Source organism: Algibacter sp. L1A34 (assembly GCF_009796805.1).
Lineage (GTDB): Bacteria > Bacteroidota > Bacteroidia > Flavobacteriales > Flavobacteriaceae > Algibacter.
This window is the reverse complement of record NZ_CP047029.1, coordinates 4028087-4143429: the sequence shown is the minus strand read 5'-3', so window position 1 is coordinate 4143429 and position 115343 is coordinate 4028087. Positions and strand designations below refer to the sequence as shown.

The following is a 115343-nucleotide window of genomic DNA, read 5'->3' as shown; positions in this document are numbered from 1 at the left end:
TGAGTGGTAATGAAGATTGTGGGCAAATGAGTGCGTGGTATGCTTTAAGTTCCATAGGTCTATATCCCATGAACCCTGCATCTACCGAATACGAAATTGGAAGCCCTATTTTTGATAAAGCAACACTTACTGTTTTAGATAATAAAACATTTACTATTGAAGCAGAAAACGTTTCTGATAAAAATATTTACATACAGTCAGCAACATTAAACGGCGAATTATTTAGCCAATCGTCAATTTCTCACAAAACTATATGGCAAGGTGGTACACTTCATTTCGTAATGGGGAATAGACCAAACAAAACATGGGGAATTAACAAAAACAGCAATAAATAATGCATAGTATAGATGTTATAATAATTGTACTCTACATCCTATTAACGCTTGGAGTTGGTATCTGGATATCTAAACGTGCATCAAAAGGATTGAGTTCTTATTTCTTAGGAGGAAAAAGTATAAAATGGTATTATTTAGGTTTAAGTAATGGATCTGGGATGTTTGATGTTTCTGGAACTGCTTGGATGGTTGGTTTACTATTTCTTTACGGAGCAAAGAGTTTTATGTTTATGTGGATGTGGCCTATTTGGAACCAAATTTTTATCATGGTGTTTCTTGCCGTTTGGATAAGGCGTTCTAATATCATGACAGGGTCCGAGTGGATTTTAACACGTTTTGGAGATGATAGAGCAGGGCGAGCTTCACACTTAATCGTTGCCATTTTTGCTATTGTAGCATCGGTAGGTTTCATAGCATATTTCTTTGAAGGTGTAGGTAAATTTATGTCTGTTATTCTACCTTGGGATATTTCTTTAATAATAAACGAAGCTGTTTTGCTAACATCTAGTCAGAATTATGCTTTAATCATAATATTTTTAACCACTATTTATACCATAAAAGGTGGTATGTTTTCGGTTGTAGCAACAGAAGTTTTACAATATGGTATTATGGTACTCTCTGGGATTTTAATAGCTGTTTATGCATTTATTTCGGTTAGCGATGCAGAAATTAACAATATCATTTCAACAGAATGGAGTACCATATTTTTCGGAAATACTATTGAAGGATCGTGGTCGGGTAAACTTACAGCCTTTAATGATTTGGTAGATACGCAAGGCTATAAAATGTTTGGTGCTTTTATTGGTATGTGTTTGTTTAAGGGCTTTTTTGCAAGTATTGCTGGGCCAACACCAAGTTATGATATGCAACGTATTTTGTCGACTAGGTCGGTAAAAGAAGCAGCTTACATGAGTGGTTTTACAAATCTTATTTTATTTATACCGCGCTACTTACTTATTGGTGGTATCGTTGTTTTAGCTTTAGTGCATTTAGCACCATCTATGGCAGTATCTCCAACGTTAAGTCTAAACGATTTGGAAATTATTTTACCTAACGTAATTAATAATCATGTGCCTGTTGGTATCAAAGGGTTATTACTTGCAGGGCTTTTAGCAGCGTTTATGTCTACCTTTTCAGCATTTGTTAATTCTGGGCCAGCTTATGTTGTAAACGATATTTATAAAAAATACTATAAGCCAGAAGCGGAAGAGTCTCATTACATAAAAGCGAGTCATATTACATCGTTTGTTATTGTGATTTTCGGTGTTATTATGGGGTTTTTCGCAGAGTCTATCAATGCAATAACACTTTGGATAACAAGTGCACTTTATGGTGGTTACGTGGCATCGAATTTCTTAAAATGGATTTGGTGGCGTTTTAACGGTTGGGGTTATTTTTGGGGGATGACTTCTGGGTTAATTATAGCAACATTACAGTTTTTGTTAGATATGAATAAAGCTAATTTTGAGGTTGGTTCTTGGTTATATTATTGCGCTCATATTCCTGTTATTTATATTTTTCCAATCATATTTGCAGTATCTTTATTAGGTTCGTTTTTAGGAACATTTTTAACACCAGCTACTAATATGAAAACATTAAAAGCATTTTATTTTAATGTTCGTCCATGGGGATGGTGGAAACCCGTTTTAAATGAACTTAAAAAAGATGATAACACCGTAACCAAAAACAGCGATTTTACAGCAGATATGTTAAATTGCGTTGTTGGTATTGTTTGGCAATCTAGTATGGTTTTATTGCCTATTTATTTTATGATTAGGGATTATCCTAAAACATTAATAGCATTGTCTGTTTTTGTAATAACTACGGTTATTCTAAAATTCACATGGTTAGATAAAGTTCGAAAACTTCCAGATACGGACGATTCGATTTCTATAGAAAATTAATTCAAAAATTAATAAGAATGAAGCAAATACCTTGGCAAGATAAACCAAGTAACAGTAACGATGTTATGTGGCGCTATAGCGAAAACCCTATTATAGATAGATATGCTATCCCGTCGTCTAATAGTATTTTTAACAGTGCAGTAGTTCCATTTGAAGATGGCTTTGCTGGTGTTTTTCGTTGTGATAATAAAGCCGTACAAATGAATATTTTTGCAGGTTTTAGTAAAGATGGTATCAATTGGGATATAGAACATGAGCCTATTAAAATGCAGGCTGGAAATACCGAAATGATAGATTCTGATTATAAGTACGACCCTCGTGTTGTTTTTATAGAAGATCGTTATTGGATTACCTGGTGTAATGGGTATAATGGTCCAACAATTGGTATTGGATATACTTTCGATTTTAAAGAGTTTTTTCAATGTGAAAATGCTTTTTTACCTTTCAACAGAAATGGTGTTTTGTTTCCGAAGAAAATAAACGGTAAATATGCTATGTTAAGCAGGCCAAGTGATAATGGTCATACTCCTTTTGGTGATATTTATATAAGTTATAGTCCAGATATGAAATATTGGGGAGAACATCGTTGTGTTATGAAGGCGTCTAACTTTGAGGATAGCGCTTGGCAATGCACAAAAATTGGAGCAGGACCAATACCCATTCTAACAGATGAAGGTTGGTTAATGCTATATCATGGTGTTATCAATACGTGTAATGGATTTAGATATGCTATGGGCTCTGCGCTTTTAGATGAAAACGAACCCGATAAAGTTAAATATAGAACACAACCTTATTTATTAGGTCCAGCAGAACCTTACGAGCAAATTGGAGATGTGCCAAACGTGGTATTCCCATGTGCTGCTTTACATGATGTTCAAGAAGATAAATTAGCCGTTTATTATGGTGCAGCAGATACTGTTGTAGCTTTAGCGTTTGGTAAACTTAGCGAGGTTATAGAGTTTACAAAAAATAATAGTTTATAAAATAAAATGCATGCAGGTTAAGGTGAAATTTTTATGGGTACTATTATGTAGCATATCGGCTATTAGCTGTGCACAGGAAAAAGCAGATATTATTCCACAAACATATACCGCTTATAAAACTTCAGAAAAAATTATTATAGATGGTGAAGATCATGATGTAGCTTGGAGTAAAGTATCTTGGACTAATCCTTTTATTGATATTGAAGGCAAAAAACATCCCAAGTATAAAACGGAAGTTAAAATGCTGTGGGACGACACCTATTTTTATGTGTTAGCCAAAATGGAAGAGCCACATGTTTGGGGAGATATTACTAAACGCGATGCAATTATTTTTCATAATAATGATTTTGAAATTTTTGTAGATCCAACAGGAGATACACATAATTACTATGAACTTGAAATAAACGCATTAAACACCGCATGGGATTTATTTGTAAGCAAACCTTACAGAAACAGCAATGTAGTATTGAACGACTGGAATATTACCGGATTAAAATCGGCTGTAAAAGTTAATGGTACACTCAATAACCCAAACGATGTCGACAAAGGTTGGGTTCTAGAAGTTGCTATTCCTTGGGCAGCTTATAAAACAGGTTACTTTCATAAAAACGTACCTACCGATCAATTTTGGCGTGTCAATTTTTCTAGAGTCAATTGGGATCATCAAATTACCGATGGTAAATACGAAAGAAAAAAAGATGCTAACGGCAAATTGTTGCACGAATACAACTGGGTTTGGTCGCCAATGGGTGTTATAAACATGCACGAACCCGAAAAATGGGCTTATGTTTTATTTTCTTCGGAAACACCAAAAACAGAAAATACTTTTACCATTCCTCAAGATGATAAACTAAAAAGGGAATTGTATAAAATGTATCGCGTACAAACCGCACATTTCAAAAAAAATCAAACCTATTTTACTTCAATAGAAGAATTAACGACTTCAGAAATAAAAATAGACGAAAAATTAATAACACCAACTTTAGAAATGCACAGTACCGGATGGAATATTTCAGTTAAAAGCCCGTTCACTAATAAGGTACTCACCGTTACAGAAGATGGAAAATTTATATCAAAATAATAACTCATGAACGTATTAAAAATAGCATTTTTAAGCCTACTATTAAGTGTAGTATCTTGCGACAAAACAGCAAAAACTGCAACGGCAAGCGAAACTAAAACCGCAACTGTTGAAGCTCCAGCAAAATTCAAATATTGGAGCTGGATGAGTGTAGGAAATAAAAAATCTGATTCTGCATATACAGCACATTTCAAAAAATTAAAAAATAATGGTTTCGATGCTGTTTTATTAAACACAGGTGCCGATCCAAAACTTTTAAAAAGGTTAACACCTATAGCAACAAAAGAGGGTTTAGAGGTTCATGCTTGGATGTTTACAACCAATAGACCTGGAGATTCTATAGCTCAACAACATCCAGAATGGTATATGGTAAGCAGAAGCGGAAAGTCTTGTTTTGTTAAAGAAGATAGACCTTATGTTGGTTATTATCAATGGTTATCACCAAGTCATCCAGATGCTAGAAAACACATTTTAAGTTTAGTTGAAGGTTTGGCTGAAGTTGAAGGTGTTGCCAGTGTCCATTTAGATTATATACGTTATCCAGATGTGTATTTACCAATTGGTTTACTTCCTAAATATAATTTAGAACAAGAAGATGAAATGGCGGATTACGATTTCGATTATTCTGATGCTAGTGTCGAGAAGTTTATAGCACTTCATCATAAAGATCCAAGGAAAATGAAAAATCCTGCAATAGATATTGAGTGGAAAAATTTCCGTTTAAACGAAATAAAATCTTTAGTAAACGAAGCGTATACTATTGTACACAATCACAATAAAAAATTAAGTGCAGCCGTATTTCCTTACCCTGAAATGGCAGACCATATGGTGCGCCAACGTTGGGATAAATGGAATGTAGATATGGTTTTACCTATGATTTATTATAACTTCTATAATGAAGAATTAGATTGGATTGGTTATGCTACGAAACAAGGTGTTGAAGATTTAGAAGGCAGACCAACAGAATTACACACAGGTTTGTATACGCCAAAATTAAGTAATGCCGATTTAAAAGACGCTATTCAATTAGCTAAAGATAACGGTGCTGCGGGTGTTGCGTTTTTCGATGATTACAGTATGACGGAAGAACAATTCGAAATTATTAAAAATTCAAAAGAATAAATTATCATGAACAAAAGTGTTTATTTAGTTTTATTAATTGCTTGTTTTTATGCCTGCAAAAAAGAAAAACAAGACGAAACAAAACCAATAGCACTAACTTCTTTTGTAAATACATTTATAGGAACCGATGGGCCAGGTAATACATATCCTGGTGCTACGGTTCCTTTTGGTATGGTGCAATTAAGTCCAGATCATGGTATTCCTGGTTGGGATAGAATTTCGGGTTATTTTTATCAAGATTCTATAATTTCTGGTTTTTCGCATACGCACCTTAGCGGAACAGGAGCGGGAGATATGTACGATATTCTTGTAATGCCAACCAATAGTCGATTCTCAGAAAAAATAAAAGACAATAATTTTAAACCATTTTCTAGTTTTTCGCATGAAGAAGAAACGGCTTCACCAGGTTATTATAGCGTGATGTTATCCGATTTTGGTATAAAAGCTGAGGTTACGGCAACAAGGCGAACAGGTATTCACCAATATACATTTCCAAAGGATAGCTTATCACAAATTCATATTGATTTAGGTTATTCTTTAAATTGGGATAAGCCAACAGAAACATACTTTAATATCGTTGATGATACAACTATTGAAGGCTATAGAATGTCCAAAGGTTGGGCTAGAGATCAGCGTTTGTATTTTGTTATCAATCTTTCAAAACCATTTAAATCTTACACTTTATTAAGTAATGATGAAAAAGTTATTTCTCCTGTAAAAGGTGTGAATACAAAACTTATTCTTGATTTTAGTACTTCGGAAAACGAGAAGATAGTTTTAAAAACAGGATTATCAACAGGTAGTATTGATGGTGCTTACAAATCGATTTCGACAGAAGCACCAGATTTTAATTTTGAAACATATAAAAGCAAAGCCGATAGTATTTGGAATAACCAATTACAGAAAATAAAGATTGAAACGGACGATGTGGAAAAGAAAACTATTTTCTATACTATGTTGTACCAATCTATGTTAGCTCCTACTTTATTAAGTGATTTAAATGGCGACTATAAAGGTGCGAATGATACCATAATGAACGCTAAAGGTTACGATAGATATGATACTTTTTCTTTGTGGGATACCTATCGCGCAGCACATCCTTTACATACTATTTTACACCCAAAACGTGTATCTAGTATGGTGAATTCTTTATTAGCACATTATAATGAAACAGGGTTATTGCCCGTTTGGTCTATGCAAGGTAATGAAACTAATATGATGATTGGTTATCACGCCGTTCCCGTAATTGTAGATGCTTATTTTAAAGGGATCGAAGATTTTAATGTCGAATTAGCTTTTGAAGCTTGTAAAAAAAGCGCCATGGATAATACACGGCAAATTGATGATTACATGAAATATGGTTTTGTTCCTATTGATGAAGATCATGAAAATTGGTCGGTATCAAAAACATTAGAATATGCTTATGATGATTGGTGTATTGCTCAATTTGCTAAAGATTTAGGAAAAGATGAGGATTATAAATATTTTTCTGAACGTGCTAATTACTGGAAAAATATATACGATTCTTCTAGTACATTTATGCGACCAAAATATAAAAACGGTAAATTTATTGAACATTTTATTCCAAAGGAATACACACCTTATTTTTGCGAAAGTAATGCTTGGCAATACGTTTGGTCGGTGCCACAGGATATAGAAACATTAATTGATACCATAGGAAGAGAAAAAGCTTTTGAGAAAAAATTAGATTCTATGTTTTCTTATTATCCTTTAGCTGAAGATAAACTACCTATATTTAGCACAGGAATGATTGGCCAATATGCACACGGAAACGAACCAAGCCACCATGTTGGGTATTTATACAACTACATTGGCAAGCCATGGAAAACACAAGAAAAAGTTAGAGAAATTTTACAAACACAGTATAAAAATGCACCTAACGGACATTGTGGAAATGAAGATTGCGGACAAATGTCATCCTGGTACATCTTTAGTAGTTTAGGTTTTTATCCAGTAAACCCAGCTCAAGGTGTTTATAGTTTTGGATCGCCATTATTTGATAAGGCGACAATTCATTTAGAGAATGGAAACACATTTACAGTTTCGGCTAACAATAATAGTGAGACTAATAAATATATTCAATCTATAACACTTAACGGGAAATCCATAAATCAAAGTTATATTACTCACAAAAATATTATGGAAGGTGGTAACTTAGTTTTTGTTATGGGAAGTGAGCCAAATAAGGACAATCAATTCCTAATGGCTCCATCATCAAAAGTGTTTAATTAACGATTATCATTTTATGTCAAGTAGAAGAAAATTTATAAAAAAGGCAGCATTAGGTTCTGTTGCTCTTAGCGCATTTAGTGCTTGTGGGGCTCAAGCAGCCGAAGCTATTTCAGCAAATAAAACAATACCATTAAAGCCGGTTAAAAAACCAGTAATAATTTCTACTTGGAACCATGGTTTGGCAGCAAATGAAGCTGCTTGGAATGCTTTGAAAATAGGTAATTCTGGAATCTCTGCGATTGAAACAGGTTTAAAAATATCTGAAGCAGATCCAAAAGTAAGAAGCGTTGGTTATGGAGGTCTTCCTGATAGAGAAGGCAAAGTAACGCTAGATGCTTGTATTATGGATCAAAATAGCGATTGTGGATCGGTATCTTTTTTGCAAGACATAAAACATCCTATTTCGGTGGCTAGAAAAGTTCTAGAAGAAACACCGCATGTTATGCTTACCGGTAAAGGCGCTCAAGATTTTGCATTAGCTCAAGGTTTTAAAAAGGAAAATTTATTGACGGCCGAATCTGAAAAAGCTTGGAAAAACTGGTTAGAGAAATCTAAATACCAACCCGTAATAAATATAGAAAATCACGATACCATAAGTATGCTAATTATTGATGCCGATGGTAATTTATCTGGAGGTTGTACAACGAGTGGCGCAGCATGGAAAATGCATGGTCGCGTTGGCGATTCTCCCATAATTGGTGCAGGTTTGTTTTTAGATAATGAGGTTGGTGGAGCAGCAGCTACAGGTTTGGGAGAAGCTGTAATTAGAACAGCAGGGAGCGCTATGGTTGTAGAATTAATGCGCCAAGGAAAATCGCCAAACGAAGCTTGTAAAATTATTGTAGAGCGTATTTACAATAAGCACAAAAACCATAAAGACATGCCTTATCTTCAGGTTGGTTTTATTGCGGTAAATAAGCAAGGTGAATACGGTGGTTATAGTTTACGTGGTGGTTTTAATTTTGCCATTTGTGATGGTGAGAATGGGAATAGAATGGAAAAGCCAGACTTTAAGATGACTTGGAAAGATTAAATACATAGAAATTAAAAGACCTTTTACTTCCAATGATGAAATGGAATTGAGAGGTTTTTTTATTTTTGGTAATTCGGAATCAAGAAGATATTTAAAAGTAAACTTATCCAAAAATACTGATAACATTAATTTCTTATGAAAAACAAACTTCTTATAATATCGATTTTAATCAATGTTTTTATTTTAGAAGCACAAGAGTTTACAAAATTTGTTAATCCGTTTATAGGAACATCAAATTTTGGTGCTACAAATCCTGGAGCTATTGCGCCAAGAGGTATGGTAAGTGTATCGCCTTTTAATGTTGCGGGAAAACAAAACACTTTAGAAAAAGATAGCAGATGGTTGTCTAATCCCTACGTAAATGAGAACACATTTTTAACAGGATATTCTCATGTTAATTTAAGTGGAGTGGGTTGTCCAGATTTGGGTGTTATTTTATTGATGCCAACTACTGGTGAACTAGAAACAAATTATTTAAAATACGGGAGTGCATATACAAACGAAATAGCCAAAGCTGGTTACTATTCTAATGTTTTAACTAGGTATAAAATTAAAGTAGAAACAACGGCTACCACTAGAACAGGTATCTCTAGATATACATTTCCTAAAGGTAAATCGAATATATTATTGAATCTTGGATTAGGGTTAACCAATGAAGAAGGCGCGGCCATTAAAATTGTATCACCAACAGAAGTTGAAGGTATTAGAACTGTAGGATCGTTTTGTTATTATAAACCAGAGGAAGCTTATCCTGTTTATTTTGTTGCAAAATTTAGTAAACCTGCAGAATCTTTTGGCGTTTGGAAAACACCGCGTAAATATAAAGGAGCCGAAGCAGAATGGATGCCTTATAATGGGAAACCAAGAATAATGGAAGGCTACCGTAAGGAAGTTTTAGGTGATAGTATTGGAAGTTATTTTAGTTACAATTTTGATAAACCCACACAAGTAGAAGTGAAAATAGGCGTATCGTACGTAAGTATAGAGAATGCCAGAGATAATTTAGAAAAGGAAACGCAAGAATTTACTTTTGAAGATTTACAGAAACAAAGTGAGTCTAATTGGGAAAAGCAGCTATCTAAAATTAAAGTCGAAGGCGGTACTCTAGATGATAAAACCATATTTTATACAGCATTATATCACACCTTAATTCATCCTAATATTCTTAACGATTTTAATGGTGAATATCCAAAAATGTCAACTCGAGAAACATTAAAAACTGAGAATACTCGTTTTACTGTGTTTTCTTTTTGGGATACGTATAGAAACCTGCATGCGTTGATGTCTTTGGTGTATCCGAAGCAACAATCGGATATGGTTAAAAGTATGCTTGATATTTATGACGAAAGTGGTTGGCTTCCAAAATGGGAACTAAATGCTACTGAAACCACAACAATGGTTGGTGATCCTGCAGGTATAATTCTAACCGATACCTACTTAAAAGGCATCACCGATTTTGATGTTGAAAAAGCATACGAAGCGATGGTGAAAAGTGCCGATGCTTTAGAAAATAATCCGTTGCGCCCTGGTATTAAACCTTATATAGAAAAAGGTTATTTAACAAGCCAACAAATTGGTTCTGTATCTACAACTCAAGAATATAATGCTACAGATTTTTCTATAGCATTACTAGCAAAATCATTGGGTAAAAAAGAAGATTATAAACGGTTCTCTAAACGTTCTATTTCTTACCGATCTTTATTTGATAAGAACCTAAAACTTTTACGTCCGCGAAATGCAGATGGTTCTTGGTATGAACCTTTCGACCCTTTAGCTGGAGCAAATTTCACTAAAAATATTGGTTTTATAGAAGGAAATGCTTGGCAATATGCGTTTATGGTTTCGCATGATATAAAAGGATTAATGAAATTAATGGGCGGACAAAAAGCATTTAGTAATCAGCTTCAAAAAGTATTTAGCACAAACCAATTCGATATGGCTAACGAGCCAGATATTGCTTATCCATACTTGTTTAATTATGTTAGAGGTGAAGAATGGCGTACTCAGAAAATGGTAAATGAATTAATGGAAAAATATTTCCAAAACAAACCCGCTGGCCTTCCTGGTAATGATGATACAGGTACTATGTCTGCCTGGTTAATTTATAGCATGATGGGGATTTACCCAGTATCTCCAGGAGAGCCTATTTACACGATATCTACACCTGTTTTCGATAAAATCACTATTACATTAGATTCTAATTACTATAAAGGGGAAACCTTGGTTATTGAAAAAGAAGGGATTAAGAATGGTGTTATAAATAATATTCAACTCGATGGTAAAACGCATAAAAGCTACTTTATAAACCATTCAGATTTAATAAAAGGTTCTAAATTAAAAATCAATTTAAAATGAAAGTCAGGTCAATAGTTTTATTCATTCTTCTAATAAGTGTTTCAATTTCTTTTTCGCAAAACAAAATAGAAAAAGTAATATTTAAAGATCAAATAATAAATTATGGAAAGACAACGGTTGATGACCCTGAAATTATTAGACTGCAAGGTGGTCGAGTTATTTTAAAGAAAGTTACCGTTCCAAAATTTAAAAAAGGAACCGATGTTAATATTAAATTATCGCTACGTTCTAATGGTGATAAATGGGACAAATCGGGTTCTTGCTTTGTAATTACAAATCCAGATGATATTTCATTTTTAAATATAGCAGAGGGTAAAGCGGAATTCCCTAAGGATTCCTATGTTAATGAAAAACATGGAGGAGTTAAAGCAACCAAAAATTATAAACCTGTTGTTGAATTATTAAGGTTTATGACGCCTTTTGGTGTTGGACATTATAGTAACGATAAGGTTAAACATAGAAAACCTGTTTATGTACCAAATTGGGAAAAAGAAGTGGTTTGGAATCAAGACATATCAGAGCTTGAAAGTATTGTTAGCGATACTTTCTATGTAGGTGTTTGGATTGATGCATGGAGTAAAGTTGGATATAAAGTAGATTTAAGCCTTATCTATTCTGGCAGACCAAAACAACAACGTGAAGTATTACCTTTAGTGAACGCGGTAAACTATGTAAAAGGACAGGCTTTACCAGATTTTTTTGCTAACCGATCTTTAGAGCATACTTTCGTTTTAGATAAAAACATTAAAAACGCTAAACTGCATTATATTACCACAGGGCACGGCGGACATAGCGGTGGTGATGAGTTCATTAAAATAAAAAACACCGTTTTAGTTAACGGTAAAACGATAATAGAGACCATTCCGTGGAGAGACGATTGCGCATCTTTTAGACGTTTTAACCCAACTTCTGGAGTTTGGTTACGTAAAGACTCTACTTATTACAGAGATAGAAAAACAAAAACATATAAGATTAAGGAAATTGAAGAGCGCTTAGCTTCCTCAGACCTTTCAAGGTCAAATTGGTGTCCTGGTTCTAAGGTAGAACCTTTTGTTGCAGAACTAGGTGACCTAGAATCTGGCGAGCAATCTTTAACTATTACAATACCCGCTACAGCAGCCGGAAAAGATAAATCTAACCATTGGTTAGTGTCTGCTTATATAACCTACGACAAATAATTTTGTTGAATTAAATTCTTTTTAACCAACACCTTTTCAAACCTGTTATTCGTCGAACTAATTTTCTAATAATCTTTTATGTCACTTACTTTAGGGTAAGTTTATTTGAAGTTTAGTTTTGTTTTATTTTAAGTCTAAGGGAGGATCCTCATAAAGTCCTCCCTTTTCTTAAAAGAATAAAATAGTTTTCTACTAACTTAGTATTTGTTTCAATACATTATAACATCTAATTTAGTCAACAATTAAAACTATCTGCAAAATTCAAAAAAACAATTAATCGACTAAAGAATTAGAATGGGAACCAACCATTAGATTTTTTGTATTTTTTTTATTTATTCAGATTTAATAATAAAAATCAAAAAAAATATGCAATCACCAAAAAAAAGTAATCTAGTTCCAATCGTTATTATAGCGAGTTTGTTTTTCATTTTTGGATTCGTTACCTGGATCAACGGGGCGTTAATTCCTTTCATGAAAACCATAAACGAATTAACAGATGCGCAATCTTATTTAGTCGCTTCTGCATCTTACATCTCTTTCGTTTTAATGGCATTGCCAGCATCTTATATATTAAATAAGATAGGTTATAAAAAAGGTATGTCTTTAGGCTTAATCATTATGGGTATAGGTGCTTTACTTTTTATACCTGCAGCCGAAGCTAGAACTTATTGGGTGTTTTTGACAGGTATTTTTATTCAAGGTGTTGGTATGACGCTTTTACAAACAGCTGCCAACCCATACATCACAATTTTAGGCCCAATGGAAAGTGGAGCTAAACGTATTGCTATTATGGGAATAGCAAACAAAACTGCAGGAGCTTTAGGATCTTTGATTTTTGGTGCATTATTACTATCGGGTATAGATGAAGTTAAGGATAAATTAGGAAGTGTTTCTTTAGAAGAGAAAAATGTACTTTTAGATACTATGGCCGATAGCGTATTTATGCCTTATTTAATTATGGCTATCGTTCTTTTTGTATTGGGTGTTTTAATTAGAATGGCTCCATTACCAGATGTTGAAGCAGAAGACTCAGAGGATACAATAGAAGGTAAAAGCACTAAAACTAGTATCTTTCAATTCCCACATTTATGGTTAGGTGTTTTAGCCTTATTTGTATATGTAGGCGCAGAAGTAATTGCTGGAGATACTATTATATCTTACGGAATCTCATTAGGCTTTACAGGAGAAGAAGCTAAGTATTTTACAACATACACCCTTATGGCCATGGTAGCAACTTATGCATTAGGTGTGTTTTTAATTCCAAAATACGTTAAACAAAAAACAGCTTTAATAGCAAGTGCAATACTTGGTATTGTATTTAGTTTATGTATTTTATTCACTACAGGTTTCACTTCTATTCTGTTTGTAGCCGCTTTAGGTATCGCAAATGCCTTAGTTTGGCCAGCTATTTGGCCTTTAACATTGGAAGGTTTAGGGAAATTTACAAAAACCGCTTCTGCCCTATTAATTATGGCAATTTCAGGTGGTGCAATTATTCCACCACTATACGGAAGAATTGTAGATGCTAATAAAAACGAACTCATATTAAGTGGTATAGACCAAGTACAAGCAACTTCAAGTGCGGCAACAAGCAGTTATTGGATATTGATTCCTTGTTATATACTTATTTTGTTCTTTGCTGTTTGGGGGCATAAAATTGGAAAAAAATAAAAACAGATATTATATAATATAAAACCATTAAAGTTTTAATAATTCAATTCATAAAAATGGCAAAACAAATTCTAAAATCCAACAAATTTAGTAATTCATACTTGGTTATTTTATCAGTTTTCATGTTATGTTTTAGTTGTAAAAAAGAGGTTAAATCAAAAGTAGAAACTTCTCAAAAACCAAATATTGTTTTTATAATGAGTGATGACCATGCCTACCAAGCTATTAGCGCTTACGGTCATGGATTAAATAACACGCCGAATATTGATAGAATTGCTAAAGAAGGTGCTATTTTTAATAAAGGTTTTGTAAATAATTCAATTTGCGCACCAAGTAGAGCAGCAATCCTTACGGGTAAACATAGTTTTAAAAATGGTAAGGTGGATAATATTCGCCCTTTTAATTGGGATCAAGATAACTTCGCTAAAGCATTGCAAAAAAACGGATATGAAACAGCCTTAGTAGGCAAAATTCATTTAGATGGTTTACCACAAGGCTTCGATTATTCCAATGTACTTCCTGGTCAAGGGCAATACTACTCGCCAGATTTTATCGAGAATGGTGTTAAGAAAACATATCCAGGTTACATTACCCATGTAACTACAGATATCGCTTTAGATTGGTTAGATACTAAGCGCGAAAAAGACAAGCCATTTTTGTTAATGTATCATCAAAAAGCACCGCATAGAACATGGATGCCAGAAGAAAAGTACTTGACTTTAATGGATAGTATAACATTCGATCCGCCTGCAAATTTCTTTGATGATTATGAAGACAGACCTGCAGCAGCTGGACAAGAAATGAGTATCTATAAAGACATGGATTTGGTTTACGATTTAAAAATGCTTGATAAGGAAGGCGAGCTTAAAACGAAATATAGAAGTATGTTTCAAAAGAGGTACGATAGAATGACCAATGAGCAAAAAGTCGCTTGGGATGCTTATTACGACCCTATTATTGCTGATTTTAAATCTAAAAACCTTGAAGGGAAAGATTTAGCTGTTTGGAAATATAACCGATACATGCACGATTACCTAAGAACAATACAATCTGTGGATGACGGTGTTGGTCAAGTTTTGGATTATTTAAAAGAGAACGGTTTAGAAGAAAATACAATTGTTGTTTACACATCAGATCAAGGATTTTATCTAGGAGAACACGGTTGGTTCGATAAACGCTTTATGTATGAAGAGTCTTTTAGAACACCTATTTTAATGAAATACCCGAAAGAAATAAAAGCGGGAACAGTAATTGATGAGTTAGTACAAAATATTGATTTTGCTCCAACATTTTTAGATTACGCAGGTGTAGATATTGATAAAAGCATACAAGGAGAATCGTTGAGACAATTAGTAAATGGTGAAGCTAGTGAATGGCGAGATGCTATTTATTACACATTCTATGAGTATCCTGCGGAACACAAAGTAAAGCGTCATTATGGAGTAAGAACAGATCGTTATAAGTTGATTCATTTTTATTATGATATTGATAAATGGGAACTGTATGATTTAGAAAAAGACCCAACAGAAATGCATAATGTTTATGAAGACACTGAATATGCTTCTGTAAAGGAAGATATGCACAAGCAACTTGAGAAAATGAGAACAAAGTATGGTGATAGCGATGCTTTGAATGAAGAAAATTTACAACGCTATTTAAGCGCTAAAAATATACACTAATAAAAGCAGTAACCCCTATGAAAGATAGATATATAACTCTATTACTGTTCTTATTAATGATTACTCCAACAATTGCTCAGCAAGATGTAAATTACATAGAAGAACCAGAGACTAACTTTAAAAAAAGAATGCAATGGTTTAATGATGCAAAATATGGGATGTTTATTCATTTTGGGCTTTACAGTCAATTAGGAGGGATATACAAAGGCAATGAAGAAGGGCGATATGCTGAATGGATACAAAGTAATCAGGATATTCCTACAGATGAATACGCTAAATTAATAAACACATGGGATCCCAAAGATTTCAACGCGAAAAAAATAGTGAAATTAGCGAAAAAAGCAGGCATGAAATATTTGGTAATAACAACCAAACATCACGAAGGTTTTTGTTTATGGGATTCTGAATACACCGATTTTGACATCGCATCATCTCCAATGAAAGGGCGTGATTTTATAAAAGAATTATCTGATGCCTGTAAAAAAGAAGGTCTTCATTTCGGAACATATTATAGCATTATCGATTGGCATCACCCAAGTCAGGTTGTAACAATTAACGAAAAAACTAAAAAGCATAATTGGGGACAAATTAGCATGAAAGAAGGCAGAAAAGCCGAATATGTTAATTACATGAAAAACCAAATTAAAGAGCTTATCGAAAAGTACGACAGTGAAATTATTTGGTTCGATGCGGATTGGGTAGACTGGTGGACTCTAGAAGATGGTAAAGATTTGTACCAATACATTAGAGAATTAAAACCTAGTATTATCATAAATAACAGAGTTGCTAAAAGAAAAATATTTAAAAAAGATTTTGGAACACCAGAGCAGTTTCATTTAGAAGATAAAGTGGATTATTATTGGGAAGCTTGTTATACTTTAAATGATTCTTGGGGATATAAAATTAAAGATACCGATTGGAAAACTCCAGAAATAGTATATACAAAATTAAAAGATATTAATGGCAAAGGAGGCAATTTGTTACTAAATATTGGTCCTAATATTAATGGAGAGGTACCGCAAAAGTCTGTAAAGATTTTAAAGCAGGTAGGTGAAATATTAAAAAAGGAAGCGAAGTAATACATATACCTCGGTATTTAGCAATAAGCAAAAAAGACACCTAAATATGAAATTTAAAATCACATCTATATTAATCTGTCTATGTTTGGTATCAATCAAATTATATAGTCAAAATATATCTGTAGATGAATACAATGTTTCTTGGACAGAGAAAAGTAAAATAGCTTCAGATGCTATGCCTCTGGGTAATGGAACAACCGGCGCTTTAGTTTCTGTTTTAGAAAACGGACATATTTGGATTTCTGTTAGACATATTGATGCTTGGTCTGAAGCGCACCGACTTTTAAAATTAGGAGATGTAGAAGTTGAAGTGTCTCCAAACCCTTTTGAAAACAACTTTAAACAAGAACTTGTTTTAAGCGAAGGTGTTATCTATTTAGAAGGCAATGATGGTTTTAAATCTAAAATTTGGATTGATAAAAATAGTGAAATCATTCATATTGAAAACAATGCAGATTCGAAGTTTAAATTAGATGTGAAACTACATGATTGGAGGGATGAATCCAAGGTTATAAATGAAACCAACCTTAAAGGTATTCCTGATGGTGTTACAGAATCTGCTGATGTTATTGTTGCAGATAATAAAAAAGCCATTACTTGGTATCATAGAAATAGTAATACAAAAGCTTTCGATTGGACTATAAAAGCATTAGAAATTACGAGGCCAGAAAATCTAGATGATGTTTTAGAGAATCGAACTTTTGGTGCTATGGTAGTTGGTGATAAAATGACGAACACTTCTAGTACGACAATGTCGTCAAAAGAAAGAAAGTGTAATCATTTAAAAATTTACACGCTTAACAAACGTACTGAAACTGCTGATAAATGGTTAGCTGAAATAAAAGAATCTTCTTCTAAAAAGGAAAACTTAAAAGCCAATTGGCAAGCCCACACCACTTGGTGGAACACATTTTGGAAAAGTAGTTATATTCATTTAAGCGGTTTTAAAGAAGCAAAACAAACGAGTGCAGGTTACGCTTACACCATGTATTTAAATGCTATGGCCGGAGAAGGTGAATTCCCTATAATTTGGAATGGCTCTATGTTTGCTCCCGATTTAAATGAAGTTTTACAAAGAAACCATACAGGCATAAAACATTTTAAAGATAAAGACCATCGTTCTTGGGGTAACTTGATGTTGCATCAAAATGTGCGCTTACCCTTTTACTCCATGAACGCCGCTGGGCAATTTAAATATGCCAATTCTTTTATCAACCTATACATGAGAGGTTTTGATTTAATGAAAGAACATTCAAATAAAGTTTTTGGCCATGAAGGTACGGTAATTAGAGAATCAACAACACTTTGGGGGGTTGTTGCACCAGGTGTATATGGTATAGATAGAACAGGTTTAGAACCAGGACAACAACAATCTCAATGGCATAGAACGCACTGGAATGCTGGTTTGGAAGTAGCTTGGTATTTATCAGAACGTTTTGATTATACACAAGATGAAACTTTTGCAAAAGAAGAGTTTATCCCTTTTGCTTCAGAAATTGTAAAGTTTTTCGATTTGCATTGGCCACATAAAGACGGGAAATTATACTTCCCAGATGTTCATGTTTTAGAATCATTTCGTGATGCAGATAACCCAATGCCTTTTATTGCAGGCCTAAGATCTGTACTTAACAGTTTACTTAAATTACCTGAAGATTTAACGACACAAAATGATAGAACCTATTGGAAAGCATTATTATCTCGTGTTCCAGATATTCCAACAAGAGTTAGAAACGGAACTAAAATTTTAGCTAATGCTGAAGTTATAAAATCTAAAAAAGCAAATGTAGAAGTTGCAGAATTGTATTCGGTTTTTCCATATCACTTATATGGTGTTGGTTTGCCCGATTTAAAAATGGCGCAAGACACTTATAAAAATAGAACGACTTTAGTAAATGATGTTGGCGGAGAAAATCCAAAATGGGCACCAGGTTACATTCGTGGTGGCTGGCATCCAGAAGCTATTATGGCTGCAATGGTTGGCTTAACAGATTCTGTTCAAAAAGAAGTCGTTTGGGCACTACATCGCCCTGTTCCAGAGCAACGTTATCCAGGTTTTTTCATGTCTACTCACGACGGAACGCCAGATGTACAACATTCATCAGTAGCAGCAACAGCGTTGCAACGCATGATTTTACAAAATGTAGAAAATAAAATTGTCCTTTTACCAGCCTTTCCTTCAAACTGGAACTGTGAATTTAAATTGTATGCAAAACAAAACACCATAGTTGAAGGTAAAGTAGTAAATGGAGAAATTAAAGAACTTAAAATAACACCTTCCGATAGAAAAAAAGATGTTTTTATTGGTCAGGAATTAAGAACTCCAGAACCTAACATTTGGGATTAATAGTAAGAGAACACAAAAATCATCTTATTAATAAAGGTTTAAAAACAAGAAAATGAGTAATAGAAAAAACCTAATAAAAATATTTGCTTTACTACTTTTAGTAAGTCTTTCATCTTGTAAAGAGAATGAAAAAAAAGAAGTTGTTAAAGAAGAGACTAAAAAGCCAAACATACTTTTCTTATTTACAGATGATCAAAGAGGAGGTACAATAGGTGCAATGGATAAGTACAATGTTCAAACACCTAATATGGATCAATTGGTTGATAATGGAACATCATTTACAAATTCATACATTTTAGGAGCAACAACTGCTGCTGTTTGTTCTCCAAGTAGAGCTATGTTAATGACAGGTCGTCATTATTTTAATATTGAACCCAATGTTTATGCACAATTTGCTTTTCCGAAGGAAGAAAAAGGACAAAGCGATAAACTAACTTTTCCAGAATATTTTAAAGCCAATGGATATAAAACGTTTGCAACAGGAAAACAGCATAATGGTGAGCCTTGGGTAGAACGCGGATTCGACTATGTAAAGTCCGCCTTTTTAGGAGGAATGACAACACATTACGGAACTAAAGTGAAAGATTATACTCCAGAAACAGGATGGTCTACTCCTTATAAAGACACAGAAAAATTTAGTAGTGAAGTTTTTGGTGATGCTGCCGTAGGTTTTTTAAATGATTATAAAAAAGAAGATCCATTTTTAATGTATGTTGCTTTTACAGCACCCCATGATCCACGTACACCGCCACAAGAATTTAAGGATATGTATCCAAATGAAGACATGGCGTTGCCAGAAAACTTTATGTCTCAACATCCTTTTGAAATTGCTGATGAAAAAATTAGAGATGAAGTGTTATTGCCTTTTCCAAGAACTCCCGAAGCCATTCAAAAAGAAATTTCAGATTATTATGGAATGATAACGGCTACCGATGCTCAAATTGGACGTGTTTTAAAAGCTTTAAAAGACTCAGGTAAAGCAGATAATACAATCATTGTATTGGCTGGAGACAATGGGCTTGCTTTAGGGCAACATGGTTTATTAGGAAAGCAAAATGTATATGAGCATAGTGTTAGTGTACCATTAGTATTTGTTGGGCCAAATATTCCTAAAAACAAAAAAACAGCTGCATTGGCTTACTTACATGATGTTTTTCCAACATTATGTGGTTTAACAGGTTTAGAAATTCCTGAATCTGTGCAAACAGAAGATTTAACGCCTGTTATAGAAGGTGATGCTAAAGAAGTTAGAACGAGTATGCTTTATGCTTATAACTCTTGGCCAGGTGAAGCTTTTAAACCAAATATAAATAATCATGGTGGGCACAGAGCGGTCCGTAAAGGGGAATTTAAATTAATAGTAAGTTCAAAAAATGACAACTACACTTATCAATTATTTAATATTAAAAATGACCCTTGGGAATTAATTAATCTAATTGAAGATGAAAACTATAATAATGTAAAAGAAGATTTAATATTAGAGTTAGAAAAATTAATAAAAGAAACAGGTGATCTTGCTGATTTAACTAAAAAAGAATTTGGACTTTTTGATCATCCAGAAGATTATAATTTTAAAAAATAATGAATTTAAGTTATTTATTTAAAAATAAGCTTCAAAAAACAGTTGTATTCAACTTGTTTTTTGTGGGTTTATTAGTTTTTTCTAATATTAAAAAGGCTAACGCTCAAGAAAAAGAATTGTCTTGGGATGAGCTAGCCAACCAATACGAATGTCCAGAGTGGTTTAGAGATGCTAAGTTTGGTATTTGGTTTCATTGGGGTCCACAAAGTGTGCCTGAGCAAGGTGGTGGCTGGTATGCACGCCATATGTATATGAAAGATGTTGGTAAGCAGAAGTTTGGTAAAATGGCCAATTCTTATCATTTACAAACCTACGGGCATCCTTCAGAATTCGGGTTTAAAGATGTTATTAACGAATGGAAAGCCGAAAATTTTGATGCACAAGAGCTAATTGATTTTTCAAAAGAAAATGGCGCTAAATATATTGTTGCTTTAGCAAACCATCATGACCATTTCGATTTGTTTAATTCTACATATCACGAATGGAACTCTGTAAATGTAGGTCCTAAAAAAGATGTTATTGGCGAGTTTGAAAAGGCTACACGTAACGCAGGTTTAAAGTTCGGCGTTACTAGCCATGACGACCGTTTTCTTAACTGGTGGAAACCGGCTTTTGGAGCAGATAAAGAAGGTAAATATGCAGGTGTGCCTTATGATGCTCGTTTAACTAAAGCAGATGGTAAAGGACTTTGGTGGGAAGGTTTAGATCCTAAAAATTTATATGGTCCAGTACCAGAAGATCGTACACCAGAAATTATTGAAGATATTAAGAAGAACTGGTTAAAACGCCATATTGAACTGGTAGCAAATTACAAACCAGATCTATTATATAATGATGGCTTTAACTTTACGTATGGTGATTACGGTAAAGAAGTTACTCGTAAACTTTATAATAATAGCTTAAAAGAAAATGGCAAAATAGATGCTGTAATGCTTTTAAAAAGACAAGCAAAAGGAACCGTTAATGAAGTAGAATCTGGCGGTAGTAATACCTTAAGAGCATATCCTTGGCAATCGGAAATTACGTTTACCGATTGGTTTTATAAAAAAGATCGTCACCTAACTCATAATGCCCGTACAATTTTAGAAATGCTAATTGAAGCCGTTAGTAAAAACGGAAATTTGCTTTTAAGTATGGAACTAAATCCTGATGGTACCATTCCGCATGAAATTAAAAAGAGTGTAAAAATTGTTGGCGATTGGCTTAAAATTAATGGCGAAGCTATTTATGGTACTAGACCATGGACTGTTTATGGTGATGGTAAAAGTGTTCGAGGTGAAGATGTTGAAACTGTTGAAGGAGAATTACGTAATGCTACAGAATCTCAAAAACACGGCGAGCATTTTAACCAACGTACAACAGCAACACCTGCTTTTGCTCACGACGAAGTGCGTTACACAACCAAAGGAGACGATTTCTATATTATAGTAATGAATCCAAAAGGCGGTGAATTCTTAATTCCTTCATTTGGAAAATCTAGTGAATTTAGTCCAGGAAGATTAAAAAGTTTAACGCAACTATACGACGGTAGAAAAGTAACTTTTAAGCAAACCAATAATGGTTTAGCTATTAATATGCCTGCGGTTAATGGCGATAGTTATCCAGTAGTTTTAAAGGCAAAATTTAAATAAAAATTATGTGCAAAATCTATCTGTTTTGGATATTGATATTTCATTGCTGTTTTGGTATAGCTCAAGAAAGCATGCCATATTTAGAGACATCATTATCTTTTGATGAGCGTGTAGACGACTTAGTTTCTAGAATGACTTTAGAGGAGAAAGTAGCACAAATGATGAATGATGCTCCTGCTATTCCAAGATTAAAAGTACCAGCACATGAATATTGGAATGAGTGTTTACACGGTGTAGCACGTGCTGGTAAAGCCACGGTTTTCCCTCAGGCTATTGGTTTAGCCGCAACTTTTGATACCGATTTAATTTACAATGATGCCGTAGTAATTTCAGATGAAGCGCGTGCTAAACACCATGAGGCTTTAAGAAATAACTCATTTAAAAGGTATGAAGGGTTAACTTACTGGACACCAAACGTAAATATTTTTCGTGATCCACGTTGGGGACGCGGACAAGAAACTTATGGTGAAGATCCTTATTTAACCTCTCGTATGGGTGTTAATTTTGTAAAAGGTATGCAAGGTAATGATCCAAAATATTTGAAACTAGTTGCAACTCCAAAGCATTTTGCAGTACATAGCGGTCCTGAACCTGAAAGACATTTTTTTGATGCCACAACTACAGAACGTGATTTATATGATACTTATTTACCGGCGTTTGAAGCGACTATTGTAGAAGGGAAAGCTTATTCTATCATGGCTGCTTATAACAGATATATGGGTAAACCATGTTGTGCAAGTCATCAATTATTAGATGACATTTTAAGAAAAGATTGGGGTTTTAAAGGTTACGTTGTTTCAGATTGTAATGCCATAAGAGATATACACGATTATCATAACTACGTAGATTCTAAAGAAGCCGCTGCAGCAGTGGCAGTTTTAGCCGGAACAGATTTAAACTGTGGTTCGCGTTACGAATATTTAATAAGTGCTGTAGCTAAAAAAGATATAACCGAAGACGAAATAGACGTCTCTTTAAAAAGAGTACTAAAAGCCCGTTTTAAATTAGGAATGTTCGACCCTGAAGAGATGGTACCGTACGCAAGTATTCCTATGAGTGTAGTAAGTTCTGAAAAACACAGAGCTTTAGCTTTAGAAACAGCTCAGAAATCTATTGTTTTATTAAAGAACAAGAATAATACTTTACCATTAAAGAAAGATGTAAAATCTATTGCTGTTATTGGTCCTAATGCAAATAATTTAGAAGTGCTTTTAGGAAACTATAATGGGTTTCCGTCTCAATACTTCACACCTTTAGAAGGGGTGAAAAATAAAGTATCTAAAGATACAGAAATTTATTATGAAGCAGGCACTGAATTAATTTCTAAAGAGCCGGCAATGTCTTTAATTTCTAATGAGTTTTTGAGTTTCGAAACTGAAAACGGACTTCAAGCTAAGTATTATAATAATCATGATTTTTTAGGAACGCCTTTACTTATAAGAATTGAAGAGGGTATAAACTCAAACTGGAATTCTAATCCCATAAATGGATTGAATAAAGAAAAATTCGCGGTCGAATATACAGGAACAATTAAAGTAGATGTTTCGGGAGATTATCAATTAGGACTTCAAAGTAATAAAGGTTTTACATTAGCTATCGATAGTAAAATAATAATTGATAATACAAAAGATTTAAAAAAACGAATTGTAAAAGAAACTACGTATTTAGAAAAAGGAAAGGCGTATCAAGTTTCAATTAAATATTTACATGAAGGCTATCCTGCAAAATTAAAATTAATGTGGGCTACGCCCGAAAAAACTTCATTTGAAAAAGCTATTGAATTAGCTAAGAAATCTGAAGTTGTTGTTTTTGTTGGAGGAATTTCCCCTGGCGTAGAAGGTGAGCAGATGCCAGTAAATTCTAAAGGTTTCAAAGGTGGTGATAAAACGGATATTCAATTACCAGAAGTACAAAAGGAGTTATTAAAAGCATTACACGAAACAGGAACACCTGTTGTTTTAGTATTGCTTAACGGTAGTGCTTTAGCCGTAAACTGGGAGAATGATAATTTATCAGCTATTGTAGAAGCTTGGTATCCAGGAGAACTTGGCGGTAATGCGATTGCAGATGTACTTTTTGGAGATTACAATCCGTCTGGTAGATTACCAATAACATTTTACAAATCAATAAAAGAGTTGTCTCCCTTCGTAAATTATAGTATGAAAGGCCGAACGTATAGATATTTTGAAGGTGAAGCATTATATCCTTTTGGTTTTGGATTAAGTTACGCTCAGTTTAATTATGAAAATATAAAATTAAAGAATAAAAAAATAAAGACTAATGGGTCAACATCGGTAAGTATAGATGTTACCAATGTTGGAAAAATTAAGGGAGAAGAAGTTGTTCAACTTTATATAAAAGATTTGGAAAGTAAAGAAGTAAGACCTTTAAAAAGCCTAAGAGGTATTAGACGTGTTTCATTAAATCCAAATGAGACAATTCGAGTAAAATTCACTATTAAACCAGAAGATTTAGCCTTTTATAATTTTAAAGAAAATAAGCAGGTTGTAGAGCCAGGATTGTTTAAAATAGGAATAGGAAAGTCTTCTAATGAATTAATAAATATTAATTTAGACGTCATAAATTAAAATTAAAACCAAATGGAAAAAAGTAGATCATTTTATTTAGGAATTTTTGCACTATGCCTCTTTGTTTTTACGAGTTGTAAAAATAAAACGGAGGTTAAAAAAGAAGCAAAAGATACAAGGCCCAATATCTTGTATATTATGGCAGATGATAATACATCGCAGGCCTTAGGTATATATGGAGGTATATTAAAAGATTATGTACATACACCAAATATTCAACGTTTAGCTACAGAAGGCGCGGTATTAGATAACTGTTTGGTGTCTAATTCACTTTGTACACCAAGTAGAGCTACCGTTCTTACGGGGCAATATAGCCATATAAATGGTGTAACAACTTTAGGTGCAGGTTTGCCAACAGGTCATAAAACTATTGCTGGTGTTTTGCAAAGAGGCGGGTATCAAACTTCTATATTAGGTAAATGGCATATGAAGCAAGAGCCTACAGATGAGTTTGATTATTATTGCGTTTTGCCAGGACAAGGTAGATATTGGGACCCAATTTTGAAAACAAAAGAGAACTGGAAAGATTATGATGAAGGTGGGAAAGTATACGAAGGATATAGTACCGATGTTATTACTGGTTTGACTATTGACTGGATGGAAAATCGGGATAAATCGAAGCCGTTTATGGCTATGTGTAATTTTAAAGCAACACATGAACCTTTTGATTACCCTGAGCGTTTTAGTCACTTATATAAAGATGTTGATATCCCTGTGCCTTCTACATTTTACGACGAAGGACCAGATACAACAGGAAGATCTTTTAATGGCCAATCTATTGATAGTTTAAAGACCAGATATTTGGTAGCTTCAAAAGATCCTGATAATGTGCCTGGATATATGCAATACCCTGGATTACCTTTTGATGTAGACGGTTTAGATAGAATGGAGTCGCGTTATAAAACATACCAAAAATATGTGAAAGATTTTATGCGTTGTGGAGCAGCTATTGATGATAACATTGGTAAATTATTAAAATATTTAGAAGAATCTGGCTTAGCAGAAAATACGATTGTAATTTATACTGCAGATCAAGGATATTTTTTGGGAGAACATGGTTTTTTTGATAAACGTTTAATTTATGAAGAGTCTATCCATATGCCTTTTGTTATTCGTTACCCAAAAGAAATTCCAGCTGGAACTCGTAATTCTGATTTGATAGAAAATGTAGATTTCTCTGCCTTATTTGCAGATTATGCAGGTCTTGAATATCCTAAAGACATGCAAGGACATAGTTTTAGAGAAAATTTAAAAGGAAACACATCTTCAGACTGGCGTAAATACGGATACTATCGTTATTGGGATCATACCAAAGATCGTCCAGGTCACTTTGGAATTAAAGGAAAACAATACACTTTGTCATTTTCTTATGGACATGCATACAAGGTAAATGGTTATACCAAAGAAAATGCACCAAAAAAGTATTGGGATTTCTTTGATTTGGAGAAAGATCCTCTTCAAATTCATAATGGTTATTACGATCCAGAATATCAAGATATTATTAAAGAGTTGAAGAATGAAATTTTAAATCAAAGAGTTGCTTTAGGAGATTTAGATACAGATCACCCTGAAGTTCTTGCAGCAATTGATGCACATTGGAATGATTAAGATTAAAAACATGTTAAAATTTGTAGTTGCAATAAGTTGCTTTTGCTTGTCCGTGAACCACGGACAAGCTCAAGGAGCTCATAAATTATCTTATGAGTCTCCTGCTGAAAAATGGACCGAAGCTTTACCTATAGGAAATGGTAGCCTTAGCGCTATGATTTTTGGTGGTGTTTCCGAAGAACATATTCAGTTTAACGAAGAAACACTTTGGGCAGGAAAACCACATGATTATGCACATAAAGGGGCTTATAAATATTTAGATACTATTCGCCAATTATTAAAAGATGGCAAACAAGTAGATGCTCAAAACTTAGCGATGCAAGAGTTTATGAGCACGCCTTTAAAACAAAAGCCTTACCAACCTTTTGGTGATATTTACATTGCTTTTAAAGGTCATGAAAACTATAAAAATTACACACGGGAACTAAACATAGAAGAAGCTATTAGCAAAGTTTCTTATTCTGTAAATGGCGTTGATTTTAAAAGAGAAGTCTTCTCTAGTTACCCATCTCAAATTATTGCTATTAATCTAACTTCGAGTAAGTCTAAAGCTCTTAATTTCGATTTATGGTTAGATGCCCTTCACGAAGATAAAACGTTAGAAACCTTTGGAAATACACAAACCTTAAAGGTTCAAGTTAAAGATGGAGCACTAAGAGGTGTTGCTACTTTAAACATTAAAACTAATGGTACTATTGAAACTGTAAACGGGAAACTTCAAATTTCGAATGCATCAAAAGCAACCATATATTTAACAGCAGCAACCAACTATATTAAATATGATGATGTTTCGGGAAATCCTGAAAAAATCACTCAAAAAACTTTAGCAGATGTTGCTTCAGAAAATTACAAAAAAGTAAAAAAGAAACATCTAAAAGATTATCAATCTCTGTATAATCGTTTTGATATTGATTTTGGTGATAATGGAAAATCGGCAAACACCACCGATAAACGTATTTTCGACTTCTGGAAAAACCCAAGCGATCCGGAATTAATTGCACTTTACGTGCAATATGCTCGTTATTTAATGATAGCCAGTAGTCGTCCCGGAACTAAACCGCCAACATTACAAGGTATTTGGAATGATAAATTAACACCACCATGGTTTAGCAGTTATACCACTAATATTAATTTAGAAATGAATTATTGGCCAGTAGAAATTGCCAACTTAAGTGAATGTCATGAACCGCTTTTCGATTTTATAAAAGACGTTTCTGAAACCGGAAAAAACGTGGCTAAAGAACATTATGGCGCTAAGGGTTGGAATGTACACCATAACGTTGATATTTGGAGAGGTGCTGCACCGGTAAACCACTCTAATCACGGACTTTGGTTATCTGGTAGTGCTTGGCTTTGTTCTCATATTTGGGAACACTATTTATTTACAAAAGATGAAACTTTTTTAAAGAATAACTATACTTTAATGAAAGAATCGGCGCAATTTTATACCGATTTTTTAGTAGAAGATCCAAAAACGGGTTACCTAATAAGTACACCATCTACATCGCCAGAAATTGGTGGTCTAGTGGCTGGGCCAACTATGGATCATCAAATAATAAGAGCACTTTTTAAAAGTGTAGTTGAAGCGTCTTCAATATTAAAAACAGATGAAGCTTTCGCTGAAAAATTAACAGCTATGATTCCTAAAATTGCGCCAAACCAAATAGGTAAATATGGGCAATTACAAGAATGGTTGGAAGATAAAGATAACCCAGAAAGTCATCACAGACATGTATCGCATTTATGGGCAGTATATCCAGGAAGTGAAATAAATTATGAAGAGACTCCAGAATTAATGAAGGCTGCAAAACAATCTTTAGAATTTCGAGGAGATAACGGAACAGGTTGGAGTTTAGCTTGGAAAGTTAATTTCTGGTCTCGTTTTAAAGATGGCAACCGCGCTTATAAATTATTGAATGTATTATTAAGTCCAGCAGAAATTCCTGAACGAAAAATAAGAGGTGGGTCTTATCCCAATCTTTTTGATGCGCATCCACCATTCCAAATTGATGGTAACTTCGGTGGCGCTTCGGGTATCTTAGAAATGTTACTACAAAGTCATTTAGACAAAATAGAATTATTACCTGCTTTACCAGATGCTTTAGCCGATGGAGAAGTAAAAGGTATTGTTGCTAGAGGTGGTTTTGAGTTGTCGTTTGAATGGGGAAATTCAGAATTAAAAACGGTAAGTGTTCTATCTAAAAAAGGACAGTCTTGTAAATTGGTTTATAAGGATAAAGAAATAGAATTTAAAACAGAAGCAGGAAAAGCGTATGCGTTTGATGGCTTTTTAAATAAAAAATAAGAAGTTAAAATCACAGCATTTATGAAGTTTATAATAGGTATCATAATAGCATTTATTAGTTGTAATCTTAGTCTATTTGCGCAAGAAAAACAACCTAAGCCTAACGTGATTATATTTTTTACAGACGATCAAGGGTATCAGGATGTTGGTGTATTTGGTTCTCCATTAATTAAAACGCCAAACCTAGATAAAATGGCTGCTGAAGGTATTAAATTTACAGATTTTTACGCAGCTTCTTCTGTATGTTCACCATCAAGAGCTGCTTTACTTACCGGTTCTTATCCACCACGAGTTGGAGTGCCAGATGTGTTTTGGCCAAATTTACCAGGTGGTTTATCAAATAAAGAAATGACTATTGCCGATATGCTTAAAACAGAAGGTTATGCCACGGCTTGTATAGGGAAATGGCATTTGGGAGATGAAGAACAATATTTACCAACCTCTCAAGGTTTCGATTCATACTATGGCATTCCGTTTAGTAATGATATGTCTGTTAATCCAAAATCAAAAGTTTCTAAAGATATTGTTTTCAGAGAAGGGATGACTATCGATAGTCTTCGTCAAGTAAAATGGAGAGGGAGACGCGTACCTTTATTAGAACAAAACGAGGTTATTGAATATCCTGTAGATCAATCGTCAATAACACAACGATATACTGAAAAAGCGGTAGAATTTATTACAGAGAATAAAGACAAACCATTCTTTTTATACTTAGCGCAAACCATGCCGCATGTCCCTTTATATGCTTCTCCTAAGTTTAAAGGAAAAAGTGCAAGAGGATTATATGGTGATGCTGTTGAGGAAATAGATTGGAGTATGGGAACTATTTTAGAAACCTTAAAATCTTTAGGATTAGATGAAAATACATTGGTTGTTTTTACTTCGGATAATGGACCTTGGGATTTAAAAGATAAGCAAGGCGGAAGTGCATTACCATTGAGAGGTTTTAAATCTCAAACTTTAGAAGGAGGCATGCGTGTACCGATGATAGCGCAGTGGAAAGGAAAAATAAAAGAAGGACTTGTTTCTAATGAAGTTGCATCAACAATAGATTTGTTGCCAACCATAGCACATTTAACAGGGGCTAAAATGTCGGATAAACCTATGGATGGGAAAAATATTTGGCCTTTACTCTCTGGAGTAGAAAAAGCAAAATCCCCACACGAAAAAGATGGGTTTTATTATTATTTAAAAAATGAACTTCAAGCTGTTAGAAAAGGCGATTGGAAATTGCGTATTACAAAGGATTGTGTAGCGCTATATAACCTTAGAGATGATATTTCTGAAAGTAAAAATGTCGCAGCAGCTAATCCGAAAATTGTAAAAAAATTACAAAAGATGATGACGGCGTTTGATGAAGATTTGAAAAAAAACCAACACCAGTTTAATTAAAATATAGATGAAGAGAATTAGTAACATCAAAACGGTTTTAGTATTAGTGTGTTTAGGAGGAATCTTAACAGTATCGCTAGCGTTTTCCGCTAAAAAAGACCCACCTTATAAAAACCCGAAATTACCAGTAGCGGAACGCGTAAGCGATTTGTTGAGTAGAATGACTTTAGAAGAGAAGTTCTGGCAAATGTTTATGATTCCTGGAGATTTAAAAATTGGGAAAGATAAATTGAAGCATGGTATATTCGGATTTCAAATTTCGTCAAAAGGATTGAATGATAATGCAGCTGAACAGATTATGGACTATGGTTCTACAGGAACTGCAGCTAATATGGCTAATGAAATTAATGAGCTTCAAAAGTACTTTTTAGAAGAAACACGTTTAGGTATTCCTATCATTCCTTTTAACGAAGCGCTGCACGGTTTAGCTCGTGATGGAGCAACAACTTTTCCGCAAGCTATTGCTTTAGCATCTACTTGGGATACGGATTTAGTTGGTGAAGTAGCAAGTGCTATTACTAAAGAAACTAAAACAAGAGGTATTCGTCAAATACTATCCCCTGTTTTAAATATTGCTCGCGATGTACGTTGGGGCCGTGTGGAAGAAACTTATGGGGAAGACCCATATTTAACCTCTAGAATGGGTGTGTCATTTATCAGTCAGTTCGAAAAAGCAGGAGTCATTACAACGCCAAAACATTTTGTAGCTAATGTTGGTGCTGGTGGTCGTGATAGCTACCCAATTAGTTTTAATGAGCGTTTGCTAGAAGAAATTTATTTTCCAGCGTTCAAAGCTGTTTTTAAGGAAGCAGGTGCTCGTTCGGTTATGACATCTTATAATTCATTAGACGGTACACCTTGTACATCTAACGAATGGTTATTACGTACGAAGCTTAAAGAAGAATGGGGTTTTAATGGCTTTGTTATTTCTGATGCTGGTGCTACAGGTGGTGCTAATGTTCTACATTTTACAGCCGCTAATTATGCCGAAGCTACAGAAGATGCTGTTGAAGCTGGCTTAGATGTTATGTTCCAAACCAATTATAACCACTACCCATTATTTTGGGAAGCTTACGAGAACGGTATGGTAGATATTAAAGCGATTGATGAAGCGGTAAGTAGAATCTTGACAGCTAAGTTTGAGTTAGGTTTATTCGAAGATCCTTATGTAGATGCAAAACAAGCAGCAGTATGGAATGGACATAAATCACACCGAGAGTTGGCTAAAAAAGCGGCTTCAAAATCAATGGTGTTATTAAAGAATACTAATGACGTTTTACCAGTTAAAAAATCTACAAAAAAAGTGGCACTTATTGGTCATGATGTAAAAACGGTTAGATTAGGTGGTTATAGCGGACCAGGAAACGATTTAGTTTCTATGTACGATGGTGTTGCTAACAAAATTGGAGCACAAAATATTGAATATGCAAAAGGTGTTGCATTAACAGAAGTAAAATACAAGCCTATAGCATCTGTTAATTTATCTACAATTAAAGATGGTAAAAAAGTAGCAGGTTTAAAAGGTGATTATTTTGATAATATTAAATTAAGCGGCACACCAAAAGTGGAACGTATTGACAAGAAAGTAAGTTTTGGGTGGACACTGTTTTCACCTCATGAAGATTTGGCTTACGATTGGTTCTCTGTGCGATGGACAGGAAAAATAAAAGCGACTAAAACAGGTGTTTTTAATGTTGGTATTGAAGGGAACGATGGTTACCGCATGTATTTAGGTGGTAAATTGATTATTGATAACTGGCAAAAACAATCGTACAATACAATTTTAAAAGAATTTTCTTTTGAAAAAGGTAAAGAATACGATGTGAAAATTGAATTCTACGAATCTGCTGGAAATGCAAAATTCAAATTAGTTTGGGATGCCGATGTTCAAGATGCATGGGAACAAGAAATAGCTGATGCCGTTGCTGTAGCAGAAAAAAGTGATGTTGCTGTGGTTTTTGCAGGAATTCACGAAGGGGAATTTAGAGACCGTGCGTTATTGGCTTTACCTGGTCACCAAGAAGCACTTATTAAAGCAGTAGCTAAAACAGGAAAACCTACCGTAGTTGTCTTAGTTGGTGGTAGCGCGATTACCATGGCGAACTGGATTAATGATGTGGACGGTATTATTATGGCTTGGTATGCTGGAGAAAATGGAGGAAATGGTTTTGCAGATATTCTTTTTGGAGATGAAAACCCTGCAGGACGTTTACCTATAACATTCCCCGTAGATGAAGCACAATGTCCGTTATATTATAACAACAAACCAACAGGTAGAGGTGATAACTATCACAATTTAACAGGTCAGCCATTATTTCCTTTTGGTTACGGTTTAAGTTATACATCTTTTGAATATTCAAATTTAGAATTCAGTAAAAATAATATTGCACCAACGGAAACTGTACGGGTTACTTGTACGGTTAGAAATAATGGTTCTGTTGCTGGCGATGAGGTTGTGCAATTATATATCCGTGATGAATTAGCTTCAGTATCTCGTCCAATAAAAGAATTAAAAGGCTTTACACGTATCAACTTAAAGGCTGGAGAATCTCAAAAAGTGACTTTCGAATTAGGCCCAGATGAGTTGTCTATGTTAGATAAAGATTTAAAAAGATTAGTAGAAGCTGGTGATTTTAGAATTATGATTGGAGCATCATCAAAAGATATTCGTTTAAGAGAAATTTTAACTGTAAAATAAGTAAAGTATAATGAAAAATATAAAAGCACTTGTATTAATAGCTTTAGTAGCATTTTCATCTTGTAAAGAAGAAGAGAAAGGTTTAACTGTTGCATGGGTTAGCAGTACTGAAGATACAGTTTGGAATACAAAAACATACAATCAAAGCGTAGAAGAGATAGCTTCAGATGTTGTTATTGATATCGATACAGAAGCACAAGAACAAGAAATTACTGGTTTTGGTGGTTGTTTTAATGAGTTAGGTTGGGATGCTTTAGGTATGATAACTCCAGAAGAGAAACAACAAATTTTAAACGATTTATTTAATCAAGAAACAGGATCTAAATTTAACTTATGTAGAATGCCTATTGGTGCTAATGATTATGCCGTAGATTGGTATAGTTTTAATGAAACTGAAGGTGATTTTGCCATGGAGAACTTTTCTATTGATAGAGATAAAAAACGTTTAATTCCATATATAAAAGAAGCACAAAAAATTAACCCAGATGTTGCTGTTTGGGCGTCGCCTTGGTGTCCGCCTTCATGGATGAAGCATAGCAAACATTATGCGTGTAAAGCAAACCCTGAATTTAATGATTTGCCTTTAGAATTAAGTAATACAGAAGAATTGGTGTCTCGTTTTATAACAGAACCAGAATATTTTGAAGCCTATGCTTTATACTTTTCAAAATTTGTTCAAGCTTACGCTAAAGAAGGTATAGATATAAGTGCAGTGCATGTTCAGAATGAATATAATTCGGCTCAAAATTTTCCATCATGTGTTTGGGATCCTAAAGATTTAGGGGTTTTCATCGCAGATTATTTAGGCCCTAAATTTAAAGCAGATAAATTAGATGCTGAAATTTGGTTAGGTACTGTAGAGCGTCCTCAAATTGAGCGTGTAGAAGATGTTTTAGAATATAAAAACACAAAAGAATATGTAACAGGTGTTGGTTTTCAATGGGCAGGAAAAGGCGCTATTGAATCTGTACATGCTGAATATCCAGAAATGCAATTAATGCAAACAGAAACAGAATGTGGTGATGGTTCTAACGATTGGAAAGCTGCAGAGCATACTTTCGACCTTATGAAACATTATTTTAAAAACGGTGCAAATTCTTATATGTACTGGAATATGGTTTTAGATGAAACAGGAAAAAGCCAATGGGGTTGGAAACAAAACTCAATGATTTCTATTGATAGTAAAACAAAAGGGATTACATACAATCCTGAATTTTACTTAATGAAACATTTAAGCGCTTTTGTAGCACCAGGATCTGTGAAATTAGCAACAAAAGGGAATGATGATAATGCCATTGTATTTTACAATAAAGTAAAAAACGAAGTTGTTATTCTGGCGTATAATAGTGCTGAAGAAAATCAAGAATTTCAATTTAATATTAAAGATAAAAAAGTAAGGACTTTATTAGAAGCCAAATCTTTTAACACTTTAACTGTTAGTTTATAAAATTTTATAAAGATGAATAGAAGAAGTTTTGTAAAGTATTTAGGAGCAACATCTATTTTTATAGGTGCTACTTCTTGTGCTTCAATTAATTTTTTTGGTAATAATTACGATGAAGAAACATCTAGAGAAGCATGGAAAAAACTTGCTGATAAAGGAGAGGCTTTTAAGTATGTAAATCCGAATAAAAAACTTCCAAATATATTGCTTTATGGTGATTCAATTTCTATTGGTTATACGCCAACTGTAAGGCAAGGGTTAGTAAATAAGGCTAATGTTTTTAGAATTTATAGTAATGGTCAGTCTAGTGATAGATTCATTCCTAAAATGAAAAAACTTAAAGAAACCATGTTTCAACCGTATTTAAAGGGTGGCTGGGATTTTAATTGGGACGTGATTCATTTTAACGTTGGTTTGCACGATTTAAAATATCTTAAAGATGGTAAACTTGATATAGAAAACGGAAAACAAGTAAGTAGTATCGCTGTTTATAAATCAAATTTAGATACCATTTGTAAGTACCTACAAACAGAGTTTCCAAAAGCAAAATTGATTTTTGCTACCACAACAGCCGTTCCTGAAGAAGGGGCAGATGGTAGAATTTCTGGAGATAGTATAACGTATAATACCGCGGCATTAGAAGTGTTGGCAAATTATCCATCTATTCAAATTAACGATTTGTATGCTTTTACAAAACCCAATGCAAAAGATTGGCATATAAAACCGCATAATGTGCATTATAATACTTTAGGAAAAAAAGCACAAGGAAAACAGGTAACAAAAATTATTACAGAAAATTTATAAGTATGAATAAAATAGTATTTTTTATATCAATTTTTCTCTTTTCTATATTAGTAAAGGCCCAAGAGAATACATTTATTCCACAACCAGAATCTGTCGTGTTTACTTCAGGAGGGTTTCATTTAAATAGCGATACTAAAGTATATGTACCTTCAAAATATATTACAGATTTACAATCTATTGTTACTTCAGAATTGGCTAAGGATACAGGTTTAGATATCTCTATTCATAAGGGTAAAACAAAAGTAAATTCAAATTATATACTTTTTCAGAAAGTTAAAGATGCTTCTATAGATCCTGAAGGTTATGTTTTAGAAATTTCAACAGAAAAAATCATTATTAAAGCGAAAGATTATGCAGGTTTATTTAACGGTTTTCAAACGTTAAGACAAGCTATTCCTGTTGGGGCAAATGGAGCAACTGCAATTCCAAGTATGATGGTGACTGATAATCCGCGTTTTCATTGGAGAGGTGTTTTATTAGATGTATCGCGTCATTTTCAAACGAAAGCATTTGTGTTAAAGCAAATCGATGTTTTGTCTTCATATAAAATAAATATTTTTCACTTGCATTTAACCGATGATCAAGGTTGGAGAATTGAAATTAAAAAATATCCAAACCTAACGAAAAAAGGAGCTTGGAGAGCAGATAGAACAGGAATAGCTTGGTGGAGTAGAGAACATGCTACTGCAGATGAACCCAAAACGGTTGGCGGTTTTTACACACAAGAAGATTTAAAAGATATTATCGCTTATGCTAAAACTAGAAATGTAGAAATTATACCAGAAATAGATGTTCCTGCGCACAGTAAAGCTTTAATAGCAGCGTACCCACATTTATTTTGTTATGATGAGGTACCAGAAGGTGTGAATTTTGAAGTTGCCGTTGGTGGTAAAGCACCTGACAATGCACTTTGTGCTGGTAAAGAAACAACCTATGAATTTCTTGAAGACGTGATTAAAGAAGTCGCTGCATTATTTCCATCAAACTATTTACATATTGGAGGAGATGAGTGTAACAAAAGCAATTGGAAAAAATGTCCACATTGCCAAAAAGTTAAAGAAGATAACAACTTAAAAGACGAAGAAGAGTTACAAAGTTATTTTATACAGAGAATGCATAAAATTGTAACTGCTCAAAACAAAACTATGATTGGTTGGGATGAGGTTTTAAGTGGTAATGGTGTTAAAGGTGCAACTATTATGGCGTGGCGTAGAGGTAAACACACACCAGAATTGCAAGCTCCAAGAGAAGGCTACCCAACAATAATGACGTCTTACTTGCATTCTTATATTAGCCGCGTTCAAGGGCCAACCATTATGGAGCCAGAAGGGCCAAATTCAGTATTGCCTTTATCAGTAGTTTATAATCATGAACCTGTTCCAGAAGAATTAACTCCGGAAGAAGCGCGTTTAGTTTTAGGGAATCAAGCCTCTTTATGGGGAGAATTTACACCAACTGAAGAACATTTTGAATACATGTTATACCCAAGAACTTTAGCTAGTGCCGAAGTATCTTGGAGCAATCCAAAAGTTAAAAATTGGGAGCGTTTTCAACATGCCTTAGAAACATCTCATTTTGAGCGGTTAAAACGAGAAGATGTCAATGTTGCTAAGAGTTTATTTACTGTATATCCAGCATTTGGAATAGACCAATTACACAGTAAAGCGATTGTGTATTTAGAAACTGAAGCTGTTGGTTACGATATTTATTATACCACAAATGGTGATGATCCAACCATAAAAGCAACTAAATATGAAGGTGATTTTACAGCAACACCAAAATCACTTTTAAAAGCAGGTTTGTTTAATAAAACAGGTGATTTATTAGGAGAAATAACGGAAATAAGATTAAAATAATAAAAATGAGAACTTTAAAATTAATAGTATCATTTGTGTTGGTTACAGCGTATGCATCGGCACAACAAAAACCAAATATACTTTACATCATTTGTGATGATTTAGGCTATGGAGATGTACAAGTTTTAAATCCAGAAAGAGGAAAGATTTTAACACCAAAAATTGATGCTTTTGCAAAAGAATCTATGACGTTTACCGATGCGCATTCGGCTTCAGCAGTTTGTACGCCATCGCGATATGCTATTTTAACCGGGCGTTATTCTTGGCGTTCAAGGTTACAGCATGGTGTTTTAGCTAGTGGAGATGAATTAGAGCCTTTAATAGCAGAAGATTTAATGACCGTTCCAAAAATGCTTAAAAAAGCGGGATATAAAACAGCAGCTATTGGTAAGTGGCATCTTGGATTTAAATTTATTGATGATGAGGGAAACCCCGTTCAGGTTTACGATGGTAAAAAAGTTGTAGGCCCAGCAATTGGATCAACGGTGCCAAACGGGCCAGTTTCACGCGGTTTCGATTCTTATATTGGTTTTCACCATTCTAGAGTTATGCAAACAGTGATTGAAGATGATAAAGTAGTCGATAAAATGCCACCAATAAAAATGTTACAATTTTTGGGTGATCATGCAGAAGGTTATATAACAAAGGCATCTAAAACAGAAGAACCTTTCTTTATGTATTTAGCGTTAAATTCTCCACATAGTCCGGTTGTACCTTCTGAAGCTTGGCAAGGTAAAAGTGGTATGGGTGCTTACGCAGATTTTGTTATGGAAACCGATGATGTTGTGGGGCGTGTACTTGAGGCTTTAGAAAAAAATGGGATAGCAGAGAATACATTAGTTTTCTTTACAAGTGATAATGGCTGTTCTGCTCCTGTTGCAAAAGCAGGGAAATTAGAGAAAGAATTCGGGCATTACCCAAGTGCGAATTTTAGAGGATATAAATCTGATATTTGGGAAGGAGCACACCGTATACCTTTTATAGTGAGATGGCCAGGGAAGATTGAAGCCAATTCTAAAAATGATAAGCTAATTTGTCAAACGAGCTTAATGGCCACTTCAGCAGAAATTGCAGGAGTAGATTTAGGAGTAAATGAAGGTGTAGACTCATATAGTATTTTACCCATGTTAGAGAATAAAAAAGCAAAAACGGATTATAATGTGGTGGTACATCATTCTATAAATGGAAAATTTTCTCTCCGTAATAAAAAATGGAAATTAGAATTAACGCCGGGTTCTGGTGGATGGAGTAGTCCAACAGATAATAAAGCTATCGATGAAAACTATCCGGATATTCAGTTGTATAATATGAAAAAAGATGTTGAAGAAACCATTAATGTGTATGATAAACATTCGAAGCTTGTTAAAAAAATGACGGCACAATTAAAAGAAATTGTTGAAAATGGAAGAACAACTTCTGGGGCGTTACAACAAAATGATGTTACTGTAGATATTTACAAAAAAGGGAAGACTGTTAAGAAATCAGGACATTAAGTATTAAAAGAATAAAAGGGTCTATGAAAATTGAGAAAATGAAAATATCGGTTTATTTCTGTTTAACTTTAAGTGTGCTAATAGCTACATCTTGCAAACCTTCAACAAAAAGTAAAGATGTTGATGAAAACGGAAAAGAAGCCGTAGATTATATAGATCCAATTATAGGTGCCATTACTTATGGAAAGAAGTCGAAAGATGCCCATGGTTTTGGAAAAACATTTCCTGGTGCTGCCACACCATTTGGTTTAGTACAATTAAGTCCAGATACGGTTTCAGATGGCGATAATGGTCCTGGATATTCTTATGCACACTCCACGATTGAAGGTTTTAGTTTTACACACATGAGTGGTATTGGGTGGTTTGGCGATTTAGGAAATTTTTTAGTTACACCAACGGTAGGTAAATTACAAACTAATAGAGGTGTGGCTAAAGATCCAGAAAGCGGGTACCGTTCTCGTTTTTCTCATGATACAGAAACTACAGAAGCGGGTTATTATGCGGTAACTTTAGATGATTATAAGGTTAAAGCCGAATTAACATCTGCACCACGAGCAGGAATTATTCGTTTTACGTACCCTGAAAGCGATAGCTCTCGTGTACAGATAGATTTAGCACGTAGAGTAGGAGGAACTTCTACAGAGCAATATATTAGAATTGTAAACGAAAACACCATTGAAGGTTGGATGAAATGTCCGCCAGAAGGTGGTGGTTGGGGCGCTGGTGCTGGTAATGCAGATTACGTTGTATATTTTTATTGTCAGTTTAGTAAGCCTTTAAAAGATTACGGCATTTGGAGTGCAGATTTACCAGATGTAAAAAGAAAAATGCGTTGGATAAGAAAAGATAACTATCAAGATTCAATAAAAAACGCAAAAATTTATACGGATAAAACAGAAATGCAAGGCAAGCATTTAGGTTTTTATACCAATTTCGATACTAAAGAAGGAGAGGAAGTTTTATTAAAAAGTGGAATTTCATTTGTAAGTGTTGCAGGTGCTAAAGAAAATTTAGAACACGATATTAACCACTGGGATTTTGATAAAACAAGACAAGAGGCTCGTGACGGTTGGAGTAAAGCCATTGAAAATATAAAAGTTGAAGGCGGTACCGATGCAGAAAAAACTATTTTTTATACATCGCTTTATCACACATTGATTGATCCTCGTGCTTTTTCAGATGTGAATGGAAATTATATGGGTGCAGATAAAAAAGTGCATCAAACAAAAGATTTTACTTACCGAACTATTTTTAGCGGTTGGGATGTTTTTCGTTCTCAATTTCCTTTACAAACCATTATCAATCCATCTTTAGTAAATGATGAAATTAATTCATTATTACAAATGGCAGAATTAAGCGGACGTGAATATTTACCACGTTGGGAAATGTTAAACTCGTATTCTGGGGTTATGTTGGGGAATCCTGCGGTATCTGTTATTAATGATGCTTACCAAAAAGGTATTCGTAATTACGATGTAGAAAAAGCATTTCAATATTCGTTAAATACTGTCAATAATACAGGGAATGGTGAGTTAGGCTATTCAAATAAGCATATTTCTAAAACCTTAGAGTATGCATATTCAGATTGGGCTTTATCCACACTTGCTAAATCTTTAGGGAAAAATGATATTGCAGAAAAGTATTTTGAGAAAAGTAAAAATTACAAGAATATTTGGAATGAAGAGGTAAACTGGTTTAGAGCCAAAGATAGTTCTGGTACTTGGCTAGAATGGAAAGGAAAAGCAGTGCATGGGCAAGGTTGCATAGAGAGTAATCCCTACCAACAAGGTTGGTTTGTACCACATGATATTGATGGATTAAAAGAACTTATGGGTGGTGAAGACGCGTTTAAAAATGAATTGGTTTCCTTTTTTGAAAACACACCTGAAGATTTCCTTTGGAACAACTATTACAATCATCCAAACGAACCCGTACACCATGTGCCTTTTATGTTAAACGAAGCTGGTGTACCGTATTTAACACAAAAATATACCCGTAAAATTTGTAGCAATGCTTATGGAACCGATGCGTATGGATTATGTGGGAATGAAGATGTAGGGCAAATGTCTGCTTGGTATGTCTTGGCTTCAATAGGAATTCATCCTATAAACCCAGGAGATAATAAATATCAAATAACAAGTCCTGTTTTTAGTGATATTGAAATTAAACTAGACAGCAAATATTACACTGGAAAGACTTTTAAAATTATTGCCAATAATAATTCAGAAGAAAACATTTATATCCAATCTCTGAAATTGAATGGAAAACCATTGGATAGATTTTGGATTTCGCACGAAGAGATTACTCAAGGAGGTGTTTTAGAAATGCAAATGGGACCTGAACCAAAATTAAATTAAGAATATTTTATATGAATTTGAAAAGCTTATCTATATCAGTTTTAGCCTTCTTTTATAGTTTTATTGTACTAGCTCAAGACACCATTCCTTTAACAAAAGGATTAATTGTTGGAGCTACAGGTGAAGGGCGACGTACTATTATTTATACAGACCCTGTGTTTTATAACTTTATTTCAGAAGAAAATTATGAGCCTGTAGAACATGATAGCGTTGGTGTAAACCGAAAAGGAGATGTTGAAAAATGGGAAGCAGTAACTGCTGATGATAAAGGAGTTTTTAAAGATAGAAAATTAAGAGGTGGTTATTTATTTGTAACCTACAACGCTCCAGCGGCTGAGGTTAAAATATTAGAGATATCTGGTCATAGTGAAGTTTATGTTAACGGTGCTCCACGTGGGGGAGATGTTTATAACAAACATCTTACTTTTCATCCTATAGCATTAAAAAAAGGAAAGAATACATTTTTAGTAAAAGGCGGTCGCGGACAGGTGAATATGCAATTATTGCCAGTTATTAAACCTATTGCTCTTTTAAAAAGAGATATGACGATTCCTGATTTTTTAACGACGGAAAAGGATACTAAAACGGGATCAATTAGAGTTTTAAATGCGACAGTCAAACCACTGAAAAATCTTAAAATAATTACCGAGTCTAACGGACAAATATTGGAAACAAAAGTACCTTCTATTACGCCGTTAACTATGAGAAAGGTGCCTTATTTGGTTCAGGATAATTATACTGTAAAAGATACGGTTAGAGTAAAAGTAAAATTGTTTGATGGTAATAAATTAATAGATGAATCTTCTGTTTTATACAAAGTAAAAACACTAGAGCAATTCTATTCAAGAACTTTTATTTCAGACATTGATGGTAGTGTTCAGTATTTTTCTGTAAAAGAAGGCGATTTAAAAACAGAGGAAAAACCAGCCATGTTTCTTTCTTTACACGGCGCAAGTGTAGAGGCTAGAAATCAAGCAGCATCTTACAAAGCTAAAGATTGGGGACACGTCATTGCACCTACAAATCGTAGAAATTATGGTTTCGATTGGGAAGATTGGGGACGTTGGGATGCTATGGAAGTACAGGCTATTGCCGAAAAAATGTATGGTACAGATCCTAAACGCACGTATTTAACGGGGCACTCTATGGGCGGTCATGGTACTTGGCAAGTGGGCGTTACTTTTCCTAGTAAATGGGCAGCAATTGCTCCTATTTCTGGGTGGTATTCTTTGTTTTCTTATGCGAATAAAGAGAAAAAAGAAAATCCTTCTGCTTTAGAAAAAATGTTTGAAAGAGCAAGTCATGCGAGTTATACTTTAGAGTTATCTAAAAACTACCTACAACAAGGTATTTATATTCAACACGGAGATGCCGATGATGTAGTACCTGTAGAACAAGCACGTTTTATGAGAAACTATTTGGGCGATTACCATCCCGATTTTGCTTACTTAGAATACCCAGATAAAAAACACTGGTTCGGAATAGATTTTAGCACCATTTTCGATTATTTTAAATGGCATACAATTCCTGAAAATGGCGATGTAAAAACGTTTGAGTTTAGAACAGCAAATCCTGGTGTGTCTTCAGAAAGTAGATATATTACTTTATATCAACAAGAAAAACAATTTGAATTTACTGGTGTAAAAGTCACTCAAAATATACGTAGCGAAAAGCAAATTAAAAAAGCCGAGGTTTTAAAAACGAGAAGTATATCTATTGAAACCGAAAATTTAAAAAAGTTTAAAGTTGATTTAAAACATACTATAGCTTCAGATACATTAAACATAATTATTGATTCTACGGAATTTAAAAATTTAGCTGCTCAAAAAGGAAAAGAAGCTTGGTTTGAAAAAGTGAGCAACAAGTGGACTTTAACAGAAACGCCAACAAATACCTTTGAGAAAAACCCAAACCGATACGGCAATTTTAAAGAGGCTTTTAAAAATAATATGCTGTTTGTTTACGGAACAACAGGTAGTAAAGCAGAAAACGCGTGGTCTTTTAATAAAGCACGTTTTGATGCCGAAACGTTTTATTACAGAGGCAATGGTGCGATAGATATCGTATCGGATAAAGATTTCAAATTATCTAAGTATAAAGATCGATCTGTAATTATTTACGGGAATGCAACCACCAATGGCGCTTGGAAGTTGTTATTAGCCGATAGCCCTATTCAGATAAAAAGAAATGAGGTTAAAGTTGGGACTAAAAGTTTTAAAGGAGCTGACTATGGTGTGTATTTTACCTATCCAAGAACGGATAGCAAAATGGCAGCGGTAGGTGTTGTTTCGGGTACGGGTATCAAAGGATTTAAAACGGTAACGCCTAACAGATATTTTTCTTCTGGAGTAGGTATTCCAGATGTTATGATTTTTACACCATCAACATATAAAGAAGGCTTAAAAGGTATTAAAGCCGCTGGGTTTTTGGGGAACGATTGGAGTCTTGAAAAAGGAGATATTCAATTAGAAATGAACTAAAACGAATAAATGAAAAATATTTACCCCATAATTATATTTTTAATCTGTTTCTTACCACTTAATGCGCAAGTAGAGTTTTATGTATCTCCAACAGGGAATCATACAAATTCTGGTGCTAAAAATCAGCCTTTTGCTAGTTTGATAGAAGCTCGTGATGCTATTAGACATCACAAAGAAACGTCAAAAAAAAATCAATCTTATACGGTTATTATTCAAGACGGACATTATAGCATGATGGAGCCCTTGGAATTAGGACCACAAGATAGTGGAAAAGAAAAATTCCCCGTTATTTATAAAGCTGAAAAAGGAGCCAAACCTATTTTTAGTGGAGGTAAAATAATAGATGGCTTTACAGTGAACTCAAACGGGATTTGGGAAGTGAAAATCCCAGAAAGTGTTTATTACAATTGGAGGTTCGATCAATTATATGTTAATCATAAACGTGCAACCTTAGCAAGAACACCAAATAAGGGGTTTATAGAATTAGATACTGTAACGCAAAATATTTGGAAACAAGGCCAAGGAAAAGTCGCCGATAAGGCAGAGCAAAAATTATTTTTTGATAAAGAAGCATTCGAGTCTTTATCTGGGATTACAGCGGAAAACATGGGGCAAGTAAGGTTCAAGGCCTATCATAAATGGGATTATACATTGCGCTATATTGATGCTATAAATAAAGATAGTTTGTCTATAACCACTTCAGGAAAAGGAATGAAACCTTGGAATCCATTAAAAAAAGGAAGACGTGTTGTTTTTGAAAACTATAAAGCGGCTTTAGATGCTCCGGGAGAATGGTTTTTAAGTGAAGAAGGAATTTTATACTACATGCCAAAAGCAGGAAAAACACCGGAGAATTCAACGGTGATAGTGCCCGTTTTGGAGCAATTAGTAGCTGTAAAAGGAAATGCTTCTGAAGGTAATTATGTTGAATATATCCATTTTGAAGGTTTGAGTTTTGAGTATTGTCACTACAGAATACCTGCAACGGGTTCAGAACCTAACCAAGCAGCTGCTGTTTTAAATGCTGCTATTAATGTAGAAGGCGCAAGAAATATTACATTTTCTAACGGAGAAATTTCAAAAATTGGCCAACATGCCTTATGGTTTGGAAAAGGGGTTAGTCATTCTATTGTAGAAAATAGTTATATGCATAATCTTGGTGGAGGTGGTGTTTATTTGGGAGGTTTTAAAGCTTCAAATTCAAAAAAAGCATTAGGAGGAAAGGAGCATACACACCATATTACTGTGAACAATAATATTATACAAACAGGCGGGCAAGAATTTCCTGCGGCTGTTGGTGTTTGGGTTGGTCATAGTTCTGATAGTAATATAATGCATAACGATATAGGAAACTTTTATTATACAGGTATTTCCGTAGGTTGGGTTTGGGGTTATAAGCCTAGTTTAGCCAAACGTAATAGAATTGCTTATAATCATATCCATCATATTGGTTGGGATTTATTAAGTGATATGGCTGCAATTTATACTTTGGGAGCTTCAGAAGGTACGGTGGTCGAAAATAATTTGATTCATCATATACATTCGTATTCTTACGGTGGCTGGGGCATGTATGCAGATGAAGGTTCTTCTGGAATAGTGTTCAGAAATAATTTAGTTTATAATACCAAAACAGGTGGTTTTCAAGAAAATTATGGCAAAGAAAATATTGTAAAAAACAACATATTGGCTTTTGCTAAAAAATATCAGATGCAATGCACTATTGCCGAAGAACACAAATCGTTTACGTTCACACATAATATTGTTTTGTTTAATGAAGGAATGGTTGCAAAAGGTGCTTGGGATGATGTAATTGCAGAAATAGATTATAATATATATTGGAATACAAATGGAAATGAATACGATTTTAATAAGCACTCTTTTAGAAATTGGCGTAAAAAAGGTTTTGATAAGCATAGCTTTTTAATCGATCCAAAATTTAAGAACCCGTTACAAGCTGATTTTCATTTTAAGAGTAAAAAAAATTATAAAAAAATAAATTTTATACCGTTTAATTATTCCGAAGCAGGTGTTGTAGGTGATAAGTATTGGAAACAAAAAGCTAAATTATCTAATTCAATTATTGAGAGTTTTGATTTGGCTGTCCAAAAAAATATCATAGAAAATCCAAAGAGAGGATAAGATTTAAACGTAAAGATTTATCGTTTTTAAAATAAAAACTAACAGAAATATAATACTATCAGGTATGAGAAAATATGTAGTGCTAATGTTGTTAACGGTCATTTTTACATCATGCTCGCAACAGCCAAATCCGTCTTTTAAACAAGAAGATATTTCTATACTTCCTAAGCCATCAAGTTTAAAGCTTAATGAAGGTTCTTTTAAAGTAGAACCCAATACAGCTATTATTCTTCAAGATGAAAGTCAAAAAAAAGGAGCAAATTATTTAGCAGGTTTGTTTAACAAAGCTGCAGGATATAATTTAGAATTACAAAACACCATTGCAGAAGGCGCTATTGTTTTTGAAACGATAGAAGGATTAAAAGAAGGCGCTTATCAATTAAATGTAAATCCAACTTCAATTAACATAAAAGCATCAGAAGAAAGTGGTTTTTTTAATGCCGTTCAAAGTATTCGTCAGTTATTACCAACAGCTATAGAAAGCAAAGAAAAAGTTGCAGCAGATTGGTTTGTGCCATCTGTAACTATTGAAGATGAACCGCGTTTTGAATGGCGAGGCATGCACATGGATTTTAGTCGTCATTTTTTCAATATAAATGAAGTCAAAGACTTTTTAGATAATATGGCATTGTATAAATTAAACACTTATCACATGCACTTAACAGATGATCAAGGTTGGAGAGTTGAGATTAAAAAATATCCATTATTAACCGAAAAAGGCGCTTGGAGAACACCAAACAATCAAGACACTATTTGTATGGATAGAGCGGTTGAAAATAAGCTTTATACTATTGATGAATCTAACTTTAAGACCATTGATGGAGAACGAAAATATGGAGGTTTCTTTACTCAAGAACAAATTAAAGACATTGTGGCGTATGCAGATGATAGATGTATTACCGTAATTCCAGAAATTGATATGCCAGGGCATTTTAAATCGGCCATCGATAATTATCCATTTTTATCTTGTAATGGTGAATCGGGTTGGGATACTGTGTTTACATACCCAACGTGTTTAGGAAAGGAAACGACTTACGAGTTTATGAAAAATATTTTAGATGAAGTGGTGGAGTTATTCCCTGCAGAATATGTTCATATTGGTGGTGATGAGGTCAATATTGCATCTTGGAAAGTTTGCCCACATTGTCAAAAAGCAATTAAAGACAATAATTTAAAAGACGAGCACGAATTACAGTCTCATTTCAACAGAGATATAGAGCAATTTTTGAAATCTAAAGGAAAGAAATTTATGGGTTGGGATGAAATTGTGACTGGAGGTTTAACCAAAAGTGCCAACATTATGTGGTGGAGAAATTGGGCGCCTAATGCTCCTAAAATTGCAGCAGAAAATGGAAATAAAGTTGTAGTAACTACAACGGCTGCTTATTATTTCGATTACTTAAATGAAGGAACGACTTTAAAAGGTGTTTATAATTACGAGCCCATTCCTGCAGATTTTACAGCAGAAGAAGAAGCTAATGTATTAGGGATTCAAGCCAATTTATGGTCGGAAAGAATTCCGAATTACAAACGTTTACAATATCAAGCATTTCCAAGAATGTTAGCCGTAGCAGAAAATGCTTGGGCGTCTAAAGAAAACAAAAATTTTGAAGTTTTTAATAGCAATGTTGAAAAACAATACGACAGGCTGGATGCTTTAGGTGTGTATTATTACGTGCCTGCAGTTGAAGGTTTAGATAAGGAGATTGCTTTTGTTGAAGAAACTTCGGTGAGTTTAAGTTTAGCCTACGAGTTAGAGGGAACAGAAATATACTATACAATTGACGGTGCGGTGCCAACCAAAGCGTCTTTAAAATATGAAGCGCCTTTCGTTGTGAATGATACCATTGAAATTAAAGCACGTGCTTATAGAGGAGAACTCTATAACGACTTAAAATCTACAAAAGTAATTCACAAAAACTATATAGAATCTGTGGATGTAACAGCTCAAGAAAAAGGATTAAAACAATGGGTGGTTAAAGGGAAATTCAAAAAGGAAAAAGATATTAAAACACCTACAACGCCGAATTTCACAAAAGTAGAAGGTATTGCTTTGGGCGATTTAAAAGATGAAAAGAATTTTGCTGTGGTTTATCAAGGTTATTTTAATGCTGAAAAAGATGGTGTTTATGAGTTTGAAACACGCTCCGATGGTGGTGATTTATTGTTTTTAGGTGAAGATGTTATTGTTGATAATAGCGGATGGCACGGACCTAAAAAAAGTTATGGAAAAGTCGCTTTAAAACAAGGTTTACATCCTATAACTATTAAATATAGACCAAGCGATAAACCAAGAGTTATTGAGGTTAAATATGCCTTGCAAGGTGAAGAATTAACGCCAATCAATAGTTTAGTAACACGTTTTTAATTAGAAATAATAGTAGAAAAGGAATATGAAAGCATTAAATTTAAGTAAACATAGCATTTTTACATTTTTAGTACTTGTAAGTGTTTTAAGTGTAAATGTTGGAGCTCAAAATAACAAAGACAACCCTTTGATTTTAGATATGGTTCACCATAACCCTGGTGAAACACCATACGATTCTAAATATAATGATCCTGCTGTAATAAAGGAAATGGGGTATAACGGCAAAGTGTATTTTCTGTTTGAATCTCCTGCATTAGCCATTAATTGGGAATCAGTAGACAAGGATATCTTACCAAAAGGTACAGAAGATCGTAAATGGGTAGATGCTAAAGCAGCACAAATAAAGAAAATGCATGCAGCGTGTAAAGCTGAAGATATGGCTATTTACGCCATGTCCGATCTTGTTTTATTCCCTAAGCGATTAATTGCAAAATATGGCATTGAAAAAACGTTTGGGAATCCTAACGATCCTTTAACAGAAAAATTAATCCGTGCTCAAATTAATGAAATGTTTGATCAGTTTCCGGATCTTGATGGTTTAGTTGTTCGAATTGGAGAAACGTATTTACACGATGCTCCATATCATTTAGGGGCAATAGAAGATAAAAAAAATCCTGAAAAAACAATTTCTCCTTTAATCAATATACTACGAGAAGAAATTTGTGTAAAAAGAGACAAGCAATTAATTTTTAGAACTTGGGGTGCTTTTGATACCAAGTTAGATGACTATATGGAAGTGAGTAATGCCGTAGAACCTCATAAAAATTTAATTATCAGTATAAAACATTGTGAAGGTGATTTCCATAGATCAAATTCTTTTAGTAAAGTTATTGGTCAAGGGCGTCACCGTCAAATCATCGAGGTGCAATCTGCTCGTGAATATGAAGGAAAAGGGGCATACCCGAATTACATTGCTAATGGTGTTATAGATGGTTTTGAAGAACATGCTAGAATGCCCGAAGAACGTATAAATAGTATTCAAGAGTTTGTAGATACTAAACCAGAATTATATGCAGGTGTTTGGACATGGTCTCGTGGAGGCGGATGGGATGGTCCGTATGTTAAAGATGAAATGTGGTGTGATTTGAACTCATGGGTTATGGCACAATGGGGTCAAAATACAGATAAAACCGAGGAATTTATTTTTAATAGATATGCTACGGAGCGTTTACATTTAGAAGACGAAGATGTTGCTAAATTTAGAAAGTTGTGTTTGCTTTCTGCGGAAGCGGTAGTTAGAGGTAGAAATAGTACGTATAGAGATATGAACCCGTGGTGGACAAGAGATCAAGGTATTGCTTGGCCAATGGTAGTAAAAGGAGATTTAGAGCAAAAGAGAAACTTAGCTCAAAAAGATGAATCCATAGTAAAATGGAAAGAAATAGTTAAACTGGCTAAATCAATTGATTGGCCAAATGAAGAAACTAAAAACCATGCTATAGGATCTTCTGAATATGGATTAAAACTATATAAAATATATAGAGCACTTGTGTATATGAAGTATGCAGATGATAATGGAAATACAAAGGATGTTAAAAAGTGGATTAAAGCTTATGATAAAGCTTGGAGAAACTATAATAAACTAGCCAAGGCGTATAGTACAATAGCAACGCTTTATACAGAAGATTACAAGAGGCATATAGCAAATAATGCAGGTGCTAAAGTGGATAAATTAAGATAGAATAATTAGTTTTTTTATGTGATAATAATAGAATTACTTCCAGTTTTTCTTAATTAAATGAAGGTGTTTTACTAAATATTATAGCTAATGCTATGATATTAATTAGGCTGTACAACTGACTAAGATCATTTACCGTTGGTAAAAATTATCTTAATTTTAACTTCGGATAATTGATGCATTTTGAACGGAACAAACTCTATAGTAATAAGAACCAAACTCTTTTTTGAAGAAGTGGGTGATATAACCTATTTTTCAATTCGTTTTTTCAGAGAGATGTTTACATCTCCGTTTGAATGGAAAGAACTATTAAGGCAGTGTTACCAAATAGGGAACCGTTCTTTTGCGTTGGTAGGTGTTACTGGTTTTATTTTAGGATTAGTATTTACATTACAGTCTAGACCTACACTTTCTCAATTTGGCGCTACCTCTTGGATGCCATCAATGGTTAGTCTTTCAATTGTTAGAGAGATAGGTCCAGTTATTTTTGCCTTAATATGTGCTGGAAGAATTGGTTCTGGAATTGGCGCAGAGCTTGGTTCAATGAAAGTAACGGAGCAAATAGACGCGATGGAGGTATCAGGAACCAACCCATTTAAGTATTTGGTAGTTACACGCATATTGGCTACTACATTAATGCTTCCGCTACTTATACTTATGGGAGATGCTATAGCCTTATTTGGATCTGCACTTATTGAGAATTTAAAAGGAGAAGTATCGTACTTATTATATTTTAATAATGTGTTTGACGCTTTAGAGTTTAGTGATGTTCTTCCGGCTACTGTAAAGTCCTTTTTCTTTGGCTTTGCAATTGGTTTGGTAGGGTGTTATAAAGGGTATAATTGCTCAAAAGGAACCGTAGGAGTTGGAGAAGCATCTAATACTGCTGTAGTTTACACATCTATGCTGCTCTTTGTTATTGATTTTGTAGCTGTATTTATTACAGATATTTTTTTTAAAATATGATAGAAACAAAAGAAGATATACAGCCCATTTTAGAAATCAAAGATCTTCATAAAAGCTTTGGAGATAATCACGTACTCAATGGTTTTAACTTAAAATTGTTTAAAGGTGAAAACCTTGTAGTAATGGGTAAATCGGGTTCTGGTAAATCAGTTATGATAAAAACCTTAGTTGGGTTGCTAGAAGCCGATCATGGAAGTATTACTATTAAAGGTGAAGATATTATGAAGCTAGGCCGAAAAGAGTTCGATGTGCTTAGAACAGAAATTGGATTTTTATTTCAAGGAAGTGCATTGTATGATTCTATGACGGTTCGAGAAAATTTAGAATTTCCTTTGCGTAGAAACCGGGATAGGGTAGATGCTTCTCGAACAACAGAAGAATTGGTTTTAGAAGCTTTGGAAAATGTTGGATTAGCACACACAATAGATTTAATGCCAGTAGAACTTTCTGGAGGAATGCAGAGACGGGTAGCTTTAGCAAGGGCTTTAATTTTAAAGCCAAAGATTATTTTATATGATGAGCCTACCACAGGTCTTGACCCAATAACAGCAAAGGAAATTATTCATTTAATGAGAACTGTTCAAACAACATATAATACATCTTCGCTTATTATCACACACGATTTGGATTGTGCACGAGTAATCAGTAACCGAATGATTTTACTGGTAGATGGAATTAATTATGCGGAAGGAACTTATAAAGAGCTTTCTATTTCAGAAGACCCGAAAGTTAAAGCCTTTTTTAAAGATTAAACTTTATGAAATATCTATAACTAAAAGTTTGAAATCGAAGTTTAACAATTAAAAGGAGGCTACTTTAACAAGTAAAAAAAATGAACACATAAAATGCTATTTAATAATTTTTTAATCAGTTATTAGGCATTCAAAAAAATACTTTATTATGATGAAAAAATCAGCTTCTCATAAAACCCGCGTTGGCTTATTTGTAGTCATTGGTACACTCATTCTATTAGTGACACTCTACTTTATTGGTAATAGACAACATGTTTTTAGTAACAATATAGAACTGTATGCCGTATTTCATAATGTGAATGGGCTTCAATTGGGTAATAATGTGCGCTATTCTGGAATAAATGTAGGTACTGTCAGCAATATTGAAATGATAACCAATAAGAAAATTGTTGTACAAATGATGATTGAAGAAAAAACAGGAGCCTTCATAAAAAAAGATGCAATTGCTAGTATTGGATCAGATGGGTTGGTTGGAAGTATGGTTATTAATATTATTCCGGGTAAAGAGAATTTACAAAGGGTTATTTCTACAGATACAATTACTTCGTTTAGCAAGATTGGTGCAGATGATATGTTTTCAACACTTAACGTAACCAATGAAAATGCCGCATTGTTAACGGCAGATTTATTAAAAATAACAAATAAGATTTTGAAAGGAGAAGGCGTTTTAGGGACTTTAATTACCGATTCATTACTAGCCCAAGATATTCGAGCTACGTTAGTTAATCTAAAACAAACTACAAGTGGTACCAATCAATTACTGAGTTCTTTAAACTATAAGTTTTCCAAAATAGATATGGAACAAAGTGCTGTAGGTATTTTATTAAATGATACTCTTGTGGGTAATCAAGTCCAAGAAACGGTTAATAATATAAAACAATCAAGCACAACTATTTTAGAAACATCGCAACAACTAGAGCTTATGGTTTCTAGAATAAATGCAAAAGAAAGCACCTTCAATTATCTTACAAAAAATGAAATCTTGCCCAAAACAATAGATTCAACTATGCTGGAAATAAAGGGAGCTTCCCAAAAGTTCAATGAAAATATGGAAGCTCTTAAGCATAATTTTTTCTTCCGAAGTTATTTTAAAAAACAAGAACGTGCTGCGAAAAAACAGGCAAAATTAAACAAAGAATAAAATTAAGTAAAATACAATAACTCGAAGAAAGGATAGTGATTTTATAGGTCTTCAATGGAGAAAGTTAATAAGGTGTATTTAGATAAAGAGGAGGTTGTTTAAATTTAAATTTGGGTATTCATCCTAAAGAGTTGTTGTTATAATTACTTAATGTTTTTATAGCTGCTTGATAGCCAATTTCAAAAATAGCATCTATATTCTTTAGATTAAACATTCCAAATTTTTCGAGTTCCTTTGGGGCTATTAAAATGTCGACATCTTTAAACTTGTTTTCACAGCGATTTCCAAAACTAATATCATAAGCTCTATTGGCTACTTGATAAGAATGTTTTATCTCATTAGCAGAAACCTCTTGTAATGGGTTTACATAAACGCCTATCGTCTTAGTACATTTTTTTTTAATAGGTTCTATTGGGAAGTTATTTAAAACACCACCATCTATATAGGGCACATTGTCAATAATTACTGGTGTAAATAATCCTGGGAACGCAGCAGAAGCTAATACTGGTTTTATAAGTTCCCCACTATTAAAGACTACTTCTTTGCCTTCAATAAGATTGGTAGCCGGAATATAAAGCTGTTTTTTTAAACTTGTAAAATCATCTTTACTAAAGAAAGGCAAAAAGTCTTTATAAAATTTATTGGTATCTATAAAACCAGGTTTGTTGTATGCATACCGTTTGTACTCAAATAAAGGCACTGCTTTAAAGAATTCTAAGATAGTAACCCAAGAATGGCCAGCAGCAAATAAAACGCCTACTAAAGCTCCAGAACTTGTTCCTGAAATATGAGTGATATTTATATTGTGTTCCTCTAGTGCTTTTATTACACCTATATGTGCAATACCGCGTGCACCGCCGCCAGATAAGACTAATCCTGTATTCATTTGCGTAATCACTGTTTTATTAAATTATAAATATGTTAGGTGTTGTCTAAATTCAAGTTGTAAGCGTAACATAAATATTTGAAACTAACGGATTTACTTCTAGTAGTTTTAGTGTCAATATTTATATTCGTCTTCCATAAAAAATATAAACTACTAATCTTAAAACAAAGGTATTAAATTCAAAGTCTTTTACAAGTTGGTTTTACTTAAACAAAAGCAAGGTGTATATTTCAATAAACTTTATCATCAACCCGATATTAAAGTCTATATTATTCGATATTTTTGTATTTAAAATAAACAAATTTTAAATGCAAAACCTAAAACCTATCATGTTAGTTGGTACAGGTTCCGATGTTGGTAAAAGTTGGATAACAACAGGAATTTGCAGATGGCTTAAACAAAAAGGATATAATCCTGCTCCATTTAAAGCACAAAATATGTCTTTAAATAGTTTTTCTACACTTGATAATCTTGAGATTGGAAGAGCGCAGGCAGTGCAAGCAGAAGCTTGTGGTATTCCGCCAACGGTAGAAATGAATCCTATTTTATTGAAACCGTCATCTGTAAATAAATCACAAATTGTTTTGCATGGAAAACCAATAGGAGATCAAACCGCTAAAGAATATTTTTTAGGTGATAATAAAAAACATCTTTTTGAAGAAGCTAAAGCGTCTTTCAAGAAACTAGTATCAAAGCACAATCCTGTTGTTATGGAAGGTGCCGGTAGTATTAGCGAACTTAATTTAAAGCATAGAGATATTGTAAACATGCGAATGGCAGAAGCTGCTAACGCTTGTGTTTATTTAGTGGGAGATATTGATAAAGGAGGTATATTTGGTAGTGTTTATGGTACTATTGCTTTGCTAGAAGATTGGGAACGTAAACTTGTTAAAGGTATTATTATTAATAAATTTAGAGGAGATGCTTCTTTATTTGTTGAAGGAAAAAAGACATTAGAAAAACTTACAGGTCTTCCTGTTTTGGGGGTTTTGCCCTACGCAAAAGATATTATTATTGAAGAAGAAGACTCTGTAGCATTGAACCTTAGGGCAACAACAGCTATCGAAGGTAAATTAAACATTGCCGTAGTAAAACTTCATTACATGTCTAATTATACAGATTTTCAAGCTTTAGAGCAGGAATCACTTATCAACCTTTATTTTACAAGAGATTCCGAAGAACTTAATAAAGCCGATGTTATTATTATTCCGGGCACCAAAAACACCATTGAAGATTTAGTTGCTTTAAAAAAGGAGGGTTTGGATTCTGTGATTAAAAATAAATATTCACAAATTCCAATTATAGGAATATGTGGCGGTTACCAAATGTTGGGCAAATTTATTACAGATCCATTTTCTGTAGAAAGCAATGTTAAACTAGAAGCAGGTTTGGGATTGTTTGATATTGAGACAGAGCTTTCTCAAACAAAGCAAACGATACAACGTAATTTTAAGTTTAAAAACTTCAAGGCACCTTGTGTAGGGTACGAAATTCATATGGGTGAAACTAGTGTGCCTAAAAACAAATATTTAAATCTTATAGACGAGAAGGAGGAAGGTTATTTTGATGGCGATAAAAGTTGGGGCACTTACCTTCATGGTATTTTTGATAATCAAGATGTCGTAACAGAATTATTACAATTAAAATTCCCTGAAGTCCAAGCAAAAAATTACATACTTTTTAAAGCGGAACAATTTGATAAATTAGCCGATTGGATAAATGAAAATTTAGATATGGAAACCATTTTAAAAAACAGCGCACAACAATGTTAAATGGCCACGGAGATGATCTTCATTTAATTGAGGGCGAAATTAAACACAACTTTAGTTCGAATGTATACTATAAAGGATGCCCTAAAGTATTGCTTGACGTGGTTTCAAAATGTGTTAATCAAATTCAAAGTTATCCCTCTCCTTCCGCAAGTGAATTGAATGTATTAGCGGCTAAAAAATTTCAACTAAATAGTGAACAATTTTTGTTTACCAACGGAGCAACAGAGGCATTTTATCTAATAGCTCAATTATTCTCTAATAAGAGAGCAGCTATAGTAGCACCTACGTTTGCAGAATACGAAGATGCTTGTAAAATCTTTCATTTAAATTACGAGTTAATTGCTTCAACCGAACTAAAAAAGACTAATGCAGACCTTGTATTTATATGTAATCCTAATAATCCAAACGGGAACGTTTTTTCTAAAGATGAATTAGAATTTCTTTTTCAGCAAAAACCAGAGACTACATTTGTTATTGATGAAGCATATATTGAGTTTACAACGCGTATTGAATCCATTGTGTCATTAACGGCAAAGTACAGTAATTTAATAATTGTTCGTTCCTTAACCAAAACATTTACCATTCCTGGATTGCGTTTGGGGTATGTAGTTTCTAATGCTTCAAACATAGTAAAACTTTTAAGTTTAAAAATGCCTTGGAGTGTGAATTTATTGGCTATAAAAGCTGGTGAATTCATTTTGGAAAACTATGATGCACTTCAATTTAATGCTTCAGAATTATTAGAGGAAACAACTGTTTTTAAACAGCAAGTGGCACAGTTAAATGGTTTTAAGGTTATTGAAAGTAATACGTCTTATTTTTTAGTTGAATTGTTACATAAATCGGCTAAAGAATTAAAACACTATTTAATAGAAGAACATCAAATTCTAGTTCGCGATGCTACAAATTTTAAAAAAATAGACGGGGAATTTATTCGACTTTCGACACAAAGTAAAGAAGCAAATAACATTTTAATTAAAGCTTTAAAAGCATGGGATTAAACCATATTTACATTTTAATTTTTGCCTTTACTTTTGATTTAATTTTAGGAGACCCCATAAAAATGCCACATCTTATTGTCGCGTTTGGTAATAGTATTTCTTTAGGTGAAAAATGGCTTAATAAAGGTCGTTATAAGTTCTTAAAAGGTGCTTTATTAGTTATCGTATTGGTTAGTTTTTCTTTTATTGTGCCCTATCTAATTATTAGATGGTTAAATGCTTCCAATTTTCAAATTTCAGCTATTGTCTTTTCAACACTTATGTTGTTTTATTGTTTGGCAAATAAAACGTTGATAAAGGAAGGTTTAGCTGTGTTTAGTACTTTAAAAAAGGAAGGGTTGGATGCTGGACGTAAGCGTTTATCTTGGATTGTGGGGCGTGAGACTAATAACTTGAGCGAACAACAAATTAGAGTAGCAACTTTTGAAACGATGTCGGAAAATTTAAGTGACGGTGTTATTGCGCCACTTTTTTATTTTTTAATTTTGGGTGTTCCAGGAGCAATGGCTTATAAAATGATAAACACCTTCGATTCCATGGTTGGGTATAAAAACGATCGTTATATATGGTTCGGTAAATTTGCCGCAAAATTGGACGATGTAGTTAATTATATTCCTGCTCGAATTACTGCTATATTATTGTTATTTGTTCAATTTAAATTAAGCGGTTTGCGGTTTGTTTTTAAAGAAGGCAGTAAACACAGTAGTCCGAATGCAGGTTATCCAGAAGCAGCTTTAGCATATATTTTAGATTGCCAGTTTGGAGGACCAAATTATTATCATAGAAAACTGGTAGAAAAACCTTTTATAGGAAACAATAACCGAGACATAAAACATGAAGAAATTAAAATAGTTACACATATTAATTATAAAGTAAGTATACTATTTTGTTTCATTATTATTGGCGTTATATTACTGTTTCAATATGCATAGTCTTCAAAAAAAATATATTATTACAGGAGCTCCAGGCACTGGGAAAACGACGACCATAAATCTTCTAAAAAACACGATTCCTTGTATGGATGAAGTGTCTAGAAAAATTATTCTAGAGGAACAACAGAATAATAGAAACGGTGTGCCTTGGGGTGATATTAATCGTTTTTCCGATCTTGTTTTCAATGTAACGAGTCAAGAATTATTAACTAGTAAAGCTCAAGTTTGCGACAGATCGTTATTAGATTTAGAAGCTTATTTAGTTTTAGAAAATAAAACCATTCCTCATTACTTACAAGATTTTCCTTATCAAGACACTTACCATAACACCGTTTTTTTTGCACCAACTTGGTTTGATATTTATTGTCAAGACGGACAAAGGTTACAAGAGTTTGATTACTGTTTGAAATTAGAAAAAGTACTTTTAGAACAGTACAAAAACAAAGGTTTTGAAATTATAATTTTACCTAAAGCTTCTCCTCAAAAAAGGGCAAAATTCATTACAGAATCGATACTATAATTCAAAAATTAGCTATACATTTGTATTGCTTAAGGTTTCTTATTCTTTTAATTAAGAATATCGAATTAAAAGGGAATTTGGTGAGAATCCAAAACTGTTCCCGCAGCTGTAAGCTCTAAAAAAGCTTTTAACATCTAGAAGTCACTGTTCTTAGGAACGGGAAGGCGTTAAAAGTAGAGTGAGTCAGAAGACCTGCCTAAAGTAAAACCTAATTTAAACTTTCGGGATAAAAGTTGATGTGTTTGATTGCCATATTTTTTGGCTTTCTTCTCTGCTTTTCCCATAATAGTCATACTAATTTAATGGGGAAAAATATAGCCAATACAACACATACTTTTTTCTTTTGCGACGGTGGTTCTTGTCAAAAAGCAGGCGGAGAAAAAGTTATAAGAGCTGCAAGAGCTTATTTACGTAACAATGATAATTGGAATGATACACATACCATTAAAACACGATGTAATGGTAGATGTGAAGATGCACCTACTTGTATTGTACACCCTGGAGAATTTTGGTATAAAGAACTTACACCAGAAAAAATCACCCACATTGTTAAAGGACATATACAGAATGAATGTCCTTTAGAAACCGAACTGTTGTATCGAGAAGGTTGGGAAGAACAGGTTTCTAATAAAGAAATAGCACCTATAAAACCAAAACCTTTTGAATTTAAAAGCGATGAAGAATTGGGAGATTGCCTTATTACAAGAGGCTTTAGTTCCGATCAATATTTATATCCATTATTCTTATTTCTGCTAGAAAAACCAGAAGGTGTAACACTTCAGTTACCTAATAAACCTCACTTAGCGTTTAAAGACATAAACGCGGTAAACTATTCAAAAGAATTCACGCTAGAACTCCAAACTAAAACCGATTGTTTAGAATTTTTTATTGCTGCTGTTCCAAAAGAGAATAAGGAATTGCAACAATTAAAAATTTCGAGTACAGAATATTTTTATCAAAAGGAAACTACAAAAACAGGCATTCGTTTTAAAAATAAATTCGGAAAAACTTTAGGTAGAATAGAATTTGACTCTATAAATACCGAAGCTTGGCAGTACTGTACAAAAATACAGTTGCAACGTCTAACTTTAGATTTATCACAGTTATGAATAAGCATATCTCTATTTTAGGATTAGGCTGGTTAGGTTTACCACTAGCGTTAGATCTTCAAAAAAAAGGGTATTCAATTAGTGGCAGCACGTCCGATCTGGATAATTTAAAATCACTAAGTAAATATTCGTTTCAAGTAAGTAGAATAAAAATAGAGTCCGATAAGATTATTGGAGATTGGGATGCTTTAATAAGCGGAGCTTCAACACTAATTATCAATTTTCCTCCAAAACGTATCGAAAATATTGAAACGATACATCCACTTCAAATAGAACAAATTATTAAGCATACACCTAAGTCTATAAAAATTGTTTTTGTAAGCTCTACATCTGTGTATCAAAACACCAATGGTCTTATAGATGAAACAATAGATTGTTATCCAGAAAAAGCCTCAGGTACTGCGTTAATAAAAGCAGAATACTTATTGAAACAGCATTTTGGTAGTAATTTAACTATTTTGCGTTTGGCAGGGTTAATAGGAAGCAAACGGCATCCAGGACGCTTTCTAGCAAATAAAAAACAATTAAAAAATCCAAATGTACCAGTAAATCTTATTCATCAAAAAGATGCTGTGGGTTTAATTGAAGCTATTTTAAAACAAAACTGTTTTGGAGAAGTTATTAATGGTTGTGCAGATGTACACCCAAAAAGAAGGGCGTATTATGAAAATGCAGCATTTCATTTAAACTTACCTACACCTGTTTTTGAGGCAACAACAGAAGAACGTTATAAGATTATAGACAATTTTAAATCCAAATCATTACTTAATTATACTTATCAATTTTCTAATCCTGAATGGATTTTCACAAAAACGTATTTACCAGAAATAAGCATTATTGGTGCAGGGCCTGGGAATAAAAATTTATTAACATTAAAAGCTTTTGAAGCTATTGAAAATGCTGAAATTATATTACATGATAATTTAATTTCAGATGAAATATTAAATATCAATACAAAAGCTGAACGTATTTACGTAGGAAGGAAATTTGGTGATATTGAAGATCAAGAAACGCGTCAAAATAAAATAAATATATTAATGAAAGCGCATTGCGAACAAGGCGAAAGAGTTGTTCGTTTAAAATCTGGCGATCCATATATTTATGGTAGAGCAGCAGAAGAAGCTCGTTTTTTAACAAAGCAAAATCTACCATTTACAGTTGTTCCTGGTATTTCTGCCGCTTTAGCAGCAGCCAGTTCAGCTAATATCCCTATTACAGAAAGAAGGCAATCTAATGCTGTTTTAATTTGTACAGCTCATACAGCCGATTATTCCACAGCGCAGCTTAAAGGTATAGCCGAAATGCTTAACGCAGGTAATACATTGGCGTTATATATGGGGTTAAAAAGTTTAGACCAAATTATTCCTAAACTACTGAAGGTTTGTAAAAACCCAGATATCCCTATTAGTGCTATTTCTAATGTATCAAGACAAAACGAGGTGTTATTATCATCAACATTAGGGAGAATTGAAAATGACGTTAAAAAACAAGAACTACAAATGCCTGTAGTATTTTTAATAGGGGCAGAACCAATTACATAAAACAATGAAAAAAGGAATTTTACTTTGTGGACATGGTAGTAGAACCAAATCAGGAACCGATTCTTTTAAAGAGTTAGTTAGAGTTTTACAAGCAAGGTATACAGAATACGAAGTAGATTATGGGTTTTTAGAATTTAATCATCCAGTTTATGAAGCTTCTGTTGAACGTATGTATCAAAAAGGTATTCGTGAAATTTATGCATTGCCTGTTATACTTTTTGCGGGTTCTCATGCCAAGAATGATATTCCTTACGAGATGAATACCATACAAAGCTATTACAAAGATTTAACCATTAAAATGGGAAAACATCTTGGTGTAAATTCCTTTTTGCTAGAGTTAGCTCAGAAAAGAGTGTTGGAAGAGGAACGTAAGCATTCACCCATGGACAGAAAAGAGGTTTGTTTAATGGTTGTAGGTCGAGGAACAACCGATACCGATGCCAATTCCGATGTGCACAAATTAGCCTGCATGTTAGGCGAAGGGATGGGCTTTGGTTTTACAACGGTTTCATACAGTGGTACTGCGTATCCAAGCGTTACTAAAAGTTTAGAACTTACTAGTAAAATGGAATTCAAACGCACGATTGCCATTCCGTTTTTCTTTTTTACAGGTATTCTTTTAGAACGTATTTACAAGCAAATAAGAGATTTTAGCGAAACTTCTCCTTTAGAGCATGTATACACCCAAGCTTTTGGTAGTGATGAGTTCATTTTAAAAGCTTTTGATGAGCGTTTAGATGAAGCTATTAACGGTACGGCAAATATGAATTGCCAAATGTGTAAATATCGTAAGCAAATTGTAGGTCTAGAATCTGAAATAGGAAAAGAACAAATAGGGCATCATTTAGGCGTAAAAGGTCTTTTGTTTGAAGAAGATGAAAAAGTAGGTCAAAAAAGTAGTGTATTTACTAAAATTAAAAAAGGGTTAGGAATATGATGACAGGAAAAATTTGTGGTATTTCTTTAGGTCCTGGTGATCCTGATTTAATTACTTTAAAAGGCTTAAAAGCATTACAGCAAGCAGATAAAATATACTATCCAGGATCTTTATTTAAAGATGGTAGGAAAGAAAGTTATTCGTTATCAATTTTAAATAATTATGATTTAAAAGCCGAAAAACTAGAAGGCTTCTACTTAAAAATGGATTTGGAACGCGAGCAAGCGAAAGTTATTTACGAAACAACGTTTCAACACATTTTAAGTGATTATAAAAAAGGATTATCCATTGCTATAGTTAGTGAAGGCGATATTAGTACGTACAGTTCTTTTTCTTATTTGTTAGAAAAAATACAAGAGCATGAATTGGCAATAGATTTAATTCCTGGTATTAGTTCATACTTGCATTTAGCTTCAGAAAGTAAAATACCTTTGTGCTTACAAAATGAAAAAGTAGTGGTTATTCCGCGTGTACAAACCAAAGCAGAATTACAAGAAGCTATAGATAATTTTGACACCGTAGTATTAATGAAAATAATATCGGTAATAGATATTATCACATCAGTAATCGATACAGAAAGGCATAGTATCACTTATGCCGAACGTTTAGGAACCGATCAACAATTTATCTCAACCCATTGGACAACTGCAAATAAAAGAGAGATCCCTTATTTTTCTCTTATCATTATTAAAAAAATCACATCATGAAAATAACAGTAGCAGGTTTAGGTCCTGGAGATATTGATTATATGTTACCCATAGTTAAAAATGCTTTAGAAAAAGCAGATGTGGTTATTGGTTATGACTATTATTTTCAATTTGGAGCCACTTTATTTAAAGAAGATGCAGAACTCATCTCCATGCCTTTAGGTAAAGAAGAAGCCAGAGCTCATAAAGCTATTGAAAAAGCTAAAGAAGACAAACATGTTGTTGTTATTGGTTCTGGAGATGCTAGTATTTATGCTATGGCGGCTATTGTTTACGAAGTTGTTTCTAAAGAAAATCACGATGATATTGAATTGGAAACCTTACCAGGTGTTTCTGCTTTTTTAGCTGCAGGAAGTAAATTGGGCGCTCCGTTAGGTCACGATTTTTGCTGTATTTCTTTATCGGATTTAATGACGCCATGGAACAGAATAGAAAAAAGAATTAAAGCGGCCGCAATGGGCGATTTTGTTACCAGTTTATACAATCCGAAAAGTATAAAAAGACATTGGCAATTAGGTAGATTGCAGAAAATATTTTTATCAGAGCGTTCACCTAATACGCCTGTTGCAATTATAAGGCACGTAACACGACCAGAAGAAGCACTTAAAATTACCACTTTAGGTGAATTTAATCCTGAAGATGTCGATATGTTTTGTTTGGTGATGATTGGAAACTCTCAAACGTATCGTTTTAAAGACTACTTGGTTACACCACGAGGTTATCTGAACAGAAAACCACATACGGGTAAAGAAATTCAGCAAGAAAGTTTTAGAATTGTTACAGAACATATTAAAGATTTGCTATTTTCTATAGCTGATAAATGGGCGATAACGCGAGTGATTCATACCACAGGGATTTTAGAAGATTTTAATCATTATTCTGCGACTTCAAAAGCCATTGAAAACTGGCATCATCATCTTAAAAACGGAGGAGAAATTGTAACAGATGTTACGATGGTACAAGCTGGAATAACAAAAGCGTTCACTAAGGAATTCGGTAATCAGATACACTGTTTATTAAATGACGAAGACGTACAACTCTTAGCAAAATCAGAAAATATTACGCGTTCGCAAGCAGGTATTAGAAAAGCTATTGAAAAACATCCGAATGCTTTATATGTTGTGGGAAATGCGCCTACGGCTTTATTCGAAATCGTAGATCAAATTAGAGCTAACAACAATTTTAAACCTGCAGGAGTTGTTGGTGTACCTGTTGGGTTTGTAAATGTTTTAGAAGCTAAAGAGCAATTATCACAAACGAATAATACAAACTGGGTCATTATAGAAGGTAACAGAGGCGGAAGCAATGTTGCCGCAGCCATTGTTAATGCTGCTTTTACATTACCCGAAGCTTCAACTTATTTTAAATCTTAAAAGATGAACAAATTTACTCCAGAACATATTGAAACCTTAGAGCAAATAATACTTGCACGTAGAGACGTTAGAGGGAATCGTTTTATAAATAAATCGATTGCTAAAGCCGATCTAGATAAAATTCTATTTGCTGGAGTAAACGCACCTTCGGTTGGTTTTTCGCAACCTTGGGAGTTTGTTGTCATTAAAGATTTAGATATTAGAAATAAAGTAAAAGACAGTTTTTTTGAAGAAAATGAAAAAGCTAAAACCCTTTTTGAAGGAAATAAAATAGATGCTTATACCCAATTAAAATTAGAAGGTATTGTTGAATCTGCTTTAAATATTGCTGTTTTTTATAAGCCTAGTGAACACCCTGTTTTAGGACAAACTGCAATGAAAGAAGCTGGTGTATATTCTGTTGTTTGTGCGATCCAAAATATGTGGTTAATGGCGAGAGCGTTAGATATTGGTTTAGGTTGGGTGAGTATTTTAAATCCCGATACCATTAAAACCATATTAAAAGCACCAAAAGATAGACAATTGATAGGTTATTTATGTTTAGGGCATGTCGATGAATTTTATGAAAACCCAGAATTAGAACGTTTACAATGGGAAAAACGTAAGAACATTAACGATGTGGTAATTAAAGAATCGTATTTGTAAATGATACAAAATGATAAACATATCGATTTTTATTTAATTGGAATTAGCAATCATCCTACTCCAAAATTGAATGAAGATGTCTTGGAATTAATTAAGAAGTCAGTTGCTTTTTCTGGAGGGAAACGTCATTATGAATTGGTAAAATCGTTCTTACCGAAAATTCATACTTGGATTGAAATCTCAGGAAAGATGGACGTACTCATCAAAAAATATAGCGGCTTTAATTCGTCTATTGTCATTTTCACTTCTGGAGATCCTTTTTTCTATGGTTTCGGAAACACGTTACAACGTTTATTACCTAATGCAAAACTAAAAGCTTTTCCTTATTTCAATAGTATTCAGTTATTATGTCATAAAATACAAACGAATTATAACAACCTAAAATCAATATCGATTCACGGTAGAGATTGGTCGGCTTTAGATGAAGCATTAATCAATAGAAATGAATTGATTGGTTTGTTAACCGACAATAAAAAAACACCAGCAGTAATTGCGAAACGCATGTTACAATATGGTTTCGATAATTATTCGATTACTATTGGTGAAGCTTTAGATGGAAATGAAGAACATATTGAGCAACTCGATTTGTCGGCTTGTACAACCAAAACACATAACGCATTAAACTGTGTGTTATTAAAAGAAACAACAGCTAAAGACAAACCCTTTGGTATTCCAGATGCTGCTTTTATTCCGTTAGAAAATAGAGCAAATATGATTACCAAAATGCCTATTCGTTTAAGTACCATAAGTGCATTAGCATTACAAAATAAAAATGTTTTTTGGGATATTGGTGCTTGCACAGGCTCTGTAGCTATTGAAGCGAAACAGCAATTTCCGCATTTAAAAATTGTTGCTTTTGAAAAGCGAGGAGCATGCACAACCATTATTCAACAAAATGCAGAACGTTTTAGTACACCAGGGATTGAGATTATTATTGATGATTTTTTTAATCTGAATTTAAACGATTTCCCTATGCCAGATGTCGTTTTTATTGGCGGACACGGCGGACGATTAAAAGAATTAATCGAAACTGTTTATCAATTAAATCCATTGGTTCGTTTTGTAACCAATGCCGTAAGAGAAACAAGTAGTTCTGTATTTATAGAAACACTTACAGACTTAAATTATGCGATTAGCACGAATAGTATTCAGCTAAACGATCACAATAAAATTAGCATTCACACCGCAGAAAAGCAATAAATGAAAAAAATAGCCATCATAGCAGTTACTGAAAAAGGCCTTGAAAAAGCCCTTATTATTCAGCAAGAATTTCCAAAATCGTTAGTTGTAACAACCTTAAGCTCTACTAATAAAAATGTATCAACCATTGCTTCAATTTCAAGTTATTTAAATGATAATTTCGCGAAGTTAGATGGTATTTGTTTTGTAACGGCTTTAGGTATTTGTGTGCGTTTAATAGCATCTCATCTTGAAAATAAGAGTACAGATCCGGCTGTAATTTCTGTTGATGATTTAGGTGTAAATGTACAATCTGTATTAAGCGGACATAAAGGTGGCGCAAATGATTTTGCTTCAAAGGTCGCAACTATTTTGGGTTCAAATGCTATAATATCTACCTCAAGTGATGTTCAAAATATTTGGGCTTTAGATACACTTGGAAGTCAGTTTGAATGGCAAGTAGAAAGTTCATTATCCATGAACAAAACCATGGCTCTGTTTGTCAATAATAAACCAACCGCTTTATTGTTAGATGTTAAAGATAAGGGGACACAGCATTTAGAAAAAACAGTACCTGATTTTGTGACTCTTTTTTATAATGAAAGTGATATTGATTACTCCCAATTCGAATTGTTTATAGCTGTAACGTATAAGATTTATGAGGTAGCAATTCCGAGTTTATTATTTATTCCAAAAGTACTTTCAGTAGGATCTGGATGTTCTAAACAATTAGATTCAAAACTGTTTGAAACCACTTTAAGACGAGAACTTCAAGCATTAAAAATTAATTTTTCAGCCATTAAAAATTTTGGTTCTATAGATATCAAAGGAAATCAACAAGCGTATTTAGATTTTAGTACAAATAATGCAATTCCTTTTAACACGTTTACTTCAGAAGAAATAGATACAATTACAGTGCCCAACCCAAGTGACATGGTACAATCTAAAATTGGTGTCGATGGCGTTTCAGAATCTACCGCAATGTTACTTTCTGGAAGCAAGAACGTATTGATTGAAAAACAAAAAATTCATTTAGATAATGGAGAGAAATTTACGTTTTCTGTGGCTTTAAGTGTTAATGCGGCTCGTAAAACTGCCATTGCTATTATTGGTGCAGGACCAGGAGATGAAGAATTAATAACCGTAAAAGGAAAGCAATATTTAGAGCAAGCAGATTGCGTGTTATACGCCGGGAGTTTAATTCCTGAAGAAATGACCAATTGGTGTAAAGCAGGAGCAGTAGTTAGAAATTCTGCTATGATGACTTTAGAAGAGCAAATTACTTTAATGCAAGCGCATTATAAAAAAGGGAATTTCGTTGTGCGGTTACAATGTGGAGATCCTTCTTTATACGGTGCTATCCAAGAACAAATGACCATTTTTGACGACTTAGAAATGGATTACTTCATTGTACCTGGTATTTCATCTTTTAGTGCAGCAGCAGCAACTTTAAGATCAGAATTTACAATTCCTGAAGTTGTGCAATCTATTGTTTTAACTCGTGGAGAAGGAAAAACACCGATGCCTTCAAAAGAAAGCATTTCTGCTTTTGCATCAACCAATGCAACTATGTGTATCTTTTTAAGTGTGGGAATTGCTAAAAAAGTACAAGCACAATTGCTAGAACATTTTGATGCCGATACGCCTGTAGCTGTGATGTATAGAATCAGCTGGAAAGATGAAGAAATTTATCAAGGGAAATTAGAAAATCTAGCAAAAATTGTAAAAGACAGTAAAAAAACAAGAACGGTATTAATCATCGTAGGTCACGCAATTGGAGCTCGTAAAAACAGATCACAATTATACAGTCCAGATGTGAAACACATTTTTAGAACCAATAAGAAATTTGTAGTAACAGAATAATCATTCATAATAAAAAGCAAATGATATTAGTTTTTGGAGGAACAACAGAAGGGAAAAAAGTAGCTACTTTATTAGAAAGTTTGGCTATGCCATTTGTGTATTCAACTAAAACAAATATTCCTTTTGAAGAAAATGAAATAGCTAGTTATAGACATGGCGCTTTAGATGAACAACAACTAGAAGAATACCTATTAAACAATGAAATTCATACTATTATAAATGCTTCGCATCCTTTTGCTGAAATATTACATAGTACAATAGCAAAAGTTGCAGAACGTTTACAAATTCCAGTGATACGATTTGGAAGAAAGTTACTTTCTAAAATAATTAACCCATCTGTATTTTATGTAGATTCTTATGATGCTGCTTTAGAATTGTTTGAAAAGAATCAAATTGTATTAGCGTTAACGGGCGTGCAATCTATTAAAAGATTAAAACCTTGGTGGGAAAAACAGGCAACCTATTTTAGAATACTAGATAGACCTGAATCATTGGCGATTGCTGCTGAGAGTAATTTTCCCGAAAAACAATTGATTTTAGGTTTGCCTTCGGAAGATTTAAAAAAAGAGGTTAGTATAATTGAAGCGAACGATATCAACGTTGTTTTAACAAAAGAAACAGGTGATAGTGGTTTTTTAAACACAAAAATAGAAGCTGCTTTACAAACAAATTCACAAATTATTATTATTGAACAGCCCAAAATACCGACATATTTTAAAGTCGTGTTTGATGTTAGTACATTGGAATTACTCATTCTTAAAACATTGAAAATATGAGTTTAAGAGAGATTCCAAAAGGGCCGTTAAGAGAAGGGTTTACAACAGGAACCTGTGCTGCAGCTGCAGCGAAATCTGGGTTGATGGCTATTATTCATCAAAAGGAAATAGTTTCTGTAAAAGTTCACTTGCCTATTGATAAAGTATTAGAAATTCCTGTGCATCATTGTGAGTTTACAGAAAATACTGCAAAATGTTCTGTAATTAAAGATGCTGGTGATGACCCTGATGTAACTAATGGTGCTGAAATAGGATGTGTTTTGAGTTTAACACAAGAAAAAGATATTCAATTTATAGCCGGTGAAGGTGTAGGAACGGTAACGCTTAAAGGCTTAGAATTGGCTATTGGAGAGCCGGCTATTAATCCGGTTCCTAGAAAAATGATTACAAGTGCTATTCAAAAACTATTGCACGATTACGATTTAGAATGTGGTGTATCTGTGACTGTATATGTTACTAATGGACGAAAGATTGCTAAACGCACACTTAATGAGCGTGTGGGTATTATGAACGGCATTTCCATTTTAGGAACAACTGGCATTGTTAAGCCCTATTCGTCATCATCTTATATCGCAAGTATAGAGCAAGGTATTGATGTTGCTGTTGCCAATAATGTGACGGAATTGGTCATTAATTCAGGAGCAAGAAGTGAAAAATATTTGTCGGCTAAATTCGATTATTTACCCGAATATGGTTTTATCCATTATGGGAATTGGATAGGGGAAACGCTGACTAAAATTAATCAATGCCCAATTGAAAAAGTTAGTATTGGTATCATGCTTGGTAAAGCTGCAAAATTAGCAGCAGGTATTACTGATACACATAGTTGTGTATCTAGTTGGAATAAAGATTTTATAGTGCAATTGGCCGAAGAGGTCGGTTTTTATGAAGCAGATAAAATTAAAGCCTTAAATATGGCGGGACGGTTAACCGAATTGTTTGATTTTGAACAAAACTCACCTTTTTTTCAGTTGTTACTTAAGCATTGTTACCAGCATACACATATAAAAATTAAACAGGTAGAATTGGATATCTATCTTATAGATAAAAATGGAACACTTATTAAATTTATTAAAAAATGACAGTAATTTCTTTAATTAGGCCATTAATGGCAGGAATACTGCATTCCTTTGAGCCAGATCATGTTACGGCAGTTTCAGTATTAGCTTCCGAAAATAGCATTAATAATAAAAGAGTAAACTTTAAAACGGTTTTTAAAGCCTCCCAATGGGCATTTGGACACTCGGCGACTTTATTACTTTTTGGAGGAACAGCTCTACTTTTTAAAAGTATGGCAACATTGGTTGTACATAATATTTCGTTTTATGCAGAATTAGCTGTTGGCCCAATTATGATTTGGTTGGGGATTGTTGCCATAAAAAGAAATCATGCCATTAATAACATGGTAAAGGATCATAAAAAAATTGAGGCTCACGAACATGATCTTTCTAATCCCATACATCTACATGGTACTAAAGGAGAAGAAATAGCCGTAAACCCAATGAATAAATCATTTTGGATTGGTATGCTGCACGGCTTAGCAGGTACAGGAGGAGCTTTAACTTCTGCTCTAGTATTAAGTAGTGCTACCATAGGCGAAGCTATTCTAATTCTAGCTGTAGAAAGTCTAGGGATTATTATAGCCATGGGTGTTTATAGTTACGTTTTAATATCTGTAATGAGTCGGTTTTTAGAACGTAATTTATCCATTTTTAAGTGGATGAATGGTATTGCAGGAATGGCTTCTGTAATTATTGGAATGGTTTGGATTTATAACGGTTTTTATGCAATATGAGACAAGTTGAAGAATATATGAATTTTCCGTTTTCTGCCATTGTGGGGCAAGACCACTTTAAGTTAGCACTTATTTTAAATTTGGTAGATCCTCTAATTGGTGGAGTTTTAGCTGTTGGTGATAAAGGAACAGGAAAAACGACCTTGATTAGATCGTTAACAAGCCTAATGGGAAATCAAGAAAACTATCCTTTTGTTAATTTACCCATTGGTGTTTCAGAAGATAGATTAATAGGAAGTATAGATTTAGAACAATTGATAAATGCTAAAAAAGAAGTTGTTAATCTAGGCTTAATGGCACAAGCACACCAAGGTGTTTTATATGTAGATGAGGTTAATTTATTACAAGATTATCTTACCGATATCTTATTAGATGCTGCTGCTTCTGGCAATTATTATTTAGAAAGAGAAGGTGTATCTCGCTATTTTGAAAGTCGATTTTGTTTAGTAGGTTCTATGAATCCTGAAGAAGGAAATTTAAGACCACAACTAAAAGATCGTTTTGGTTTAAGTGTAAATATTACAACGTCTGTAGATCCAAAAGTACGTGAGAAAATCATTAAACAGCGTTTTGAATTTGATGATAATCCTTTACAGTTTGTTGCTGATTATAGCGTTGAAGATGATCGTATTAAATCACGAATTGAAGCCGCTAAAAATAGATTGAAGTCGATACAGATTACTGATGACATTATAGCCTATTGTAGCCAGTTAGCAATACAGCATCAAGTGGAAGGGTTGCGAGCAGATATTTTACTGCTAAAAACAGCGAGAGCTTTTGTTGCCTATCAAAATACTTCAAACATCACCATAAAAGATATTGATACTATTGCAGATTTGGTGTTAAACCATAGGAGTTTAAATAATGAACCTAATAAGGAAAATTCCTCTCCAGATCAAAATAATCAACCAGAAGAAAAATCTTCAGAAGTTAGTCCTTCAAAAGAAGATAAAGTAAATATGTTACTTCCACAGAATAAGTTTCATAAGCCCAAAGACATCCGTACAAATACCGTTCAAAACGGAACGCATTCAATTCAAAATTCAGAAGGTAATATTGCGTTAATTGATACCAAAAAAACAGTAAGTCAATATTTAGCAACAGATAAATTCGAATTAAAAAACAAGCGTAAAAATAAGCTTTTAAAACAGCATCATATATTCTTGATAGATTCTAGTGGTTCCATGTTAAAAGATCAAATTATAGCTTACGCCAAAGGCACGGTAAATAAAATAGCAGAAGCCTCTAAAAATCAAAATACACAGTTTTCTATTATTTCTTTGTTTGACGGAGAAGCGCAACATATTTTAAATAGAACAGGCGTTTTAAAAGCAGTTGAAACGGCTTTAACAAACCTTAAAACAGGTGGTAAAACCAATTTAACAGCTGGTTTTAAACACGTAAAAGGAGTTTGTTCTGATATAGAATTCCATCACAACCTTCATATTATTACTGATGGTAAACTAAATACAGATGAAAGTTTAGAAGATACGGTGTTGGCTTTTCAAACGTATTGTAAAGGTGTACAGACGACTCAAATTATTGATGTAGAAAAAGGCATGGTTAAAATAGGCGTTGCTTCAGATTTAGCGGATCGTATTAATGCGAATTATGAACGTTTAATCACAGAAAATGAGCACTAAAATAGTACATATTATTACAGGAGGACAACGATCTGGTAAGAGTGAATATGGAGAGACGATTGCTTTAAATCTAGATGATGCTCCTACGTATTTAGCAACCTCTAAATATTGGGACGATGAATACTGTAAACGTATTGAAATCCACAAACAAAGGCGCACAGATCATTGGACAACTATTGAAGAGGAACTCGATATTAGTAAAATAACGGCAGTTAATAAGGTGTTGTTTGTAGACTGTATTACACTTTGGATCACTAACGTTATGGATCATTTTAAATACGATGCGACTTTAAGTTATGACTTTGTAATTAAAGAATGGGATTTATTATGCAAGGAAAATAGTATTGTAATAGCCATTACTAACGAGGTCGGTTTGGGAGTTATACCTATGGAAAAAGCAACCCGGCAATTTGTAGACTTACAGGGAAAGGTGAATCAATATATCGCCAAGAAAGCAACTAAGGTAGACTTTATGGTTTCTGGAATTCCAATACATACAAAAGGATGATAAAACAACTCATCATATCGGCTCCAAGTAGCAACGCAGGTAAAACAACCCTTACTTTAGGTTTGTTGCGTTTATTGAAACGTAAAACAAAAGCGGTACAGCCTTTTAAAGTTGGTCCGGATTATATAGACCCAAAGTTTCATCAATTGGCTTGTGGACAAACAGGTGTTAATTTAGATTTGTTTATGATGTCTCAAGAAGATATTAACAACAATCTAAACTTTTACGGTAAAGATTCTCAAGTAAATTGCATCGAAGGTGTAATGGGTTTATTTGATGGTGCTCAAAAAGATAAAGGTAGTACGGCAGAAATGGCTAAGAAATTAGAAACACCCGTTTTATTGGTGATTGATGCCAAAGCGGTTGCATATTCTGTTGCTCCACTTATTCAGGGTTTTGTCAATTTTGATGCAGAAGTAAAAGTAATGGGCGTTGTTTTTAACCGTGTTGGTTCCGAAAGACATTATACAATGTTGCAAGAAGCTTGTGAGGATATTGGTGTGCAATGTTTTGGTTATTTATCAAACTTAAAAAACATTGAAATTCCATCAAGACATCTTGGGTTAAATATTCAGGAAATAGAAAAATTTGATATTCTGATTGATGAAATTGCTGATGCTTTAGAAACAACTATGGATTGGAAAGCAATATTAGAAGCTTCAAAAGATGTGGTTTGTATTCCTATTTCATCCGAAGAAAAAAATCTTACTGAAAAAATAAAATTTGCGGTCGCTAAAGATGAAGCTTTCAACTTTATATATCCTCAAAATATAACAGCAATGGAACAATTAGGGACTGTTCAGTTTTTTAGCCCTATTCACGATGCTGAAATTCCTGATTGTGATTTTATCTATTTCCCTGGAGGATATCCTGAGGTTTATTTAAAAGAACTATCCGCTAATAAAATAATGCGCCATAGTATTCACAAATTTGCTAAGAACGGCGGACAAATATATGCCGAATGTGGTGGTATGATGTATTTAGGGAAATCTATTATTTCTGAAGATAATGAATCTTTTGAAATGGTAAATTTCTTCGATTTCGAATCTACAATTGCAGATAAAAAATTGCATTTAGGATATCGTACTTCTACTATTAACGATAGTATTTTTAAAGGACACGAGTTTCATTATTCTAGCCTGATTAATAATAATGAAACAACTATTGACGCAACAATTACAAATGCGAGAGCAGGCAATACAACTACAAAAATTTATAAAAAACAAAACGTAATGGCTTCTTATGTGCATCATTATTTGGGTACATCAGAAAAACTTACACAATTAATTAACGAAATAAATAATAGCCTATGAAGATTTACACAAGAAAAGGAGATAAAGGTAGTACCGGCGTTTTTGGAGGGAAAAGAGAGTTTAAAAACTCTCCAAGAATTGAATGTATTGGAACGTTGGATGAGGTGAATTCTACCATTGGCTTAATGCGTTCTAAACTAGGAAACGAACACGAATGGCAGCCTAATTTACATCGTGTTCAAAAGGATATGATGAATATGATGTCTCATTTAGCACGTCCATCAAATTCTAAAAAAGAAAATCCTAATCCGGAACCTAAAGACGGTGCTGATTTTTGCGAAAATTGGATGGATGAAATGGAAGAAAAAATTACTTCTCCTTCAGATTACTTTTTATTACCAGGAGGTAATGAAATATCGGCGCTTTGCCATGTTTGTAGAACGCAAACAAGACGAGGTGAAAGACAATTGGTTACACTAATGCAAGAAGACCCAGAATGTGTTCACGATTACATCATGAGTTATGTTAACAGGCTATCCGATTTGTTTTTTACAATGGCGAGAGCAGAAATGGACAAGCACGGTGTTGCCGAAGAAAAATGGAACTTATTCTTATATAAAAGAAAGAAAAAAGTAACAAAAGATTAAAGTAAACATAGAATATAAACAATTTAATAAATAATAATTTTTAAAAACAAACATTATGCACATTGAACCAGGAATAGTAGATTCAGCGAAAATCGGGCTTTCATACGTAACAGCCGCAGTCGTAATTATGGGAGTAGCTAAATCATCTTTTAGCAACATTAAAAAGACCAATCCTTTGAGTTTCTTAGTCAAATCTGTTGCAACTACAGCTTTAGTATTTACATTTTTTCAAGTATTACCACATTATTCAGTAGGGGTTTCTGAAGTTCACTTTATTTTGGGTTCCACATTATTTTTACTTTTTGGTCTAGCACCTGCAAGTATCGGACTCGCACTAGGGTTATTAATTCAAGGCGTATTCTTTGCACAAATTGATTTACCTCAATATGGAATGAACATCACCACCTTACTTGTTCCATTAATGGCACTTTCTTATGTTGCTGATAAAGCAATAACAAAAGACACACCTTACATCAAATTAAAATACGCACAAGTTTTAAAACTATCATTAGTGTATCAAGCAGGTATTGTTGGTTGGGTTACATTTTGGGCAATATATGGTCAAGGTGTTGGTGTAGAAAACCTATTAAACATACTTAGTTTTGGTGGTGCTTATATGTTAGTTGTGTTAATTGAACCATTGGTAGATTTGGGAGTATTAGCTGCAGCAAAATACTTAACAGGTAAACTTAAAGAAAGTAGCTTTTTAGAGAAGAGACTTTATAATGCTATACAAGCATAAATTAACTGCCTGAAAATTTTCAAATTTAAATAAATATAAAAATGAGTAAAATACCAATTACTATTGTTACCGGATTTTTAGGTGTTGGAAAAACGACCTTAGTACATAATATGCTAAAAAATGCCAATGGAAAGCGTATTGCTGTTTTGGTAAATGAATTTGGAGAAGTAGATGTAGATGGACAACTAATAGCATCTTCTGATTGTGGTGATGAGGGGTGTAACTTAATTCAATTACCAAACGGTTGTATTTGCTGTACGGTACAAGAAGAGTTTTTACCTTCTATGTTACAATTATTAGAACGTAAAGAAGAAATTGACCATATTGTTATAGAAACATCAGGTTTATCGATGCCAAAACCCTTAGTAAAAGCGGTTAACTGGCCAGATTTAAAACCTCATATTACTATTGATTCTGTGATTACAGTTGTGGATGCAGTAGGAATTGCTACTGGAGAAATTTGTGATAGAGAACGTGTGCAAGCACAACGATTAGCAGATGATTCTTTAGATCATGAAACGCCAATTGAAGAACTTTTTTTAGACCAATTAGGTTGTGCTGATTTAGTTTTGGTAAGTAAAAGAGATTTAGTTGATGACGAGAAATTCGAGGAAATCACTAAAATAATTACTGCTAAAGCAAGACCAAATACTAAAATTATTCCTGTTATAAATGGTGAATTAGATAATGCTTTATTGTTAGGTATTGAAGCTTCTGCTGAGGATGATGTAGATAATCGTCATTCAATTCACGAAGAGCACCATAAACACGGAAATCATCACCACCATAATGATGATGTTAAAACGGTTTTATTAGAATATTCTGAAACAGCAGATATTAAAGCCTTAGTAAAAGATTTAAAAGCACTTGTAGCACAACACGAAATTTATAGAATTAAAGGTTTTGTAAATATCCCTAACAAGCCCATGCGTATGGTTTTACAAGGCGTAGGTTCTCGTTTTGATTACTATTTTGAAAGACCTTGGGGAGCTACTGAAAATCGTAAAACAAGTATTGTCGTTATTGGTAAAAACATAGAACTTACGGAAGAGAACAAAATAAAGACGCATGCACATAGTCACGACCATGAGCACAAGCATTCTCATTCTCACTAGATAAATAGTTCACTGTTCTATTGTGTTCAAAAAGTAGTTAGGTTTCATGAAAAATTATAAAAAGTGCATTTAATTTCTACCATACCAGGCGGCTGGAATCCAAATGATGAAGGCGTCTTTTACATCGATCAATCTCCTGGAGATATTGTTTTTTTATCTTCAGCAGATTCCGATTTGTTTATGATGAATAATGCCTATAAACTAATCCATGATTCTGTTGTAAACCCACCAACTTTTCGGTTTGCAAACCTTAGTTATTTTAAACAAGAATTAACCATAGATACTTATGTTGATGAGGTGATTTCTTCTGCTAAAATTGTTGTTTTAAAACTTTTAGGAGGAAAAGCCTATTATAATTATCTATGTGAAGCACTTACTGAATGTTGTGAAGAGCATAACATTCAGTTGGTGTTTTTACCAGGTGATAACAAACCCGATTTAGAATTGATGCAATCTTCTAACATTCCGTTAAAAGATGTCGATTTAATTTGGAAATACATTCAGTCTGGCGGACTTGAAAATTGTGAAGCCGCATTACAATTAATCAGCAATAGAATTACAGATGAAGTTGTAATTCCGAATGCGATTAAAACCATTCCCGATTTATTTTTGTATCACCCAAAAGAAGGAATCTATAATTCATCAACTCAAAATAAAGAAAAAAAACAAGCTATTATTTTTGGATATAGAAGTTATTATCTATCCAATAATTTAGCACCTATACATAGTATTATTGAAGCCTTAGAAGCAGAAGGAATTTCTGCAATTGCACTAATGGCTGCGGGATATCGTGAGCATGATATTCAACAACAAATTTTCGATTTATTAAAATCTCATCACATAGAAAAACCACAAGTAATTTTAAATACTACCGGTTTTAGTGTGCAAGGATTTCATGAAACAACACAAAGTTTATTTGATGTTTTTAATGTGCCTGTTATACAAGCCATCATGGGAAGTTGCAATCGTGAAAGTTGGTTAGAAGGTTCTTTCGGATTACCACCTACGGATATTGCTATGAACATTGCCTTACCCGAAGTTGATGGTAAAATTATATCGAAAGTCATTTCATTTAAAGAATCTATAGAAAAAGATTCGTTAACCGATTCAGAAGTGGTTTCTTATGTACCCAATATTGAAGGATGTGAATTTGTTGCGCAAATGTCTAAAGCTTGGATAAACTTACAGCACAAAAAGAATTCAGAAAAGAAAATAGCATTAGTATTACCAAATTACCCAAATAAAAATAGTCGTTTAGCAAATGGTGTCGGTTTAGATACACCACAAAGTACGTTACAAATATTAACACAATTAGCTGATGAAAATTATAGTTTAGCCGATGATTATCCAAAATCAACAAACGAACTAATAGATAAATTAACCAATGCTGTTACCAACGATTTAGAAACTATAAACACATTAAATGAAAGGCGTACCATCAAATTAGATGCTGGTATTTTTTATCATTATTACAATCAATTATCAGACGAACTTCGTGAGAAAGTAGAAAAACAATGGGGAAATCCTGAAAAATCACCTAATTACAAAGAAGGTTGTTTTTTAATTCCTGGTTTTGTTTCTGATAATGTATTGATTAGTATTCAACCAAGTAGAGGTTATAATTTAGATTTACAAGCCAGTTATCATTCGCCTGATTTACCACCTACACCAGCCTATTTAGCCTATTATATTTGGTTACAACACGATTTCAAAGCCGATGCTTTAGTACATATTGGTAAACATGGAAATTTAGAATGGTTGCCCGGAAAAAGTGTTGCGTTAAGTAAAGAAACTTGTTTTCCTGCGGCTATATTAGGTCCGATTCCTCATTTTTATCCTTTTATTATTAATGATCCAGGAGAAGGCACACAGGCAAAAAGAAGAAATCAAGCTATTATATTAGACCATTTAATTCCGCCAATGACAAGAGCAGAAAATTATGGTGATTTATTAAAATTAGAATTATTAATTGATGAGTTTTACGAGTCTGCTTTAGTTGATAAAAAACGCGCTTCATTAATTAAAGTAAAAATTGAAAATCTTGTAAATGAAAGTCACCTTAAATCTGATTTAAACCAAGACGGAAAAGATATTGATGCTTTATTAGAAGTGATTGATGGGTATTTATGTGAATTAAAAGAATCTCAAATTAGAGGTGGTTTACATATATTAGGAAGGTTACCAATAGAAGAAAAATTAGTAGATTTAATTGTAGCCTTACATCGTTTACCACAAGGAGATTTAAAAGGAATTACGCAATCTTTAGCAGATGACTTACAACTTAAATTTGACCCTATAAATGTTGTTTATTCGGATAGCTTTGAAAAAGAAATATTCGGAATTCATTGCAGAAGTTACGGACAAGCAGTTGAGTTGTTAGAAAATAAGGCTAAGAATATCGTTAGTCAATTATTAGATGGAAATCTCATCAATAAAATTGGTGTTGAAACAGCACTAATTATAAAATACATACAACAACATACCTTGCCTGTTTTACAAAAAACAAGTAATGAAATTACGCATTTAATTAAAGGATTAAACGGACAATATATTCCTGCAGGAGGTTCTGGTGCACCAACAAGAGGACGTATCGATATTTTACCTACAGGACGTAATTTTTATTCTGTGGATGTTAGAACGGTTCCTTCAGAAACTGCGTATCAATTAGGTCAAAAAAGTGCACAAAATATTATTGACCGTTATCAACAAGAAAATGGTGAATACCCTACATCTATCGGTTTATCCGTTTGGGGAACCTCAACAATGCGAACAAGTGGAGATGATATTGCACAAGCCTTAGCTTTAATTGGTGTAAAACCCGTTTGGCAAGGAAGCAACAGAAGAGTTAAAGATTTTAAAGTATTATCTACCTTAGAATTGAAAAGACCACGAGTAGATGTTATGCTACGTATTTCTGGATTTTTTAGAGATGCTTTTCCTGATTTAATTTCTCTTTTTAATGCTGCTATTGAAAAAGTAGCCGAATTAGATGAAACGGATGAGCAAAACCCTATTAAAAAACGTGTAGAAGAAGAAAAAAAGCAATGGCAACAAGAAGGTTTGGACGAGAAACAAGCTAATGAAAGAGCTTTATATCGTGTTTTTGGTTCTAAACCGGGTGCTTATGGAGCTGGATTACAAGGTTTAATTGATGGAAAAAACTGGACTACTTCTGACGATTTAGCTCAGGCTTATATTAACTGGAGTGGTTATGCCTATTCTGGTAAAAATAACAGTGGAAAATCTGCTCACGAAACCTTTAAAAAACGATTATCATCTATTGAAGTCGTAATGCAGAATCAAGATAATAGAGAACATGATATTTTAGATTCTGATGATTATTATCAATTTCAAGGAGGAATGACGGCAGCGGTGAATACTGTAAAAGGTTCACAACCCGAAACCTATTTTGGAGATCATTCACGTCCTGAAAATCCGAAGGTAAAATCATTAAAAGAAGAGTTATTAAAAGTATTTCGCTCTAGAGTCGTCAATCCGAAATGGATGAAGGGTATGCAAGACCATGGTTATAAAGGTGCTTTTGAAATGGCAGCAACTATGGATTATCTTTTTGCATATGACGCTACAACAAATTTAATAGAAGATTTTATGTACGAGCAAATTACCGATGCGTATTTGTTTGATGCCGAAAATAAAGCATTTATAGAAGAGCATAATCCTTGGGCTTTAAAAGATATGTCGGAACGTATGTTAGAAGCGATTCAAAGAGGTATGTGGGAAAACCCATCCGAAGAAACTATTGAAGAATTAAAAGAAATTTATAAAAAATCCGATAACATAACAGAATAAAATGAAAACATTTAAGATTCAATCACCAGATAAAGCCATTTTAGAACAATTAGTTCACAAAGTAAATAATAAAACAAAACCTAAAGGATCTCTTGGAATGTTGGAAGAAATTGCTATAAAAATAGGTGTTATTCAGCAAACTTTAAGTCCTAAATTAAGCAAGCCAACTATTGCTTTATTTGCTGCAGACCATGGTATTGCAGAAGAAGGCGTTGTTAACCCTAATCCACAAGAAGTTACTTGGCAAATGGTCTATAATTTTTTAAGTGGTGGCGCAGGTATTAATGTGTTTACTAAACAGCATAACATTGCGTTAAAAGTAATTGATTCGGGTGTAAAATATGATTTTAAGAATTTACCAGGATTAATTGACGAAAAAATTGATTTAGGAACAAACAATTATCTGTATCAACCAGCAATGACTAAAGAGCAAAGTGAAAAGTGCATTGAAAAAGGAGCAGAAATAGCCACTAGAATTTATTCCGAAGGGTCTAATATTATTGGTTTTGGAGAGATGGGGATTGGAAATACAAGTTCAGCATCTTTGTTAATGAGCAAATTGTTAGGGATGCCAATTGAAGATTGTGTTGGAATGGGAGCTGGTTTAGATAGTGATGGCGTTGTAAATAAAAAGCAAGTGCTTAGAGCTGTTATAGAAAAGCACAGTTCGGTATCATCAACAGAAGAAATTTTACAAACGTTTGGTGGTTTTGAAATAGCCATGATAGCAGGAGCTATGCTGCAAGCCGCTGAATTAAAAATGGTTTTATTAATAGATGGATTTATCATAACATCTGCATTATTGGTTGCTTTAAAATTAAACCCAAAAGTTATTGATTATTGTGTTTTTGCACATACCTCTGGAGAGCCAGGACATCAAAAAATATTAGATCATTTTGAAGCTAAACCTTTATTGAATTTAGGGTTGAGGTTAGGAGAAGGCACGGGAGCTGCCATTGCTTTCCCTTTAGTACAGTCTGCAGTGAGTTTTATAAACGAAATGGCCAGTTTTGATGATGTAAACGTGGCTAATAAATAAAATTAATGAAAAGGGAAGTCCAAATATTCTTTACAGCATTAATGTTTTATACTAGAATTCCTATTCCTAAAGGCATTCAATTTAAAAAAGAGTATTCTAAAGCGTCAGTTAAATATTTACCGCTTATAGGTTTGTTGGTTGGTGGGGTTTCTGCTGTGATATTAATTTTGTTACTTACTATTTTGCCAGTTTCTATAGCGGTAACTGTTTCCTTTATTAGTAGTTTGTTACTAACAGGAGCTTTTCATGAAGATGGTTTGGCAGATACTGTTGATGGTTTTGGAGGCGGATGGAATAAAGAAAAAATTCTTTTAATAATGAAGGATAGCACTATAGGTGCTTATGGAGCTATAGCTTTAGTAATGGCACTTTTGTTGAAGTTTCAATTATTAGTAGCTTTGGTCGATTTACCTATGGCAAACGGAATTCCTACTTATTATTTTATTTTATTTGTTTCGCTCGCTGGTCATAGTATTAGTAGAGTGTTAGCTGTTAGTGTCATGATTACGCATCAATATGCTCGTATAAATGATGGCACTTCAAAATTAAAATCAATAACTCCAGAAGGTTTAAAGTGGACTAGTCCAGCATTTCTTTTAGCACTTACATTTGCTTTATTTCCCTTGTTTTTATTTCAAACATCCTATGTGTTTTTGTTACTTTTTCCAATCTATCTGGTTAGAGTGCTTCTTGTCAGGTTTTTTAACAAGTGGATTGGTGGTTATACAGGGGATTGCCTAGGAGCTATTCAACAAATAAGCGAAATTATATTTTATCTAAGCATTTTTATTTTATGGAAATATATTTAATTAGGCATACTACTCCAGATATTGAAAAGGGTATTTGTTATGGGCAGAGTGATATTCCTTTAAAAAATAGTTTTCTAAAAGAAGCTGAAAAGGTTTTGATGGCAATTCCTAATAGTTTTGATAAAGTGTACTCTAGCCCTTTACAACGGTGTACGCAATTGGCAAATTTAATTTCTCAAGATATTACAAGAGATAAGCGTTTAATGGAACTCGATTTTGGTTCGTGGGAGCTTAAAGAATGGAGCGACATACCAAATAATGAGATACAGCCTTGGTATGATGATTGGGTAAATAAACCTGCTTATAAAGGTGAGTCTTACCAAGAACAACAAAGTCGAGTAGTCGAATTTATAGAAGAAATACCAAATTATTATAGTAAAATAGCCATTGTAACTCACTCAGGAGTTATAAGAAGTTTATGGGCACACTTTAATAATATAGAGTTGAAAAAATCGTTTAATTCCCTAACTATTGAATATGGTGCTGTTTTGAAGGTGGTTTATAACGCTTAGATATGTGAAGCAACTGCATAATTATATTTATTCGAGGAATTAGGTGTTAATCAAATCTATTTTATTTTTTTGCTGTTATTTATCCAAACAAGAATGGAATAGGGAACTTTTTTATTGATACAATAGTAGGTTTACTCTCTATTGTCTCAATTTGATTTCTAAGAACAATGTAGGATTATGCTTTTTAGAACCAAATATTAATTAGAATGTATTCTGAAATAAAATATTAATGGGTTTGCAGGGTTATGTGCATTTGTAATAATAGAGATATACGAGTAGAATAAAGCATACAAGCAAACTGCCAAGCATGCCATTGAAAGAGTGTAAAACAGAAAAAGATAGGTGTTAATAATGCTTCCGTTTTCTAATGGTATTTATAGTTTTAATCTCGAGTTTTTCAATTTTATCCTTTTAAATAAGACCCTTATATGGGGCGAATTTTCTCAAAATTAATTTGTTAATAGAAGGGAGTTAAAAAGAAAATGCTAACCTTTTTAGTTTTAATAATTCTGAAATTAGCAAATAATCATTATTAAAATTGAATAAATGCTTTTTTTAACTTTGTTTTTTTTGTCAAAAGATAAAAAGCTATTGGAGGCCTTTAGATTTTGGTGTTTTTAATTAGATTTGATAACCAAAAATTAATTAAAGCACTTGTTCAAGATAAAAGACAGGCATACTTTGTCAATAAAAGAATATAAGGATGTTTTCGATTCTTTATATGGTTCGCTATGTGTTTTTTCTACCAATTATGTAAGCGATTTAGAGGTAGCCAAAGACTTAGTTCAAGATGTTTTTATTAAGGTTTGGGAAGATGAAATTGAGTTTAATAATGAACTAGCTATAAAATCTTATTTATACACTTCTGTTAAAAATAGATCGTTAGATTTTTTAAAAAGCAAAAGAGTTAAAACAACCGAACATATGCCGGTGGAAGAGTTAGATCAATTAAATAAAGAGTCTTTTTACTTAAAAGAGGTTATTATAGAAGAAACATCTTCCAGAATAGAAGAAGCTATAAATACATTACCCAACAAATGTGCTCAAATAATTAGATTAAGTATTAAAGATTTATCAAATGCAGAAATTGCTGAACATTTAAAAATATCTGTAAATACGGTTAAAGGTCAAAAAAAAATAGCTTACAAACGTTTAAGGCCTTTATTAAAAAACTACTTCTTTATAGTGGCTTTTGCCTTTCAATCTTCCAATTAAAAATGGGGGCACCCGATAATAAGTAATAATCTTATTTGTTAATTTTTTACATTTTATTTTAAAAAAATCATTTTTTTTTAACCCTAGTTTACTTTTTTGTCGTCTTAGTAATAAATAGTGGTTGAAACTAATGATGAACTTTAAGAAAATCATAATATTATCTAAGCAAATAGCGTCTTCTCTTTTGAAAGATAAAAGCGCTAAGGAATTAGAGACTTCTAATTTGTTTTCTGAAGAAGAAAAAGAAGATATTTTAAAAAGACTTACAGAAGAAGATAAAATAGAATCGAGATTACATCTTAAATCAAAAATAGATAGTAAAGCAGATTGGCAAATTATAAAATCTAAACTAGTTATGCCTAAAAAAACGTACCGCTGGCAGTATGCGGCAGCAGCAGCAATTGTTCTAGGAGTGCTATCATCAACGTACTTTTTAAAAGGAAATAGTTTAGGTAATAATATAAACGCACCTATTATTGTCGATAATCAAATAGAACCAGGTATCGATAAGGCTTTATTAACCTTGGAGAGCGGAGAAGTTGTAGAATTGGTTAAAGGCGTAAAGTATGAAGCTGAATACTTAAAAACTGAAGGAGAAGAACTTGTTTATCAAGAAAATCTAAAAAAACAAGTCGTAGAAGAGGAAATCTCTTTTAACTATTTAAGTATTCCAAAAGGAGGGCAATTTCAAATTACGCTTGAAGATGGTACACATGTATGGTTAAATTCAGAATCTAAATTAAAATACCCTGTATATTTTATAAAAGGAAACCCACGTTTGGTAGAACTTGTTTACGGTGAGGCATATTTTGATGTATCTCCAAGTACCAATCATAACGGCGCCAAATTCCAGGTTATAAGTAAGGGACAAAATGTAGAAGTGTTAGGTACAGAATTTAATATTAAAGCTTATCAAGATGAGGTTAATATCTACACAACTTTAGTAGAAGGAAAAGTAGAAGTGAGTTTTGGTGAGATAAAAGAAAACTTAATACCTAAACAGCAATCGATTTTAAATATAGAAAACAATGTTTTCGCCATAGCTCATGTTGATGTTTATAACGAAATAGCATGGAAGGATGGTGTATTTAATTTTGAAAATAAAACACTTAAAGATATCATGATGGTGCTTTCTAGATGGTACGATATAGATGTTGCTTTCGAGAAAAAAGATTTAGAAACACAAAAATTTATAGGAGCCTTAAAGAAGAATTATAGTATTGAAAAAATACTAACCATTTTTCAGAAAGCCAATATTATTAATTCTTATGAGATTAATAAAAAGTCTGTAATTATAAAATAAAAGCTTAAATTTTTTTAATAGCACTGTAATAAAAAAGGAGAAATAGTTTAAACCGCCAAGCTCAAGACTATTTCTCCGCACTAAATAATTAATCAACTAAAAAAGTTTAATCAACTAATAATTTACAAAGTAATGAAATTTAAATTAATTAGTGCCTGCTCTGTTTCAAGAAAAGGTCTCTTAAACTGTATTATGCGAATATTTGTATTCTTGTTTTGTGCTACAATGTTTGGCTTTAGTTCTAACAATGCGCTATCTCAAAATGCTAAAATCAATATTACGGAAGACCAAGTAGTTACCGTCGATGAAGTTTTTAAAATTATTAAAGAACAATCTAGCGACTACATGTTTATTTATAGGCAATCTCTATTTGAGTTTTTTCCTAAAGTAGAATTGAAAAAAGGAATTATTAAAGTTGATAAACTTTTAACGTTGGCTTTATCGGGAGGGAATGTTGATGTAACGATGATGGATGATAATGTTATCTTAATTAAAGAGAAGCCTATCGAGGTTAATAACAAAGAAGCTGGAGAAAAAAATTATGATAAAGTAGAAATAAAAGGGCGTGTATTAGATATAAATAATAAACCGCTTTCTGATGTTAATGTTATAGTTGCCGAGTTAAATATTGGGACATTTACAAATAAAAACGGTGAGTTTTCGTTACAGTTGCCTCATAATAACTTTCTTTTAAATTTAAGCCTTATTGGTTATAAAATAAAAGAGATTGATTTAGCCTTAGAATTAGATTTATCGAATATAAATATAACACTAAAGGAAGATTTATTAGATTTAGATACGGTAGTGGTTACCGCTACAAAAACAGTGAGTAGAGAGGGGACTTCATCTTATAAAATAGGTAGCCAAGCCATGAAGCAAGTACAAGCCATGAACCTGGCAGACGTGCTAAGTTTACTTCCCGGAAATAAAGCACAACAATCCGATTTAACATCAACCAAACAGGCTAACTTAAGAAGCGCTGTAGCTTCTGATGTAAATGCATTTGGAACGGCAATTATTTTGGATGGAGCAGCAATAAGTACAGATGCAAATATGCAAACAAAAAATGCATCGTCCTTAGATGGGGGGAAATCTAATGTTGCTGGAGGTGTAGATTTAAGAAGTATAACATTAGCAAATGTAGAATCTGTTGAGGTTATAGCAGGTGTGGCATCACCCAAGTATGGGAATTTATCGTCTGGTGGAATTTTAGTGAAAAGTAAAGTAGGTAAATCGCCTTATATCGTCTCGAAAAATGTGTCTTCTACAAATTATCAGGCATCTATAGCAAAAGGGTATGAGTTAAATAATTATGGTGTTTTAAACTCTGATTTTTCGTATGCTTATTCCTCTGGTTCTCCTACGGAAAGAAAATTATTTTATCAAAGTTTTAATTTAGGATTGAGATGGAAACTCCCGGTGTTTGAAAATTTAGAATGGAATCATTTTACATCTTTTAGAATTGGTCATTCAGATGATGGAAATCGTCATGAACCTGAAGAGGTTTATAAAAACGAAGCAGATGTAAAAAGTACCTCTTTTCAGGCAACACTTTCGGGAGATTTTTCATCGTCTATTTTAGGGAAAGTAAGCTATAATTTTAGTGGTAGTTTAGTTAATCAACATTCGTATTATGATACGTATGTTATTAATGGCCCTTTTCCAATTATCGAGGCTTTAGAGAGTGGTACTTATGCAACAACCTATTCACCAAATGCATTTAATCAAACTAGAGATATTAAAGGACGCCCTGTTAATGTAAATGGCAGAATAGATGCACAACAACACCTTAATTTAGAAACTATAGATTTTAATTTTGAAACTGGACTGCAATACACTTTCGATGATAATACGGGTAGCGGTAGGGTGTCTACAGGTAATATAGCACACTCACAAGATATTGCAGGTAGTAGATCTACAACTTTTGAAAAAATACCAGCATCTAAAACATTTTCAGCATACCATCAAACTGTAATAAAGCGTACAGGTGAAAATTCTAAACAACAACTTAATTTAGGAGTAAGGTATGATAATATGTTGGAACGTTACAATTTGTGGTCTCCTCGTATGTCTTTTTTGTCAAAATATAATAATTTTACGGCACGAGCGGCTTGGGGTGTATCATATAAAGCGCCGGCTATGGTGCAACTTTACCCTGGTCGATCTTATATTGATTATATTAATTTTCAGTATTACGCCGAAAATCCAGACGAGCGTTTGGCTATAGTTAGTACTTATGTTTACCAACCTACAAACGAGCATTTAAAACCTAATTATTCCGATTTAAAAGAAATAGGATTCGATTGGTCCCCAGCCTTCATGAATATCAATTTTACCTATTTTAAAAAAGATATGCGCCGTGGGATTAACACAACAGAAGAATTGATATTACTTCCAAAACCTGTTTATCAAGTAGCAAGTGCTCCCGAGGGCGAACAACCGGTAGTTGAGCCTACAGGAGAAGTAAGTAATATTCCAAGAACGGTAAGTGTTATGAAAAATAATGCCTTTACATCTACCGATGGTGTTGAGCTTACATTGAGCCCAGAAAAAATAAAAGCAACCAATACTCAATTTAATTTTAGATATAGTTACTTAGAAAGTTTGGTTACGGATAAAGGATTTGATATTGATAAATCTGCGTACGTTGTTGGTGATAATTCTGTGCGTTACGGGGTGTACGAAAACACATTAACAAAAGCCGTTAGAAGTTTTGGTACGGTAACATTAATACAACATATTCCGTCTTTGAGATTTGTATTAACCCTTTCTGCAGAATTAAACTTTAAAGAAAGTAGCGAGTATATAGGAGCTAGCTTATATCCATTTGCATATTATGATGCCGATGGGAATTATGTTGAAATCCCTGAAGCAAACAGAATGAATTTAGAATTCGCTGATTTAATTAGAGATGAAAATACCTTTACCACAACAGAAACACCTTTCTATAGCAATTTTAATTTACAAATACGTAAAGAATCTAAACAAGGGCATTCGTTTAGTTTCTACGCAAATAATGCGCCGTGGTATAATCCAACTTACGAGTTTTTAGGAAGTAATAGAAGACTTAACAGTAAGCTTTCAGTAGGTTTTAATCTCACCTTATTAATTAAATAAATTAACAATTATATAAATCAATAAATTAAGAACATGAAAAAAACAATTTTAAAAAGATTAGGTTTAACAAAACTAATAGCAGCTTTTTTGTTAATTGGGATATCAACGGCATGTAGTGATGATGATGCAGTGGCAAATTTAGGAGATTTACAAGTTCAAATAGAATTGGCTAGTGGTCTTAGTGATATTTCTTTAGATGGTATAGAAATTACAGCAACCCATACTGTAGATAATTCTATTTTAAGTTTAACAACTAGTGCGGACGGTTTGGTAACGTTTTCAAACATTTCAGTAGGTACATACACTGTAATAGCTTCAAAATCCACAGATGACTATACTTTAAGTGGTACAGCAAATAATATTACTGTTATGAAACAAGTAACAACAACCGCAATTGTTGAGGTTAATGCAGTTAATCAAGATGGAGGTTTAGTTATTAAAGAAGTGTATTCTGCGGGCTCAGGGTACATCTCTTTATTTAAAGATGCTTTTGTTGAAATTTTTAATAATTCATCTGAGACTTTATATGCAGATGGCATGTATATCGCAAATTTATTTGGAGATACAGGTGTTTCTGGAGATACCGCATTATCTACAGTTTTAACAGATGACACTTATGTTTACACAGATGTAATGAGCCAAATACCAGGAGTAGGAACCGATTATCCGGTAGAGCCAGGTAAAAGTATTGTAATAGCATTAAATGCTGTTGATTATAAAGAAGGAAGTGCAAATCCAGATGGAGAGTTAGATAATACAGACGCTACGCTAGAACATTATTCAATAGATTGGTTAGAGGCTCAAGGGCGTAGTGGGAATTCTTTTTTTGAATTCGATAACCCAGCAGTTGCAAATATGACTAATATTTACATGTTTGATGAAACTAATTTTTTTAGATTAGGTACTGCTTCAGCTAGTGTAGTTTTAGTTAGTAATGAAGCTGTTTTTAGCGATTCGGATATTGTAGATTATACAGAGCCAGGATCGACATCTACTTTTAAATTAATGAAAATTTCTATTGATCAGGTTGTTGATGGTGTTGATATTTTAGATAATTCTGGTGCGGCAGACTATAAGCGTATACCAGCTTCTGTTGATGGTGGTTTTACTTATGTAAATGCAGATGGAGCAATTTCTTATACAGGGTTAAGTTCTAGAAGAAAAATTGACGAAGTAGCTAGTGCACGTTTTGGTAGAACTATTTTGTTAGACACAAATAATTCAACGGTAGATTTTGAAGCAATAGATTTTCCAGATAAATATGGTTACAACAACTAAAAAAACAAACCATTTAAAAATAGAGAGAATGTGTTTTGCATTCTCTTTGTTTTTTTGTGTGTTAAGTGCTTTTTCACAAACAATAGAGAACGTAAGCAATTTATCTGCTGCTGAGAGGGATTTTCAATTTAAATTGTTTGAAAATCGATATTTTCAAATACCTTCATTATTGAATCAAGCAAACCTTGGTAAGTTTTCTTATGGAGAAGGAAAATATTTGTATTCAGAAGGCGCATTAAGGCATCCACAAGAATATAAAAAACAAAACGGTTTGTATGTGGAAACAGCATCTTTAGCTCCTTTAGAAAACACTAATTGGATTCTATATGGTGGCTTGGAGTACCTAAACTCTCGAAAAGAAGAGGTGGAAAATAATCTAACTTATGGAATAAAGGAGTATGGATCTCCTTATTACTTTTTTCAAGAAACCACAGGGTTATGGAACCATCAAAACTATAATTTTCAAGTTAGTGGAGCTAATAGCATTAACTCTAAACTAACTTTAGGTGGGTATTTAAATTATGATACCAACTTTTATTTTAGAAAAACAGATACTAGAAACGAGCTAACGGCATTAAAAATTTTAGCTAAGGTAGCGTTAAGCTATAAACTAAACCAAAAGCACATGTTGAGTTTAGCTTTAAGCAATGAGTTTTTTAAAACAGATTCTGAACTTGGTAATAAATTTCCTGAAAACAATACAGAAGCTACTGCTAATTACTATTTAAATACGGGGTTAGGGTCTTACATTAAAAATATTGATAATGGTTTCGAAAGTAAACGAAGTATCCCAAACTTACAATTACAATGGCTTTTTAAACATAATAATTCAGATTTGTCAATAGAAAGTTCTACTGGTTACGGTCTAGAGCGTTGGATAGATAAAAATATTGTTAGAGTAGAAGAAAATGATGAGTTAACTAAATATAATTTTTTTAGAGAACGGTTAAATATTTACTACAATAGTTATAAAACAAATAAGCTTGTGGCATTGAGTTTAAATGCAGAGTACTTAAAAGGAAAAGCAAAAGTATGGGATGAAAATGGAGCTTACTATAATCAAAATTTTACGAGCACAAGTTATCGTGTTAAAACTGAAGGGAATATTTTATTTTATAATCAGTTTTTAAATAAGTTATGTATAGGCGTAAATTATTATAATAAAAAGCAATTGGATTTGAATTATGCTTACCAGTTTGATTATCAGTATTTGGAGCCAGAGATATCTTTAGGGATAAATAAAAAACTTTCTCAAAAAGCAGCGTTTTTTACAGATCTGGGGGTTTTATATCATTTGGTATTAGATATGGAACACGATCCCTTTGCTGCAAATAATATTTTTGTAGACTGGATAGGTAATAAGGTCGCTAATTATACAGATATTGATACGTTTAATGTTAATACCAAAATAGGAGTAGATTTTGCTCTTAAACACAATAATAAATTAGAATTTTCTATAACTGGAGATTATTTAAAAGCAACCAGTTTATCAAGTAGTGAGGTAAGTTATTTTTCTAAAAACGAAGATTATTTAAGTTTAGTGGCAGGGCTAAAATTATATTTTTAATCCTTCTATTATCATAATTCTGTTTATTTAATATTTTCTAAAACTAAAAAATGAAGGCGTTAATTATTTTAATTATTTTTCTTGTCTCACCATTTACATGGAGCCAAAAGATGAATAATATTCATTTTGAAGAATACGATTTGGCTAACGGTTTACATATTATTCTTCATAAAGATGTAAATGAACCTAATGTAATTGTTGGTACTAAATATCATGTAGGTTCTAAAAATGAATCTGTAAAACATACGGGTTATGCTCACTTTTATGAACATCTTTTATTTCATGGAACAAAAAACATACCTCAAGGAAAATTAGAGAACATCATTTTAAATGCTGGCGGATACTGTAATGCATATACCAATTACGATGTAACATATTACTATCAATTATTACCAGCGCACGAGTTTAAACTAGGGCTTTGGGTAGAATCTGAAAGAATGTTACATCCCGTAATTACGCAAGAGGGAATTAACCGAGAACGAGAGATTGTAAAAGAAGAAAGGCGTATGCGTTATGATAATAAGCCACTTGGAAATTCTTATTTTGATATGATGTCAAAACTCTATTCTTACAACACCTATGGGCATAACATGATTGGCTCAATGGAGGATTTAAACACAGCTTCTAAGGCAGATTTTGATGCGTTTTTTAAAACTTATTATATTCCTAATAATGCATGTTTAGTGGTTTCGGGTAATATTGATATTGAAGAGACTAAAAAATGGGTTAATCTTTATTTTAAAGATATTCCGAAAGGTAAAAAAATAAAGAGACCTCATAAATTTGATAGGCTATCAGGATTAGAAAAACGTACGGAAATATATGTTAAAGGTTTAACAGATGAGTCTATTTTAATAGGGTATCCTTTAATGCCTCAAAGCGATCCAGATGCTCTTGTAGTACAGGTTTTTACAGCGCTTTTGTCTGGTAATTCTAATTACTCTTATTTTGAAGATAAATTAAAAGTACAAGAAGATACAATTATAAAAAGAATAAATGCATCTGCAGATTTTTGGGAAAAAACAAGTACATTTCGTGTTAACGCTAGTGTTAAAAATGCAAATAGTGAGCAATACTTGCTCGATAAAGTTGAAGCTCAATTAAATTTATTGAAAAACACAACGGTAGATCCGGCTGTATTAAAACAAGTGAAAAGGCAATTTGAATCGGCTTTTGTAGATTATTTTTATCATGCAGAAACCTTTGCAGACAAAGTAACTAACTATTATCATTTACATAAAAACACATCCGATATTAGAAATCTTATAAACCATTTAAATAAAATAACTGTCTATGATATTCAGCGGGTTGCTAAAAAATATTTAGATAAATCTAATCGTGTTGTTATTGTTTATCACCCAGAATAGTTAATCAAAATGAAAACTTTTTATATATTTATTTTTATCCTTTGTAGTCATGTTGTAAGTATGGCTCAAGTAGACCGTTCTTTCCCTCCTAAAGCAGATGAACCCGAAAGTTTAAATGTGGGGAAATTAATTCCAATTAAACTTAATAATGGCCTTCGTGTTTATTTAGCGCCAGTAAAAAATTATCCAAAATTTACAATTTCCGTAAATATAGAATTGCCAGGTTATAATGAAGAAACCAAATTGGCGGAAAAAAATGTTTTAAACGCAGCTTACTCTAGTAAATTATCTAAAAAGTATCCAAAGGGAGAAATAGATTCTATTATCCGTAGCCAAGGAGCAATGCTGAATACAAATATGTATGGAGGCACAATTAAAGGGATGAAAAAGGATGTGGAACAATTACTAGATATGTATGTTGATGCTTTGTTAAACCCTGTAATTACTGCCGAGATAATTAAAGAAAAAAAAGAAGCAGAGTTAACAAAGCGAAAGCATAAATCTCAGAATGAAAATGTTTTAAAAACGTTTTCTATTGAGGCGGTTATAGATTCTTTACTTTTTGGAGCTATAAAGCAAAGTGCTAAAACAACACCTACTGTAAAACCAGAATACAACGGTTTAGCAATTAGCGATGTTGAAAACTATAAAAGGGACAGAATAGTATCAAATAATGCATTAGTTGTTATTATTGGTGATTTTACCGAAAAAGAATGTACTACACTAATGAATCGCTATTTCGGGGCATGGAAATCTGGAGTTTTTTATAGAAGAGAAAAACCTATTACTAAAAAAACAACAACTATTAAACGTCGAAAAGTAATAGTAAAAGATGTTCCAAATGCGGTGCAATCTGAGATTTCTTTTAGATGGAATTTAGAAGACGCATACACCTATTTTGATGACGATATAAAACTACAGGTTTTGAATGAAATTTTTGGGGAAAGTCAATTATCATATTTATATAAAAATTTACGAGAAGAAAAGGGTCTTTGTTACTTTATTAGGTCTTCGGTAGGTAGTTCTGCCAACGGCGGACAAGGCTCTGTTTACACTAGTGTTAGAAACAACCAAACCGCTTATGCAATAGAAAATATTATTTTAGAAATGCTGAGGTTACGCAACGGCAAGGTGAGTGCTTCAGATTTAAAAATAGCTAAAAACAGTTTAATAGGTGAGTACACACGGTCTTTAAACCCTATTGCTCCTATTCCATACATTACATTTGCCATGCAAAAAGATTTATACAATTTACCCGATAATTACTTGCAAACTAAAGTCGAGAAGTTTTATAGTATAAATACCGACGATATTATGGCTATGTCTCAAAAATATATAGATCCTTTTAAATGTGTAATAGTAATAAAAGGTAAAATATCAGAATTAAAAGGGGCGCTAGAAAAATTTGGTGATGTTATTTATTTTGATGAAAACGGGCAAATGATCAATTAAATTATAGTCTTAAACTTAAAACAAAACAAGAAGCAAAATATGAAACATTTTAAAATAATTTTCATCTTATTATTAGTCTTAACCAGTAATATAAAGGCACAAAATAAGCCGGCTTATCAGTTATTTAATAATAGTGGAAAACATGCTGATTATGGAGATATGATAGTCGATCTTGCTAATAGCGATATGGTGTTTTTTGGTGAATACCATACAAATCCTATTTCGCATTGGTTACAACTAGAAGTAAGCAAGAGTTTGTTTGATATCAAAAAAGATTCATTGTTTTTTGGTGCGGAAATGTTAGAGAGTGGTAATCAGTTGGTTTTAAATGAATATTTACAAGGGCTGTATCCGGAAAATAAAATGATACTAGAAATGACTCAAATGTGGGGTAATTATAAAACTGATTACAAACCTTTGGTCGATTTTGCAAAAAATAACAACTTACGTTTTATTGCTACCAACATTCCAAGGCGTTATGCATCTGTGTTGAATAAAAAAGGAATAAGTGCATTAAAAGAATTGAGTCCAGAGGCATTAGCTTTAATAGGTCCAGATCTAGAAAAATATTTTGACCCTACCGTAAAAGCTTATGCAGAAATGGCAGATAATATGGGAGGGCATATACCGCCAAATATGTTAAATATTCAAACGGCTCAGGCTGCTAAAGATGCAACTATGGCGCATTTTTCTCTTAAAAACTTTACTAAAGGAAATTTGTTACTTCACTTCCAAGGATCTTACCATTCAAATTATGGTCAAGGTATTATTTGGTGGGTTAATAAAATAAAACCTGGTTTAACATTAAAATCTATCAGCACAGTTACACAATCGGAATGGGATGTAATGACAGACGAAGAAAAAACAACAATAGCCAATTATATTATTGTCGTTGTTGATAATATGACGCAAACAAAACAATAGTTTTATACAAGCTTGAGAGGAGTAATTAGTTCTGTTTTAGGACAGTTTATTTGCATTGGAAGCGATTATTTTGAAGAAGTAATTCCTTATGGATGGCTAGCACGTTCATCATTTTTTGCTCCAATTGATTTATGTGGTTTTCCAAAAAATGGCTATTGTTTCTATTAATCTCAATGGACAGAAAAACCGATGGCACATATTTTTCCTCATTGGAGTTTAGAAGGTCAAGAAGAAAAAAAAGTAACCGTTTATACGTACACCAATGGAAATCGTGTAGAATTATTTCAAGATGGAAAATCTCTTGGAGTGACAACCAATAACATAAACGATGTAGAGTACCAAGTATTGGTATGTAATTTATAAACTAGGAACCTTAAAAGCAATATCCTATAAAAATAATGAAGTTGTAGCTACGAAAGAAGTTAAAATTGCTGGAAAACCTGCCTTTTCTCGATATGGAAAACTATTATTACCATAATCTTGTGATTCTTTTCGCCAGTGATAAAGCACAGATGGAAAGATATCTAAGTCTTCACAGACTTGCTTAGCATAACTTAATTCTACAGCTTTTTACTTAAATTCTAATGTGCAATGTTTCGGTTTATTTCTAATAATTGCTAAATTAATAACTAACAAACAAATTCTCTCAACTTTGCGTCTAGTCTAATGTCGTAATTCCAGGATGGATGAATACTTTGCTAAGGTGCGTGTTTTAGGGAAAGAGGAGGTAAGCCTTTTCGCTAATCCTATGTTTGTAGATCTTGCAGTTGGTAATTTTTCTTTTAAAGATGTTAGCTCTGCTATTAAGATAAGTATTCCACAGCTTGATGTATCAAAAATGGGTATGACAAATAAAAAGTAAATATACTAGCTGTTAAAACCTTACCTAAATTTCAATTATACAACTTAAAAACCGATATTGGGGAGATAAATAATTTAGAAAGTAAAGAGACTAAATTAATTGAACAATATAAAAGATAATTAGCACAAATTATTTTGAATGAGAGAATTATAAAAGAGGTAGTAAAAGAAAATGAAGGCGCAAAAAGTTGGCCTCAATTAAAATGGATGAGCGATAAATAGTTGAATTGGTTTTTTGTTGTCATACCGGAGTTAGTATGATATAGGAGAATATAATTGTATAATGATGTTACTATGGATTCTAATTGTGATTAAATAATTCAACTTAAAATTTTAAGATAAAAACAGAGAACAAACCTTATTAAATAAATACCTATTATGAAGCAAACACATTTTTATGAATTTCAAAAAACAGATAAAATTAAGAGCTATAAAAGGCTATCTTATATCTTGTTTTTGATTATGCCATTTATCCTTTTTTCCTGTAAAGAAAAAGAGGAGAAAACAGAAGTTAAAAGTAGTAAACCCAACATTGTATTTGTAATCACCGACGACCAAGGGTACGGAGATTTAGGACATACGGGAAATCCAATTATTAAAACACCAACCATTGATAAATTTGCAACCGAAGCTGTAAGTTTAACAAATTACCATGTGGGAACTACTTGTGCGCCAACGAGAGCAGGCCTTCTTACAGGTAGAAATTGTAATAGAAATGGGGTTTGGCATACTATTATGGGCGCATCTATATTGAATCGCGAAGAAGTCACTATGGGGAACGTATTTCATGATAACGGTTACAAAACAGGAATGTTTGGTAAGTGGCATTTAGGAGATAATCACCCTTTTCATCCATATGAAAGAGGTTTTGATGAAGCCTTTTACCATGGTGGTGGTGGTATAGGGCAGACGCCAGATTATTGGGATAATGATTATTTTGATGATTCGTATTATAGAAACGGCATTCCTGAAAAAAAAGAAGGCTATTGTACAGATGTTTGGTTTGATGAAGCTATGAGTTTTATTGAAGCCAAAAAGGACGAGCCATTTTTTTGTTATTTAAGTTTGAATGCACCACACGGACCATATAATGTTCCAGAAGAATATTATAATATGTATAAAGATGAAACAGCAATTAGCGAAAAGCAAAAGCGTTTTTATGGCATGATTTCTAATATAGATGATAACTTCTCTAAATTATTGAATAAATTAGAAAGTCTTGGTATAGCGGATAATACCATTATTGTCTTCACTACAGATAATGGAACGGCTAGAGGTTATAGTATAGATGAAGAAACAAATAAACTATTAGGTTATAATGCAGGTATGCGTGGTGTAAAGGGTAGTGAGTACGAAGGTGGACACCGTGTACCTTTCATTGTTAGATGGCCAGATGGCGGTTTAACAGGAGGGAAATCCTTAAACAGTTTGGCGGCACATGTAGATATGTTACCAACGTTAACAGCACTTACCGGACAAAAATTTGAACCTGCTAAAACTATGGATGGCACAGATTTAAGTGCGTATCTTTTAGGGAAAGAAGATGCTCCAAAACGTTATTTAGTTACAGATACTCAACGTGTTCCTTGGCCAGTAAAAGGGAAAAATAGTTGTGTAATGGATGATAATTGGCGCTTAATAAAAGGGAAAGAACTCTATAATATTAATGAAGATCCAGGTCAAAAAAATAATGTTGCGGATGCGCACCCAGAAAAAGTAGCCGAAATGAATGCGTTCTACGAAAGTTGGTGGGCCGATGTGATTAAAGAAACTAAATTTTCTGTAATAGATTTAGGTGTAAGCGATATGGATGTACTTACTTGTCATGATGCGAGAACCATCGATTATTATCCACCATGGAATCAACAAATGATTCGTGCTGGAAAACCAATGAAACCAGCTCCATTTACTGTAAACTTTGTTAAAGCAGGGAAATATAAGTTTCATTTAAGAAGATGGCCATCAGAAAGTGGATTAGTCTTAGGTGCAGAAATAAAGGATGGAAAACCAGCAACCTCACATACTGAAGCTATTGTTGATGGAAAATCTATGAAATTTTCTAAAGCTTATGTGAAAGTTGGTGATAATATAGTAGATGTTGATGTCGATAATAATCTTGAAGCGGCCGTACTTGAAATGGAAGTTGCCGAAGGTGAAACTGAATTAGTAGCCTATTTTGATATGGAAGATGGAACGCCTTGTAATGCGTTTTATGTTGATGTAGAAAGAGTGAATTAAGAGATGTTTATTTACTTATTCTAAAAAAGAGTCTATTTAGGACTGTGATTTAAAACAATCACTTTTCAGAAGTAAAGAAATTACTAACATTAAAAGCTTGAAGATTTTTATTAATCTTCAAGCTTTTTTTATGAAACGAATTTCGGAATAAAAATTATTAATATACTAGTTTAGTTGTTAAGAAGTGCTTTTGCTCTTATATGAATGAATTTTTTACTATGTATCAATTATTTTATTCACTGTAAAAAATTCTACCCTGTATTTTTCAATCCACTAGATAAAGAATTTATAATGCTTAATAATTTGGTGAGGATCTGCTCTTTTTCGGTACTACTTTCACCTTCTATTGCTCGCCATTGTTTTATGTAATCAATGTGTAAATGATGTAAGACTTTTAGTTTTTCATCTCGCCATAGAATGTTATCGTATTGACCTTTTCTTCGAATAGTTGCTGGCTCTTCAAAAAGGTCTTCTATTAAACTGAAACAATTATCATAATCCGTTAAGATTTTGGACATGAATACTTCTCGTTCATCAGTAATTTCATCTAAATCAGCATACAAATCCATCATTTCTTTATTAGAAAGTATTAGATTGGTTTCGGTTTGTATCACTAAAAACTTAAGGAATGGCCAATTGTTTATACTTGTTTTTAAGTTTTCAAATGCCTCAGGTTTTTCTGTTTTTAAAGATTTTAAGGCGTTTCCAAGTCCATACCATCCTGTTATGGTAATTCGAGAAAGATTCCAGCTAAACACCCAAGGGATAGCTCTAAGATCATCAAGGGATCTTGTTCCTGTTCGTCTGGCTGGTCTTGAGCCTATTTTACTTTTTTCCAAAACATCAATACAAGTTGCTTTACCATAGAAGTTGATAAAACCCGGGGTTTCTATTAAATCTCGGTAATGCTCAAATGATTTTTTAGACAAGTAGTCCATTATTTCAATTGGAAATTTATTAGAGTCTATATTTTGTTTGTCTAAAATAGTTTGTTTTGCTACTCCAGAAGCCAAAGCATTGAGGTTGTAGGTCGCTGTAAGGGGATTCCCGAATAACTGGGCAATCGTTTCTCCTTGAACAGTGATTTTTATAGTTCCGTTTACCGTATTTGTAGGCATGCTTTCTAAAAAGCGATGATATTTTCCGCCGCCTCTGCTAATCGTTCCACCTGCGCCATGAAAGAAATATATACTGAAATTGTTTTTCACCGCAATTTCAGAGAGTTTTTGTTCCGCTTTATACAAATTCCACTTACTCGCAATAGTTCCGCCGTCTTTATTGCTATCACTATAGCCGAGCATAACTTCTTGCTGATGAGCTATTTTTGAAGCTCTAAGTAGGGTTGTGGGATGTTGTAAAAACTTGTCTAAAATGACAGGGCCATTATGTAAGTCCTCAATAGTTTCAAAAAGAGGAACAACTTTGATAGATGTGTTTAACAGCTGTGTTTCTTTCATCAAGAAGTAAACAGCTAGTAAATCACTAAGTTTTCGGGTCATACTGATAATAAATGAACCGATACCTTCTGAACCGTATTGATTGATATGATTACGAATAACGCGGTAACAATCCAAAACATTATCCGCTTCTATACCATAATGAACTGTTATATCGGTAATAGTAGAGTGGTTCTCTAAAAGTTTGTTCAAGTAGGTTACTCGTTTTTCTTCATTCCAATGTTCAAAATCAAAATCTTTTTCACCTGTGGCTTTTAAAATTTGCGAAATAGCTTTGTCGTGAAATGTACTGTTTTGTCTTATATCTAACCAAGCCAAATGAAAGCCAAAACAACTTACTGCTCTCTCCAAAGAGAATAGTAAATCTTCTGCCAAACCTTTCATCCCATTTCCAATAAGAATATCCCTGAAAAATTTAAGATCTTCTTTAAGGTCTTTACTGGATTTGTAATACGAATTAGAATCTGCAAAATTGTTAGAAATTGTGTTTTCTAATTTAACAATTAGTAAATTAATATATTGTCTACAAGGTTCATAAGGGTTTCTTTTAAGTACTTTTTCTCCTTGTAGCCCTAATGCTTTAGATTTGTTTTTAATAATTTCTGACAGCTTGTACGGAACAGGATTCGTGATGGCGGATACCGAAAATTTTATTGCAGCGTTAATCAATTGCTTCTTAATAAGTGAAAGCGCATTTTTTCGCAACAATTCTAAAGTTTCTTTTGTGATACTTGGAGTTACAAATGGGTGTCCGTCTCTATCTCCACCTACCCAATTTCCAAAATTAATTTTAGGGAAAACATCAGGATTTTTTATTTTATCTGGGTTTAGCCCTACTTCAATCCAAGATCCTTTCATTTGTTCATCGCTTCTTTCTAGTACAGCAGGGAAAATTCGGGTAAAATAATATATAATATTAGCTCGTTCATCTTCAATATGTGGTTTTTCAAGATATATTTCACCTGTTCTCCACCATCTCTCTAAAAGGTTTATGATGTTTTCTTCTATACTATTTTGTTCAAGTTTACTTAACGAAGTATTCTCTCTTTTTACTAAAAGTAAATATAATTCTCTATGAATTTCAATTACGGTAACACGTTTCGCCTCGGTTGGGTGGGCAGTTAGAACAGGAATGACGTGGGTATCTGAAATTGATTGTAGCATTTCTTTTTCTGTAATTCCTTGGTCTTTCCAAAGTTTAAAAGCTTCTGCCCAACTACCTCTAATAGAATAAATTTCTTCTTGATTTTCCATTTTTCTGCGGTATTGCGTAGCCGCATTTTCCTCAACCATAGTCATTAACTGAAAATAAATACTCAAGGATTGAATAATCTTATCGCTTGAGAGTTTTCCATTGTCTATTTCTGAAAAACTATTGTTTTTTATAAGTTCAACTACTTCATTCTCATTAATTCGTGAAAGCATTTCAACATAACAATAAATAATAAAGTTTCGATCTTTAATAATCTTTTGAAATGTATTGTTTTTATTCATGTTAAAATCCTGTTTTTTATTGAATTGCTCTTAGCAGAGAAAGGAACTTGTGTAATGTTTACTGTGTTTTGAAAGAACCAATATAGCAAAAAAAACGATAACCATAAGGAAAACTATTTATAAAAAACGAGTCTTTACCTTGCAATAAATTTTATACATCTTAGATTTGATTTCTATTAAATTAAATAAAAGTCAGAAAGAACAAAAGTGTATTATATTGAAATAGGTTGACTTTATTTATACATTCAAACTATTTTTGTTTTAATTCATCAACAATTTACCATTTTTCGAGTACAAAACAAGCTTGTTGGTAGTAGGTTATTCGACTTCAAAGTAATTGTAAACATTATTAAATTTTGTTTTCATATTTTCAATTAAAGCTTGAGCATTTTTAATTGATTTTTCTTCAATTAATGAATGCATATCACTTTCTACACCATTGAAAAAATTATGTATTTGTTCAAATTTGTCACCTGTATAAGATTTATCTAACATTATAAACTTAGCTTGTTCAAATAAATCTTTTCCAAATTGGTTGTAATCCTTAATATCATTAGATTTAAAGCTGTGTAAACTGTTTGTGATGCTATCTAATATTTTAATAGTTTCAGATTTTAATTTCCATCTATTTCCATTATTTAATTGTAATCCTCCCATCATTTGCATTCTCATTTTTGGAGCATTACCAAAATCGTATTTATAAATTGTTTCAGCAATTAATTTTAACTCATCCTCATTATAAATTAATTTAGGCATTAAGTTGAATTTTTTAATAGCCCCAGGCATTAAAGTATTTTCTTCAGATGGGTTATTTACAATATTGGTAATTGCTTTTATAAAGTCTTCTTTATTTTGATAATTTGGTGAATAATGTTCTTTAATACGCAACATTGGAGGTGCAATCATTTGGTTCATTTTGGCAGGGTCGGGTACTTCCAAATGACAGATGTAACACTTGTTCTCCATAAGTTTATAACCTTTTGTGTTTTTAAGGTCTTGTTGGGATATTGCAATATTTTGTGTTTTTTTTGTTTGGCTATTATTACACGAAGTAAAAAAGATACTTACTATTATAGCAATTGATACTATTTTTATTAAATCTATCATCTTCTTTTTTTTTGTGAAAAGATATCAGGTGCTAGTAAAAACACCTGATATTTTAATTATTTATTTTTAAATTTATTTGCTTGATTTTTTGCAAATTCTGAAGGTGAAATTACACCATCCTTATCCAAATCAATACTTTCAAACGATGGAGCACTAGCTTTGTTTCTCATCATACCACCTTTTTTAGCATTTTCAGTTTGTCTTTGTGCTCTTACTTTTTCAAATTCTGAAGCTGTAATTTGTCCATCTTCATCAAGATCAAAAGTTTCAAAAGAAGCTCGGTTTTGCATTCTACCAGTCATACCTTGTCCATTTTGTGTATTTGATCTGTTATTAATCATATTTGCTTGGTTTTTTGCAAATTCATCTTTAGATAGTTTTCCGTCACTATTTAAATCAATACTTTCAAACGATGGAGCACTAGCTTTGTTTCTCATCATACCACCATTTTTAGCGTTTTCAGTTTGTCTTTGTGCTCTTCTTTTTTCAAATTCTGAAGCTGTAATTTGTCCGTCTTTATCAAGATCAAAAGTTTCAAAAGAAGCTCGGTTTTGCATTCTACCAGTCATTCCTTGTCCGTTTTTTGTATTTGATCTGTTATTAATCATATTTGCTTGGTTTTTTGCAAATTCATCTTTAGATAGTTTACCGTCACTATTTAAATCAATAGTCTCAAAAGATGGTGAAGTAGATTTGTTTCTCATCATACCACCATTTTTAGCGTTTTCAGTTTGTCTTTGTGCTCTTATTTTTTCAAATTCTGAAGCTGTAATTTGTCCGTCTTCATCAAGGTCAAAAGTTTCAAAAGAAGCTCGGTTTTGCATTCCTTTAGCCATTCTACCACCTTGTGAATAAGAATTGATACTAAATAACAATATTGTTACCAAGGATGCTAATGTGATAATTTTTGTTGTTTTCATTTTATTATCTATTTAAATGATTTTTTTCTAATTGTTTTTTTAATTTTTTTCTTCTGGCATTGAAATAATATCGTTTGAATTAACCATTGCTTTAAACGTTTGAAATAATTTCACCTTTTGCTTTTCATTACAACCTTCTTTCATATTAAGGTAATATTGGATGGTTAAATTTTTTAATTCAGTATGCAGAGAACCTAAATCTTTTGATAATTTATTAAGAGTTATAGTATCTGATTTTTCTTTACCTAACTCTGTTAATAAATCATTTCTATTCTTATCCATTTTTTCAATAATGATATCAGAATTTTCGTGATACTGATGCCTAATTTTCTGAAATGCTCTATGTTGTTTATTTGAGAGATTTAATGCTTCTCTAAAATAACGACCTAAGTGATTGGTAGGTATTACTAGTTCCTTGTTATCTTGTACCCCATAATTTGTAACTTCATTTTTATTATAAAATAAAGTTGCGACTATAGAAAGGTTAAGCAGTATTAAAAGAACTATTATTCCTGTTAATATTTTTGTGTTTTTTTCCATTTATTTTTATTCTTTTTTTAATAAAATGGTTTCAATTTTTTCAAGTTGTAAATCATTGAAATAAATTTCTGATTTGTTACTAAAAGCAGAAAATTCATTATTTGTTTCGTTGTTTATATTAACAATACTATAACCCGTATATAGCGTTAGTATAACTAAAGATATTGCTATAATTGGTTGAAAAAGTCTTTTTACAAAGTATGAGTTATAAATACTTTTTTTGCTTTTATTTTCAGTGATTTCATTCATGATTTCCATATATAAATATGGATTATCTTCTAGTTTTTCCTTCCCATTGGTTAAACTATATGTCACTTTTAACTCATTTACTATGCTCTTATAATTATCTGAATTATTTATAATACTACCTACACGAGTCATTTCTTTAACGGAAAGTTCTTTGTTAAAGAATTTCAATAATGTATTATTTGATAATTGAGTTTTCATTGTGTTGCTTTTACTTATTAGACACTGTTTATGGAATAAACTTTTGCTTTATTTTATTTTATTTAAAATATTTTTTTGAACATTTATTTTAGCTCTATGAATAAGTCCTTCTACTGAAGCTAATGAAACATTCATAATTACGGCTATTTCTTGATAAGGAACCTCTTCATATTTATGAAGAATAAAAGCAGTTTTTTGATTTTCGGGAAGTAATTGTATTGAATTTCTTAATATGTTTAGCCTTTGTATTTTAATAGGGTTAGATTCTTCTTCTATTATTGAAGTTGGCCCTTCTATTTGTTGCTCGTATTTAGTGTTTTTATTAAATAAGTTTTCAATACTTTTAAAAATATTTCTTTTTTTATTGTCTCTAATAAAATTGAGTGATTTGTTAACGGCTATTCTGTACAACCAAGTTGATAATTTTGATTGATAGTTGAATTTTTTTATAGATTCAAATACTTTAATAAATACTTCTTGCGTAATATCTTCCGCATCATTTTTGTTATGTGTAAAATGAAAGCAAGTATTTAAAACAAGAGATTGGTACTTGTCAACTATTATTTTGAAATACAGTTGATTTCCGTCTATTATTCCTGAAATTAATTCTTCATCTGTCATTTATTGTTACATCATTTATATTGGTTAGACACAAATAAAATTGTAAACTTTTGAGTTTTTTTATAAATTATATCAAATTCGTTTTTTTTAACTGTTTTGTCCTGAAATATGGCTAGCGGTTAAAATTAGTTTTACGCTGATAATTGATATACCATATTTGGTGTTTTATAGTCTAAAGGTAAATGTAATCTTATTTGGTTGTACAATTTAATTGCATTTTTTTGCTCCTTTTTTGGAGTGATCTTGTAGGCTTCTCTTTTTTAGGACACCTTAAAATTCGACAAATAATTATTATTTATCCCCAATTTGATGAAGAATTTAAATTCTTTATCCGCAACTGTAGAACTTTCCATAAATTATAGAAAAGTGCATTAAACTTAATAAATTTAAGTTTGACCGTTAAAGTTTTGTTGAAGAAAAATAGCTATAATTTATTAATTGTTTGATGTAAGATTAAGTTTAAAACCAAAAATAAAATTATAAGATGATAATGGTGTAAAAACATTTTTTTTCGCACCATTTGTGATATAAAATGTTTGTTTTGTTACAAGTCTGTTTTTGCTTTAAATGTAATTTTATCCCAGTCTTGATAGCAATTAAAGTTATCTAATTATTAATACAGTTGTACAGATATTTTAAGATAATAAAATTAAGCTAAGATTCCCAAAAAAAAACAGATATTATATTAAAAAATATAAACTGGAATAATCCAGTTTTTTAAAACGCGATCGATTGTATTATTTAGGATTAGACATAGGGAGTTCGTCAATTAAAGTGGCGTTAGTTCAAATTTCAAACGGCAAAAGTTTAGGTGTGGTACAAGAGCCCAAAGAAGAGATGAGTATGTTCGCCGAAAAGAATGGCTGGGCAGAAAAGAAACCAGATAAGTCTTATTTAAAGTACAGGTTTTTATAAATTTAATAACAAAAACATAAAAATGAACAATAACAATTTCTTAAAGCACGCCTTAATAGTGTTATGCTTAATTTCTACACTATTAAGTTTTGCTCAAAAATCAAAAATTAATATGCCTGATGGACGTATCGCTTTTAGTTCTGATGGAAATTTACATGATTCAGACGATTGGGGAGCAACCGCTTTTTCACTAGCACTTTTACATTATGCAGATTTAGAAAAACGCTTTGTACATTATGATTATAATAATCATTTAGGCGATTCTAGAGAAAGTTGGGAGAAAATGATGAATGAGGCTGCCAAAGGTGGTGCTAAACGATTTGGACTCGATGTCTCTAAAGTATTTAATGACCAAACTGAAAAGGAAGCTGCAATAGCCAATTTTGTTAAAGAAGCTAAAAAAAGCAGTAAAAACAATCCACTTTGGTTTATATGTGCTGGTCCAATGCAAATGCCTTACAGTTTAATAGAAGCTACTCCAGAAAATAAACGCCAATTTATTTATGCCATATCTCATAGTACATGGAATGAAGATCATACCCATGGAGTAAATGAAAAAACCTGGGCAGATATGAAAAAGGATTTTCCGACGGTGACTTATTATGATATTATTGACCAAAACAATGCAAATGGTGAAGATGATTTTCAATCACATATAAACAACTGGAAATGGTTAAAAAATAGCTCAAATAAAAATTGGCAATGGTTATACAATATGGATGATACGTACCAAGTAGATGAGTTAGAGACTTGGGATTCTAATACAGAAAAACATTTTGATATTTCGGATACCGGTATAACGTATTGGTTAATTACTGGAGGTCCAAACAATGGAAATGAAAAAGCAGGTTGGAAAGAAGTGAAAGCTCTTTTTGAAAACAAACCTATTGAAATAACTAGTCCAACTCCAGAAGTTAAATTAACCTCTAGCGATTATATTTTTATAGAAGCAGAAAACACGACTTCTAATTTACAAGAATGGAACCTTTTAAAAAAGGGAGATGCTCTTTACACTGAAAAAGCTTCTGGTTTTGCACATATTGAGTTTTCAGGGAATATGGCGAATATTGGAGAACCAAATTCACCTTTAGAATACACTTTTATAGCGCCTAAAGATGGAAGTTTTAGGCTATTAATGATGAGCAGTAAGCGATTGGAAGGCGTACAAGGTGATTGGTGTAATGATGGTTTTGTTAAAATGAAAGGTGATTTTACATCAGAAACAAATTTATCTAAAGCGGAGCTAGTAGATTATATTAAATATTTTCAAGAAGGGAGTACAAATACCCCAGAATTAGAATGGCATTGGGGACAACGGGCAGAAAAAGGGACACATATGTTTTTTAATTTAATTTATGGACTAAAAAAAGGAGAACAATATACGTTAACCTTAGCAGGCCGGTCAAAACGATTTAGTGTTGATTATTTAGCATTTTATGATGCAGATAAATTTAGTTTAATTGATGCCAAAGCGCTCTTTAAAAATCAATAATCAAAATTTGCTGCGGCATATAAAGAATACCTGCTCTTAATTTTTCGGGATTAAGATATGTATGTAGTAACCGATTATTCTTCTGAAATGAAATTAGTATATAACGAAAGATCTTTAGGAGTGTTTTTAAAATAAACCAAAGATTTAGTTCAAATGGGAAGAGGGGATGTTATTGATATTAATGAGTACTTTTTTGATGAAGAATAAAAATTTAATAATATTTAAACCCTTTCGAATTATCGTGAGGGTTTTTATTTTTTAGCATAATACAAAAACTTATTTCTACTTCAAAACCTTCTTTTTTATCAACCCCATAAAAAATCGCCTCAATTTTTTCGTAATAAAAAAAAAGGGGGAGTGCTTTTTATATTTTTCACTCCTTTCGTTTTATTCAAGTTTATTAACTTCTGATCTCAACTTTTTATAAAATAAAACTATGAAATCAAAGCAATTTAGTAGAAGAGATTTGTTAAAAAAAGGAGGGCTTTCTTTATTTACTTTAGCATTAATGCCAAATGATGTTTGGAGTGCTAATGTTATAGAAGCTCAAAAAAGCAACAGTCCTTTTTTATATAGTTCTAAGAATACATTTAATGAATTTACGCCACCTGTATTAAATGAAATTGAAGACTCCTTAGTGATTTTAAGATCTAATGAAAACCCTTATGGTCCACCACCAGAAGCAGCAAAAGCATTTCAGAATGAAGTGTTCAAAGGAAATAGATATGCTTGGAACACCTTAAAAGAACTCGAAGCTAAAATTGTAAAGAATGAAGGCGTAACACCAGATCAAATTTTAATGGGACCTGGTTCTTCAGATTTATTAGAAAAAGTAGGCATGGTGTTTTTTAGTGAAGGTAGCAATGTTGTTAGTGCCGACCCAAGTTACATGTCGCTTATTGTAGTTGCAAAATCGGTAGGAGGTGAGTGGAAATCTTATAAATTATTAGACGATGCTCAACACGATTTAGATGCTATGGAAGCAGGAGTAGATGAGAACACAAAACTTGTTTATATCTGTAACCCTAATAACCCAACGGGTTCAATTACCGATGCAAAAAAATTAAAAGAATTTTGCCGTAGAGTATCAAAGAAAGTACCTGTTTTTGTAGATGAAGCCTATATCGAACTTTCAAAAAATGGTATAAAGGATTCTATGAACAGCTTAGTTGCAGAAGGTGAAAATGTTATTGTGGCGCGTACATTCTCTAAAATTCATGGTATGGCTGGTTTACGTATTGGCTATGTTATAGGTAAAAAAGAAACTTTAGAACGAATTAGTGAAATTACTCGTGGCGGAATGGGCATTACAGGGCCAACTATTGCTGCTGCTTCTACTAGCCTTGATAATGATGCCTTTTTAATCGATTGTAAAGCAAAAATTACGGAAGCTAGAGATTATACCATGTCGTATTTAAAAGCTAACAAATTTTCGTATCTACCTTCTGAAACTAACTTTATCATTTTTGAAATCTCTATGGATGGAGAAAAATTCTTAGAAAAAATTTATGGTAAAAATGTTGCTGTAAGAGCTTTTAAGTTTTGGGATAAAAACTGGTGTAGAGTAAGTATTGGAACTCTAGATGAAATGAAAGCTTTTACTAATGCTATTAGCGAAATCTTTGCCTAACATATGGAAAATGTTTTAGATAAACCTATTTCATTTCTTCTTTTTGTTGTTATAGGGTTACTTTTAAGAAAGAAAATATCGGCAGGCGATGAAACTAATGGATTGAAAAGTTTAATTCTTTCCATTGTTTTACCTGCAACTATATTTATAGCGCTCTTAAAAATAAAAATAGATAGCAATCTCATTCTTTTTCCAGCATTAGCACTTGGCCTAAATTTATTGCTGTTGGCTATTTCTCCTTTATTATTGCTTATCATTGGAATAGATGAAAACTCACCATCTGGTAGAAGTGCTAAACTTTTAATTCCTTCTTTGGCGCCAGGCTTGTCTTGTTTTCCGTTTATTTTAGAGTTTTTGGGTGATGGGGCCTTAGCAAATGCAGCAATGGCCGATTTAGGTAACAAATTTTTTGTTCTATTTCTGTTATATTTATTAGCTGTAAAATGGCATTATAAAAAAGCAAATACAACAAAAATGCCTTTAAAATCGAGGTTAAAATCGCTTTTTTTAACATTACTATACGAGCCTGTTAATCTTTTTATTTTTGCGGCTCTTATTTTGGTTTCATTTAATGTCTCTTTAGATAGCCTTCCTAACTTTTTTGGTATTACTTTATCTCGATTGAGTGCTATAATGACGCCGTTAGTTCTAATCTTTATTGGTTTAGCTGTGAAGTTGAAAAAGAAACAATTTTTCGAAATATTTTCATTACTTATCTTAAGAGCAGCTTTTACACTTTTACTTATTTCTGCTGTTGTTTTTACTTTTAATTTAGTTGTTAAAAATGATATACTAGTGCTCGTTGCTTTTTCTTTAAGCGCATGTAGTTTTTGGCCTTATGCACACATTTCTGGTATAGATTTTAAAGAAAAAAATCGAGCTGATCAGGATAAAACCTTTAATGCAAATTTTGCTATATCCATATTGGCCTTATCATTGCCCATATCGGTTTTACTTATTTTAGGGATTCTTACTGTAAATACAGTTTTTGTTTCTGCATCTAACTTATTAATGTTAAGCTTAGTTTTGTTCTTTATGGGGATAATTTACCCTGTGATTTTAAAGGTTAGAAAAAGTTCGTTCAATCTTGATAAAGAGCAGATTTTAGAACAAAATGTAAATCAGTAACACCTTTTTTAGACAAACGACCAAATTCAAAAAATCTACATCCTATATCGATTAGAATTATAAAGGATCGGAAGTCATCATATTAAAAAAAGCCAAGAATAAAATTCTTGGCTTTCCCTTTGTTTACCTGTAGCGAGAATGGGGCACGATCCTATGACCTCCGAGTTATGAATTTACAAATAAGAAAATCATAAAACTTTAAATAGTTGATAGTCAATTATTTAAAAACTACTATATTTTAAATCGTGTTCCAAAACGTGTTCGGTTTTGTGTTCACTATTATTAGTGATAATTTGAAAAATAAAGTTAGATTTTAAGATTGAATTAGACAAGTTTTTTGCGATTTTTTTATCTAAAATTTTATTTTTAAAACTTATTAATATGCTTTTTTAAAGCTCCTAATTAGTATTCTAATGTATAAGTTTTAGTAATGATTTCTTGATACTTTATAACTTAATAATCTCGCTAGTAATATTCTTATTCTCGTCGTATGTATAAGTTATGACTTTTGTTTTGTTTTCATCCTGGTCAAAAAAGTTGTGCTGCATTAACAAACTTCCATCGTAGATCTTAATCTCTTTACGGTCTAATATATTGTTATTGTATATGTTTAATTCGATACTGCTATTTATGGCATTATAGATATATTTTTCTGTAGAAGAAACACCATCGTTTGCAACAGTATTAGATTGATGTTTCGTTTCTAGTAAATTATTCTTGTAAGTGCAATCAATAATATAATTATAGTTGTTTACTTTTTCTTTGTAACAGTTCTTTTCTTCACTTGTTACATTTATTGTATTTGGCACGATTGGAAAAAGCTAGAACGGAAACGAAAAAACCACATTCAACTAGGTATAGAAATCGGAGAAGCCTATGCTTGGAGTAGAACAAGAATGGGAGGTTGGGCAGTTGCTCAAAGTCCTATTTTAAAGACTACTATTACAGTTTCTAGATTTAAACGAAAAGGGTATAAACCTTTGTTAGATTACATTAATAATACGCAAACTTCAATTTGGTGAACCGCCGTATACGAGACCTGTACGTACGGTGGTGTGAGAGGCGCAGTGACGACTTTTAAGTCGTCACCCGTTTACTCGATTGTATGCCGTTTTTATTCCGATTCCTTTTGTTCGTTTTGCGTAAAAATAGGTTTCCCATTTAAAGCTTGAACTAAAGTTGTGGTAGCAAGAACTGCGTAAAGCAATGAAATAATGATAGTCGCTTTTGTATCTTTAAATATATAAAAAGAAAGCAATGGAAGTAACTGTAAAGCGTGCATTCCTATAAAGTGCGAAACTCTTAAATCGCCTACAGTTTTGCTCCAACCTATAATCCACCAATTCGAGTTATCATTTATTGCACCAACGCTATGGCTCATCTGAGAACTCATTAAAGCACCTTCAAATGAAAAAACAACAAAAATCAATATACCCAAACGAATAGCCCAAATATAATGACTTGGTAAATCTGGAAAGGACTGTGTAAAAAAGAGGAAGCTAATATAAGCCGTATAGAGTGTAACCATTACAGCTGCTAAACCCATTAACGAATACAATATAGCATAGAGTGGTGTGTCAAAGTTGAAGTGTGATAATTGTCCTTTAGAGGCTTGAAAAGTAATATAAGCAAGTTCAAAACCAAATAAAATGATAACTGTCCAATTGAAAGGTGTTGGATTGAAATTCGATAAATAATGACAATACCAAACCATTGTCCAAGCAAATAAACCTATTGAAACAGCAAATTTAAAGGGCTTAAACCAAGCATTTACTCCGTGAATTTGGGTAGTTGTAAGTTTGGTTAAAACGATAAATATTATTGAAAGAGATAAGCAGAACAAACCAAAATAAAACAAGGATTCATTTCGAATTTTTAATTCCTTAATAAAATTTAATATTCCTTCAATCATTACCTTATTATTTTTTATTAAGCATAAACTTTGGTACAAAATAATTCAAGCAATAAAGCATTGCTCCATAAGTTAAAATGAGCGTAGGCATATTGGTATTAAATCCTAAATCAAATTCTGGAATACCAAATAACTCTCTAAAAGATTTTGTGGCAATGAGTAGCATAAAAATAATTCCGTAAGCAAAAACAGAAATAATTGCAATTCTATTTTTTGAAGTTCTAATAATTCCTTTTTTTGCTTCTTCTCTAAAGAAATACCATATAGCACCAATACTAAATAAGGCTTCTATTAATATGGCTAAATAAGGATTAGATGTATACAATCCAAGACCAGCTTCCATTGTATCTGCCCCAAAAATGTGGTGCATATGACCTGAAAAGAAATCTAAAACAAAATGGATTGATACTAAAGCCATACTTACTAAGCCTATTTTGTTGCTTTTGAATAGAAGTTTTCCAAGTAAGAAAGCCATTGCCAACCAAAATAATTGCGGTAACAAATCGTGGCTGTATAACATATCTACTACCATATTACTTAAAGTGGCATCAAAAGCATCATTGGGATTGGTTGGCTCAAGTCCTAAATAGTGAAAGGTAAACCACAAAAAATCCTGTAATTGTGATATAATTAGAAAATAAAGTAAGGTTCCTTTTGGGAACTTTTGTTTTGCTATTAATGCGGTTGTAAAATGTCCTGCTAACATAATTTTGGTTTAATTTTTGTATTTTTGCTTTCAATTCGATAGCAAAACTAACAATTACTATCGAATTAATAGTAATAATTTGTAAAAAATGAGTAAAAAATTTCGTTCTGGCTGTCCAATCTCATCTTCATTAGATGTCGTAGGTGATAAATGGTCTTTGTTAATCATTAGAGATATGCTTGTTAAGCATAAAAAGACTTTTAAAGAAATTTCTGATTCAGATGAAAGGATTGCTCCGAGCATTTTATCTGCACGATTAAAATTGTTGGAATCGTATAAACTCATTTTCAAAACGAAAGTGCCAGATAACAAAAAAGAAAATATTTATTTGTTAACGGAAAAAGGGATTAGTTTAACTCCAATAATTATTGAATTCAGTTTGTGGGGAAATTCCAATATGCGAGAATTTAATGAAATAGATGATATTGAAGGCTTGAATGCAGATAAGGCTCTAATTATTCAAACTATTCAAGATAGGTATAATGCTATGTTGCTTAATTTTTAGTCAACTTATTTTAGGAAATTACACATCTTTAATTATTGCCAACGTTGTTGTATATGGTTTGTTGCGTATTTTAAGCAACTAATTTAGTAAATAATTACCGACCAAGAAAGTGAAGTGCACCCAAATGTTTAGACAAATTTATAATTAATTTTGATAATAATTAGCTCGATATTCAATCGGGCTCATACCATTTAAATTTTGTTTAATTCTCTCATTATTATAATATTTTATATAGACTTTAATCTCTTTTTTTAACTGAGATATCGACTTATATTTATTTATATAAAACAATTCAGATTTTAGAATACCGAAGAAATTTTCTATCACAGCGTTATCTAAACAATTTCCTTTACGAGACATACTCTGAGTAATTCCTTTTTCTGTTAATAATCTTCGATACTGTTTCATTTGATACTGCCATCCTTGATCTGAATGTAATATTAAATTTGTTTGATCTGGTATTTTCTTAAAAGACTTTTTCAGCATAATAGCTACTTGTTTAAAATCAGGTTTTTCAGATAATTGATAACTTATTATTTCTCTATTAAAGAGATCAATTATTGGAGATAGATATAGTTTTTTTCCTAAAACTTTAAATTCTGTAATATCGGTAGCCCATTTTTTATTTGGCCTAATAGCTTTAAAATTTCGTTGTAATATATTAGGAGCTGTTTCTCCTATTCGCCCTTTATAAGACTTGTATCTTTTAGCTCTGACTAAACTTTTTAAACCTAATTCACGCATTAACTTGAGTACTGTTTTATGATTTATTAGAGTGCCTATTTTGTTGATTTCTAAAGAGATTCTTCTATAGCCATATCTTCCTTTGTGACGATGATATATTTGATGAATCAATAGTTTTATCTCTTTATATTTATCAACTAAAAGACTTCTTTTATGATGATAATAATAACTACTTCTTGCCATGTTCGTATGATATAATAAAATATCTAAATCATACTTATGCCTTAATTCTGTTATGGCTTTTGCTTTTTGTTTTGCTCTTGTTGAATTAAGGCCTGTAACTTTTTTAGCAAGTCCAGTTCTGCACGTAATGATTCATTTTCTAATAAAAGTTCCTCTTCTCTTGTTAAAGGTTTATTAGACTTTTTTTTAGCTCTCTTAAATTGCATAGATTTTGGTTTACCTCTAGGTTTAATGTTTAAGCCTACAATACCCTCTTTTTTATAATTACGTTGCCACTTCATAATTACAGATTTAGTAGGAATATTAAATTCTAAACAAGCTTGACTGAAAGATAATGAATCTTTGTCAATAGCTTTTAAAACTTTAAGTTTAAAAGGAATGCTATACACTTTGGTTTTTCTTGGTAATAGTGCTTTTTTACCATATTTTTCATAAAATCGAATCCAATCATGAAGGGTTGTATGATGACAACCATATAACTTAGACACATCTTCAACTGTTTGGTGATTTTTTAAAACTTGCTTTACACATCGAAGTTTAAATGCGTAATCATACTTGACTTTTCTTCCCATAATAATACCCTCAAATAGTGTCTAACTTTTGGGGGGCAGTTCATTACGTGCGAGGATTTTCCGCAGGAAAATCAGACGTAATAAACTTGCAACTACCTTTGGTTAAGCCCAAAATCGAGTAATTATTTTTATACATTGTTGGCAAATGTTTTATTTTTTAATTAAATTTATTGACTATATACTATTTCCTTCTTTACAGCAAAACACAACCAAGCAGGATCGAAATAATAGAATTGAGCGCTATTACTTTTTTATAAACGAGATTTAAAACTCAATACCAATCTGCTACGCACAAAACTTATTCAACAACTCCTGTATTGCATCATTAGGATACCCATAACCACGTTTCTTTTTACCAAGAACGCTTATAATCTTTTCATTAATATTGGAATTCAATTCGTCAACGTCTATATAATCAATATTGTCACTATAGTCTTCGGTAATATATCTCTTCATATCAAGGGTGGCATCTTGTATAGCTCCCAATACCTTTCTATTATTATTGGTAGTTAAAAAAACAGGCTGTAACTCTTTCGTGATTTTGTCTGTAAATTTAGATGGAAAGCTTATCTCATCATTTTCCAATTGCTTAAAAAAGCGCTCAGCAAATACTTCATGGAAATTCATTAAATCAATTTTTTTAAAATCAATTAAAATCACAGAATAATAAGAAACATCATTCATTAGTATTACACAATTTTTCCTGCTAACCATAAACACATTAGCGTTCCAATTACCAAGAGGAGAAGATTTATCCGATTTAACTATACGTGATTTACCAACTACAGTTTCAAATTTTTGGGTACAGTATATTATTGCCATTATTTAAATTTCAAATTATCATTTATCTCAAACTCGTACTGCACCGCTTAGAAATAATTAAGTGCATTTCAATTCGTTTGGGTAAGCGAAGTTACAAATAATATACGTTGGGTTACTAATCAAAGTACTACATGGTCCGACAAAGGTATACTAGGATGTGGTAGAAAATAACAAGCTACTTTAGGGTTAAAGTTTTAAGTAAAATATTTATCAGTACTTAATGTATGATAAGGGACATCCTTTACACTAAGCCTTATTTATATTTGCCAACGGTTTTGTGTATGGTTAGTTGCGTGTTTAAGCAACTAATTAAGTAAACAAAAACGAACGCGAGAAAATTCCGAAGGAATTTTCCAAATAAGCACTTGCCAAAGCAATTAATTATAAACGGTGTTGTAAGCTTTACTATCTGCTCTATTTTTTAATTTTATAGTTGTCATTTATGTTGTCTATATAGATTTTGGCATCTTTGAAAAATCCAATTCCGATTTTTGCTTCCTTTGCTGAATTTATGGTTGTTTTGACATTTTCAAACTTTATATTCCCTAATTTGATTATAGGCAATATTCCAACTTTTTCCTTTAGTTTTTGAAGACCACCAAGAGTATATCTCTCTCTTTCATTGTCAGAAAAATTATGTTGTATTAATAATTTTTTAGCGAGTTTAGATTCCTTAGGAATATTAAAATCTTGTGATGAACCAAAATCTACCATTACTTTATATTCAGTTTTATTGATTGTAATGTATGTATAAGGAGAACCTTTTTCTATTTTTCTTTTAATGGTTTCATAATTTTTGTCCACTATATTTTTGTTAGATAATTTTATCGTTCTGTTAGGGTAATCAATAAGCCAATTGGCTTTTTTTATAATTGACTGCCCAATTATTCCTCCAAAATTGGGGATTTGCTCTTTAAGACCTTTCATATCTCCATTTAGAGCGAACGTATTAGTAAAATCTATATTATTAATTTTTATCGATAATACAATCTCACTACCTAATCTCATTTTACGTTTAGAGGCTCCTCCATAATTGTTAGTTTTACCAATCATCGAATCTCTTTGAATAATGGAATAATCAGCACCTGTATCAAAAATAAAATTTTTGGTAACTCCATTTATTTCAAATGGTATAATCATAACTGATTTGAATGTCGTAAATTTCGTTTCATATTCAAAATTTTCGGGAACCACATTTCCTTTGTTTTGTTTATTGGTTATAGAGGAACAAGATACATTTAGAATTAATAGACCGAATAATAGTATTTTTAACTTTTTCATAATTCTTTTGGTTTGTCTATTAATTTAGATTTGTTGCGTTAAGTTCTTGAGTACAGCGTTGTCGTTTTTAATGTTGTCTAACCCTTATGTATATGGTTTGTTACGTGTTTTAAGTCCATAATTTCGCGAATG

87 protein-coding genes, 2 pseudogenes and 1 riboswitch (1 of these 90 cut by a window edge) are annotated in these 115343 nt (G+C 32.7%); of the genes and pseudogenes, 74 read left to right on the top strand and 15 right to left on the bottom strand.

What is annotated here, in order from left to right; genetic code table 11:
* The 32 genes and pseudogenes from GQR97_RS17545 to GQR97_RS17390 form a co-directional block, all read left to right on the top strand.
* Positions 1–335 (top strand): annotated as a pseudogene (locus GQR97_RS17545) (GH92 family glycosyl hydrolase) (it extends 1920 nt beyond the left edge of the window).
* Entirely contained in the window at positions 335–2239 is a 1905-nt protein-coding gene (locus GQR97_RS17540) for a sodium:solute symporter family protein (protein WP_158850770.1), read from the top strand. The pseudogene GQR97_RS17545 and the gene GQR97_RS17540 overlap by 1 nt, the downstream one beginning before the upstream one ends.
* Before the next feature lie 17 nt (positions 2240–2256).
* A complete protein-coding gene (locus GQR97_RS17535) occupies positions 2257–3222 on the top strand; it encodes a glycoside hydrolase family 130 protein (protein WP_158850768.1) in 966 nt (321 codons plus the stop codon).
* A 10-nt stretch (positions 3223–3232) separates the two neighbouring features.
* A complete protein-coding gene (locus GQR97_RS17530) occupies positions 3233–4303 on the top strand; it encodes a carbohydrate-binding family 9-like protein (RefSeq protein WP_158850766.1) in 1071 nt (356 codons plus the stop codon).
* 6 nt (positions 4304–4309) lie between these two features.
* On the top strand, positions 4310–5425 hold the full coding sequence (locus tag GQR97_RS17525) for a family 10 glycosylhydrolase (protein ID WP_158850764.1): 1116 nt from the start codon (positions 4310–4312) through the stop codon (positions 5423–5425).
* 6 nt (positions 5426–5431) lie between these two features.
* A complete protein-coding gene (locus tag GQR97_RS17520; RefSeq protein WP_158850762.1) occupies positions 5432–7678 on the top strand; it encodes a GH92 family glycosyl hydrolase in 2247 nt (748 codons plus the stop codon).
* Between the two features lie 13 nt (positions 7679–7691).
* Positions 7692–8711 (top strand): N(4)-(beta-N-acetylglucosaminyl)-L-asparaginase, encoded by a 1020-nt coding sequence (locus GQR97_RS17515; RefSeq protein ID WP_158850760.1) that lies wholly within the window; start codon positions 7692–7694, stop codon positions 8709–8711.
* Positions 8712–8846: 135 nt separating this feature from the next.
* Positions 8847–11066 carry a GH92 family glycosyl hydrolase gene (locus tag GQR97_RS17510; protein WP_158850758.1) on the top strand — a complete coding sequence of 740 codons (2220 nt, stop codon included), beginning with the start codon at positions 8847–8849 and terminating at the stop codon, positions 11064–11066.
* On the top strand, positions 11063–12244 hold the full coding sequence (locus GQR97_RS17505; protein ID WP_158850756.1) for a PNGase F N-terminal domain-containing protein: 1182 nt from the start codon (positions 11063–11065) through the stop codon (positions 12242–12244). Before GQR97_RS17510 ends, GQR97_RS17505 begins: the two co-directional genes overlap by 4 nt.
* 366 nt (positions 12245–12610) lie before the next feature.
* Positions 12611–13915: a sugar MFS transporter gene (locus GQR97_RS17500; protein ID WP_158850754.1), complete on the top strand. Its 1305-nt coding sequence runs from the start codon at positions 12611–12613 to the stop codon at positions 13913–13915.
* A 56-nt stretch (positions 13916–13971) separates the two neighbouring features.
* A complete protein-coding gene (locus GQR97_RS17495) occupies positions 13972–15594 on the top strand; it encodes a sulfatase (protein ID WP_233267566.1) in 1623 nt (540 codons plus the stop codon).
* Positions 15595–15611: 17 nt separating this feature from the next.
* Complete coding sequence (locus GQR97_RS17490) at positions 15612–16673, top strand: alpha-L-fucosidase (protein WP_158850752.1); 1062 nt, start codon at positions 15612–15614, stop codon at positions 16671–16673.
* A 46-nt stretch (positions 16674–16719) separates the two neighbouring features.
* Entirely contained in the window at positions 16720–19017 is a 2298-nt protein-coding gene (locus tag GQR97_RS17485) for a DUF5703 domain-containing protein (protein WP_158850750.1), read from the top strand.
* A gap of 52 nt (positions 19018–19069) precedes the next feature.
* On the top strand, positions 19070–20599 hold the full coding sequence (locus GQR97_RS17480; protein ID WP_158850748.1) for a sulfatase-like hydrolase/transferase: 1530 nt from the start codon (positions 19070–19072) through the stop codon (positions 20597–20599).
* Entirely contained in the window at positions 20599–22230 is a 1632-nt protein-coding gene (locus tag GQR97_RS17475) for an alpha-L-fucosidase (protein ID WP_158850746.1), read from the top strand. Before GQR97_RS17480 ends, GQR97_RS17475 begins: the two co-directional genes overlap by 1 nt.
* A 5-nt stretch (positions 22231–22235) precedes the next feature.
* Positions 22236–24818 (top strand): glycoside hydrolase family 3 C-terminal domain-containing protein, encoded by a 2583-nt coding sequence (locus GQR97_RS17470; RefSeq protein WP_158850744.1) that lies wholly within the window; start codon positions 22236–22238, stop codon positions 24816–24818.
* Between the two features lie 12 nt (positions 24819–24830).
* Entirely contained in the window at positions 24831–26426 is a 1596-nt protein-coding gene (locus GQR97_RS17465) for a sulfatase (protein WP_158850742.1), read from the top strand.
* A gap of 10 nt (positions 26427–26436) precedes the next feature.
* Positions 26437–28731, top strand: a complete 2295-nt coding sequence (locus GQR97_RS17460; RefSeq protein WP_199269880.1) for a glycosyl hydrolase family 95 catalytic domain-containing protein — start codon at positions 26437–26439, stop codon at positions 28729–28731.
* Between the two features lie 21 nt (positions 28732–28752).
* Positions 28753–30123, top strand: a complete 1371-nt coding sequence (locus GQR97_RS17455) for a sulfatase (protein WP_158850738.1) — start codon at positions 28753–28755, stop codon at positions 30121–30123.
* Between the two features lie 7 nt (positions 30124–30130).
* The gene (locus GQR97_RS17450) at positions 30131–32821 is read left to right on the top strand and encodes a glycoside hydrolase family 3 protein (protein ID WP_158850736.1); all 2691 of its coding nucleotides are present in this window, start codon (positions 30131–30133) and stop codon (positions 32819–32821) included.
* 10 nt (positions 32822–32831) lie between these two features.
* Positions 32832–34268, top strand: coding sequence for a glycoside hydrolase family 30 protein (locus GQR97_RS17445; protein WP_158850734.1), 1437 nt, complete (start codon positions 32832–32834; stop codon positions 34266–34268).
* Positions 34269–34280: 12 nt separating this feature from the next.
* Entirely contained in the window at positions 34281–35069 is a 789-nt protein-coding gene (locus GQR97_RS17440; RefSeq protein WP_158850732.1) for an SGNH/GDSL hydrolase family protein, read from the top strand.
* Positions 35070–35071: 2 nt separating this feature from the next.
* Entirely contained in the window at positions 35072–36925 is a 1854-nt protein-coding gene (locus GQR97_RS17435) for a beta-N-acetylhexosaminidase (RefSeq protein ID WP_158850730.1), read from the top strand.
* 5 nt (positions 36926–36930) lie between these two features.
* Positions 36931–38418 carry a sulfatase family protein gene (locus GQR97_RS17430; protein WP_158850728.1) on the top strand — a complete coding sequence of 496 codons (1488 nt, stop codon included), beginning with the start codon at positions 36931–36933 and terminating at the stop codon, positions 38416–38418.
* 23 nt (positions 38419–38441) lie between these two features.
* The gene (locus GQR97_RS17425; protein ID WP_199269879.1) at positions 38442–40775 is read left to right on the top strand and encodes a GH92 family glycosyl hydrolase; all 2334 of its coding nucleotides are present in this window, start codon (positions 38442–38444) and stop codon (positions 40773–40775) included.
* Between the two features lie 11 nt (positions 40776–40786).
* Positions 40787–43255 carry a prolyl oligopeptidase family serine peptidase gene (locus GQR97_RS17420; protein WP_158850726.1) on the top strand — a complete coding sequence of 823 codons (2469 nt, stop codon included), beginning with the start codon at positions 40787–40789 and terminating at the stop codon, positions 43253–43255.
* A gap of 9 nt (positions 43256–43264) precedes the next feature.
* Positions 43265–45394, top strand: a complete 2130-nt coding sequence (locus GQR97_RS17415) for a right-handed parallel beta-helix repeat-containing protein (protein ID WP_158850724.1) — start codon at positions 43265–43267, stop codon at positions 45392–45394.
* Between the two features lie 64 nt (positions 45395–45458).
* On the top strand, positions 45459–47762 hold the full coding sequence (locus tag GQR97_RS17410) for a family 20 glycosylhydrolase (protein ID WP_158850722.1): 2304 nt from the start codon (positions 45459–45461) through the stop codon (positions 47760–47762).
* Positions 47763–47787: 25 nt separating this feature from the next.
* The gene (locus tag GQR97_RS17405; protein WP_158850720.1) at positions 47788–49443 is read left to right on the top strand and encodes a hypothetical protein; all 1656 of its coding nucleotides are present in this window, start codon (positions 47788–47790) and stop codon (positions 49441–49443) included.
* Between the two features lie 180 nt (positions 49444–49623).
* The gene (locus GQR97_RS17400) at positions 49624–50406 is read left to right on the top strand and encodes an MlaE family ABC transporter permease (RefSeq protein WP_158850718.1); all 783 of its coding nucleotides are present in this window, start codon (positions 49624–49626) and stop codon (positions 50404–50406) included.
* Positions 50403–51158: an ABC transporter ATP-binding protein gene (locus GQR97_RS17395; RefSeq protein ID WP_158850716.1), complete on the top strand. Its 756-nt coding sequence runs from the start codon at positions 50403–50405 to the stop codon at positions 51156–51158. Before GQR97_RS17400 ends, GQR97_RS17395 begins: the two co-directional genes overlap by 4 nt.
* A gap of 148 nt (positions 51159–51306) precedes the next feature.
* A complete protein-coding gene (locus tag GQR97_RS17390; protein WP_233267565.1) occupies positions 51307–52299 on the top strand; it encodes an MlaD family protein in 993 nt (330 codons plus the stop codon).
* 118 nt (positions 52300–52417) lie between these two features.
* Here GQR97_RS17390 and GQR97_RS17385 read toward each other — a convergent pair whose 3' ends face one another.
* Positions 52418–53185: a patatin-like phospholipase family protein gene (locus GQR97_RS17385; protein ID WP_158850714.1), complete on the bottom strand. Its 768-nt coding sequence runs from the start codon at positions 53183–53185 to the stop codon at positions 52418–52420.
* A gap of 308 nt (positions 53186–53493) precedes the next feature.
* On the opposite strand from GQR97_RS17385, the gene GQR97_RS17380 reads away from it, so the two are divergent.
* The 35 genes from GQR97_RS17380 (at position 53494) to GQR97_RS17210 (ending at position 93999) form a co-directional block, all read left to right on the top strand.
* Positions 53494–54957, top strand: a complete 1464-nt coding sequence (locus GQR97_RS17380) for a cobyric acid synthase (protein WP_158850712.1) — start codon at positions 53494–53496, stop codon at positions 54955–54957.
* Positions 54951–55958 (top strand): pyridoxal phosphate-dependent aminotransferase, encoded by a 1008-nt coding sequence (locus tag GQR97_RS17375; protein ID WP_158850710.1) that lies wholly within the window; start codon positions 54951–54953, stop codon positions 55956–55958. Before GQR97_RS17380 ends, GQR97_RS17375 begins: the two co-directional genes overlap by 7 nt.
* A complete protein-coding gene (cbiB, locus tag GQR97_RS17370) occupies positions 55949–56890 on the top strand; it encodes an adenosylcobinamide-phosphate synthase CbiB (RefSeq protein ID WP_158850708.1) in 942 nt (313 codons plus the stop codon). The genes GQR97_RS17375 and cbiB overlap by 10 nt, the downstream gene beginning before the upstream one ends.
* Positions 56883–57410 (top strand): AAA family ATPase, encoded by a 528-nt coding sequence (locus GQR97_RS17365; protein WP_158850706.1) that lies wholly within the window; start codon positions 56883–56885, stop codon positions 57408–57410. The genes cbiB and GQR97_RS17365 overlap by 8 nt, the downstream gene beginning before the upstream one ends.
* A gap of 15 nt (positions 57411–57425) precedes the next feature.
* Positions 57426–57625, top strand: a riboswitch (cobalamin riboswitch).
* An 87-nt stretch (positions 57626–57712) separates the two neighbouring features.
* On the top strand, positions 57713–58519 hold the full coding sequence (locus tag GQR97_RS17360) for a (2Fe-2S) ferredoxin domain-containing protein (RefSeq protein ID WP_158850704.1): 807 nt from the start codon (positions 57713–57715) through the stop codon (positions 58517–58519).
* Positions 58516–60060 carry a uroporphyrinogen-III C-methyltransferase gene (gene cobA / locus GQR97_RS17355; protein ID WP_158850702.1) on the top strand — a complete coding sequence of 515 codons (1545 nt, stop codon included), beginning with the start codon at positions 58516–58518 and terminating at the stop codon, positions 60058–60060. The genes GQR97_RS17360 and cobA overlap by 4 nt, the downstream gene beginning before the upstream one ends.
* A gap of 4 nt (positions 60061–60064) precedes the next feature.
* Entirely contained in the window at positions 60065–60997 is a 933-nt protein-coding gene (locus GQR97_RS17350) for a sirohydrochlorin chelatase (protein ID WP_158850700.1), read from the top strand.
* The gene (gene cobI, locus GQR97_RS17345) at positions 60994–61704 is read left to right on the top strand and encodes a precorrin-2 C(20)-methyltransferase (RefSeq protein ID WP_158850698.1); all 711 of its coding nucleotides are present in this window, start codon (positions 60994–60996) and stop codon (positions 61702–61704) included. Before GQR97_RS17350 ends, cobI begins: the two co-directional genes overlap by 4 nt.
* Positions 61701–63077: a precorrin-3B C(17)-methyltransferase gene (gene cobJ, locus GQR97_RS17340; protein ID WP_158850696.1), complete on the top strand. Its 1377-nt coding sequence runs from the start codon at positions 61701–61703 to the stop codon at positions 63075–63077. The genes cobI and cobJ overlap by 4 nt, the downstream gene beginning before the upstream one ends.
* 3 nt (positions 63078–63080) lie before the next feature.
* On the top strand, positions 63081–63722 hold the full coding sequence (gene bluB / locus GQR97_RS17335) for a 5,6-dimethylbenzimidazole synthase (RefSeq protein ID WP_158850694.1): 642 nt from the start codon (positions 63081–63083) through the stop codon (positions 63720–63722).
* Positions 63723–64922 (top strand): precorrin-6y C5,15-methyltransferase (decarboxylating) subunit CbiE, encoded by a 1200-nt coding sequence (gene cbiE / locus GQR97_RS17330; protein WP_158850692.1) that lies wholly within the window; start codon positions 63723–63725, stop codon positions 64920–64922. It abuts the gene before it with no gap.
* Positions 64923–66764: a precorrin-4 C(11)-methyltransferase gene (cobM, locus tag GQR97_RS17325; RefSeq protein ID WP_158850690.1), complete on the top strand. Its 1842-nt coding sequence runs from the start codon at positions 64923–64925 to the stop codon at positions 66762–66764.
* 20 nt (positions 66765–66784) lie between these two features.
* Positions 66785–67540 carry a precorrin-6A/cobalt-precorrin-6A reductase gene (locus GQR97_RS17320; RefSeq protein ID WP_158850688.1) on the top strand — a complete coding sequence of 252 codons (756 nt, stop codon included), beginning with the start codon at positions 66785–66787 and terminating at the stop codon, positions 67538–67540.
* Positions 67537–68622, top strand: coding sequence for a cobalt-precorrin-5B (C(1))-methyltransferase CbiD (gene cbiD / locus GQR97_RS17315; RefSeq protein WP_158850686.1), 1086 nt, complete (start codon positions 67537–67539; stop codon positions 68620–68622). Before GQR97_RS17320 ends, cbiD begins: the two co-directional genes overlap by 4 nt.
* A complete protein-coding gene (locus tag GQR97_RS17310) occupies positions 68619–69335 on the top strand; it encodes a hypothetical protein (protein WP_158850684.1) in 717 nt (238 codons plus the stop codon). Before cbiD ends, GQR97_RS17310 begins: the two co-directional genes overlap by 4 nt.
* Entirely contained in the window at positions 69332–70978 is a 1647-nt protein-coding gene (locus GQR97_RS17305) for an AAA family ATPase (RefSeq protein ID WP_158850682.1), read from the top strand. Before GQR97_RS17310 ends, GQR97_RS17305 begins: the two co-directional genes overlap by 4 nt.
* Positions 70968–71486 (top strand): bifunctional adenosylcobinamide kinase/adenosylcobinamide-phosphate guanylyltransferase, encoded by a 519-nt coding sequence (locus GQR97_RS17300; RefSeq protein ID WP_158850680.1) that lies wholly within the window; start codon positions 70968–70970, stop codon positions 71484–71486. The genes GQR97_RS17305 and GQR97_RS17300 overlap by 11 nt, the downstream gene beginning before the upstream one ends.
* Entirely contained in the window at positions 71483–72799 is a 1317-nt protein-coding gene (locus tag GQR97_RS17295; RefSeq protein WP_158850678.1) for a cobyrinate a,c-diamide synthase, read from the top strand. Before GQR97_RS17300 ends, GQR97_RS17295 begins: the two co-directional genes overlap by 4 nt.
* Positions 72796–73386, top strand: coding sequence for a cob(I)yrinic acid a,c-diamide adenosyltransferase (locus GQR97_RS17290; RefSeq protein ID WP_158850676.1), 591 nt, complete (start codon positions 72796–72798; stop codon positions 73384–73386). The genes GQR97_RS17295 and GQR97_RS17290 overlap by 4 nt, the downstream gene beginning before the upstream one ends.
* 55 nt (positions 73387–73441) lie before the next feature.
* Complete coding sequence (locus GQR97_RS17285; RefSeq protein WP_158850674.1) at positions 73442–74128, top strand: energy-coupling factor ABC transporter permease; 687 nt, start codon at positions 73442–73444, stop codon at positions 74126–74128.
* Between the two features lie 41 nt (positions 74129–74169).
* Positions 74170–75243 carry a cobalamin biosynthesis protein CobW gene (gene cobW, locus GQR97_RS17280; protein WP_158850672.1) on the top strand — a complete coding sequence of 358 codons (1074 nt, stop codon included), beginning with the start codon at positions 74170–74172 and terminating at the stop codon, positions 75241–75243.
* 63 nt (positions 75244–75306) lie between these two features.
* Complete coding sequence (gene cobN, locus GQR97_RS17275) at positions 75307–79053, top strand: cobaltochelatase subunit CobN (RefSeq protein WP_158850670.1); 3747 nt, start codon at positions 75307–75309, stop codon at positions 79051–79053.
* Between the two features lies 1 nt (position 79054).
* The gene (cobT, locus tag GQR97_RS17270; RefSeq protein WP_158850668.1) at positions 79055–80092 is read left to right on the top strand and encodes a nicotinate-nucleotide--dimethylbenzimidazole phosphoribosyltransferase; all 1038 of its coding nucleotides are present in this window, start codon (positions 79055–79057) and stop codon (positions 80090–80092) included.
* Between the two features lie 5 nt (positions 80093–80097).
* Positions 80098–80901, top strand: coding sequence for an adenosylcobinamide-GDP ribazoletransferase (locus tag GQR97_RS17265; RefSeq protein WP_158850666.1), 804 nt, complete (start codon positions 80098–80100; stop codon positions 80899–80901).
* Entirely contained in the window at positions 80886–81413 is a 528-nt protein-coding gene (cobC, locus tag GQR97_RS17260) for an alpha-ribazole phosphatase (protein ID WP_158850664.1), read from the top strand. Before GQR97_RS17265 ends, cobC begins: the two co-directional genes overlap by 16 nt.
* Before the next feature lie 681 nt (positions 81414–82094).
* A complete protein-coding gene (locus GQR97_RS17255; protein WP_199269878.1) occupies positions 82095–82628 on the top strand; it encodes an RNA polymerase sigma-70 factor in 534 nt (177 codons plus the stop codon).
* Between the two features lie 130 nt (positions 82629–82758).
* Positions 82759–83931, top strand: coding sequence for a FecR family protein (locus GQR97_RS17250; protein WP_158850662.1), 1173 nt, complete (start codon positions 82759–82761; stop codon positions 83929–83931).
* Positions 83932–84063: 132 nt separating this feature from the next.
* Positions 84064–87048, top strand: coding sequence for a TonB-dependent receptor (locus GQR97_RS17245; RefSeq protein ID WP_158850660.1), 2985 nt, complete (start codon positions 84064–84066; stop codon positions 87046–87048).
* 33 nt (positions 87049–87081) lie between these two features.
* Positions 87082–88326, top strand: a complete 1245-nt coding sequence (locus GQR97_RS17240) for a DUF4876 domain-containing protein (RefSeq protein ID WP_158850659.1) — start codon at positions 87082–87084, stop codon at positions 88324–88326.
* A 169-nt stretch (positions 88327–88495) separates the two neighbouring features.
* Positions 88496–89893: a DUF6850 family outer membrane beta-barrel protein gene (locus tag GQR97_RS17235; RefSeq protein WP_158850658.1), complete on the top strand. Its 1398-nt coding sequence runs from the start codon at positions 88496–88498 to the stop codon at positions 89891–89893.
* Between the two features lie 110 nt (positions 89894–90003).
* Complete coding sequence (locus tag GQR97_RS17230) at positions 90004–91260, top strand: M16 family metallopeptidase (RefSeq protein ID WP_158850657.1); 1257 nt, start codon at positions 90004–90006, stop codon at positions 91258–91260.
* A gap of 9 nt (positions 91261–91269) precedes the next feature.
* Positions 91270–92712 (top strand): M16 family metallopeptidase, encoded by a 1443-nt coding sequence (locus tag GQR97_RS17225; RefSeq protein ID WP_158850656.1) that lies wholly within the window; start codon positions 91270–91272, stop codon positions 92710–92712.
* A 39-nt stretch (positions 92713–92751) separates the two neighbouring features.
* On the top strand, positions 92752–93636 hold the full coding sequence (locus GQR97_RS17220; protein WP_158850655.1) for a ChaN family lipoprotein: 885 nt from the start codon (positions 92752–92754) through the stop codon (positions 93634–93636).
* Positions 93637–93648: 12 nt separating this feature from the next.
* The gene (locus tag GQR97_RS17215) at positions 93649–93804 is read left to right on the top strand and encodes a hypothetical protein (RefSeq protein WP_158850654.1); all 156 of its coding nucleotides are present in this window, start codon (positions 93649–93651) and stop codon (positions 93802–93804) included.
* A gap of 21 nt (positions 93805–93825) precedes the next feature.
* Positions 93826–93999 (top strand): DUF4982 domain-containing protein, encoded by a 174-nt coding sequence (locus tag GQR97_RS17210; RefSeq protein WP_158850652.1) that lies wholly within the window; start codon positions 93826–93828, stop codon positions 93997–93999.
* Between the two features lie 87 nt (positions 94000–94086).
* Here GQR97_RS17210 and GQR97_RS17205 read toward each other — a convergent pair.
* A pseudogene (locus GQR97_RS17205) lies at positions 94087–94272 on the bottom strand (transposase); the annotation flags it as partial.
* Positions 94273–94318: 46 nt separating this feature from the next.
* On the opposite strand from GQR97_RS17205, the gene GQR97_RS17200 reads away from it, so the two are divergent.
* Both GQR97_RS17200 and GQR97_RS17195 read left to right on the top strand, forming a co-directional pair.
* Positions 94319–94498, top strand: a complete 180-nt coding sequence (locus GQR97_RS17200; RefSeq protein WP_158850650.1) for a hypothetical protein — start codon at positions 94319–94321, stop codon at positions 94496–94498.
* A 377-nt stretch (positions 94499–94875) separates the two neighbouring features.
* On the top strand, positions 94876–96735 hold the full coding sequence (locus GQR97_RS17195) for an arylsulfatase (RefSeq protein ID WP_158850648.1): 1860 nt from the start codon (positions 94876–94878) through the stop codon (positions 96733–96735).
* 251 nt (positions 96736–96986) lie between these two features.
* Here GQR97_RS17195 and GQR97_RS17190 read toward each other — a convergent pair whose 3' ends face one another.
* From GQR97_RS17190 to GQR97_RS17165, 6 genes are all read right to left on the bottom strand, one after another.
* Entirely contained in the window at positions 96987–99686 is a 2700-nt protein-coding gene (locus GQR97_RS17190; RefSeq protein WP_158850646.1) for a phosphoenolpyruvate carboxylase, read from the bottom strand.
* Positions 99687–100004: 318 nt separating this feature from the next.
* On the bottom strand, positions 100005–100793 hold the full coding sequence (locus GQR97_RS17185; RefSeq protein ID WP_158850644.1) for a hypothetical protein: 789 nt from the start codon (positions 100791–100793) through the stop codon (positions 100005–100007).
* A 56-nt stretch (positions 100794–100849) separates the two neighbouring features.
* Positions 100850–101713, bottom strand: a complete 864-nt coding sequence (locus tag GQR97_RS17180) for an EF-hand domain-containing protein (RefSeq protein ID WP_158850642.1) — start codon at positions 101711–101713, stop codon at positions 100850–100852.
* A gap of 39 nt (positions 101714–101752) precedes the next feature.
* On the bottom strand, positions 101753–102253 hold the full coding sequence (locus GQR97_RS17175) for a Spy/CpxP family protein refolding chaperone (protein ID WP_158850640.1): 501 nt from the start codon (positions 102251–102253) through the stop codon (positions 101753–101755).
* A gap of 6 nt (positions 102254–102259) precedes the next feature.
* On the bottom strand, positions 102260–102700 hold the full coding sequence (locus GQR97_RS17170; protein ID WP_158850638.1) for a hypothetical protein: 441 nt from the start codon (positions 102698–102700) through the stop codon (positions 102260–102262).
* A 48-nt stretch (positions 102701–102748) separates the two neighbouring features.
* The gene (locus tag GQR97_RS17165) at positions 102749–103321 is read right to left on the bottom strand and encodes an RNA polymerase sigma factor (RefSeq protein WP_158850636.1); all 573 of its coding nucleotides are present in this window, start codon (positions 103319–103321) and stop codon (positions 102749–102751) included.
* Positions 103322–104053: 732 nt separating this feature from the next.
* Between GQR97_RS17165 and GQR97_RS17160 the strand changes: the two genes are divergently transcribed.
* From GQR97_RS17160 to GQR97_RS17145, 4 genes are all read left to right on the top strand, one after another.
* Positions 104054–104236, top strand: a complete 183-nt coding sequence (locus GQR97_RS17160) for a hypothetical protein (protein WP_233267564.1) — start codon at positions 104054–104056, stop codon at positions 104234–104236.
* Positions 104237–104258: 22 nt separating this feature from the next.
* The gene (locus GQR97_RS17155; protein WP_158850634.1) at positions 104259–105728 is read left to right on the top strand and encodes a hypothetical protein; all 1470 of its coding nucleotides are present in this window, start codon (positions 104259–104261) and stop codon (positions 105726–105728) included.
* 436 nt (positions 105729–106164) lie between these two features.
* Positions 106165–107358, top strand: coding sequence for a pyridoxal phosphate-dependent aminotransferase (locus GQR97_RS17150; protein ID WP_158850632.1), 1194 nt, complete (start codon positions 106165–106167; stop codon positions 107356–107358).
* A gap of 3 nt (positions 107359–107361) precedes the next feature.
* On the top strand, positions 107362–108486 hold the full coding sequence (locus tag GQR97_RS17145; RefSeq protein WP_158850624.1) for a permease: 1125 nt from the start codon (positions 107362–107364) through the stop codon (positions 108484–108486).
* Between the two features lie 446 nt (positions 108487–108932).
* Here the strand turns inward: GQR97_RS17145 and GQR97_RS17140 are convergent, their stop codons facing one another.
* From GQR97_RS17140 to GQR97_RS17130, 3 genes are all read right to left on the bottom strand, one after another.
* Complete coding sequence (locus tag GQR97_RS17140; RefSeq protein WP_158850622.1) at positions 108933–109295, bottom strand: hypothetical protein; 363 nt, start codon at positions 109293–109295, stop codon at positions 108933–108935.
* Between the two features lie 305 nt (positions 109296–109600).
* Complete coding sequence (locus GQR97_RS17135; RefSeq protein ID WP_158850621.1) at positions 109601–110398, bottom strand: hypothetical protein; 798 nt, start codon at positions 110396–110398, stop codon at positions 109601–109603.
* Positions 110399–110405: 7 nt separating this feature from the next.
* Complete coding sequence (locus GQR97_RS17130) at positions 110406–111104, bottom strand: hypothetical protein (RefSeq protein WP_158850619.1); 699 nt, start codon at positions 111102–111104, stop codon at positions 110406–110408.
* Positions 111105–111192: 88 nt separating this feature from the next.
* Here GQR97_RS17130 and GQR97_RS17125 point away from each other — a divergent pair, with 88 nt between their 5' ends.
* Complete coding sequence (locus GQR97_RS17125; protein ID WP_158850617.1) at positions 111193–111609, top strand: winged helix-turn-helix transcriptional regulator; 417 nt, start codon at positions 111193–111195, stop codon at positions 111607–111609.
* Between the two features lie 144 nt (positions 111610–111753).
* Here the strand turns inward: GQR97_RS17125 and GQR97_RS17120 are convergent, their stop codons facing one another.
* The 4 genes from GQR97_RS17120 to GQR97_RS17105 all read right to left on the bottom strand — a co-directional run bounded on the left by GQR97_RS17120 (position 111754) and on the right by GQR97_RS17105 (position 115211).
* Positions 111754–112590: an IS3 family transposase gene (locus GQR97_RS17120; RefSeq protein ID WP_233267647.1), complete on the bottom strand. Its 837-nt coding sequence runs from the start codon at positions 112588–112590 to the stop codon at positions 111754–111756.
* Positions 112587–113108: a helix-turn-helix domain-containing protein gene (locus GQR97_RS17115; RefSeq protein WP_136583671.1), complete on the bottom strand. Its 522-nt coding sequence runs from the start codon at positions 113106–113108 to the stop codon at positions 112587–112589. Before GQR97_RS17115 ends, GQR97_RS17120 begins: the two co-directional genes overlap by 4 nt.
* 285 nt (positions 113109–113393) lie before the next feature.
* Positions 113394–113930, bottom strand: coding sequence for a DUF6933 domain-containing protein (locus GQR97_RS17110; protein ID WP_158850615.1), 537 nt, complete (start codon positions 113928–113930; stop codon positions 113394–113396).
* 414 nt (positions 113931–114344) lie between these two features.
* Positions 114345–115211, bottom strand: a complete 867-nt coding sequence (locus GQR97_RS17105) for a hypothetical protein (RefSeq protein ID WP_158850613.1) — start codon at positions 115209–115211, stop codon at positions 114345–114347.
* Positions 115212–115343: the final 132 nt, after the last annotated feature.

What these genes read in the sequence shown, in the direction of transcription:
- GQR97_RS17230 (WP_158850657.1), top strand. Translation starts at nt 90,004, where the DNA reads ATGAATAATATTCATTTTGAAGAATACGATTTGGCTAACGGTTTACAT.
- cbiE (WP_158850692.1), top strand. Translation starts at nt 63,723, where the DNA reads ATGATACAAAATGATAAACATATCGATTTTTATTTAATTGGAATTAGC.
- GQR97_RS17470 (WP_158850744.1), top strand. Translation starts at nt 22,236, where the DNA reads ATGTGCAAAATCTATCTGTTTTGGATATTGATATTTCATTGCTGTTTT.
- GQR97_RS17430 (WP_158850728.1), top strand. Translation starts at nt 36,931, where the DNA reads ATGAGAACTTTAAAATTAATAGTATCATTTGTGTTGGTTACAGCGTAT.
- GQR97_RS17155 (WP_158850634.1), top strand. Translation starts at nt 104,259, where the DNA reads ATGAACAATAACAATTTCTTAAAGCACGCCTTAATAGTGTTATGCTTA.
- GQR97_RS17480 (WP_158850748.1), top strand. Translation starts at nt 19,070, where the DNA reads ATGAGTAATAGAAAAAACCTAATAAAAATATTTGCTTTACTACTTTTA.
- GQR97_RS17125 (WP_158850617.1), top strand. Translation starts at nt 111,193, where the DNA reads ATGAGTAAAAAATTTCGTTCTGGCTGTCCAATCTCATCTTCATTAGAT.
- GQR97_RS17450 (WP_158850736.1), top strand. Translation starts at nt 30,131, where the DNA reads ATGAAGAGAATTAGTAACATCAAAACGGTTTTAGTATTAGTGTGTTTA.
- GQR97_RS17445 (WP_158850734.1), top strand. Translation starts at nt 32,832, where the DNA reads ATGAAAAATATAAAAGCACTTGTATTAATAGCTTTAGTAGCATTTTCA.
- GQR97_RS17285 (WP_158850674.1), top strand. Translation starts at nt 73,442, where the DNA reads ATGCACATTGAACCAGGAATAGTAGATTCAGCGAAAATCGGGCTTTCA.
- GQR97_RS17210 (WP_158850652.1), top strand. Translation starts at nt 93,826, where the DNA reads ATGGCACATATTTTTCCTCATTGGAGTTTAGAAGGTCAAGAAGAAAAA.
- cobT (WP_158850668.1), top strand. Translation starts at nt 79,055, where the DNA reads ATGAAAACATTTAAGATTCAATCACCAGATAAAGCCATTTTAGAACAA.
- GQR97_RS17195 (WP_158850648.1), top strand. Translation starts at nt 94,876, where the DNA reads ATGAAGCAAACACATTTTTATGAATTTCAAAAAACAGATAAAATTAAG.
- GQR97_RS17220 (WP_158850655.1), top strand. Translation starts at nt 92,752, where the DNA reads ATGAAACATTTTAAAATAATTTTCATCTTATTATTAGTCTTAACCAGT.
- GQR97_RS17425 (WP_199269879.1), top strand. Translation starts at nt 38,442, where the DNA reads ATGAAAATTGAGAAAATGAAAATATCGGTTTATTTCTGTTTAACTTTA.
- GQR97_RS17240 (WP_158850659.1), top strand. Translation starts at nt 87,082, where the DNA reads ATGAAAAAAACAATTTTAAAAAGATTAGGTTTAACAAAACTAATAGCA.
- GQR97_RS17490 (WP_158850752.1), top strand. Translation starts at nt 15,612, where the DNA reads ATGAAAGATAGATATATAACTCTATTACTGTTCTTATTAATGATTACT.
- GQR97_RS17145 (WP_158850624.1), top strand. Translation starts at nt 107,362, where the DNA reads ATGGAAAATGTTTTAGATAAACCTATTTCATTTCTTCTTTTTGTTGTT.
- GQR97_RS17485 (WP_158850750.1), top strand. Translation starts at nt 16,720, where the DNA reads ATGAAATTTAAAATCACATCTATATTAATCTGTCTATGTTTGGTATCA.
- GQR97_RS17540 (WP_158850770.1), top strand. Translation starts at nt 335, where the DNA reads ATGCATAGTATAGATGTTATAATAATTGTACTCTACATCCTATTAACG.
- GQR97_RS17530 (WP_158850766.1), top strand. Translation starts at nt 3,233, where the DNA reads ATGCAGGTTAAGGTGAAATTTTTATGGGTACTATTATGTAGCATATCG.
- GQR97_RS17390 (WP_233267565.1), top strand. Translation starts at nt 51,307, where the DNA reads ATGATGAAAAAATCAGCTTCTCATAAAACCCGCGTTGGCTTATTTGTA.
- GQR97_RS17225 (WP_158850656.1), top strand. Translation starts at nt 91,270, where the DNA reads ATGAAAACTTTTTATATATTTATTTTTATCCTTTGTAGTCATGTTGTA.
- GQR97_RS17360 (WP_158850704.1), top strand. Translation starts at nt 57,713, where the DNA reads ATGGGGAAAAATATAGCCAATACAACACATACTTTTTTCTTTTGCGAC.
- GQR97_RS17200 (WP_158850650.1), top strand. Translation starts at nt 94,319, where the DNA reads ATGGATGAATACTTTGCTAAGGTGCGTGTTTTAGGGAAAGAGGAGGTA.
- GQR97_RS17310 (WP_158850684.1), top strand. Translation starts at nt 68,619, where the DNA reads ATGACAGTAATTTCTTTAATTAGGCCATTAATGGCAGGAATACTGCAT.
- cbiB (WP_158850708.1), top strand. Translation starts at nt 55,949, where the DNA reads ATGGGATTAAACCATATTTACATTTTAATTTTTGCCTTTACTTTTGAT.
- GQR97_RS17385 (WP_158850714.1), bottom strand. Translation starts at nt 53,185, where the DNA reads ATGAATACAGGATTAGTCTTATCTGGCGGCGGTGCACGCGGTATTGCA.
- GQR97_RS17435 (WP_158850730.1), top strand. Translation starts at nt 35,072, where the DNA reads ATGAATAAAATAGTATTTTTTATATCAATTTTTCTCTTTTCTATATTA.
- GQR97_RS17440 (WP_158850732.1), top strand. Translation starts at nt 34,281, where the DNA reads ATGAATAGAAGAAGTTTTGTAAAGTATTTAGGAGCAACATCTATTTTT.
- cobW (WP_158850672.1), top strand. Translation starts at nt 74,170, where the DNA reads ATGAGTAAAATACCAATTACTATTGTTACCGGATTTTTAGGTGTTGGA.
- GQR97_RS17500 (WP_158850754.1), top strand. Translation starts at nt 12,611, where the DNA reads ATGCAATCACCAAAAAAAAGTAATCTAGTTCCAATCGTTATTATAGCG.
- GQR97_RS17300 (WP_158850680.1), top strand. Translation starts at nt 70,968, where the DNA reads ATGAGCACTAAAATAGTACATATTATTACAGGAGGACAACGATCTGGT.
- GQR97_RS17455 (WP_158850738.1), top strand. Translation starts at nt 28,753, where the DNA reads ATGAAGTTTATAATAGGTATCATAATAGCATTTATTAGTTGTAATCTT.
- GQR97_RS17175 (WP_158850640.1), bottom strand. Translation starts at nt 102,253, where the DNA reads ATGGAAAAAAACACAAAAATATTAACAGGAATAATAGTTCTTTTAATA.
- GQR97_RS17380 (WP_158850712.1), top strand. Translation starts at nt 53,494, where the DNA reads ATGCAAAACCTAAAACCTATCATGTTAGTTGGTACAGGTTCCGATGTT.
- cbiD (WP_158850686.1), top strand. Translation starts at nt 67,537, where the DNA reads ATGAGTTTAAGAGAGATTCCAAAAGGGCCGTTAAGAGAAGGGTTTACA.
- GQR97_RS17515 (WP_158850760.1), top strand. Translation starts at nt 7,692, where the DNA reads ATGTCAAGTAGAAGAAAATTTATAAAAAAGGCAGCATTAGGTTCTGTT.
- GQR97_RS17475 (WP_158850746.1), top strand. Translation starts at nt 20,599, where the DNA reads ATGAATTTAAGTTATTTATTTAAAAATAAGCTTCAAAAAACAGTTGTA.
- GQR97_RS17115 (WP_136583671.1), bottom strand. Translation starts at nt 113,108, where the DNA reads ATGGGAAGAAAAGTCAAGTATGATTACGCATTTAAACTTCGATGTGTA.
- GQR97_RS17245 (WP_158850660.1), top strand. Translation starts at nt 84,064, where the DNA reads ATGAAATTTAAATTAATTAGTGCCTGCTCTGTTTCAAGAAAAGGTCTC.
- GQR97_RS17265 (WP_158850666.1), top strand. Translation starts at nt 80,098, where the DNA reads ATGAAAAGGGAAGTCCAAATATTCTTTACAGCATTAATGTTTTATACT.
- GQR97_RS17495 (WP_233267566.1), top strand. Translation starts at nt 13,972, where the DNA reads ATGGCAAAACAAATTCTAAAATCCAACAAATTTAGTAATTCATACTTG.
- GQR97_RS17405 (WP_158850720.1), top strand. Translation starts at nt 47,788, where the DNA reads ATGAAAGCATTAAATTTAAGTAAACATAGCATTTTTACATTTTTAGTA.
- GQR97_RS17415 (WP_158850724.1), top strand. Translation starts at nt 43,265, where the DNA reads ATGAAAAATATTTACCCCATAATTATATTTTTAATCTGTTTCTTACCA.
- bluB (WP_158850694.1), top strand. Translation starts at nt 63,081, where the DNA reads ATGAACAAATTTACTCCAGAACATATTGAAACCTTAGAGCAAATAATA.
- cobM (WP_158850690.1), top strand. Translation starts at nt 64,923, where the DNA reads ATGAAAAAAATAGCCATCATAGCAGTTACTGAAAAAGGCCTTGAAAAA.
- GQR97_RS17110 (WP_158850615.1), bottom strand. Translation starts at nt 113,930, where the DNA reads ATGGCAATAATATACTGTACCCAAAAATTTGAAACTGTAGTTGGTAAA.
- GQR97_RS17290 (WP_158850676.1), top strand. Translation starts at nt 72,796, where the DNA reads ATGAAGATTTACACAAGAAAAGGAGATAAAGGTAGTACCGGCGTTTTT.
- GQR97_RS17350 (WP_158850700.1), top strand. Translation starts at nt 60,065, where the DNA reads ATGAAAAAAGGAATTTTACTTTGTGGACATGGTAGTAGAACCAAATCA.
- GQR97_RS17190 (WP_158850646.1), bottom strand. Translation starts at nt 99,686, where the DNA reads ATGAATAAAAACAATACATTTCAAAAGATTATTAAAGATCGAAACTTT.
- GQR97_RS17130 (WP_158850619.1), bottom strand. Translation starts at nt 111,104, where the DNA reads ATGTTAGCAGGACATTTTACAACCGCATTAATAGCAAAACAAAAGTTC.
- GQR97_RS17135 (WP_158850621.1), bottom strand. Translation starts at nt 110,398, where the DNA reads ATGATTGAAGGAATATTAAATTTTATTAAGGAATTAAAAATTCGAAAT.
- GQR97_RS17295 (WP_158850678.1), top strand. Translation starts at nt 71,483, where the DNA reads ATGATAAAACAACTCATCATATCGGCTCCAAGTAGCAACGCAGGTAAA.
- GQR97_RS17520 (WP_158850762.1), top strand. Translation starts at nt 5,432, where the DNA reads ATGAACAAAAGTGTTTATTTAGTTTTATTAATTGCTTGTTTTTATGCC.
- cobI (WP_158850698.1), top strand. Translation starts at nt 60,994, where the DNA reads ATGATGACAGGAAAAATTTGTGGTATTTCTTTAGGTCCTGGTGATCCT.
- GQR97_RS17320 (WP_158850688.1), top strand. Translation starts at nt 66,785, where the DNA reads ATGATATTAGTTTTTGGAGGAACAACAGAAGGGAAAAAAGTAGCTACT.
- GQR97_RS17250 (WP_158850662.1), top strand. Translation starts at nt 82,759, where the DNA reads ATGATGAACTTTAAGAAAATCATAATATTATCTAAGCAAATAGCGTCT.
- GQR97_RS17395 (WP_158850716.1), top strand. Translation starts at nt 50,403, where the DNA reads ATGATAGAAACAAAAGAAGATATACAGCCCATTTTAGAAATCAAAGAT.
- GQR97_RS17365 (WP_158850706.1), top strand. Translation starts at nt 56,883, where the DNA reads ATGCATAGTCTTCAAAAAAAATATATTATTACAGGAGCTCCAGGCACT.
- GQR97_RS17165 (WP_158850636.1), bottom strand. Translation starts at nt 103,321, where the DNA reads ATGACAGATGAAGAATTAATTTCAGGAATAATAGACGGAAATCAACTG.
- GQR97_RS17375 (WP_158850710.1), top strand. Translation starts at nt 54,951, where the DNA reads ATGTTAAATGGCCACGGAGATGATCTTCATTTAATTGAGGGCGAAATT.
- cobC (WP_158850664.1), top strand. Translation starts at nt 80,886, where the DNA reads ATGGAAATATATTTAATTAGGCATACTACTCCAGATATTGAAAAGGGT.
- GQR97_RS17150 (WP_158850632.1), top strand. Translation starts at nt 106,165, where the DNA reads ATGAAATCAAAGCAATTTAGTAGAAGAGATTTGTTAAAAAAAGGAGGG.
- GQR97_RS17510 (WP_158850758.1), top strand. Translation starts at nt 8,847, where the DNA reads ATGAAAAACAAACTTCTTATAATATCGATTTTAATCAATGTTTTTATT.
- GQR97_RS17460 (WP_199269880.1), top strand. Translation starts at nt 26,437, where the DNA reads ATGTTAAAATTTGTAGTTGCAATAAGTTGCTTTTGCTTGTCCGTGAAC.
- GQR97_RS17305 (WP_158850682.1), top strand. Translation starts at nt 69,332, where the DNA reads ATGAGACAAGTTGAAGAATATATGAATTTTCCGTTTTCTGCCATTGTG.
- GQR97_RS17535 (WP_158850768.1), top strand. Translation starts at nt 2,257, where the DNA reads ATGAAGCAAATACCTTGGCAAGATAAACCAAGTAACAGTAACGATGTT.
- GQR97_RS17420 (WP_158850726.1), top strand. Translation starts at nt 40,787, where the DNA reads ATGAATTTGAAAAGCTTATCTATATCAGTTTTAGCCTTCTTTTATAGT.
- GQR97_RS17170 (WP_158850638.1), bottom strand. Translation starts at nt 102,700, where the DNA reads ATGAAAACTCAATTATCAAATAATACATTATTGAAATTCTTTAACAAA.
- GQR97_RS17410 (WP_158850722.1), top strand. Translation starts at nt 45,459, where the DNA reads ATGAGAAAATATGTAGTGCTAATGTTGTTAACGGTCATTTTTACATCA.
- GQR97_RS17105 (WP_158850613.1), bottom strand. Translation starts at nt 115,211, where the DNA reads ATGAAAAAGTTAAAAATACTATTATTCGGTCTATTAATTCTAAATGTA.
- GQR97_RS17525 (WP_158850764.1), top strand. Translation starts at nt 4,310, where the DNA reads ATGAACGTATTAAAAATAGCATTTTTAAGCCTACTATTAAGTGTAGTA.
- GQR97_RS17185 (WP_158850644.1), bottom strand. Translation starts at nt 100,793, where the DNA reads ATGATAGATTTAATAAAAATAGTATCAATTGCTATAATAGTAAGTATC.
- GQR97_RS17505 (WP_158850756.1), top strand. Translation starts at nt 11,063, where the DNA reads ATGAAAGTCAGGTCAATAGTTTTATTCATTCTTCTAATAAGTGTTTCA.
- GQR97_RS17180 (WP_158850642.1), bottom strand. Translation starts at nt 101,713, where the DNA reads ATGAAAACAACAAAAATTATCACATTAGCATCCTTGGTAACAATATTG.
- GQR97_RS17465 (WP_158850742.1), top strand. Translation starts at nt 24,831, where the DNA reads ATGGAAAAAAGTAGATCATTTTATTTAGGAATTTTTGCACTATGCCTC.
- cobA (WP_158850702.1), top strand. Translation starts at nt 58,516, where the DNA reads ATGAATAAGCATATCTCTATTTTAGGATTAGGCTGGTTAGGTTTACCA.
- cobJ (WP_158850696.1), top strand. Translation starts at nt 61,701, where the DNA reads ATGAAAATAACAGTAGCAGGTTTAGGTCCTGGAGATATTGATTATATG.